The sequence below is a fragment of the Bradyrhizobium guangzhouense genome (genome assembly GCF_004114955.1).
In the GTDB taxonomy this organism is placed as follows: Bacteria; Pseudomonadota; Alphaproteobacteria; order Rhizobiales; family Xanthobacteraceae; genus Bradyrhizobium; species Bradyrhizobium guangzhouense.
On sequence record NZ_CP030053.1, the window covers coordinates 7,007,627 to 7,122,969 of the forward strand.

General features: G+C 63.9%; 98 protein-coding genes (1 of these 98 cut by a window edge). 40 read left to right on the forward strand and 58 right to left on the reverse strand.

Annotated elements, in window-relative coordinates:
* The 5 genes in view from XH91_RS33360 to XH91_RS33380 are tightly spaced (at most 40 nt apart) and all read left to right on the forward strand, a layout consistent with a single transcriptional unit that may run on beyond the window.
* Positions 1-284, forward strand: partial view of an ABC transporter substrate-binding protein gene (locus XH91_RS33360; protein ID WP_128954546.1) — the 3' end only. The gene continues 1,315 nt to the left of window position 1, outside the view; the window shows 284 of its 1,599 coding nt (coding positions 1,316-1,599); its start codon lies beyond the left edge, outside the window; it ends in the stop codon at positions 282-284.
* A gap of 40 nt (positions 285-324) precedes the next feature.
* Positions 325-1,272, forward strand: coding sequence for an ABC transporter permease (locus XH91_RS33365; protein ID WP_128954547.1), 948 nt, complete (start codon positions 325-327; stop codon positions 1,270-1,272).
* 9 nt (positions 1,273-1,281) lie between these two features.
* Entirely contained in the window at positions 1,282-2,175 is an 894-nt protein-coding gene (locus XH91_RS33370; protein ID WP_128954548.1) for an ABC transporter permease, read from the forward strand.
* Positions 2,175-3,182, forward strand: a complete 1,008-nt coding sequence (locus XH91_RS33375) for an ABC transporter ATP-binding protein (RefSeq protein ID WP_128954549.1) — start codon at positions 2,175-2,177, stop codon at positions 3,180-3,182. Before XH91_RS33370 ends, XH91_RS33375 begins: the two co-directional genes overlap by 1 nt.
* Complete coding sequence (locus XH91_RS33380) at positions 3,179-4,168, forward strand: ABC transporter ATP-binding protein (RefSeq protein WP_128954550.1); 990 nt, start codon at positions 3,179-3,181, stop codon at positions 4,166-4,168. The genes XH91_RS33375 and XH91_RS33380 overlap by 4 nt, the downstream gene beginning before the upstream one ends.
* 155 nt (positions 4,169-4,323) lie before the next feature.
* Here XH91_RS33380 and XH91_RS33385 read toward each other — a convergent pair whose 3' ends face one another.
* From XH91_RS33385 to XH91_RS33415, 7 genes are all read right to left on the reverse strand, one after another.
* A complete protein-coding gene (locus tag XH91_RS33385) occupies positions 4,324-6,300 on the reverse strand; it encodes an acetyl/propionyl/methylcrotonyl-CoA carboxylase subunit alpha (RefSeq protein ID WP_128954551.1) in 1,977 nt (658 codons plus the stop codon).
* Positions 6,297-7,913, reverse strand: coding sequence for an acyl-CoA carboxylase subunit beta (locus XH91_RS33390; RefSeq protein WP_128954552.1), 1,617 nt, complete (start codon positions 7,911-7,913; stop codon positions 6,297-6,299). The genes XH91_RS33385 and XH91_RS33390 overlap by 4 nt, the downstream gene beginning before the upstream one ends.
* Positions 7,914-8,028: 115 nt before the next feature.
* Positions 8,029-8,895: a beta-keto acid cleavage family enzyme gene (locus XH91_RS33395; protein WP_128955073.1), complete on the reverse strand. Its 867-nt coding sequence runs from the start codon at positions 8,893-8,895 to the stop codon at positions 8,029-8,031.
* Between the two features lie 194 nt (positions 8,896-9,089).
* Positions 9,090-9,893: an AraC family transcriptional regulator gene (locus tag XH91_RS33400; protein WP_128954553.1), complete on the reverse strand. Its 804-nt coding sequence runs from the start codon at positions 9,891-9,893 to the stop codon at positions 9,090-9,092.
* Between the two features lie 177 nt (positions 9,894-10,070).
* Positions 10,071-10,727, reverse strand: a complete 657-nt coding sequence (locus XH91_RS33405; RefSeq protein WP_128954554.1) for a glutathione S-transferase family protein — start codon at positions 10,725-10,727, stop codon at positions 10,071-10,073.
* A complete protein-coding gene (locus XH91_RS33410; protein WP_128954555.1) occupies positions 10,724-11,890 on the reverse strand; it encodes an acyl-CoA dehydrogenase family protein in 1,167 nt (388 codons plus the stop codon). Before XH91_RS33410 ends, XH91_RS33405 begins: the two co-directional genes overlap by 4 nt.
* A 118-nt stretch (positions 11,891-12,008) precedes the next feature.
* Positions 12,009-13,145 (reverse strand): acyl-CoA dehydrogenase family protein, encoded by a 1,137-nt coding sequence (locus XH91_RS33415; protein WP_128954556.1) that lies wholly within the window; start codon positions 13,143-13,145, stop codon positions 12,009-12,011.
* A 263-nt stretch (positions 13,146-13,408) separates the two neighbouring features.
* Between XH91_RS33415 and XH91_RS33420 the strand changes: the two genes are divergently transcribed.
* Both XH91_RS33420 and XH91_RS33425 read left to right on the forward strand, forming a co-directional pair.
* Positions 13,409-14,959: an acyl-CoA synthetase gene (locus XH91_RS33420; RefSeq protein ID WP_128954557.1), complete on the forward strand. Its 1,551-nt coding sequence runs from the start codon at positions 13,409-13,411 to the stop codon at positions 14,957-14,959.
* Positions 14,960-15,056: 97 nt separating this feature from the next.
* Entirely contained in the window at positions 15,057-16,277 is a 1,221-nt protein-coding gene (locus tag XH91_RS33425; RefSeq protein ID WP_128954558.1) for an ABC transporter substrate-binding protein, read from the forward strand.
* On the opposite strand, the gene XH91_RS33430 is transcribed toward XH91_RS33425, so the two are convergent.
* Entirely contained in the window at positions 16,274-17,812 is a 1,539-nt protein-coding gene (locus tag XH91_RS33430; protein WP_128954559.1) for a glycosyltransferase family 2 protein, read from the reverse strand. The genes XH91_RS33425 and XH91_RS33430 overlap by 4 nt on opposite strands.
* Before the next feature lie 57 nt (positions 17,813-17,869).
* Positions 17,870-18,640, reverse strand: a complete 771-nt coding sequence (locus XH91_RS33435) for a helix-turn-helix domain-containing protein (protein ID WP_128954560.1) — start codon at positions 18,638-18,640, stop codon at positions 17,870-17,872.
* A 186-nt stretch (positions 18,641-18,826) separates the two neighbouring features.
* On the opposite strand from XH91_RS33435, the gene XH91_RS33440 reads away from it, so the two are divergent.
* From XH91_RS33440 to XH91_RS33460, 5 genes are all read left to right on the forward strand, one after another.
* Positions 18,827-21,100 carry a marine proteobacterial sortase target protein gene (locus tag XH91_RS33440; RefSeq protein ID WP_128954561.1) on the forward strand — a complete coding sequence of 758 codons (2,274 nt, stop codon included), beginning with the start codon at positions 18,827-18,829 and terminating at the stop codon, positions 21,098-21,100.
* A 175-nt stretch (positions 21,101-21,275) separates the two neighbouring features.
* Positions 21,276-21,845: a class GN sortase gene (locus XH91_RS33445; RefSeq protein ID WP_128955074.1), complete on the forward strand. Its 570-nt coding sequence runs from the start codon at positions 21,276-21,278 to the stop codon at positions 21,843-21,845.
* A gap of 160 nt (positions 21,846-22,005) precedes the next feature.
* On the forward strand, positions 22,006-22,998 hold the full coding sequence (locus XH91_RS33450; protein WP_128954562.1) for a glycosyltransferase family 2 protein: 993 nt from the start codon (positions 22,006-22,008) through the stop codon (positions 22,996-22,998).
* 133 nt (positions 22,999-23,131) lie between these two features.
* On the forward strand, positions 23,132-25,351 hold the full coding sequence (locus XH91_RS33455) for an acetate--CoA ligase family protein (RefSeq protein WP_128954563.1): 2,220 nt from the start codon (positions 23,132-23,134) through the stop codon (positions 25,349-25,351).
* Between the two features lie 148 nt (positions 25,352-25,499).
* A complete protein-coding gene (locus tag XH91_RS33460; protein ID WP_128954564.1) occupies positions 25,500-26,330 on the forward strand; it encodes an MlaD family protein in 831 nt (276 codons plus the stop codon).
* 9 nt (positions 26,331-26,339) lie between these two features.
* On the opposite strand, the gene XH91_RS33465 is transcribed toward XH91_RS33460, so the two are convergent.
* The 8 genes from XH91_RS33465 to urtA all read right to left on the reverse strand — a co-directional run bounded on the left by XH91_RS33465 (position 26,340) and on the right by urtA (position 34,360).
* On the reverse strand, positions 26,340-27,380 hold the full coding sequence (locus XH91_RS33465) for an aliphatic amidase (protein WP_128954565.1): 1,041 nt from the start codon (positions 27,378-27,380) through the stop codon (positions 26,340-26,342).
* 45 nt (positions 27,381-27,425) lie between these two features.
* Positions 27,426-27,803: an FmdB family zinc ribbon protein gene (locus tag XH91_RS33470; protein ID WP_128954566.1), complete on the reverse strand. Its 378-nt coding sequence runs from the start codon at positions 27,801-27,803 to the stop codon at positions 27,426-27,428.
* A 91-nt stretch (positions 27,804-27,894) separates the two neighbouring features.
* Positions 27,895-29,124 carry a formamidase gene (fmdA, locus tag XH91_RS33475; protein WP_128954567.1) on the reverse strand — a complete coding sequence of 410 codons (1,230 nt, stop codon included), beginning with the start codon at positions 29,122-29,124 and terminating at the stop codon, positions 27,895-27,897.
* A gap of 27 nt (positions 29,125-29,151) precedes the next feature.
* Entirely contained in the window at positions 29,152-29,841 is a 690-nt protein-coding gene (gene urtE / locus XH91_RS33480; RefSeq protein WP_128954568.1) for an urea ABC transporter ATP-binding subunit UrtE, read from the reverse strand.
* Between the two features lie 220 nt (positions 29,842-30,061).
* A complete protein-coding gene (gene urtD / locus XH91_RS33485) occupies positions 30,062-30,817 on the reverse strand; it encodes an urea ABC transporter ATP-binding protein UrtD (protein ID WP_128954569.1) in 756 nt (251 codons plus the stop codon).
* 64 nt (positions 30,818-30,881) lie between these two features.
* Positions 30,882-32,024 (reverse strand): urea ABC transporter permease subunit UrtC, encoded by a 1,143-nt coding sequence (urtC, locus tag XH91_RS33490; RefSeq protein WP_128954570.1) that lies wholly within the window; start codon positions 32,022-32,024, stop codon positions 30,882-30,884.
* A gap of 18 nt (positions 32,025-32,042) precedes the next feature.
* Positions 32,043-32,969, reverse strand: coding sequence for an urea ABC transporter permease subunit UrtB (gene urtB / locus XH91_RS33495; RefSeq protein ID WP_128954571.1), 927 nt, complete (start codon positions 32,967-32,969; stop codon positions 32,043-32,045).
* Positions 32,970-33,100: 131 nt separating this feature from the next.
* Positions 33,101-34,360, reverse strand: coding sequence for an urea ABC transporter substrate-binding protein (gene urtA, locus XH91_RS33500; protein WP_128954572.1), 1,260 nt, complete (start codon positions 34,358-34,360; stop codon positions 33,101-33,103).
* A gap of 171 nt (positions 34,361-34,531) precedes the next feature.
* Between urtA and XH91_RS33505 the strand changes: the two genes are divergently transcribed.
* Complete coding sequence (locus XH91_RS33505; protein ID WP_128954573.1) at positions 34,532-37,903, forward strand: hybrid sensor histidine kinase/response regulator; 3,372 nt, start codon at positions 34,532-34,534, stop codon at positions 37,901-37,903.
* Positions 37,887-38,813, forward strand: coding sequence for a response regulator (locus XH91_RS33510; RefSeq protein ID WP_164933554.1), 927 nt, complete (start codon positions 37,887-37,889; stop codon positions 38,811-38,813). Before XH91_RS33505 ends, XH91_RS33510 begins: the two co-directional genes overlap by 17 nt.
* Positions 38,814-39,048: 235 nt before the next feature.
* On the opposite strand, the gene XH91_RS33515 is transcribed toward XH91_RS33510, so the two are convergent.
* On the reverse strand, positions 39,049-40,551 hold the full coding sequence (locus XH91_RS33515; protein WP_128954574.1) for a flavin-containing monooxygenase: 1,503 nt from the start codon (positions 40,549-40,551) through the stop codon (positions 39,049-39,051).
* A 123-nt stretch (positions 40,552-40,674) separates the two neighbouring features.
* Positions 40,675-41,433 carry a S1 family peptidase gene (locus XH91_RS33520; RefSeq protein WP_128954575.1) on the reverse strand — a complete coding sequence of 253 codons (759 nt, stop codon included), beginning with the start codon at positions 41,431-41,433 and terminating at the stop codon, positions 40,675-40,677.
* 85 nt (positions 41,434-41,518) lie between these two features.
* Between XH91_RS33520 and XH91_RS33525 the strand changes: the two genes are divergently transcribed.
* Complete coding sequence (locus XH91_RS33525) at positions 41,519-42,154, forward strand: HAD-IA family hydrolase (protein WP_164933555.1); 636 nt, start codon at positions 41,519-41,521, stop codon at positions 42,152-42,154.
* A 91-nt stretch (positions 42,155-42,245) separates the two neighbouring features.
* Here the strand turns inward: XH91_RS33525 and mtnA are convergent, their stop codons facing one another.
* The 3 genes from mtnA to XH91_RS33540 form a co-directional block, all read right to left on the reverse strand.
* A complete protein-coding gene (mtnA, locus tag XH91_RS33530; RefSeq protein WP_128954576.1) occupies positions 42,246-43,358 on the reverse strand; it encodes an S-methyl-5-thioribose-1-phosphate isomerase in 1,113 nt (370 codons plus the stop codon).
* 29 nt (positions 43,359-43,387) lie between these two features.
* Positions 43,388-44,263, reverse strand: coding sequence for an S-methyl-5'-thioadenosine phosphorylase (locus tag XH91_RS33535; protein ID WP_128954577.1), 876 nt, complete (start codon positions 44,261-44,263; stop codon positions 43,388-43,390).
* Positions 44,264-44,448: 185 nt separating this feature from the next.
* Positions 44,449-44,721, reverse strand: coding sequence for a phosphopantetheine-binding protein (locus XH91_RS33540; RefSeq protein WP_128954578.1), 273 nt, complete (start codon positions 44,719-44,721; stop codon positions 44,449-44,451).
* Positions 44,722-45,079: 358 nt separating this feature from the next.
* Here XH91_RS33540 and XH91_RS33545 point away from each other — a divergent pair, with 358 nt between their 5' ends.
* The 4 genes from XH91_RS33545 to XH91_RS33560 all read left to right on the forward strand — a co-directional run bounded on the left by XH91_RS33545 (position 45,080) and on the right by XH91_RS33560 (position 51,263).
* A complete protein-coding gene (locus XH91_RS33545) occupies positions 45,080-46,297 on the forward strand; it encodes an acyl-CoA dehydrogenase family protein (RefSeq protein ID WP_128954579.1) in 1,218 nt (405 codons plus the stop codon).
* Positions 46,298-46,336: 39 nt separating this feature from the next.
* The gene (locus tag XH91_RS33550; protein WP_128954580.1) at positions 46,337-47,317 is read left to right on the forward strand and encodes an amino acid--[acyl-carrier-protein] ligase; all 981 of its coding nucleotides are present in this window, start codon (positions 46,337-46,339) and stop codon (positions 47,315-47,317) included.
* Positions 47,318-47,353: 36 nt separating this feature from the next.
* On the forward strand, positions 47,354-48,229 hold the full coding sequence (locus XH91_RS33555) for an acyl-CoA acyltransferase (protein WP_128954581.1): 876 nt from the start codon (positions 47,354-47,356) through the stop codon (positions 48,227-48,229).
* A 166-nt stretch (positions 48,230-48,395) separates the two neighbouring features.
* Positions 48,396-51,263, forward strand: a complete 2,868-nt coding sequence (locus XH91_RS33560; protein WP_128954582.1) for a PAS-domain containing protein — start codon at positions 48,396-48,398, stop codon at positions 51,261-51,263.
* Between the two features lie 176 nt (positions 51,264-51,439).
* On the opposite strand, the gene XH91_RS33565 is transcribed toward XH91_RS33560, so the two are convergent.
* Entirely contained in the window at positions 51,440-53,134 is a 1,695-nt protein-coding gene (locus tag XH91_RS33565; RefSeq protein ID WP_164933556.1) for a putative bifunctional diguanylate cyclase/phosphodiesterase, read from the reverse strand.
* Positions 53,135-53,354: 220 nt separating this feature from the next.
* On the opposite strand from XH91_RS33565, the gene XH91_RS33570 reads away from it, so the two are divergent.
* Complete coding sequence (locus tag XH91_RS33570; RefSeq protein WP_128954584.1) at positions 53,355-53,615, forward strand: hypothetical protein; 261 nt, start codon at positions 53,355-53,357, stop codon at positions 53,613-53,615.
* Between the two features lie 53 nt (positions 53,616-53,668).
* Here XH91_RS33570 and XH91_RS33575 read toward each other — a convergent pair whose 3' ends face one another.
* From XH91_RS33575 to mtgA, 5 genes are all read right to left on the reverse strand, one after another.
* On the reverse strand, positions 53,669-54,010 hold the full coding sequence (locus XH91_RS33575; RefSeq protein ID WP_128954585.1) for a helix-turn-helix domain-containing protein: 342 nt from the start codon (positions 54,008-54,010) through the stop codon (positions 53,669-53,671).
* Positions 54,007-54,375, reverse strand: coding sequence for a type II toxin-antitoxin system RelE/ParE family toxin (locus XH91_RS33580; protein ID WP_128954586.1), 369 nt, complete (start codon positions 54,373-54,375; stop codon positions 54,007-54,009). Before XH91_RS33580 ends, XH91_RS33575 begins: the two co-directional genes overlap by 4 nt.
* A gap of 260 nt (positions 54,376-54,635) precedes the next feature.
* On the reverse strand, positions 54,636-55,277 hold the full coding sequence (locus XH91_RS33585; protein WP_128954587.1) for a hypothetical protein: 642 nt from the start codon (positions 55,275-55,277) through the stop codon (positions 54,636-54,638).
* Positions 55,278-55,438: 161 nt separating this feature from the next.
* Positions 55,439-55,621 (reverse strand): 50S ribosomal protein L32, encoded by a 183-nt coding sequence (gene rpmF / locus XH91_RS33590; protein ID WP_007598106.1) that lies wholly within the window; start codon positions 55,619-55,621, stop codon positions 55,439-55,441.
* Between the two features lie 171 nt (positions 55,622-55,792).
* Positions 55,793-56,467 carry a monofunctional biosynthetic peptidoglycan transglycosylase gene (gene mtgA, locus XH91_RS33595; protein ID WP_128954588.1) on the reverse strand — a complete coding sequence of 225 codons (675 nt, stop codon included), beginning with the start codon at positions 56,465-56,467 and terminating at the stop codon, positions 55,793-55,795.
* 161 nt (positions 56,468-56,628) lie between these two features.
* Between mtgA and XH91_RS33600 the strand changes: the two genes are divergently transcribed.
* Both XH91_RS33600 and XH91_RS33605 read left to right on the forward strand, forming a co-directional pair.
* Entirely contained in the window at positions 56,629-57,552 is a 924-nt protein-coding gene (locus XH91_RS33600) for a polyprenyl synthetase family protein (RefSeq protein WP_128954589.1), read from the forward strand.
* 233 nt (positions 57,553-57,785) lie between these two features.
* Entirely contained in the window at positions 57,786-58,472 is a 687-nt protein-coding gene (locus tag XH91_RS33605; RefSeq protein ID WP_128954590.1) for a DUF1345 domain-containing protein, read from the forward strand.
* A gap of 61 nt (positions 58,473-58,533) precedes the next feature.
* Here the strand turns inward: XH91_RS33605 and XH91_RS33610 are convergent.
* The 3 genes from XH91_RS33610 to XH91_RS33620 form a co-directional block, all read right to left on the reverse strand.
* Positions 58,534-59,473, reverse strand: a protein-coding gene (locus tag XH91_RS33610) for an IS630 family transposase (protein ID WP_128950151.1) whose coding sequence is annotated in 2 segments (ribosomal slippage) — positions 58,534-59,136 and positions 59,138-59,473 — 939 coding nt in all. Because the reading frame shifts where the segments join, the coding sequence is not laid out codon by codon here.
* 87 nt (positions 59,474-59,560) lie between these two features.
* The gene (locus XH91_RS33615; RefSeq protein WP_128954591.1) at positions 59,561-61,372 is read right to left on the reverse strand and encodes a caspase family protein; all 1,812 of its coding nucleotides are present in this window, start codon (positions 61,370-61,372) and stop codon (positions 59,561-59,563) included.
* A gap of 172 nt (positions 61,373-61,544) precedes the next feature.
* Positions 61,545-61,973: a GFA family protein gene (locus XH91_RS33620; protein ID WP_128954592.1), complete on the reverse strand. Its 429-nt coding sequence runs from the start codon at positions 61,971-61,973 to the stop codon at positions 61,545-61,547.
* A gap of 92 nt (positions 61,974-62,065) precedes the next feature.
* Between XH91_RS33620 and XH91_RS33625 the strand changes: the two genes are divergently transcribed.
* From XH91_RS33625 to XH91_RS33635, 3 genes are all read left to right on the forward strand, one after another.
* The gene (locus tag XH91_RS33625; protein ID WP_128954593.1) at positions 62,066-62,440 is read left to right on the forward strand and encodes a nuclear transport factor 2 family protein; all 375 of its coding nucleotides are present in this window, start codon (positions 62,066-62,068) and stop codon (positions 62,438-62,440) included.
* A 176-nt stretch (positions 62,441-62,616) separates the two neighbouring features.
* Positions 62,617-63,474, forward strand: coding sequence for a class A beta-lactamase (gene bla / locus XH91_RS33630; RefSeq protein ID WP_128954594.1), 858 nt, complete (start codon positions 62,617-62,619; stop codon positions 63,472-63,474).
* A gap of 49 nt (positions 63,475-63,523) precedes the next feature.
* Positions 63,524-65,134, forward strand: a complete 1,611-nt coding sequence (locus XH91_RS33635) for a Na+/H+ antiporter (protein WP_128954595.1) — start codon at positions 63,524-63,526, stop codon at positions 65,132-65,134.
* A gap of 89 nt (positions 65,135-65,223) precedes the next feature.
* Here the strand turns inward: XH91_RS33635 and XH91_RS33640 are convergent, their stop codons facing one another.
* From XH91_RS33640 to XH91_RS33660, 5 genes are all read right to left on the reverse strand, one after another.
* Positions 65,224-66,021 carry an N-acetylmuramoyl-L-alanine amidase family protein gene (locus tag XH91_RS33640; RefSeq protein WP_128954596.1) on the reverse strand — a complete coding sequence of 266 codons (798 nt, stop codon included), beginning with the start codon at positions 66,019-66,021 and terminating at the stop codon, positions 65,224-65,226.
* Positions 66,018-66,914 (reverse strand): TauD/TfdA dioxygenase family protein, encoded by an 897-nt coding sequence (locus XH91_RS33645; RefSeq protein WP_128954597.1) that lies wholly within the window; start codon positions 66,912-66,914, stop codon positions 66,018-66,020. The genes XH91_RS33640 and XH91_RS33645 overlap by 4 nt, the downstream gene beginning before the upstream one ends.
* 147 nt (positions 66,915-67,061) lie before the next feature.
* Positions 67,062-68,339 (reverse strand): flavodoxin-dependent (E)-4-hydroxy-3-methylbut-2-enyl-diphosphate synthase, encoded by a 1,278-nt coding sequence (ispG, locus tag XH91_RS33650; protein ID WP_128954598.1) that lies wholly within the window; start codon positions 68,337-68,339, stop codon positions 67,062-67,064.
* A gap of 12 nt (positions 68,340-68,351) precedes the next feature.
* The gene (locus XH91_RS33655; protein WP_128955077.1) at positions 68,352-69,305 is read right to left on the reverse strand and encodes a DMT family transporter; all 954 of its coding nucleotides are present in this window, start codon (positions 69,303-69,305) and stop codon (positions 68,352-68,354) included.
* A 35-nt stretch (positions 69,306-69,340) separates the two neighbouring features.
* The gene (locus XH91_RS33660) at positions 69,341-69,835 is read right to left on the reverse strand and encodes a Fur family transcriptional regulator (RefSeq protein WP_128954599.1); all 495 of its coding nucleotides are present in this window, start codon (positions 69,833-69,835) and stop codon (positions 69,341-69,343) included.
* Positions 69,836-69,991: 156 nt separating this feature from the next.
* Here XH91_RS33660 and XH91_RS33665 point away from each other — a divergent pair, with 156 nt between their 5' ends.
* Genes XH91_RS33665 through XH91_RS33675 form a run of 3 tightly spaced genes read left to right on the forward strand, consistent with a single transcriptional unit; the run spans position 69,992 to position 73,194 of the window.
* Positions 69,992-70,477, forward strand: a complete 486-nt coding sequence (locus tag XH91_RS33665; RefSeq protein WP_128954600.1) for a MarR family winged helix-turn-helix transcriptional regulator — start codon at positions 69,992-69,994, stop codon at positions 70,475-70,477.
* Entirely contained in the window at positions 70,470-71,633 is a 1,164-nt protein-coding gene (locus tag XH91_RS33670; RefSeq protein ID WP_128954601.1) for an HlyD family secretion protein, read from the forward strand. Before XH91_RS33665 ends, XH91_RS33670 begins: the two co-directional genes overlap by 8 nt.
* 4 nt (positions 71,634-71,637) lie before the next feature.
* Complete coding sequence (locus XH91_RS33675) at positions 71,638-73,194, forward strand: MDR family MFS transporter (protein WP_128954602.1); 1,557 nt, start codon at positions 71,638-71,640, stop codon at positions 73,192-73,194.
* A gap of 198 nt (positions 73,195-73,392) precedes the next feature.
* On the opposite strand, the gene XH91_RS33680 is transcribed toward XH91_RS33675, so the two are convergent.
* The 6 genes from XH91_RS33680 to pcaF form a co-directional block, all read right to left on the reverse strand.
* Positions 73,393-74,481 (reverse strand): protein kinase family protein, encoded by a 1,089-nt coding sequence (locus XH91_RS33680; protein ID WP_128954603.1) that lies wholly within the window; start codon positions 74,479-74,481, stop codon positions 73,393-73,395.
* A 54-nt stretch (positions 74,482-74,535) separates the two neighbouring features.
* Positions 74,536-76,533: a methyl-accepting chemotaxis protein gene (locus XH91_RS33685; protein WP_128954604.1), complete on the reverse strand. Its 1,998-nt coding sequence runs from the start codon at positions 76,531-76,533 to the stop codon at positions 74,536-74,538.
* Positions 76,534-76,738: 205 nt separating this feature from the next.
* Complete coding sequence (pcaG, locus tag XH91_RS33690) at positions 76,739-77,341, reverse strand: protocatechuate 3,4-dioxygenase subunit alpha (RefSeq protein WP_128954605.1); 603 nt, start codon at positions 77,339-77,341, stop codon at positions 76,739-76,741.
* A gap of 1 nt (position 77,342) precedes the next feature.
* Positions 77,343-78,044, reverse strand: a complete 702-nt coding sequence (gene pcaH, locus XH91_RS33695) for a protocatechuate 3,4-dioxygenase subunit beta (protein WP_128954606.1) — start codon at positions 78,042-78,044, stop codon at positions 77,343-77,345.
* A 115-nt stretch (positions 78,045-78,159) separates the two neighbouring features.
* Positions 78,160-79,053: a dioxygenase family protein gene (locus tag XH91_RS33700; protein ID WP_128954607.1), complete on the reverse strand. Its 894-nt coding sequence runs from the start codon at positions 79,051-79,053 to the stop codon at positions 78,160-78,162.
* A gap of 123 nt (positions 79,054-79,176) precedes the next feature.
* On the reverse strand, positions 79,177-80,385 hold the full coding sequence (gene pcaF, locus XH91_RS33705) for a 3-oxoadipyl-CoA thiolase (RefSeq protein ID WP_128954608.1): 1,209 nt from the start codon (positions 80,383-80,385) through the stop codon (positions 79,177-79,179).
* A 216-nt stretch (positions 80,386-80,601) separates the two neighbouring features.
* On the opposite strand from pcaF, the gene mutS reads away from it, so the two are divergent.
* Positions 80,602-83,340 (forward strand): DNA mismatch repair protein MutS, encoded by a 2,739-nt coding sequence (gene mutS / locus XH91_RS33710; protein WP_128954609.1) that lies wholly within the window; start codon positions 80,602-80,604, stop codon positions 83,338-83,340.
* 83 nt (positions 83,341-83,423) lie between these two features.
* Here the strand turns inward: mutS and XH91_RS33715 are convergent, their stop codons facing one another.
* The 6 genes from XH91_RS33715 to XH91_RS33740 all read right to left on the reverse strand — a co-directional run bounded on the left by XH91_RS33715 (position 83,424) and on the right by XH91_RS33740 (position 89,613).
* Entirely contained in the window at positions 83,424-85,100 is a 1,677-nt protein-coding gene (locus XH91_RS33715) for a methyl-accepting chemotaxis protein (protein ID WP_128954610.1), read from the reverse strand.
* A gap of 249 nt (positions 85,101-85,349) precedes the next feature.
* Positions 85,350-86,150 (reverse strand): hypothetical protein, encoded by an 801-nt coding sequence (locus XH91_RS33720; protein WP_128954611.1) that lies wholly within the window; start codon positions 86,148-86,150, stop codon positions 85,350-85,352.
* A 181-nt stretch (positions 86,151-86,331) separates the two neighbouring features.
* Entirely contained in the window at positions 86,332-86,841 is a 510-nt protein-coding gene (locus XH91_RS33725) for an OsmC family protein (RefSeq protein WP_128954612.1), read from the reverse strand.
* Positions 86,842-86,895: 54 nt separating this feature from the next.
* Positions 86,896-87,681: an ABC transporter ATP-binding protein gene (locus XH91_RS33730; protein WP_128954613.1), complete on the reverse strand. Its 786-nt coding sequence runs from the start codon at positions 87,679-87,681 to the stop codon at positions 86,896-86,898.
* 17 nt (positions 87,682-87,698) lie between these two features.
* Positions 87,699-88,544, reverse strand: a complete 846-nt coding sequence (locus tag XH91_RS33735) for an ABC transporter permease (protein ID WP_128955078.1) — start codon at positions 88,542-88,544, stop codon at positions 87,699-87,701.
* A 97-nt stretch (positions 88,545-88,641) separates the two neighbouring features.
* Positions 88,642-89,613: an aliphatic sulfonate ABC transporter substrate-binding protein gene (locus XH91_RS33740; protein WP_164933557.1), complete on the reverse strand. Its 972-nt coding sequence runs from the start codon at positions 89,611-89,613 to the stop codon at positions 88,642-88,644.
* Between the two features lie 188 nt (positions 89,614-89,801).
* Here XH91_RS33740 and XH91_RS33745 point away from each other — a divergent pair, with 188 nt between their 5' ends.
* Positions 89,802-92,591: a [protein-PII] uridylyltransferase gene (locus XH91_RS33745; RefSeq protein ID WP_128954615.1), complete on the forward strand. Its 2,790-nt coding sequence runs from the start codon at positions 89,802-89,804 to the stop codon at positions 92,589-92,591.
* Between the two features lie 48 nt (positions 92,592-92,639).
* Here XH91_RS33745 and XH91_RS33750 read toward each other — a convergent pair whose 3' ends face one another.
* A complete protein-coding gene (locus XH91_RS33750) occupies positions 92,640-93,545 on the reverse strand; it encodes a LysR family transcriptional regulator (protein ID WP_128954616.1) in 906 nt (301 codons plus the stop codon).
* Between the two features lie 134 nt (positions 93,546-93,679).
* On the opposite strand from XH91_RS33750, the gene XH91_RS33755 reads away from it, so the two are divergent.
* Entirely contained in the window at positions 93,680-94,048 is a 369-nt protein-coding gene (locus XH91_RS33755; protein ID WP_128954617.1) for a nuclear transport factor 2 family protein, read from the forward strand.
* A gap of 66 nt (positions 94,049-94,114) precedes the next feature.
* On the opposite strand, the gene XH91_RS33760 is transcribed toward XH91_RS33755, so the two are convergent.
* Positions 94,115-94,657 (reverse strand): methylated-DNA--[protein]-cysteine S-methyltransferase, encoded by a 543-nt coding sequence (locus XH91_RS33760; RefSeq protein ID WP_128954618.1) that lies wholly within the window; start codon positions 94,655-94,657, stop codon positions 94,115-94,117.
* Positions 94,658-94,748: 91 nt separating this feature from the next.
* On the opposite strand from XH91_RS33760, the gene XH91_RS33765 reads away from it, so the two are divergent.
* The 3 genes from XH91_RS33765 to XH91_RS33775 all read left to right on the forward strand — a co-directional run bounded on the left by XH91_RS33765 (position 94,749) and on the right by XH91_RS33775 (position 97,903).
* A complete protein-coding gene (locus XH91_RS33765; protein WP_164933558.1) occupies positions 94,749-95,111 on the forward strand; it encodes a DUF1304 domain-containing protein in 363 nt (120 codons plus the stop codon).
* Between the two features lie 139 nt (positions 95,112-95,250).
* Complete coding sequence (locus XH91_RS33770; RefSeq protein WP_128954619.1) at positions 95,251-96,492, forward strand: ABC transporter substrate-binding protein; 1,242 nt, start codon at positions 95,251-95,253, stop codon at positions 96,490-96,492.
* Between the two features lie 184 nt (positions 96,493-96,676).
* Positions 96,677-97,903 (forward strand): ABC transporter substrate-binding protein, encoded by a 1,227-nt coding sequence (locus tag XH91_RS33775; protein ID WP_128954620.1) that lies wholly within the window; start codon positions 96,677-96,679, stop codon positions 97,901-97,903.
* A 59-nt stretch (positions 97,904-97,962) separates the two neighbouring features.
* On the opposite strand, the gene XH91_RS33780 is transcribed toward XH91_RS33775, so the two are convergent.
* Positions 97,963-98,388: a DUF1330 domain-containing protein gene (locus tag XH91_RS33780; RefSeq protein ID WP_128954621.1), complete on the reverse strand. Its 426-nt coding sequence runs from the start codon at positions 98,386-98,388 to the stop codon at positions 97,963-97,965.
* Between the two features lie 167 nt (positions 98,389-98,555).
* Here XH91_RS33780 and XH91_RS33785 point away from each other — a divergent pair, with 167 nt between their 5' ends.
* Positions 98,556-100,766: a transglycosylase domain-containing protein gene (locus XH91_RS33785; protein ID WP_128954622.1), complete on the forward strand. Its 2,211-nt coding sequence runs from the start codon at positions 98,556-98,558 to the stop codon at positions 100,764-100,766.
* Positions 100,767-101,050: 284 nt separating this feature from the next.
* Here XH91_RS33785 and XH91_RS33790 read toward each other — a convergent pair whose 3' ends face one another.
* From XH91_RS33790 to XH91_RS33805, 4 genes are all read right to left on the reverse strand, one after another.
* Positions 101,051-101,890 (reverse strand): M48 family metallopeptidase, encoded by an 840-nt coding sequence (locus XH91_RS33790; RefSeq protein ID WP_128954623.1) that lies wholly within the window; start codon positions 101,888-101,890, stop codon positions 101,051-101,053.
* A 216-nt stretch (positions 101,891-102,106) separates the two neighbouring features.
* The gene (locus XH91_RS33795) at positions 102,107-103,435 is read right to left on the reverse strand and encodes a polyhydroxyalkanoate depolymerase (protein ID WP_128954624.1); all 1,329 of its coding nucleotides are present in this window, start codon (positions 103,433-103,435) and stop codon (positions 102,107-102,109) included.
* Between the two features lie 120 nt (positions 103,436-103,555).
* Entirely contained in the window at positions 103,556-104,374 is an 819-nt protein-coding gene (locus tag XH91_RS33800) for an ABC transporter permease (protein ID WP_128954625.1), read from the reverse strand.
* A 145-nt stretch (positions 104,375-104,519) separates the two neighbouring features.
* Positions 104,520-105,323 (reverse strand): ABC transporter ATP-binding protein, encoded by an 804-nt coding sequence (locus XH91_RS33805; RefSeq protein ID WP_128954626.1) that lies wholly within the window; start codon positions 105,321-105,323, stop codon positions 104,520-104,522.
* Positions 105,324-105,449: 126 nt separating this feature from the next.
* Between XH91_RS33805 and XH91_RS33810 the strand changes: the two genes are divergently transcribed.
* Positions 105,450-106,760, forward strand: a complete 1,311-nt coding sequence (locus tag XH91_RS33810; protein ID WP_128954627.1) for an ActS/PrrB/RegB family redox-sensitive histidine kinase — start codon at positions 105,450-105,452, stop codon at positions 106,758-106,760.
* Between the two features lie 103 nt (positions 106,761-106,863).
* Positions 106,864-107,418: an ActR/PrrA/RegA family redox response regulator transcription factor gene (locus XH91_RS33815; RefSeq protein WP_128954628.1), complete on the forward strand. Its 555-nt coding sequence runs from the start codon at positions 106,864-106,866 to the stop codon at positions 107,416-107,418.
* A gap of 103 nt (positions 107,419-107,521) precedes the next feature.
* On the opposite strand, the gene XH91_RS33820 is transcribed toward XH91_RS33815, so the two are convergent.
* Complete coding sequence (locus XH91_RS33820) at positions 107,522-108,013, reverse strand: MmcB family DNA repair protein (RefSeq protein WP_128954629.1); 492 nt, start codon at positions 108,011-108,013, stop codon at positions 107,522-107,524.
* 138 nt (positions 108,014-108,151) lie between these two features.
* Here XH91_RS33820 and XH91_RS33825 point away from each other — a divergent pair, with 138 nt between their 5' ends.
* Entirely contained in the window at positions 108,152-109,855 is a 1,704-nt protein-coding gene (locus XH91_RS33825) for an alpha-amylase family protein (protein WP_128954630.1), read from the forward strand.
* Between the two features lie 178 nt (positions 109,856-110,033).
* Here the strand turns inward: XH91_RS33825 and XH91_RS33830 are convergent, their stop codons facing one another.
* Positions 110,034-111,635: an alpha-amylase family glycosyl hydrolase gene (locus XH91_RS33830; RefSeq protein WP_128954631.1), complete on the reverse strand. Its 1,602-nt coding sequence runs from the start codon at positions 111,633-111,635 to the stop codon at positions 110,034-110,036.
* Between the two features lie 169 nt (positions 111,636-111,804).
* On the opposite strand from XH91_RS33830, the gene XH91_RS33835 reads away from it, so the two are divergent.
* The gene (locus XH91_RS33835) at positions 111,805-112,488 is read left to right on the forward strand and encodes an MBL fold metallo-hydrolase (protein ID WP_128954632.1); all 684 of its coding nucleotides are present in this window, start codon (positions 111,805-111,807) and stop codon (positions 112,486-112,488) included.
* Between the two features lie 12 nt (positions 112,489-112,500).
* Here the strand turns inward: XH91_RS33835 and XH91_RS33840 are convergent, their stop codons facing one another.
* Positions 112,501-113,682 (reverse strand): extracellular catalytic domain type 1 short-chain-length polyhydroxyalkanoate depolymerase, encoded by a 1,182-nt coding sequence (locus tag XH91_RS33840; RefSeq protein ID WP_128954633.1) that lies wholly within the window; start codon positions 113,680-113,682, stop codon positions 112,501-112,503.
* A 391-nt stretch (positions 113,683-114,073) separates the two neighbouring features.
* Here XH91_RS33840 and XH91_RS33845 point away from each other — a divergent pair, with 391 nt between their 5' ends.
* On the forward strand, positions 114,074-115,309 hold the full coding sequence (locus XH91_RS33845) for an LLM class flavin-dependent oxidoreductase (RefSeq protein ID WP_128954634.1): 1,236 nt from the start codon (positions 114,074-114,076) through the stop codon (positions 115,307-115,309).
* The last annotated feature ends 34 nt before the right edge of the window (positions 115,310-115,343 follow it).

Consider the following 115,343-nt stretch of genomic DNA (forward strand, 5'->3'; position numbering starts at 1 on the left):
CCTTCTACGAGAACTATTCCTGCGGCTCGGAGCGCAACTACACCAACTACTGCAACAAGGAGATCGAGAAGCTGTTCGACGTGCAGTCGCAGGAGATCGACACGAACAAGCGCAAGCAACTGGTCTGGGACATCGACAAGAAGCTGCAGGAGGACGTCGCCCGTCCGATCATCTTCCACGCGCGAGCCGGCACCTGCTGGCAGCCCTACGTCAAGGGGATCACGATCATGTCGAACAGCTCCTATAACGGCTTTCGCTACGAGGACGTGTGGCTCGACAAATAGCGCGGCAGGCTGAAGATTAGCGGCTCGCGGAGGGCACGGGATGTTTGCCTATCTGGTGCGGCGCCTGTTCCTGATGCTCGTGACCCTGTTCGGGATCTCGATCGTCATCTTCTTCCTGTTGCGCATCGTGCCCGGCAACATCGTCGACATCCTGTTCGCCGCGGCCGGCTATGTCGATCCCGCCGACAAGGTCGACCTCGAGAAGCAGCTGGGCATCGACCAGCCGCTGGTGGTGCAGTATCTGCACTGGATCGGCGGCCTGCTGCACGGCGATCTCGGCTACTCCTATGTCTCGGAAAAGCCGGCGCTGCAGGAGATCCTGCCGCGAATCCCGATCACGGCCCGGCTCGCAGGCCTGGCGCTGCTGTTTTCGGCGTCGATCGGGATTCCGCTCGGCGTCATCAGCGCGGTCAAGCAGGGCTCGCGGATCGACTACGCCTTGCGCGTAATGAGCCTGAGCGGATTGTCGCTGCCCTCGTTCTGGCTCGGTCTGCTGGTTCTGACCGCGTCTGTCGCCATGTTTGGGCAGATGCCGATCTTCAATCCCAATCCTCAGAGTTTTGGCGAAGCCTTCGCGACCTATTGCATCCCGGCAATGGTGGTCGGCTTCCGCAGCTCGGCGCTGACCATGCGCATCACGCGGTCCTCGATGCTGGAGGTGCTGCGGCAGGACTATATCCGCACGGCCCGCGCCAAGGGCGCATCCGACGCCGCTGTGAACTATCACCATGCGCTGAAGAACGCGATCCTGCCCGTCATCACCGTGATCGGCATCGAGGCGGCGTTCCTGATCGGTGGCCTCATTGTCACCGAGACCGTGTTCAACATTCCCGGCGTCGCCCGTTTCCTGGTCGAGGCGATCCGCTGGCGCGACTATCCGATCGTGCAGAACCTCGTGATGTTCATCGCGGTCGTCGTCGTATTCGCGAATTTCATCGTCGACATGCTCTACGCGGTGTTCGACCCGCGCATCCGGTACACGGATTAGGAGATCAGCTTGGCCGCGATCGACTTTGACGTTGAACTGAGGCGGGCGGGCGCGCATGCGACCGGCGGATGGCGGCGCGTGCTGTTCCTGGCGCAGCGGCACGTGCTGGGCGCGGCTGGATTGACCATCATGACGGTGTTCGTGCTGACAGCCGTCTTCGCCGATTTCATCGCGCGCTACGATCCCCTGAGCGTCGATGCCGCGCACGCGCTGGCGCGCCCGAGCTGGGCGCACTGGATGGGGACGGATTCGTTCGGCCGCGACGTCTTCAGCCGCATCATCCATGGCGCGCGGATTTCGCTCGCCGTCGGCATCGGCTCGACCGCGCTGGGCGGCACGATCGGCGTGATCGTCGGGCTGACGTCCGGCTATCTCTCGGGCTGGGTCGATCTCGTGTTCCAGCGCGTCTCCGACGTCTTGCAGGCGCTGCCGCTACTGGTGCTGGCGCTGATCATGACGGCCGCGCTTGGCCCGTCGCTTCCGAACGTCATTCTCGCGATCGCCATTCCGTTGGTTCCGACCGTCTCGCGCGTCACGCGTGCCAACACGCTGGCGCTGCGCGAGCAACCGTTCGTGGAGGCCGCGAAATCGATCGGCATGAGCGAGGTCCGGATCGCGCTGCGCCACGTGCTGCCGAACACGCTGGCGCCGCTGATCGTGCTCGCCACCGCCCAGCTCGGCTCGACCATCCTCACTGAAGCTTCCCTGTCTTTCCTTGGCCTCGGCATCCCCGAGCCTTATCCGTCCTGGGGCCGCATGCTCTCCGAATCCGCTGCCGAATATGTCCGCACTGCGCCGTGGCTGGTGATCTTCCCGGGCATCGCCATCAGCCTCGCCGTGTTCGGCGCCAATTTGTTCGGTGACGCCCTGCGCGATATCCTCGATCCCCGGCAGCGCGGCTGATGGCTGACACCTCCGATCTCGTGCTCGAGGTGAAGAACCTGAAGACGGTGTTCTTCACCAATTCCGGACTGTTCAAGGCTGTCGACGACGTCTCCTTCACGGTGAAGCGGGGCGAGACGCTCGCCATCGTCGGCGAATCCGGATGCGGCAAGAGCGTCACCGCATTGTCCTTGATGCGGCTGGTGCCCGATCCGCCGGGCCGCATCGTCGGCGGCTCCGTCGCGCTCGAAGGCACCGACCTGCTGGCGCTGAGCGAAGCCGAGATGCGCAAGATCCGCGGCAATCGCATCTCCATGATCTTCCAGGAGCCGATGACGTCGCTCAATCCCGTCATCCGGATCGGCGACCAGATCGTCGAGGCGGTGCGGCTGCACAGGAATTTGTCGACCAGGGAAGCCAATGATATCGCGGTCGAGATGCTGCGGCTGGTGCGCATCCCCGAGCCGGCGCGGCGTGCGCGCGAATATCCGCACCAGCTCTCCGGCGGCATGCGCCAGCGCGCGATGATCGCGATGGCGCTGGCGTGCCGGCCGGCGCTGCTGATCGCGGACGAGCCGACCACCGCGCTCGACGTCACCATCCAGGCGCAAATCCTGGCCCTGATCCTCGATCTCCAGAAGGAGCTCGGCACCGGGCTCGTGCTGATCACGCACGATCTCGGCGTCGTCGCGCAGACCGCGCAGCGGGTGATCGTGATGTATGCGGGACGGAAGGTCGAGGAAGCCAGTGTCGAGTCGCTGTTTGCTGCGCCAAAGCATCCCTATACGCGGGGGCTGATGGCCTCGATTCCCGCCGTGCCGGCGCCCGGCGTCGCGGCGCAGGAGCGGTTGAACGAAATTCCCGGTACCGTCCCCTCGCTGGTGCGGCTGCCGAAAGGCTGCGCGTTCGCGCCGCGCTGCAAGCTCGCGGTGAAACGCTGCGAAGCCGAATATCCGCCGCTGACCGATTGGGGCGGCGGCCATCTCGCCGCCTGCTGGCGCGCGGCTGACGTGGCGGAGGTGGCATGACCAAGGCGCTGCTCGAAGTCACCGACCTCAAGAAGCATTATCCGGTGCGCGCCGGCGTGCTGCGCCGGCAGGTCGGCACCGTGCATTCGGTCGACGGCGTCTCGTTCTCCCTTGATGCCGGCGAGACGCTCGGCCTCGTCGGCGAATCCGGCTGCGGCAAGTCCACGGTGGCGCGCAGCGTGCTGCGGCTGGTCGAGCCGACGTCAGGCCAGATCCGCCTCGACGGCGAAGACATCACGCATCTCTCCAAAACGGCACTGCGGCCGCATCGCCGCGCGATGCAGATCGTGTTCCAGGATCCGTTCGCCTCGCTCAACCCACGCATGACCGCGGGCGATATCGTCGGCGAGCCGATTGCCGTCCACGGGCTCGCAACCGGCCAGGCGCTGGAGGCGCGCGTTGCGAAGCTGTTCGAGCAGGTGGGCTTGCGGCCCGACCAGATGCGCAATTTTCCGCATCAATTCTCCGGCGGCCAGCGCCAGCGCATCTGCATTGCGCGCGCGCTGGCACTGGAGCCGCGCCTGATCGTCTGCGACGAGCCGGTGTCGGCGCTCGATGTCTCGATCCAGGCGCAGGTGATCAATCTGCTGATCGACCTGCAGAAGCAGCACGGCTTCTCCTATCTCTTCATCGCTCATGACCTCGCCGTGGTCGCCCATATCAGCCACCGCGTCGCGGTGATGTATCTCGGCCGGATCGTCGAGATCGCCGACAAGGACGAGCTGTTCCGGAATCCGCGGCATCCCTATACACAGGCGCTGCTCGCCTCGGTGCCATCAGCCAATCCGCTGGCGAAGAAGCTCGCGCCGCTGGTGGACGGCGACGTGCCTAGCCCCGTCAATCCACCGCCCGGCTGCGCGTTTCACACCCGCTGCCGGTTTGCGATGGAGCGTTGCAAGACGGAGCGTCCGGTGTTGATGGGTGACGGGCATCAGGTCGCGTGCTTGTTGAATGAGGGGACAGGACGGCCAGCACAGCTGCCGTAGGGTGGGTTAGCCCCGCGGATTGCGCGAAGCGCAAACCGCTCGGCGTAACCCACCTCTTTAATTTCCCGCAACGGCAGACGTGGTGGGTTACGCCGAGCAGGTGCGCTTCGCGCATCTGCAGCGCTAACCCACCCTACGATTGCGCCGTTGACGCGCTATCCTGCCTCAATCTCCACCACGATCTTTCCCGTCGTCACCTGCTCGCCCTCGGCAACGTCGATCGCAGCAACGACACCGTCGATGCCGGCCTTGTGGACGTGCTCCATCTTCATCGCTTCCAGCGTCAGCACCGGCTGACCTGACGTGACACGGTCGCCCGGTTTGACCAGGACCGCGACGACCCGGCCGTTCATCGCGGCGCGGACCTTTCCGTCGCCGCCATTGGCTGCCGTGGCCTTCGGCGCGGCGAGCGTGAGATCGGTGACTGCGAACGGGATGCCGCGGCGCTGCACGTACAATCGGTCGCCGTCACGCAGGAATTTAGCGCTGTCCATCACGCCATCATGACGGAAGCGGATCATTTCGGAATCGAACTGCTCGATCTCGAACCTGTCCTGCCCCCCCTCAGTAGCGACGATGTAGCTGCCATCACGCTCGCGCGTGACCTCGAGCTCAAGCGCGTCACCCGCGATCTCGATCTTCGCAGGGAGGGGAAACGCTGCCGACAGGCTCCGGCCGCGCCGCCATGCCGGCGCGCGCGGATTGGTGACGTAGAGCAGCAGGCCTGCGAGCGCCGTATCGAATGCAGCGTCCGCGCGCGGCGCCAGCAGCTCGTCGCGATGCGCACCGATGAAAGCTGTCGTTGGCCCGCCTTTGGCAAAGCCGGGATGGCGCAGGCACGACATCAGGAACGCCTGGTTGGTGGTCACGCCAAGCGCCGTGAGCTGCTCGAGCCCGACGATCAGCCGTCCCCTCGCCTCCTCGCGCGTGGCGCCATGGCCGATCACCTTGGCGATCATGGAATCGTAAAACGGCGGGACTTCCGCGCCCGATTCCAGCGCGTGCTCGACGCGGATGCCATCGGGGACCTGCCAGCGCGCCATGCGGCCGGACTGAGGCATGAAATCATGCGCGGCGTCTTCCGAGCAGAGCCGCACCTCGATGGCGTGACCCGAGAGCTTGATGTCCTGCTGTTTCAGCGGCAAGGCTTCGCCGCGCGCGACACGCAATTGCAGTTCGACGAGATCGAGCCCCGTAATCGCTTCCGTGACGGGATGCTCGACCTGGAGACGCGTGTTCATCTCCATGAAGTAGAACTCACCGCTCGCATCGAGCAGGAATTCCAGGGTGCCGGCGCCCTCGTAGCGCAGCGCCCTCACGGCCGCGACGGCGACCTCGCCCATTTTCGCCCGCAGCTCCGGCGTCACGGCCGGCGACGGCGCTTCCTCGATCAGCTTCTGGTGCCGCCGCTGCACCGAGCAATCTCGCTCGCCGAGGTGGACGGCATTGCCGTGGCTGTCGCCAAATACCTGGATCTCGATGTGACGAGGATTTTGAATCGCGCGCTCGAGGATGACGGTGGCATCGCCGAATGCTGCCTTCGCTTCCGACCGCGCGCTACGCAGCGCGTCGGGGAATGATGCAGCGTCTGTGACGAGCCGCATGCCGCGGCCACCACCGCCCGCGACGGCCTTGATCATCACGGGGAATCCGATGTTTTTGGCCTCCGCGAGCATCACCTCGTCACGCTGGTCGGCCCCCTGATAGCCGGGCACGATGGGCACGCCGGCCTTCGCCATGATCTCCTTGCCGCCGGCCTTGTTGCCCATCGCCTCGATCGCATGCGGCGACGGACCGATGAAGACGAGGCCGGCATCCTTGCAGCCTCTTGCAAACTGTTCGTTCTCGGCCAGGAAGCCGTAGCCGGGATGTACGGCGTCAGCGCCGCTCGCTTTCGCCGCTTCGATGATCGCGGGAATGTTGAGATAGGATCGCGCCGGCAAAGCTTCGCCGATCCGCACGGACTGATCGGCTCGTCTCACATGGAGCGCATCGCGGTCCGCGTCCGAATAGACCGCGACAACGCCGAGCCCGAGCCGCCGCGCGCTGCGAATCACGCGCAGCGCGATCTCGCCACGATTGGCGATCAATACCCTCGAGAACGACCGGTGCTGCACTGATCCGTTCCTCATGGGCGGGCCACCGAGAATTGCATGCGCTGGGGCGTGCGGGCATCGCCCTCGCGGCAGATCGCGAGCACCTCCGACAGCACCGCGCGGGTGTCGCGCGGATCGATCACGCCATCGTCGAGCACGCGGGCGCTGGTCGAGAACACGTCCATCTGGCCATCGAACACGCCGATGATCTGCGCTTTCATGGCGTCCAGCTTGTCCTTCTCGATCGGCTTGCCGCGGCGCGCCGCAGCCGCCTCGGTCACGATTGCCATGGTCTCGGCGGCCTGCTCGCCGCCCATCACCGCGGTCTTGGCATTTGGCCAGGAGAAGCAGAAGCGTGGATGGAAGCCGCGCCCGCACATGCCGTAATTGCCGGCGCCGAACGAGGCGCCGCAATAGATGGTGATCTGCGGTACCGTGGCCGACGTCACCGCCTGGATCATTTTGGAGCCGTGCTTGATCATGCCGGCTTCTTCATAGGCCTTGCCGACCATGTAGCCTGTGGTGTTGTTGAGGTAGAGGATCGGCGTGCGGGTCTGGCAGCAGGCCTGGATGAAATGCGTCGCCTTGTTGGCGCCGGCGGGATCGAGCGGACCGTTGTTGGTGATGATGCCGATCGCCTGCCCCTCGATGCGGGCATGACCGCAGACGGTGGCTGGGCCGTAATTCGGCGCCATCTCGGCAAAATCGGAATCGTCGATGATGCGGGCGATCACCTGCTTCATGTCGACCGGGCGTTTGTGATCCATCGGCATGATGCCGAGCAGCTCGTCCTGGTCATAGCGCGGCGGCTTGACGTCCTGCGCGACCCTGCCCGGCCGCTCCCATTCCAGCGCTGCCATGATCTCGCGCGCGATACGCAACGCGTCGCGATCGTCCTCGGCGAGGTAGTCGCCGAGGCCGGAGATTTGCGTGTGCATCTCGGCGCCGCCGAGCTCTTCTTCCGTGGCGATCTCGCCGGTCGCAGCCTTCAGCAGCGGGGGACCTGCAAGGAAGGCACGGGTGCGACCGCGCACCATGACGATGTAGTCGGACAACCCGGTCTGATAAGCGCCGCCGGCGGTAGACGAACCGTGTGTCACGGTGACGACCGGGAGGCCTGCCGCGGAAAGGCGCGCGAGATTACGAAAGATGTTGCCGCCGCGGACAAAGTCCTCGACGCGGTAGCGCAGCAGATTGGCACCGGCGCTTTCGACCAGCTGCACATAAGGCAGCTTGTTCTCCAGCGCGAGCTCCTGCACCCGCAACGTCTTGTCGAGGCCGTAAGGCTGAAGCGCGCCGGCATCGATCCCGGAATCGCTGGCGCTGACCATGCAGCGAATGCCCGAGACGAAGCCGATGCCGGCGATGACGCCGCCGCCGGGCACGCTCTTGCCCGCATCCGGCACGTCGAACATGTAGCCCGCGAGCGTCGACAGCTCGATGAAGGGCGCGCCGGGATCGAGCACCAGCGCGACGCGCTCGCGCGGCAGCAGCTGGCCACGCTTGTGGAAGCGGTCTTTTGCCGCGGCGGACGCGGCACGCGTGCGCTCCTCCAGCGCCCGCATTCGGTCGATCAGGCCGAGCATGCCGTCGCGGTTGGCGTGGTAGGCGGCGCTGCCGGGGAAGATGGTGTTTTCGAGAATGGACATGACTCTATCCTAGTCCGTCATTGCGAGGAGCAAAGCGACAAAGCAATCCAGGCTGCATCCGCAGAGAGATTCTGGATTGCTTCGCTGCGCTCGCAATGACGGGTGAGGTGATAGTTCAGCGTTTCGTCCCAAAGATCTTCCGCGCTTCGGCCGGGCTCGCGATGTCTCGACCAGCGCGACGGGCGCAGGCGGCGATGGCCTCGATCAGCTGGCCATTCGACGTCACCTTTTTGCCGTCGGCGAGATAGAAGGCGTCCTCGAGGCCGGTGCGCAAGTGCCCCCCGAGCTCAGCGCAACGCTGGTGCAGCGGCCAGATCTCTTCGCGGCCGATGGCCGTGACCTGCCAGTGCGCCTCGGGGCGCTTCAGCTTGAGCAGGATTGGCAGCAATTCGGGATCGGCAGGCATGCCGGAGGCGACGCCCATCACGAAATTATATTCGAGCGGCCCCCTGTACATGCCAACCTGATGGTACATGCCGACGCAGCGGACGATGCCGACGTCGAAACATTCGAACTCGGGGATGGTGCCGACCGAATTCATGACGTCGAGATAGTCCTTCACCTTCTCGACCGCGTTGTCGAACATCATCGGCGGCCAGGCCCAGCTGTTGTCAGCCTTGACCTTCAGATAGTTCAGCGAGCCGGCGTTGCAGGCCGCGATCTCCGGCCTGGTCTCGCGGATGCAATCCAGCGCGCCGGAATAGTTCGGCCCTGAGACGCCCGAGGTGTGGTTGATGATGACGCCGGGGCAAGCCTCGCGGATCGCCTGCTGGATCTCCTTGCTGACGGCGACCTCCCAGGACGGCAGATGACCCTTGTTCGGCGCCTGCTGGCGCAGATGGATGTGCATGATGGACGCGCCCGCATCGAAAGCCGCCTTGGCCTCGCGCGCCATCTGCTCGGGCGTCACAGGCACGTTGTGCTGCTTGGGGTCGGTGAGCACGCCGTTCAGCGCGCAGGTGATGACGGCCTTGTCGCTCATACCACTGATGTCTCGCATGTTGAGAATTCAACGCTTGCGATCATGGGATGCAGGGCATGCGGCTTCTTGCGCAGAGAAGCTGGGAAACGACATGCCGTAAGGTGGGTTAGCCGAAGGCGTAACCCACCAAGGTCTATATTCGCGGATAGAGGAGCGGTGGATTACGCCTTCGGCTAATCCACCCTGCGAAGTGATCAACCCGCCTCAGCGAGCTCCCGCACCGTCTCGGTGCTGCGATAGATCGCAAGATCCCGCGAGCCGACGAAGATCGCGCGTGGCTTCAAGCCGTAGAAGCGGCGGATCGAATGGCTGAAATGCGTGGAGTCGGGATAGCCGATGTCCTGCGCGAGGTGAGCGAGGTTGAGATCCTGGTTGGCGAAGTGCAGTAGATGCCGCGCACGCTTCCAGGCGCGGAACGACCGGAACGAGATGCCGGTTTCTTCCTTGAACAGATGCAGGAACCGCGAGGCGGAGAGGCCTGCTTCCGCCGCGCAGGTATCCGCCGTCACTGGCTCGCCGGAGAAGCGCCCAATGCGGGCGACCGCGCGGGTCACGCGCGGGTCGAGCAGGCGGCGCGGCAGCGCTTCGCCAAAGCACATCTCGTCGAACCCGGCGGTGGTGATGTCGCCATAGCGGCGCTCGCGCAGCAGCGCGTAGGCGGCGAGGATTTTTCGGGCATAGGCGGGCCGGTCGGGTCCCATCAACCGCCGGGCCAGATCTTCCAGCACGCCATCAGGCATGCTCTCCGGCTCGAGCGTCACACTGATGGCGGTGCGGTAGTCGCTGGCAATGGAGTGCCGCTGGTTCGGCAGGGTCACGAACAGTTCGCCAGTGGCGAGACAGTCGTCGATGGTCATATGCAGGCTGCCCTTCACCGCGACATAGACGTGGCAGCAACCCGGGGTCCGCTTGCGAGGCCGGCCGAGCAAGCCGGCGTAGAAGACCCGCTCCGGCGTGATCAGCATCAAATGGTCGGATTCGCGACCCTTGTCTTCCATCGGGGATCCTCCTCGCGCGGCTCTATGGCCGCTGCGCAACGAGGTCACCTTAGCGGAAATTTGGGCGCTGTCACGACGAGGTAGCGCTGTCATCGCGCGCAAAAGATTACCATTCCGGGACGACGATCAGTCGCGCCCGGAACCACGATGAGACCGCAGTCCCATCCTGCGGAATGTTTACGCCCTTACGCGCGGCGCAACATTCTGCTCGAGCCCGGCCGACTGCTCCGCAGCAACGGCGCGCTTGAAGCCGTCGCGCTGCTGCAAGCGGGCCCAATAGGCCGCGACACCAGGCCCGAAATCCTTGGCAAGGCCGATGTTTTCGGCAAGGCGAAGGGCGTAACCGATGACAATGTCAGCGGCGGTGAAGCGACCCGCGCACAAGGCCTCGGTATTGGCGGTTGCCGCCTCGACGGCGCGCAGCCGTCCCAAAAACCACTTTGCGTAGTCGGTTGCGACCTGCGGATTGCGGCGCTCCTCCGGCTCGAGCTGGGTGTAGCGGAGCACCAGCGTTTGCGGGAAGGTTAACGTCGCGTCGCTGAAATACATCCAGTTCAGGAAGGCGCCATAGGCGGGATCCTCGGGGCCGACCATCAGCGGCGTCGGGCCATAGACGACGCCGAGATAGTGGCAGATGCCTGATGACTCAGTCATCCTGGTCTCACCGTCGACCATGAAGGGAATCGTGCCGAGCGGATTGAGCGCGAGATACTCCTTGGCGAAGACGCGCGGCGGGAACGGCAGCATCTTCAGTTCATAGGGCAGCCCCATCTCCTCCAGCATCCAGAGCGGACGGAACGAGCGCGCGGCGTCGCAATGATAGAGCGTGATCATGAAGCATTCCCTTTGCTACCCGGCAGCGTACCCATCATCTTGCACAGGACCATCAGCATGACCTCGTCGGCACCGCCGCCGATCGAGGTCAGACGGTTGTCGCGATAGGCGCGGCTGACCGGCGTCTCGTTGGTAAAGCCCATTCCGCCCCAATATTGCAAGCAGGCGTCGGTGAGCTCGCGGCCGAGACGGCCGGCCTTCAGCTTGGCCATGGTCGCAAGTCGCGTGACGTCCTCGCCGGCGACGAGCTGCTCGGCGGCGCGATAGATCAGCGCACGCAACAGCTCGACCTCGGTCTGCATCTCCGCGAGCTTGAAGTGCACGACCTGGTTGTCGAGGATCGACTTGCCGAAGGCTTGGCGGTTGCGCGTGTATTCGATGGTTTCGTTGATGATGTACTCGTGCGCCTTGAGGCAGGCCGCCGCACCCCAGAGCCGCTCCTCCTGGAACTGGATCATCTGGTACGTGAAGCCGTGGCCCTCCTCGCCGATCCTGTTGCGCTTGGGTATGCGGACGTTGTCGAAAAAGATCTGCGCCGTGTCGGACGAGCGCATGCCCAGCTTGTCGAGCTTGCGGGCGACCGTGACGCCCTTGCTCTTCATGGGCACGCAGATCAGCGACTTGTTGCGATGGACCGGGCCATCGCCGGTGTTGGCGAGCAGGCAGATCCAGTCGGCCTGGGTACCGTTGGTGATCCACAGCTTGCCGCCGGTGATGAGATAGTCGTCGCCGTCGGAGCGCGCGCTGGTCTTGATCGAGGCGACGTCCGAGCCGGCGCCGGGCTCGGAGACGCCGATGCAGGCGACATAGTCGCCTGATATCGATGGCGCCAGAAATTCACGGCGCACCTCGTCGGAGCCGAACCGCGCCAGCGCCGGCGTTGCCATATCGGTCTGCACGCCGATCGCCATCGGCACGCCGCCGCAGGTGATGGCGCCCAGCTCCTCCGCCATCATCAGTGCATAGGAATAATCGAGACCGGAGCCGCCGAACTCGACCGGCTTGTTCAATCCAAGAAAGCCGAGGCGGCCCATCTTCTTGAACAGCTCATGCGCCGGGAAGATGTCGGCCTTCTCCCATTCATCGACATGGGGGTTGATCTCGTTAGCGATGAATTTTTGCAAGCTCCGACGAATATCGTCGTGGTCGGCGGTAAACAGCATTTCTTCCTCTTGTCATTCCGGGGCATCGCGAAGCGATGAGCCCGGAATCCATTCCTCTACGGTAAACGCGGCCTGATGGATTCCGGGCTCGGGCTATGCGCGCCCCGGAATGACGGGCTCACAACCCCATCTGCCTTGACGCCAGATCCTTCATGATCTCCTCGGTTCCGCCGCCGATGGCGTTGACCTTGACCTCACGGTAGATGCGCTCGGCCTTGATGCCGCGCATGAAACCGGCACCGCCAAAGATCTGCACGGCTTCCGAGGCGCAGAACGCCATGGTCTGTGTCGCCTGGTTCTTCATCATGCAGATTTCGGCGACAGGGCTTTCGCCCTGCTCGAGCCGCCAGGCCAGCATTTCCAGCATGGCTTGCGAGGCCGCGACCTTCTGCGCCATGTCGACGATCTTGTGGCGGATAACCTGGTGCTGCGCGAGCGGTTTGCCGAACGTCTTGCGTTCCTTGGCGTAGGCGACGGCTTCATCAAGACAGACGCGGGCAAAGGCAGTGCAGCCGGCGGCCATGCCCATCCGCTCGCTGTTGAAATTCTGCATGATGATCTTGAAGCCCTGGCCTTCTTCGCCGATCAGATTCTCGGCCGGTACGCGGCAATCATCGAAATGCAGCGTCGCGGTGTCGGAGGCCCACCAGCCCATCTTCTTGAGCTTGGTTCGCGACAGGCCGGGCGTATCACCCTCGATCAGCAACAAGCTGACGCCGCCGGCGCCCTCGCCGCCCGTACGCACCGCAACGGTCAGATAATCGGCGCGCATCCCCGAGGTGATGAATGTCTTCTCGCCGCTCACGACGTAGTGATTGCCGTCACGCCGGGCCCTGGTGCGCAGGTTCGCGACATCGGAGCCGCCGCCCGGCTCGGTGATCGCGAGCGCCGAAATCTTTTCGCCTGCCAGCACCTGCGGCAGCACGCGCGCCTTCACCTCAGGCCGCGCCGCTCGGGCGATCGGCGGCGAGCCGATGGTGTGGCTCATCAGGCTGGCGCTGACGCCGCCGGCCCCGGCCCGCGCCAGCTCCTGGCTCGCCACGATCTTCATGAACTGGTCGGCGGCGATCCCGCCATATTCCTCGGGAAATCCGAGCCCCAACAGGCCAATCTCCGCCGCCCTGCGATAGAGCGCGCGGGGAAATTCGCCGGCTTCGTCCCACTCGTGCGCGAACGGGGCGATCTCCTTGTCGACGAAGCGGCGCATGACGTCGCGAAAAGCGTCGTGTTCGGCGGTATAGAACGGACTCTTCATCGCAATTTCGCTTTCGACGGCTCCTGCGGATCCACCATGGCCGGAACATTGGCGGCTCACTTGCGCGGAGTGGCTGGCTTTGCCGAGCCGCCTGGAGCCGCCCCGATCTAGCAACTCAACGCAAGACGATTTTCACCCCTCGCAGGCCAACTCCAAATCAAAAAAGACTGCTGCACAAACTCCGGCTGGCCTCCCAGGGCCATGCCGGGCATGGTGCACAGCAATAAAGCTCGGGCGGCACAAGATCGCCAAGGGAGGGAGTGTTGGCCGTTCGTTACTACGACTGGATCGCTCATCATGCCCGCCGCGCACCTAACAAGGTCGTGGCCATCGACCTCGCCAGCGAGCGCCGCTTTACCTATTTGGAGTTCGACGCCCGCATCTCGCGCCTCGCCTCCTTCTTGCGTCACACGCTGAAAGTCGCGCGCGGCGACCGCGTTGCGGTGCTGGCGCCGAACACCACCGATATGCTGGAGGTGCAGTTCGCCTGCGGACGGCTGGGCGCCGTCCTCGTGCCGCTGAACACCCGCCTCACCGTTCCCGAGCTGCAGTTCATCACCGGCGACTGCGCGCCTGACGTGATGATCTATGACGCCGATCTGGCCGAGACGGCGCTGAGCGTCGCAAAGCTCTGTAATGTCGCCACAAGCTTACGGCTTGGCCCCGGCGGCACTTACGAAGCGGGCATCGCCGCAGCGATACCTCTCGGCCGAGCCGAAGAGGTTACGCTCGATGATGTCTCGACCATCATGTACACGTCGGGCACGACGGGTCATCCCAAAGGCGCGACCATCACCCATGGCATGACCTTCTGGAATTGCGTCAATCTCGGCGGCCCCGCCTGCATCGGGCCGTCCTCGGTGGCGCTCACCGTGCTGCCGATGTTCCACACCGGCGGTCTCAACTGCTACACCAATCCGGTGCTGCATGCAGGCGGCACCGTGATAATCATGCGCGCCTTCGATCCTGGCACGGCGCTTGGCCTGATCAACGATCCCGCGCAGGGCATCAACGCGTTCTTCGGCGTACCCGCGATCTATCAGTTCATGGCGCAGCATCCGGCTTTCGCGACGACCGACCTCTCCCGGCTGATCGTCTGTGGCGTCGGCGGCGCACCGATGCCGTTGCCGCTGTTGAAGGCGTGGGAGGCGCGCGGCGTCGCGCTCCAGCAGGGCTACGGCATGACCGAGACCTCGCCAGCCGTGCTGGTGCTCGACCGCGAGGATGCGGCACGCAAGGCCGGATCCGCCGGCAAGCCGGTGCTGCATACGGAGGTGCGCATCGTGCGTCCCGACGGCGGCGATGCCGATGTCGGCGAGCTCGGTGAGCTCTGGGTCAAGGGACCGAACATCACGCCGGGCTACTGGAACAGGCCGGAGGCGAACAAGACGTCGTTCACCGAAGGCTGGCTGCACACGGGCGATGCGACGCGCGTCGACGAGGAGGGCTTCTACTACATCGTCGACCGCTGGAAGGACATGTACATCTCCGGCGGTGAGAACGTCTATCCGGCCGAGGTCGAGAACGTTCTGCATCAGATCACGGCGATCGCGGAGGCCGCGGTGATCGGCATTCCTGACGCGCAATGGGGCGAGGTGGGCCTTGCCATCGTCGCCGTGAAGCAAGGCCAGCAACTAACGGAGGCCGACGTCTTCGCGCACTGTGCCGCTAATCTCGCGCGCTTCAAATGCCCACGCCAAGTGCGCTTCGTCGACGTGCTGCCGCGCAACGCCACCGGCAAGATCCACAAGCCGACCCTGCGCAAGGAGTTTTCCGTGACTTCCGAAGTCGACAAGAAAGTTGCCAACGCCTGACCAAAGCGCCCCTCGCGGGCGCTTTTGCTTTTCAACGTGCCTGCTCCAGCCCAGAAGAAACCCCAAAGAAACACCAAAGAAACCTCAAGGAATTTTCATGAACAAGAAACTCTCCCTGCTTGCCGCCGCAACCGCATTGACGCTGCTCTCGACCCAGGGCGCCTTCGCCCAGAAGGCTTACGACACCGGCGTCACCGACACCGAGATCAAGATCGGCAATGTCGAGGCCTATTCGGGTCCCGCTTCGGCCTACGGCATCATCGGCAAGACCGAGGAGGCCTATTTCAAGATGATCAACGACCAGGGCGGCATCAACGGTCGCAAGATCAACTTCATCTCCTACGATGACGGCTACTCGCCGCCGAAGACGGTGGAGCAGGTCCGCAAGCTGATCGAGAGCGACGAGGTGTTCCTGGTTTTCAACGCGCTGGGCACGCCGACGCAGAGCGCCGTGCAGAAATATCAAAACTCCAAGAAGGTGCCGCAGCTGTTCCTCGCAACCGGCGCCAGCAAGTGGAACGACCCGAAGAACTTCCCCTGGACCATGGGCTTCCAGCCCAGCTACCGCGTCGAGGCACGGATCTTCGCAAAATACATTCTCAAGGAGAAGCCGGACGCGAAGGTTGCGATCTTCTATGCCAACGACGACTTCGGCAAAGACTATCTTGCCGGCATCAAGGACGTGTTCGGCGACAAGGCCTCGAAGCTGATCGTGGCCGAAGAAAGCTACGAGACGTCTGAGCCTTCGATCGACGCCCATATCGTCAAGCTCAAGGACACCGGCGCCGATGTCTTCGTGAACATTTCAACCCCGAAATTCGCGGCTCAGGCGATCAAGAAGATCGCCGAGCTCAACTGGAAGCCGATGCATCTGATGACGGACGTGTCGGTGTCGATCGGTTCTGTGATGAAGCCGGCGGGCCTCGAGGCCTCCGAGGGCGTGCTCTCGGCCGGCTACCTGATGGACGCGTCCGACCCGCAGTGGAAGGACAACGAGGGCATGAAGAAGTTCATGGCCTTCATCGACAAATACATGCCAGGCGCCAACATCTCGGACACCAACCTGGTGTACGGCTACGCCGCGGCCCAGACGATGGTGCAAGTGCTGAAGCTGGCCGGCGACAATCTCACCCGCGAGAATGTGATGAAGCAGGCTGCCAGCCTGAAGGATTTTGTCCCGGATACGCTGATCCCCGGAATCAGGATCAACACGTCGGCCAACGATTTCGCGCCGATCGAGCAGCTGAAGATGTGGCGGTTCAAGGCCGGTCAGTGGGAGCTGTTCGGCGACATCATCAGTGCCGAGGTCGGCGGCTAGTTTCGCTCGGAAACGACCATCGTGGACGAGATAGCGGCCGAGAGGCCGCTATCTTTTTGAGCACTACCGCGCGCATCCGGGTTGACCTCGATGCCAACGACAGGCAGGCCGAGACGGCGCGCATCGCCGATCCCGATGAATTTGGGGCAAGCCCAAGCCAGGATGGCGATGCCGGTTTGCGGCAGGTCGAGGCTCAGCATGTAACGGTCGAGGCCGATCTCGATCGCCGCGCGATCGAGAGGTGCGCCGTCGAGATAGAATTGCACACCGATCTCGTCGAGCGATTCGCGCACGGCGGGACATTGGATGCAGACGGTGTTGCGTCCCGGCGCGCCCTTGATTCGAACGGCTGCTTGCGGCTCGCTCCAGCGAAATGCATGGCCGGCAGCTGATTCCAGCTCGTGAAATCCGAGCTGCCCAAGGACCCGATCGCCAAGCAGTTTCTTGGCCGATATGGTGTGTCCGCGAAGACGACGGATACATGCGAGCCGCTGAAGGTGGATCAGCGATGCGATGTAAGACTTCATCCATCGCGCAATGGCATCGCGCGACCCGACCACCGTCAGCGCCGTCAGTACCAGACGCGCCTGCGCGACGGCGAAGGAAGCCGCAACGCGCGCACGGAGATCACCGAACAGCGCCGGCCCGCTCCAGCGCCACAGTGCACGCCGTTCCTCACGGTGCCACTTCCAACCGAGACGCGGCAGGCTGTAGCGCATCAGCGCGTTCAATGCATTGAACGCAAGCTGGCGATCGAAATCGTCGCGGTCCGTCCATTCAAAGGGAATTTCGATCAGCTCGCGGCCCGGATCGCGCCGATCCTCGCTGAGAAACCGGCTCTCGCCCTCGACGAAATCAAGCGTGAACGTCTTCAGCTCACCGATCCGGCCGATGTAATAGTGGTGGAAGCGCGCCTCCTCGAGATAGCCGATGGCGTAGCCTCGCGCGTGGTATCCGGCGGCGAGCACCCATTCGGCGAAATGACCGAGCTCTTCGCGCAGGCCGCCGCATTCCTGATAGGCATCGCGCCGCGTCACGAAGCACTGGTCGAGCACCTTGCGCCAGGGATGCTGCTTCATGCCGAACTCGATGTCGGCCTGGTACATCGCGGCCTCCGCCTCGGACAGGCGGTTGTGGCAGATCGGGACGGAACGGCAGGAAAATCCGGCCCAGTCGGGATGATCATCGATCGCGCGGATGCAGAGCGCGATCACGTCGGGCTCGGGCCAGCAATGCGATTCCGTGAAGAACAAATAGCGGCCGCGAGCCCTGGCCGCCCCGACCGCGCAGAGCCCGATATCGTGCGCGGAATCTGCGAATTCGAGACGAGCCTGGCCTGCGGCAAGTGCATTCAGCTCCGCTTGTCCCGTGAAATCCGGCGGCACGACGAGAATGATCTCGTAGAGAGCCCTGTCCGCCGTCTGCGACGTCCAGCCAAGCCAGGACTGCTCCCACTGCCCGCGGTGAAATTCGAGCGGGATGATGATCGAGAACAGAGGGCACGCGCCGTCGGATGTTGTGGTCACGTCGAGCATGATCGCCTTATAGACGAGCGCGCGGCAAAGTCCGGATCATTTCGTTCGAAGCACCGGCTAGACCGACAGGAATAGCGCAAATGGCTCCTCCACCGTGCGGCGCAGGTGGCTCAGATACAGCGCATGGCTGGCGTGATCGGGCATAATTCGCCCGAGCGCCGGCTCCTTGACGTTGTCGATCGGGACATAGGCGATTGGCGCCGCGACCGGCATCAGCTGTGAGCCGGCGCCGGCACGCAACGTCGAAATGATGCCGTACATCGCACCCGTTACCGTCGGCCGCGAGACCGTGATGATGCGATGCTGCCCGTGCTTGTTGATGACGAGATAGATGAAGCCGGACTGATGCGGCACGGCAACCTCGCCGGTGTGCTCATAGGCGGCATCGGTTCGCTCGCCCTCGCGGAAGACGAGCGAGGAGACTTTCGGCTCCCAGACGATTTCGGTGCGATAGGCGAAGATCGCATCCTTGTCGCCAAAGGACGGCCGCAAGGTGATGTAGACGCCCTCGAGCCATGTCACCGCGCGATGCGAATAGGAGCCGAGGCCGTCGGGTGCGACGTCGTTGCCCGCCGCGGGCGCCGGCGTGGCGGTGCCCTTGCGCAAGGACACGCCCAGGGCCTGCTCCAGCCGGACCGTGGTCGCCAGCGTAAACGGGCGCCGGCCGCCGAGCGCCTTTTCCAGCGTCGACAGGCTGAGCTTGGCCTGCTCGGCCAGCGCCTGCCGCGAGATCCGGCGCCGGGCGATTTCCTCGCGGATCATCTCCGCCACCTCGCGGCTTTGCTCGTCCGAAAGCTGCCTGTCAGAGAGCTTGTCTTGCGTCTGCATCGTTAACCCTGCTCCACGGATGCCAGTCTAGCAGGCCGGACAAGTCAGCACAAAACCGGACGCAGCCGCCCAACGGCCGCCCGCCGAGGCCGGCCGCGGCAGAACATTGCCGATCATTCTGCTCGCGAGATCAGGCTCTCCCGACCGATGCTCAGTGGCGTCAAACATGCTTCGGGAGCAGGCCAAATGGACAATTACGACACGGTCGAAAGCGACGAACACCCTTGGTTGGGCAGGCTGATCAAAGTCGGCCTCTTCCTTCTGGCGCAAAGCATTGCCGTGCTGCTGGTCAGCTTCGTCGCCCTGCTGGTGAGCTTCGAGACCTCCTGGTCGGCAACGACCGAGCAGGCCGGCCTGCTTCAGCCCGGCGACGCGAAATCCGGCACGCTCCTCCTGAAGGAGAACGGCACCACGACCGAGGCGGTCCGGCTCGGGATCGACGTCGACGTCACGGTCTCGGGCCCGACGCTGCGCACGCGCGTCACCCAGGCCTTCCGCAACCCGACCAAGGACTGGGTCGAAGCAACTTATGTCTATCCGCTGGCCAGCGGCGGTGCCGTCGACACGCTGAAGATGGTGGTCGGTGACCGCGTCATTGTTGGCGACATCAGGGAACGCCGGCAAGCCCGCGTGATCTACGAGGAGGCGCGCCGCACCGGGCAGAAGGCCGCGCTCACCGAGCAGGAGAGGCCCAACATCTTCACCAACTCGGTCGCCAATATCGGACCCGGCGAAACCGTGCTGGTGCAGATCGAATATCAGGAGCCGGTGCATCAATCCGGCAACGAATATTCGCTGCGCGTTCCGCTGGTGGTCGGGCCGCGCTACAATCCGGCGCCGATCGAGCAGAGCGTCGACTTCCGCAACGACGGCTCCGGCTGGGGCGCGACCCGTTCAGACCCGGTGCCTGATCGTGAGCGCATTGCCTCACCGGTGCTCGATCCCGCCAAGAATGCGCCGGTCAATCCGACCAGCATCACCGTGCATTTGAAAGCCGGCTTCGCCCTCGGCGAGGTGAAGAGCCATTTTCACAACGTGAAGATTGAAACCCCGGACGACATGACGCGCGTCGTGACGCTCGCCGACGGCACCGTGCCCGCCGACCGCGACTTCGAGCTGACCTGGAAGCCAGCCGCTGAAAAAGCACCGTCAGTCGGGTTGTTCCGCGAGCATGTCGGCGATGCCGACTACCTGCTGGCCTTCGTGACGCCGCCAGCCGCCGAGCAGGCAACCCAGAAGCCGCCGCCGCGTGAGGTGGTGTTCGTGATCGACAATTCCGGCTCGATGGGCGGCACCTCGATCGAGCAGGCCAAGGCGAGTCTGCTTTATGCGCTCGGCCGCCTGCAGCCGAACGATCGTTTCAACGTGATCCGCTTCGACGACACCATGGACGTGCTGTTTCCGGCCTCGGTGCCGGCCGACGCCGTCCATGTCGGTGAAGCGACATCTTTCGTCGGCGCATTGCAGGCGCGCGGCGGCACCGAGATGGTGCCGGCGATGCGCGCAGCGCTGACCGACAAGATCGGCGACACCAACATGGTTCGCCAAATCGTCTTCCTGACGGACGGCGCGATCGGCAACGAGCAGCAATTGTTCGAGACCATTTCGGCGATGCGCGGCCGCTCGCGCATCTTCATGGTCGGCATCGGGTCCGCGCCCAACACCTATCTGATGACGCGAGCCTCCGAGCTCGGCCGCGGCGCCTTCATCCATATCGGCTCCGTCGATCAGGTCGAGGAACGCATGCGCGGCCTGTTTGCCAAGCTGGAGAACCCCGCCGTGACCGGCATCACGGCGAAGTTTTCCGATGCCAAGGCTGACATCAAGGCCGACGTCACGCCGGCGATCATCCCGGACGTCTATCGCGACGAGCCGCTGGTGCTTGCCGCGAAGCTCGACAAGCTCGCGGGCTCGCTGGAGATCAAGGGTCATGTCGGCGATCGTCCGTGGTCGGTCACGCTGCCGTTGAAGAATGCCGCTGAAGGCAAGGGCCTGTCGAAGCTTTGGGCCAGGCGCAAGATCAGCGATGCGGAAGTGGCGCGCACGCTGCACGAGATGACCCGGGAGGACACGGACAAGACGGTCCTTGCACTGGCCCTCGATCACCAGATCGTCACGCGGCTGACCAGTCTCATCGCGGTCGACAAGACGCCTTATCGTCCCGAAGGTGCACCGCTCAAGCTCAGCGAGCTTCCGCTCAACCTACCGGCTGGCTGGGATTTCGCGAAGGTGTTCGGCGAACGACCGCGGCAGGCACCGGCACAGCCGCGCGAGCGCCGCGCCGATGCGGGCCAGCCTGCGGCAAGGCGGCCAGCACCTGTCACCGCGGATACGATCCACCTGCCCAAGACAGCGACTTCTGCGGAACTGAAGATGATCGCGGGCCTGATCCTGATCGTGCTTGCCCTGATCCTGTTCGTGTTCAACCGGCGTCGGACCTTGCTCACTGACGCCGCTTGAGAGAGGAGCACCCCGAACTCCTCTTGCTTGGCGCGCGCGGCTGCCCGTCCCGAACCAAAGGTCGCGCGCGCCTTTTTTCTTCCCGTCATTGCGAGCGCAGCGAAGCAATCCAGACTGCCTCCTCGGAAAGACCCTGGATTGCTTCGCTGCGCTCGCAATGACGAATGTGGAAACAATGCCCCGCCTCATCTCGCCTCTGGTCTTGGCGCTGGTCGGAACGATCCTGTTCGGTGACGGCGCCTACATCCACGCCAAGGCATGGCTCGCGCAGGTGCTCCTGGAGCGTGCGTTCGAACGCAGCATTGCGACCGGCCAGCCGGTCAAGCCATGGTCGTGGGCCGACACCTGGCCGGTGGCGCGGATCGAGGTGAAGCGGATCGGCGCCAGCGCGATCGTGCTGGAAGGTACGAGCGGCCAGGCGCTCGCCTTTGGACCCGGCCACATCCACCGGTCGGTTGACGCCGGCGAGCGCGGTGTTGCCGTCTATGCGGCGCATCGCGATACACATTTCCGCTTCCTGCGAAATGTCGCCATCGGTGATGTGATCGACGTCACACGCAGCGACGGAAAGCGCTTTCGCTATCGCGCGGATTCCTCGGCGATCGTCCATTTCGACGCATCCGGCATCGATCCCGACACTCAGGGCTTCGAGCTTGTCCTTGCGACTTGCTGGCCGTTCGACGCCGTTACGTCCGGCCCCGAACGTTACCTGCTGCATGCGACCCTGATAGACGATCGTGAATAGCCGTTCGCAATCGCGAAGTTCGGGATTGATCTCTCGCCCGCAAGGCTTACTGACGTGCCGAACAATGACGTCATAAGCGGCTGAACTGGCGCTGCCGTCAGCAGACCTATAAGAAGGCCTGCGGGTCTTTGCGGCGGATCTGGGTGGGAAGACGGGGTAGATGGACGGAGAGTTCAGGCAGCGTCTCGAACATCGATTGGAACAGCTCGAAAACCGCGTCGCGCTGCTGGAGCGAAACCTGGGTTTCGTTGCGGCAGGTCAGAGACGTGGCTCGCTTCGAGGCCTCTGGCGACGGCCGCCGATGTGGACCTTCGAGCAATATCTGCCGCGCCTGCTCAACCTGAACGCGTTCAAGTCCGCGCCTGCGATCCCAGCGAATGCGCCGCGGGTCGCAATGGTCACGCCGAGCTACAACCATGCGCAATATATCGGCGCCACGATCGACAGCATCGTCAACCAGGCCTACCCGAACCTGCATTATCACGTGCAGGACGGCGCTTCGATCGACGGCACCGTCGATCTCCTGAAGAGCCGCGGCAACAGCATCAGTTGGAAGAGCGAGCCGGATCAGGGCCAATCCAACGCCATCAATCTCGGTTTTGCCGGCGTCGACTGTGAGATCATGGCCTATCTCAACAGCGACGACATGCTGCTGCCGGGGACGCTCGCTCATGTCGTCAACTATTTCATGTCGCATCCCGATGTCGACATCGTCTACGGCAACCGCATCTTCATCGATCGTGATGGACTCGAGGTTGGACGCGCGGTGCTGCCTCGGCACGACGGCAGGACGCTGCAATATGCCGACTACATTCCGCAGGAGACGATGTTCTGGCGCAAGCGCGTGTGGGACACGATCGGCCCAATCGACGAAAGCTTCCATTTCGCGATGGACTGGGACTTCATCCTGCGGGCACAGGCAGCCGGATTCAAATTCGCACGCCTGCCGCGGTTTCTCTCCTGCTTCCGGATCCATGACGCACAGAAAACGGCGGCAACCTACGCGGTCGGTGTCAAGGAAATGGGCATCCTGCGGCGTCGCGTCCTCGGATTTGATCCGACACAGATTCAGATAAGGCGCGCCATTGCGCCTTATCTGCTGCGGCAGGTTGCCTATCATTACGGCTACAAACTGGGCGTGCTGCGCTACTGAGGACGGCGCGGTTGCGTGCGATCCGCCGCGCATTCCGCCACGCGGCATGCAGCGCCGCCGGTTGCCACTCCCGTCAACTCACCATACGATCAGCTGACGCGCAGCCAAGAAGAACAACAGGTGAGGTCACGCCATGGAAGCTCAGGTCCCTGCCGCGTCGGTTCCTGCCCGTCCATGGTCGCCACCGCCCGATGCCAGCGACATCGTCAAGGGCATCCATGCCATGCTGCATCCACACAACATCGTGCTGGTGGGCGCGACCGACAAGCCGGGCAATTACGCCGAGCGCATCTGGAACAATCTGGTCAAATACGGCTTCGAGGGCGGGCTCTATCCTGTCAACGCCAAGCGCGAGAGCATCTGGGGCGTACCCTGCTACAAGGATTTTGCAAGCCTCCCTGAAAAGCCCGACCACGTCCTTGTGCTGGTGCCGGCACGCTTTGCGGTGCAAGTGATTCGGGACGCCGCCGCCGCCGGCGCGCGGTCCGCTACGATCGTCACCTCGGGCTTCAGCGAATTGCAGGATGAGGAGAGCCAGAGGCTCGCCACTGAGCTGCAGCGGGCGGTGCGCGAGACAGGGTTGGCCGTCACGGGCCCGAACTGCCTCGGCAATTTGAGCGCCGGCGAAAAGCTCTTCACCAATATCGACGACCGTACCGTCACCATGGAACAAGGCGCGGTGGCGATCGCCGGGCAGTCGGGCGCCATCGTCATGGCGGTCCGTCAGGCGCTGGAAGATCGCGGCGTCGGTGTCGGCTACATGGTGACAACAGGGAACGAGAGCGGGCTCGAGACACCGGACCTGATGCGCTATTTCGCCGAGGATCCCAGCGTCAAGGTGATCGTGGTCTATCTCGAGGGCGTGCGCAACACCAGGGCGTTTCGCGACGCCTGCAAGGCCGCGCGTGCCGCCAGCAAGCCTGTGATCGCGCTCAAGCTCGGATCATCGGAGGGTGGTCGCGCCGCCGCAATGGCACACACCGGCGCACTCGCGGGCTCGATCGAGACATTCGACGCGATCGCGACGCGCGAAGGCGTGATCCGCGTCGCCGGCCTCGACGAGTTGATCGAGACCACCGAGTGCTTCGTCCACGCCGCCGTGCCCAAGGGCAACCGGCTTGCAGCGGTGACGCTGTCGGGCGGTAAGCGCGGCATGCTGATCGATGCCTTCTATGCTCAGGGCCTGAATTTCGCGCCACTGAACCCGCATGTCAGCAGTGAGCTCGGCAAGATGCTCGGACCGGGGTCGATCGTCGGCAATCCGCTCGACGCCGGCTTTGCCGCTGTCGTTGATCCCTCCGTCTACATGAAGTCGATCAAGCTGATGATCGACGATCCCGATATCGACATCGTCATCATCGACGCCGAGTTTCCCAAGGCGCCGCACGAGCAACGCGAACGGAACTTGCGCATCGTCAACGAAATGGCGGGTCGGGCCGCAAAGCCCGTGATCTATATCAGCGCGATGTCGATCGGCTTCACCGAGTTCACCAAGGGTTTGCGCAAGTCGCTGCCGCATCTGGCCGTGATGCAGGGCATGGACCGTGCGGTGACCGCAATCAAATCTCTGCTTGCCTATGCGAAGCTGCGGAAGGAGGTGCCCGACATCGTCTCGAGCTCGAAGCCGGCAGCACGCGCCGTGCTGGAGAAGGCGTTGAAGTCGGCGCGCGGCGCCGCGCTCGACGAGGTCGCCTCGAAGAAGCTGCTCAAGGCCTACGGCATCCCGGTTTCGAAGGAGGGAATCGCACAGACGGCGGCGGAGGCGGTGAAGATCGCCAAGCAGATCGGATTTCCTGTCGTGGCCAAGGTCGTCAGCGCCGAGATCCTGCACAAATCCGATATCGGCGGCGTGGTGTTGAATCTCAACAGCGCAGCCGAAGTGAAGAGGGCGTTTGCCGACATCACCGCGCGGGTGAACAAGCTGAAAGGCAAGCCACGGCTCGACGGCATCCTGATCGCGCAGCAGGTCAAGGCCGACCTCGAGCTCGTGGTCGGCGCCTCGCTGGACGCCGAGATGGGGCCGGTCGTGCTGTTCGGCACCGGGGGCATCGATATCGAGCTGATGAAGGACGTGGCGCTGGCCGGCGCACCGCTGGACGAGGCCGAGGCGCGGCTCCTGATCGGCCGGACCAAGGCCGGCATCAAGATGCGCGGCTATCGCGGCAAGCCCGTGTTGCACGAGGCTTCCGCCATAAAGGCGCTGGTCGGCCTGTCCAACCTGATCGCGGATGCCGGCGACCGGATCGCCTCGATCGATGTCAATCCATTCCTGATCAACGCCAGGACGGGCGTTGCGGTCGATGCGCTGATCGTGCTGAACAATGCTGCGGCAAAACGCGCGGCTGGCCATTGATGTCGCGTAGGGCGGATTAGCGCCAGCGTAATCCGCCAGTTTGTAGGCCGGCGGACGATAAAGTGGCGGGTTACGCTTCGCTAACCCGCCCTACGTACCATGACTGGCTCCCTTCCAACTTCCGGGCATTGGCCGTAGACTCCACTTCATGGCACGCGCGAGCAATCTTGTGATCGGAACGGCGACATTGACGGTGATCGCCGTCGCGTTCGGCGGTCTGCTCGGCGTGCAGAAATGGCGCGCCAGCCAGAGCCGCAGCCAATTGCGCGTCGTTTTCGAAGGCGGTTCCGCAAGCGGACTGCGCCGCGGCGGTCCGGTCAATTTCGACGGTGTGCCCGCCGGCCAGATCCTGTCGATCCAGCTGCAAAGTCCGCGCAAGGTCGTGGCGCTGGTGTCGCTCGACAACACCGCACCGATCCGCAAGGACACCGTGGCCGGCATCGAGTTCCAGGGCCTTACCGGCGTTGCCGCGGTCTCGCTGATTGGCGGCGCCCCGTCTGCGCCGCCGGTGCCGCTGGACTCGGACGGCATCCCCGTGCTGACCGCCGATCTCAGCGATGCCGAATCCATCGTCGACACGCTGCACAGCGTCGACCGCACCATCGTCAGCAACGCGCCCGCAATCAAGGACGGCCTGCGGACGTTCGAAAACTACACCGCCGATCTCAGCGGCAAGGGCGAGGAGATCGACGCCGTGATGCTCAAGGTCGACAATGCATTTGCAGGCTTCGACAAGGCTGTTACGAAGATCGAGGGCGCGGTGCCGGGTTTCGTCGACGGCAAGGCCGACGAGCTGTTCGAAAAGGTGAAGGGGCTGCACGAGCTCGCCGACACCATGAAGAAGAAATCGGCGAGCTTCCTCGAGGACACCCGTCGCTCTCTGCTCGATGTCAGCGAGGCCGCCAACAAGATGAGCGGGCTGCCTGCTCCCGCCGCCGCCCCGCGCCCGCCACGCAAGCCGGCGCAGCCGAAGCGATAGAGCCTGTTCCTAGTAATTGCTCGGCGCCGTCTCATTTGGAATGCCATCGATCGGGCATTCGGCCGTACCCGGCGTCGAGCGCGTCATCGCCTCGACCATGTCCCGCGTTCCTTCCGGATCGGCGATCCAGTTCTTGTAGAAATCATACGGGCAGGCCGCGACACCGCGTGGGCTGTCGCCGGAGTTGATCATGCCGGTGTAGCCGCGGTGAACCAGCTTGTAGAGATGGTTCTGCGACTGGCCGTTACGGCGCGCATCGCGGATCAGGTGTTTCGAGAGCTGCGCGTACTGGATGCCATAATCCTCCTCGCCGCATTCGCCGAGTGTACGGCCATCGAAACCGATGATCGCGGAATGGCCGAAGTACGAATAGACGCCGTCGAAGCCGGCGGCATTGGCAACCGCGACATAGACGTTGTTGGCCCAGGCCATGGCCTTGGAGATCATGACCTGCTGCTCCTTGGCAGGGTACATGTAGCCCTGGCAGCGTACGATCAGCTCGGCACCCTTCATCGCGCAGTCGCGCCAGATCTCCGGGAAATTGCCATCGTCGCATATGATCAGGCTGACCTTCATGCCCTTGGGGCCTTCGGAGACATAGGTGCAATTGCCGGGATACCAGCCTTCGATCGGCACCCAGGGCATGATCTTGCGGTACTTCTGAACGATCTCACCCTTGTCGTTCATCAGGATCAGGGTGTTGTAGGGCGCCTTGTGCGGATGCTCCTCGTGGCGCTCGCCGGTCAACGAAAACACGCCCCACACTTTTGCCTTGCGGCAGGCCTCGGCGAAGATTGCGGTCTCTTCGCCTGGGACCACCGAGGCCGTCTCGTACATCTCCTTGGAGTCGTACATGATGCCCTGGGTGGAATATTCGGGGAAGATCACGAGATCCATGCCGGGCAGTCCGACCTTCATGCCGACGATCATGTCGGCGATCTTGCGGGCGTTGTCGAGCACCTCGGCCTTGGTGTGCAGGCGGGGCATCTTGTAGTTCACCACTGCGACGCCGACGGTGTCGTTGCTGCTGGAAATATCGCCGTGAAGCATGTTGGACGCTCCTGTCTTTTATTGGTTCGATGTTGGCGTTTGGCGTCAGTGGCTGATCATCCAGGGGCGCGCCGTTGGAAAGCCCTTCGCGCCGCTTTTGGTCTTGGTCATCAACCGCGCGGGCCTCTTCTTGTCCGTCCCGCTCTTGTCCTTGACGGTCTTGCCCGACGAGCAGCAGCCGCAGCCGGGACCGTGCGAAGCCTTGTATTGTGTCAGCGTCTGCGGCGCATGCGAGCTGCGCTCGTTGACGGCATGTGCCTTGCGCTTGTCTGCCGGCATGCAGAAGAAGTTCGGCGCGGTCAGGATGACGCGCGGCGCCATCGTCTCGCAGGTCGGGCAGTTTTGCGGATCGTCGCACTCCGCCATCGGACGCAAATCCTTGAACGGACCGCAATCGTCACAGAGATATTCGTAGACCGGCATCTTTTTGTCCTTCGTGTTCTTTGATCCGTCAGTCCTTCGAGCTCGCCTTGCCCTGCAAGGCGAGCACCTCAGGATGACGGGGACGCACCGCTCACTTGTCCGGCGAGATCGGCATCTGGATGTCGCCGGCGATGTGCTTGATCGGCCCCGCCGCCGACGGCATCACGTCGAAGTCGAAGATCTCCGTCGGCAGCCACAGCGTGGCGCAGGCGTTGGGCACGTCGACCACGCCGGAGATGTGGCCCTGGCACGGCGCGGTGCCGAGGATCGAATAGGCCTGAGCGCCGGAGTAGCCGAACTTCTTCAGATATTCGATCGCATTCAAGCAGGCCTGGCGGTAGGCAATGTGCACGTCGAGATAATGCTGCTTGCCTTGCTCGTCGACCGAGATGCCTTCGAAGATCAGATAGTCCTTGTAGTTCGGCGTGATCGGCGACGGCTTGAAGATCGGATTCTTGATGCCGTATTTCGACATGCCGTCCTTGATCACCTCGACCTTGAGGTGCAGCCAGCCGGCCATCTCGATCGCACCGCAGAAGGTGATCTCGCCGTCTCCCTGACTGAAATGCAGGTCGCCCATCGACAGACCGGCGCCGGGCACATAGACCGGGAAGTAGATCTTCGAGCCGCGCGAGAGATCCTTGATGTCGCAATTGCCGCCGTGCTCCCGCGGCGGCACAGTGCGCGCGCCTTCTGCGCCGATCTTGGCTTTGACGTCGCCCTTGGCACGGCCGCCATGCGCCGTCGCCGCGAATGGCGGATTGGCAAGGCCGGGAACGCGGGTCGGGTTGGTCGAGATCAGCTCGGCCTCGCGCTTGTTCCAGGTCTCCAGCATCTTCGGATCGGGCAGACAGCCGATCAGGCCGGGATGGATCAAGCCGGCGAAGTTGACGCCGGGCACGTGGCGCGACGAGGTGTAGAGACCCTTGATGTCCCAGATCGACTTCTGCGCCAGCGGGAAATGGTCGGTGAGGAAGCCGCCGCCGTTCTGCTTGGAGAAGAAGCCGTTGAAGCCCCAGAGGCTCTCCTTCATCGGACCGACGTCGAGCAGGTCAACCACCAGAAGATCGCCCGGCTCGGCGCCCTTGACGCCGATCGGCCCCGAGAGGAAGTGCACGATCGACAGATCGATGTCGCGCACGTCGTCGGCGGAATCATTGTTCTTGATGAAGCCGCCGGTCCAGTCGTAAGTCTCGATGATGAAATCGTCGCCGGGATTGACCCAGGCCACGATCGGGATGTCGGGGTGCCAGCGATTGTGCACCATGTCATTTTCGTAAGCCGACTTGGTGAGATCGACCTTGATCAGTGTCTCTGGCATCGAGAGGCTCCCCTTTACTACGGTTGGTTAGACGGACAGATATTTCGAGACTTGCGCAGCATCGACGGCGTCGCGCGGATCATCGCGCACGATCTCGCCGTTCTCGATGACCAGCACGCGGTCGGCGATATCGAGCGCGAAGCTCAGGACCTGCTCGGACACGACGATCGACAGGCCCTTCTCGTCACGAATGCGCTTGAGCGTGCGTGCCATGTCCTTGATGATCGAGGGCTGAATGCCTTCGGTCGGCTCGTCGAGCAGCAGCACTTTCGGCTTGGTCGCCAGCGCCCGGGCGATGGCGAGCTGTTGCTGTTGCCCGCCGGAGAGATTGCCGCCGCGACGACCCTTCATCTCCAGCAGCACCGGAAACAGCTCATAGATGTCACTGGGCACTTCGGAGCCGCCGGAGACGACGAGTCCGGTCTCGATGTTCTCCTTCACGGTCATGGTGGAGAAGATCATGCGACCCTGCGGGACGTAAGCGAGGCCCTTGGCGACGCGCTCATAACTGGGCAGGCCGACCAGTTCCGCGCCGTCCATGTTCACCGACCCGCTTTTGGTCGGCAGAATGCCCATCAGCGATTTCATCAACGTGGTCTTGCCCATGCCGTTGCGACCCATGATCGCAACGATCTCGTTGGGCGCGACCTTGACGTTGAGGCCGTGCAGCACCTCGCTCTGGCCGTAGGCGACGTGAAGATCGGAAATTGCCAGCATGACGCGCTCCTTAGGCTCGGTGTGCCTTCCTTCTCCCCTTGGAGAAGGTGGCGCGGGCGAAGCCCGCGACGGATGAGGGGTATGCATCTGCGGATACGAGCGGCAATTTGATGCGCGGAGGGATACCCCTCACCCGGATCGCTTCCGCGATCCGACCTCTCCCACGAGGGGAGAGGTGCACCGTTACTGCCGCTCCAGACTCGCTCGCTTTCATCATCACTCAATGCCCCAGATAGACTTCAATGACCTTGGGATCGTTCTGCACCTTCTCCATGGTCCCCTCGGAGAGGATCTGGCCCTGATGCAGCACGGTGACTTTGTGCGCGATGTCCTCCACGAACTTCATGTCGTGCTCGATCACCAGCACCGACCGGTTCTTGATGATGCGATTGAGCAGCTCGGCAGTCTTGGCGCGCTCGGAGACGCTCATGCCGGCGACCGGCTCGTCCAGCATCAGAAGATCCGGGTCCTGGATCAGCAGCATGCCGATCTCGAGCCATTGCTTCTGGCCGTGGCTGAGCAGATCGGCGCTCATGTTCAGCTTGTCCTTCAGGAAGATCATCTCGGCCACTTCGTGCACGCGGTCGCGCACGGCGGCATCGCGGGTGAAGGTCAGCGCGCCGAACACCGAGCGGCCGCGCGGATAGGAGATCTCCAGATTCTCGAACACGGTGAGGTCGTCGTAGATCGACGGGTTCTGGAACTTGCGTCCCACTCCGGCCTTGACGATCTCGTTCTCCTTCATCCGCGTCAGCTCCTTGCCGCGGAACTGAATCGAGCCTGACGTTGCTCTGGTCTTGCCGCAGATCAGGTCGAGCACGGTGGTCTTGCCGGCGCCGTTCGGGCCGATGATGACGCGGATCTCGTTCTCGTCGACGTAGAAAGAGAGATCGTTGACCGCTTTGAAGCCGTCAAACGACACGGTAAGCGCTTCGACAGCGAGCAGGAATTCCTTGGGCTGATGACCGACGAGCATGACCTATCTCCTCACTGCCGGCGTGGCATCGGCATCGTGATGACCTACGAGCATGATGATCTCCTCACTCTGCCGGGGCGCCGTCGGCGACCGAGCTGTCGGTCCAGCCGTCAGGTTTGGGTTTGCGCGAGGCGATCAGGCGATCGATGCGCGGCTGCACATAGTCGCCCCAGATCCCGGCAAGACCGTTCGGGAAGGCGAGCACCACGGCGATGAACAGGCCGCCGAGACCGAACAACCACAATTCAGGGAATGTCTCCGAGAGACTGGTCTTGGCGAAGTTGACCAGCAGCGTGCCGTAGATCGCGCCCAGGATCGACAGCCGGCCACCGACCGCAGTGTAGATCACCATCTCGATCGAGGGCACGATGCCGACGAAGGACGGCGACATGAAGCCGACATTGAGTGCGAACATGGCGCCTCCGATCGCGGCGAACACGGCGGCAATGCAGAAGGCGAAGATCTTGAAGTTCGCGACGCTATAGCCTGAGAAGCGGACTCGGTCCTCCTTCTCGCGCATCGCCACCAGGATGCGCCCGAGCTTGGAGTGCCTGACGAACTGCGCGATCATGATGCAGACGAACAGGCAGCCGACCTCGAAGAAGTAGAGCACGATCTTGGCGTGGTCGGGCCTGATGTCCCATCCCTTCAGGGTCCGCAGGTCGGTCATGCCGTTGATTCCGCCGGTGTAGCCCTGCTGGCCCACGATCAGGATTGTGAGAATGGCCGCGACAGCCTGGGTGATGATCGCGAAATAGGTGCCACCGACGCGGCGCTTGAACATCGCGGTGCCGATGACCAGGGCGAAGATGCCGGGCACCAGAACAATGGCAGCGATCGTGAAGGTGAGGCTGTGGAACGGCTTCCAGAAGAACGGCAGCGCCGTGATCTGATTCCAGTCCATGAAGTCGGGAATGCCGGGGGTGGACTGGATCTTGGTATTCTCAACGCTCGACGCTTCGAGCTTGAGGAACATCGCCATGCAGTAGCCGCCGAGGCCGAAGAACACGCCCTGGCCCAGGCTCAAGATGCCGCCATAACCCCAGCAGATCACCAGCCCGAGCGCGACGAAAGCATAGGTCAGGTATTTTGCGACCAGGTTGAGCCGGAAGACGTCGAGCGTGAGCGGCAGCACCACCACCAGGAACACCGCGAGCACCAGAATTCCGATGAGCTCCGATCGATTGAAGAACCTGTTGTCGGTCATTGCATCAGCCTCACATTCTCACTTGCGGACCTTGAGGGCGAACAGCCCCTGCGGCCGCAGCATCAGGATTCCGACAACGGCGAGCAGCGTCAGCACCTTGGCCATCGAGCCCGACATGAAGAACTCGAGGGTGGATTGCGTCTGCGAGATCGAGAAGGCCGAGGCGATGGTGCCGAGCAGGCTCGCAGCGCCGCCGAACACGACGACGAGGAACGTGTCGACGATGTAGAGCTGGCCGGAGGTCGGACCGGTCGAGCCGATCATAGTGAAGGCGCTGCCGGCGACGCCGGCGATGCCGCAGCCGAGACCGAAGGTGTAGCGGTCGACCTTCTCGGTGTTGATGCCGACGGCGCCGGCCATGATGCGATTCTGCACGACGGCGCGGACCTGGCGGCCCCAGCGCGATTTGTACATCACGTAGGCGACCGCGATGGTGATCAACACGGTCAGGCACATCACGAAGACGCCGTTGATGGGGACTTCGATGCTGGAAGTCACTTGCAGGGAGCCGAGCATCCATTGCGGCAGCTCGACGCCGACCTCGCGCGCGCCGAACACGGAGCGATACGCCTGCTGCAACATCAGGCTGAGGCCCCAGGTCGCGAGCAGCGTGTCGAGCGGACGCTTGTAGAGATGCCGTATCAGCGCCCATTCCACCAGCATTCCCAGCGCACCCGAGGCGAGGAAGGCGAGGATCATGGCGAGGAAGAAGTAGCCGCCGAACAGACCAGGCATGTAGGTCTGGAACAGATTGGAGGTCATCCAGGTGACGTAGGCACCGAGGATCATGAATTCGCCATGGGCCATGTTGATGACGCCCATCTGGCCGAAGATGATCGCAAGACCGAGCGCCATCAGCACGTAGACCGAGAACAGGATCAGCCCTGCAAAGCCCTGCATGACGAAGATGGAGCCAAGATCACCAAGCGAGTAGTCGCCGAACATCGATGTCCTCCGTCGGGTAATGGGTCCCGCGTCGCGAGCAAATTCGCGACGCGGGGTCTTGGGCATGGACTTGCAATCCACGCCAGGGAGCGGCTTGAGCTTGAGGGAAACTGCGGCGATCGCCGCGCTTCTTACTGGTAGCCCTTCGGGAACGGATTCGGTTCGACGAGATCGGCGGTCTCGTAGATCAGCTCGAACTGGCCATCGAGCTTGGCGCGGCCGACGCGGGTCTTCGACCAGAGGTGATGGTTCTCGTGGATGCGCACATAGCCTTCGGGCGCGCCCTTGAACTCGACGCCCGGCGAAGCCGCCGCGATCTTGTCGATATCGAAGGAGCCGGCCTTCTCGACCGTCAGCTTCCACAGCCACGGGCCAAGATAGGCAGCCTGGGTGACGTCTCCGATCACGGTCTTTTCGCCCCACATCTTCTTGAACGCGGGCACGAACGCCTTGTTGTTGGGATTGTCGAGCGACTGGAAGTACTTCATGCAGGCATAGGCGCCCGCGATGTTCTCACCGCCGATGCCGTCGATTTCGTCTTCGGTCACCGAGATCGTCAGCAGCGCCTGCTTGGAGAGGTCGATGCCGGCGGCCTTGAGCTGCTTGTAGAACGCGACGTTGGAGCCGCCGACGACGTCGGTGAAGATCACGTCGGGCTTGGTCAGCTTGATCTTGTTGATGACCGAGTTGAACTGGGTGTTGCCGAGCGGATAATACTCCTCGCCGACGACTTTGCCCTTCAGCACGTTCTCGACGTGCTTGCGCGCGATCTTGTTGGAGGTGCGCGGCCAGATGTAATCGGAACCGATGAAGAAGAAGGTTTTCGCGCCCTTCTCCTTGGCGATCCAGTTCAGGCCGGCGAGGATCTGCTGGGTCGCTTCCTGGCCGGTGTAGATCACGTTCTTGGACTGCTCGAGGCCTTCATAGAAGGTCGGGTAGTAGAGCATGCCGTTGTACTGCTCGACGACAGGCAGCACCGCCTTGCGGGAAGCCGAGGTCCAGCAGCCCATGATCGCCGCAACCTTGTCGTTGACCAGCAGCTTCTTCGCCTTCTCGGCGAAGGTCGGCCAGTCGCTGGCGCCGTCTTCCTGGATGAACTTGATCTTGCGCCCGAGCACCCCGCCGGCGGCGTTGATCTGCTCGATGGCGAGCTTTTCGGCCTCGATCGAGCCGGTCTCGGAGATCGCCATGGTGCCGGTGGCCGAGTGCAGGATGCCGACCGTCACCTCGGTGTCGGTGACCGCAAGACCCGTGGTGTTGACCGCCGAGGTCGCCGGGGCCTCCGCAAACGAGGTCCGCGGTAGCATGGTGATGGCGGGCACGGCCGCCATTCCCATCAATAGTTTGCGCCGGAGCGGCGACAACAAGCCCTTGTTGGTTTCGTCTGACATGAGCACCCCACTGTTTGTTCGAGGACACGCGATTGGTGCCGTGAGGATGGCTCGAATTTGTGCACCGCAAGCATACGCAAGATCGCGTATACTGCACCGCAAAATACCGACGTAGGCTTTTGGTACGGGATTTGCGAGGGCTCCGGGTCCGTATCGGGAGTGGGGTAAAGCGTGGCAGGGCGGCAGCGAATAGACCGCGTCAGGCGCCAATACAACCAATGGGTCGCCAACCAGACGCTGGAAGACTACGCGCTGCGCTTCACCGCCAAGAGCGCGCGGCGCTGGTCAGCCGCACGCGTCGCCAACACCGCGATCGGCGCGATCTCCTTCCTGGTGCTGGAGGCGATCGGCGGCACCATCACCCTCAACTACGGCGTCACCAACGCCGCGTCCGCAATTCTCGTGGTCTCTGCCATCATCTTCTGCTGCGGCGTTCCGATTGCCTATTACGCCGCCAAATGCGGCATCGACATTGACCTCCTCACCCGCGGCGCCGGCTTCGGCTATATCGGCTCGACCGTCACCTCGCTGATCTACGCCTCCTTCACGTTCATCTTTTTTGCCATCGAGGCGGTGATCCTGGCGACCGCGCTGGAGATGTGCTTGGGCATCCCCCGCCCGATCGGGTACCTCATCAGCGCGATCGCGATCATCCCGCTGGTGACCTACGGCATCACGCTGATCAGCCGCTTCCAGCTTTGGACGCAGCCGCTCTGGGTCGTGCTGCACATCCTGCCTTTTGGCGCGATTGCCTGGGCCAATCCGCACTCGTTCGCCGAATGGCACAAATTCGCCGGCGAGCACGGCGACCTCGGCGGTCATTTCGATCTGCTGCTGTTCGGCGTTGCGTCCTCCGTCGTATTCTCGCTGGTTGCGCAGATCGGCGAGCAGGTCGACTTCCTGCGATTTCTGCCGCGCGACCGCCGCACCTCCAAGGCGTCGTGGTGGATTGCGTTGATGAGCGCAGGACCGGGCTGGATCGTGCTCGGCGCACTGAAGCTGCTGGCGGGCTCGTTCCTCGCCTTCTTTGCGCTCAGCCACGGCGTGCCGCCCGAGGAAGCCGCCGAGCCCGCGCATATGTATCTGGTGGCATTTCGCTACGTGCTGTCGGATCCGGATCTCGCGCTGGCACTGACCGGCTTCTTCGTGGTTCTTTCGCAGATCAAGATCAACGTCACCAACGCCTATGCCGGCTCGATCGCGTGGTCGAATTTCTTCTCGCGACTGACGCACAGCCATCCCGGACGCGTGGTCTGGCTGGTCTTCAATGTGATGGTTGCGCTGCTGTTGATGGAGATCGGTGTCTACAAGGCGCTGGAGCAGACGCTGGCGCTGTATTCCAACGTCGCGATTGCCTGGGTCGGCGCGCTGGTGTCCGACCTCGTCATCAACAAGCCGCTCGGCCTCCGTCCGCCGCAGATGGAGTTCAAGCGGGCGCATCTCTACGACATCAATCCGGTCGGCGTCGGCGCAATGACGCTGGCGATCATCGTCTCGATCGCGGCGTTCTACGGCCTGTTCGGTCCGACCATGAAGGCGCTCGCAGCCTTCGTCGCACTGACGGTGGCTTTCGTCACCGCGCCCGTGATCGCCTGGCTGACGGACGGAAAATTCTACATCGCACGCAAGCCGAAGCGGAGCTGGGCCAATATCGAGGCGATCCAGTGCTGTATCTGCGAGCACAGCTTCGAGCCCGAGGACACCACCTCCTGCCCGGCCTATGCCGGCCCGATCTGCTCGCTGTGCTGCTCGCTCGATGCCCGCTGCCACGATCTCTGCAAGCCGCATGGACGCGCGCAGGTGCAGTTTTCCGAGGCGCTCGGCAAGATCCTGCCGCAGCCGATCTATCAGCGCATCAACTCGCAGTTCGGGCACTATATCGGCGTGTTCGTGGTCTCCGCCGGCCTCGTCGCGCTGGTGCTCGGGCTGATCTATCTGCAGACCTCGGCGAGCGTGCATGGCGAGAACGGGCTGGTCTCCAATGTGCTGTGGAAGGTGTTCTTCTCGCTCAGCATCATCATCGGCGTGGTCGCCTGGCTGTTCGTGCTGGCACAGCAGAGTCGCCGCGCGGCGGAAGCCGAGACGCGGCGGCAGACCGCGCTCTTGATCCAGGAAATCGACGCGCACAAGCGCACCGACGCCGAGCTCCAGCGTGCCAAGGAGGTCGCCGAGTCCGCCAACCTCGCAAAGAGCCGCTATGTCGTCGGCCTCAGCCACGAGCTGCGCTCGCCGTTGAACGCAATCAGCGGCTATGCGCAATTGCTGGAGCAGGACGCGACCCTGAACACCAAGCCGCGCGATCAGGTTCGCGTCGTCCGTCGCAGCGCCGACCATCTCTCCGGCCTGATCGACGGCATTCTGGATATTTCCAAGATCGAGGCTGGCAGGCTTTATCTCTCCCGCGACGAAGTCCGCCTGAGCGAATTCCTCGATCAGCTCGTCGGCATGTTCCGCCTCCAGGCTGGCGCCAAGGGCATCGATTTCGTGTTCCGGCGTCCCGCGACATTGCCGACGGTGGTCTATGCCGACGAGAAGCGCCTGCGTCAGGTGCTGATCAACCTGCTCTCCAACGCGATCAAATTCACCCAGACCGGCAGCGTGCAGTTCGTCGTGCATTATCGCAGCCCGGTCGCCGAGTTCGAGGTGATCGACACCGGCCCCGGCATCCAGGGCGACGATCTCGAGCGCATCTTCGCACCCTTCGAGCGCGGCGCGCTCGGTGTGTCGCAACCCCAGACGGGCACGGGACTGGGACTCACCATCAGCCGGTTGCTCGCCGGCGTGATGGGCGGCGACATCAAGGTCACGAGCACCGTTGGCCGCGGCAGCACGTTCAAGGTGAAGATGCTGCTGTCCGAGGTCACCAACCCCAGGCGCACCGCGCCGGTGGAGGCGCCGGTCTCAGGCTATCACGGTGCGCGCAAAACCATTCTCATCACCGACGATGATCCTGTTCATCGCGATCTCCTGCGCGAGGTGTTGACGCCGCTCGGCTTCATCCTGCTGAGCGCCGCCGACGGCCCCGGCTGTCTCGCGCTGGCGCAGCACTGTCGGCCTGATCTGTTCCTTCTCGACATCTCCATGCCGAGCATGGACGGCTGGACCGTAGCGGAGCAGCTGCGCGCAAACGGTCACCACCAGGCCCGCATTCTCATGGTATCGGCGAGCGCGCTGGAGGCGCATGGCGCACCGCTCGCACAGCCGTTCCACGACGGCTATCTGATGAAGCCGATCGACATCCCCCGATTGTTGGAGACCATCCGGCAATTGCTCAAGATCGAATGGCAATACGGGTCCGACGAGACGGTCGTGCCGCTGTGGCGGCCGGAGAGCGGCTCGCGGCCCCCGGTCAGGCACATCGAGGCGCTGATCGGGCTCGGCCAGATCGGCTACGTCAAAGCCATCCAGCTCAAGCTGGACGAGATCGGCAGCGAGCATCCTGAACACGCCGACTTCGTTGCCGAAATGCGATCGCTGGTCGATCGCTTTGATCTCGATCAATACATGACAACATTGAAAACACTGCATGCTTATGAGCATTGAGCCGAAAAAGCGCGACGTCGCGCTCGTTGTCGACGACTCGCCGGAGACCCTGAGGCTGCTGACCGATGCGCTCGACGGCGCCGGGATGACGGTGATGGTCGCGCTGGACGGCGCGAGCGCGATGCGCATCGTCGACCAGATCACGCCCGACATCGTGCTGCTCGATGCCGTGATGCCGGGCATGGACGGGTTCGAGACCTGCCGCCGCCTCAAGCGCGACACGGGCCTTGCCAACGTCCCCGTGATCTTCATGACCGGCCTTGCAGAGACCGAGCACATCGTACGCGGGCTGGAGGCCGGCGGTGTCGACTACGTGACGAAGCCGATTGTGATCGAGGAGATGCTGGCCCGCATCCGCGTCCATCTCGGCAATGCGCGGCTGACCCAGAGCGCGCGCGCCGCCCTCGATGTCTCCGGCCGCTTCCTGTTCGCAGTCAACCGTCAGGGCCACATTCTCTGGGCGACGCCGCAGGCGCAGAAGCTGCTGGCCGATCACCACGGCATGCAGGCCGACGACTTCGTCCTGCCGCCGTCGCTGCTGCAATGGCTGGAGCAGGCGAAAGCCAAGGGCAGCGCGAAGTCGCAGGCCGCGTCCTTGCCCGGCAATCCGCAGCTCCGCTTCTACTACATGGGCGAAACCGCGCCGAACGAGTTTCTGCTGCGGCTGTCGAAGGAAGCCGGCACCGCGCTGCCGCCGGAGTTTACGAGCGAGCTCGGCCTCACCACGCGCGAGGGCGAAGTGCTGGCCTGGCTCAGCAAGGGCAAGACCAACCGCGACATCGCACAGATTTTGGGGTTGAGCCCGCGCACGGTCGACAAGCATCTGGAGCAGATTTACGCCAAGCTCGGTGTGGAGAACCGAACGGCGGCCGCAGCGATTGCAACGAATGCGACAAGGAGGAATTCGTAGCCGCGGTAAGGATGAGTTGAGGCGCCGCTGACCCAGCGAACAGTGTCGTTCCGGACAAGCGAAGCGCAGATCCGGAACCCATATCCACAAGCAGATGTTTGGCGAAGACTCGGAGTGACCCTCTCGACCCTACAACCACTTCTGTGGTTATGGATCCCGGGTTCGCTTCGCGCCCCGGGATGACAGAGGAGTTTATGGCGCCTTCTGGTGCTCAACTACACCGACGACGATCATCTCACCCATACACAAACGCCTTGTCATCCAGATCCGTTTTCGGGATCTCGTCCTTCTCGGTCCAGTAATCCTGGCTGTGCTGCCATTCCGGCTTGTCGCCGCGCTTGGGCAGCAGGTTCATGTTGCGCATGATGTAGCCGGGATTGAAGTTTTCCGGATCGATCCAGGGCAGGATCGGCATGTTGTGGTCTTCGGGCCGCAAGCTCACCTCGACCTTCTTCGCCCCCTTTGCCTTCATGTGACCGAGCAGGCGGCAAACAAAATCGGCAACGAGATCGACGCGCAAAGTCCAGCTCGCGCGGAAATAGCCGAACACCCAGACCATGTTCGGCACGCCCGTGAACATCATGCCGCGATAGGTGACGGTATCGCCGAAGGCGAGCGGCTTGCCGTCGATCTCGAAGGCGATGTCGCCGAGCGCGGAGAGATTGAAGCCCGTCGCAGTGACGACGACGTCGGGCTCGAGCAATTTGCCCGACTTGAGCTGGATGCCGTTCTCGACAAAGCACTCGATCTCGTCGGTGACCACAGAGGCCTTGCCGCTGGCGATGCCCTTGAACAGATCGGCATCGGGCACGAAGGCGATGCGCTGCCGCCAAGGGCGATAGCTCGGCGTGAAATGCGTCTCGACGTCGTAGTCCGGACCAAGCACCGCGCTGATCTGGCCGATCAGCTCCTTCTTCACCTGCTCGGGCTTGGCCAAGCAGAGCTTTGTGAACGCATCCTGCTCGAACAAAATCTTGCGGCGAACGATCTCGTGGATCCAGGCTTCGTCGACCTGGAGCCGGCGCAGCTCCTCGGCGATCTCGATCGCGTTGCGGCCCAGGCGGAAATAGGTCGGCGAGCGCTGCAGCATGGTGACGTGCGCGCAGTCGTCCGCGATGTTAGGCACCAACGTCGCGGCCGTCGCGCCGGAGCCGATCACGACGACCTTCTTGCCCTTGAGATCGATGTCGTCGGGCCAGGTCTGCGGATGGACGATGCGCCCCTTAAAGCGGTCCATGCCCTTCCATTCCGGCGTGTAGCCTTCCGAATGGCGATAATAACCCTGGCACATCCAGAGGAAGTTGGCCGTGAAGATCTTCGTCTCGCCGGTGTCGGTCGTCACCGCATCGACGGTCCAGAGATTCTGCTCGCTCGACCAGCTCGCCGAGAGGATCTTGTGCTTGTAGCGGATGTGGCGGGCGATATCGTTGTCGTCGATCACCTCGTTCATATAGGCGAGGATTTCCTCGGCAGTCGCGATCGGCGGCCCGACCCAGGGCTTGAAGCTGTAGCCGAAGGTATGGAGATCGCTGTCCGAACGGATGCCGGGATAGCGATGCGTAGACCAGGTGCCGCCGAACGTCGCCTGCGTTTCCAGGATGACGTAGCTCGTGCCCGGCAGCTGCTTCTCGATGTGATAGGCACTGCCGATGCCGGAGATGCCGGCGCCGACGATCAGCACGTCGAAATGTTCCGAGGCCTGCTTGGCCGTGGCGTGACTGCGAACAGCGACATTCATTGTTGCTTCTATGCCTTGTCTTTTTTAGGCCGCCCTTGATCGGCGGCGCGTTTCCTCCGCGAGGGGGCATGGTCGCCCATCGCGCTTCCCTTGCAAAATGACATAGATCAAGTCGCGATCAAACTACAACGCTGCGCCCCAGCTCCGCGCCGTCTGCAGGATCCAGTCGCGATAGAGCGTGAGCGGCGTGACGCCGGTCAAGCCGCCGCAGCCCGCGGCATTATTCGGGCCTGTCGACCAGCTGATGACGCCGACGAGCACGGCACCACCAGGCTTGTCCTCGAACACGGGACCACCGGAATCGCCGGTGCAGGCGCCGATTCCATCGCGAACACCGTTGGTTACCGGATCGACCAGACGGATCTGGAACGTACCGGGCTGACCGGTCACGACGAGGCCGGCAACGCGAATCGTGCCGCCACTCTTGCCATCGCCGCGCACGGTGACGCCGATACCGGCGATGGTGAAGCGGCTGCCGACCCGAATCGGAATATTCGGCGCGCCGACCGGCACCGTCGATTTTCCCTTGAGTGGAATTTCCAGTTGCAGCAATGCCACGTCAGCCGTGGCGCGATGCGCCAGCATTGCCTGCATGTTGAAGCTCGGATGGATCGCAACGGTGCGCACGTTTAGCAGTTGCGGCTGACCGTCTGCACCATGATCGACGATCTTGTAATCCGCGCCGGGCTGCACGCAGTGCGCGACTGTCAGCACAAGCTTCGGGGCGATCAATGTGCCCGTGCAGAAATTGCCGCGCGAGCCGACGATGGTGACGACTGCGCGCGCAACGCCTTCCGTCTGCGGCGTCCCACCACCGACGATGGCATGCGCCTGCGTGGCAAGCAGCAGCATAGATATGATGAGAGTTGCAAGAGTCTTCATGGAACACGCTCTGGCGTCGGCAGGACTGGCCCTTGCCGATAGCGCATGCTAGCCCTCTTGGAAAGCAAATGACGAGGACGGGACAGTGACGATTGAGGCGGTGATCTTTGATTTCGGCGGTGTGTTGACGAGCTCGCCGTTCGAGGCGTTCTCTCGGTTCGAGACGGAACGTGGCCTGCCCTCCGACATCATCAGGCGCACCAACGCCGCCAACCATCTGGAAAATGCCTGGGCCAAGTTCGAGCGCGCCGAGGTCGATGTCGAGACATTCGATCAATTATTTGCGGCAGAATCGCTCGCACTCGGCGCCGAAGTGCGCGGTCGCGACGTGCTGCCGCTGCTGCAGGGCGATCTCCGCCCCGAGATGGTCGCGGCGCTGAAGCGCATCAAGGCGCAGTTCAAGACCGGCTGCATCACCAACAACCTGCCGGCCAACGCGATCGGCAGCATGACCGGACGCACGCTCTATGTCGCCGAAGTGATGGTGCTGTTCGACCACGTCATCGAATCCGCCAAGATCGGCCTGCGCAAGCCCGACCCGCGCATCTACCAACTGATGGTCGAAACGCTGAAGGTCGATCCGAAGAAGTGCGTCTATCTCGACGACCTCGGCGTCAATCTGAAACCCGCGCGCGAGATGGGCATGACCACCATCAAAGTCACGAGCAGCGCGCAAGCGCTCGCGGAGCTCGAGAAGGCGACGGGGATGAAGCTGGGGTAGGGAGCGTAGGGTGGGTTAGGCGTAGCGTAACCCACCATCGCGCAACAAGCGCCGAACGCAAGTGGTGGGTTACGGCTTCGCCTAACCCGCCCTAAGGCACGGACCTCGCCGCAACCCGCTCCGGGAACGCCTCAGCCAGCGAAGCACGATCCGGCTTCAGCACACCACGCTCGGTGATGAGACCGGTCACGAGCCGCGCCGGGGTCACGTCGAAGGCGTAGTTCGCGACGGGCGAGCCTTCCGGCACGATGCGCACGGTCTCCAGCCGGCCATCAGCGGTACGGCCGGTCATGTCGGTGACCTCCGTGCCACTGCGCTGCTCGATCGGGATGTCCCTGATGCCGTCGTCGACCGCGAAATCGATCGTGGGTGACGGCAGCGCGACATAGAACGGCACGCCGTTGTCGTGGGCGGCGAGCGCCTTCAAATAGGTGCCGATCTTGTTGCAGACGTCGCCATTGGCAGCGACCCGGTCGGTGCCGACGATGGCAAGGTCAACCATGCCGTGCTGCATCAGGTGCCCGCCGGTGTTGTCGGGGATCACGGTGTGCGGCACGCCGTGATGGCCGAGCTCCCACGCGGTGAGCGAGGCACCCTGGTTGCGCGGACGGGTCTCATCGACCCAGACATGGATCTTGATGCCACGCTCATGCGCGAGATAGATCGGCGCCGTCGCGGTGCCCCAGTCGACGGTCGCGAGCCAGCCGGCGTTGCAATGGGTCAGCACGTTGACGGTCTCACCCGGCTTCTTCTTGGCCGCGATCGTCTCGATCAGCTTCAGGCCGTTGCCGGCGATGCCACGGTTGATCTCGACGTCCTGCTCGACGATCTCATCGGCGCGCGCATAGGCCGCTTCCGCCCGCTCGACCGGATCGATCGGCGCGAGTGCCGCGCGCATCTCGTCGAGCGCCCATTTCAGATTGATCGCGGTCGGCCGGGCCACGACCAAGGTATCGTAGGCGCGCTTCAGTCCGGCATCGGAGGCATCCTCGCGCATCGCCAGCGCCATGCCGTAGGCGGCGGTGGCGCCGATCAGCGGCGCACCGCGCACCAACATGTCGCGGATCGCCACCACGGCATCCTCGCACGAAACCAAACGTGCGACGACGAACTCATGCGGCAGTTGGCGCTGATCGATTGCACCGACCGACCAGCCGTCGCGCTCGCGCCAGATGCTGCGGAAATGCTTGCCGTCGACCTTCATGGCATCTGCCTTTTCGTTCGTCTTGCGCCTTAGCCGCGCAGGATGCGCCCGGCCACCGCGTCGAGCTTCTTCAACAGTTCGGGATCGCGCGCCTCGGGCGCGGTGATCAGCGCGGTGTCGAGCGCACGGTCCGAGCCGATCGGACACGCCTCATGCTCGCGCGGGAAATCCCTGGCCAGCCGCGCCACCAGCGCCTTGGCCTTGTCGGCGTTGGAGGTCAGCACGCGGATGATGTCCTGCACCGTGACCGCGTCGTGATCGGGGTGCCAGCAGTCGAAATCCGTCACCATTGCCACGGTCGCGTAGCAGATCTCGGCCTCGCGCGCGAGCTTTGCCTCGGGCATGTTGGTCATACCGATCACGGAATAGCCCAGCGTCTTGTAAGTCATGCTCTCCGCATAGGTGGAGAATTGCGGCCCTTCCATGCAGACATAGGTGCCGCCACGCGCGATCGCGATGCCCTCGGCCTCGGCCGCCGCGGTAAGATGAATGCGCAGCCGCGGCGACACCGGGTGCGCCATCGAGACATGCGCAACGCACCCCTTGCCGAAGAACGAACTCTCGCGCTTGTGGGTACGATCGACGAACTGATCGACCAGAACAAAGGTGCCGGGCGGCATCTCGTCCTTGAAGGAACCGCAGGCCGAGAGCGAAATCAGATCGGTGACGCCGGCGCGCTTCAACACGTCGATATTGGCGCGGTAGTTGATGTCCGAGGGCGAGAGCCGGTGCCCCTTGTCATGGCGCGGCAGGAACACGATCGGCAGGCCTGCGATGGTACCACGCCGCACCGGCGCCGACGGCTCGCCCCAGGGGCTCCTGATCACCTCTTCGTGCGCGCCCTCCAGACCCGGCAAATCGTAGATGCCGGAGCCGCCGATGATGCCCAATATCGCCTGTGCCATTCCGCTCCACCCTGTCCGCCACGTGCGACATGGTTAAAGCAGTTTTGGGAAAGATTTGGAACGGGGGATAGCGCCAATTGACGTCATTGCGAGGAGCGCAGCGACGAAGCAATCCAGACTACCGCCGCGGAGGTCGTCTGGATTGCTTCGCTGCGCTCGCAATGACGAAGGTTAAAGAGCCCGTGCTAAGCCGCTTTCGCCAGCTTCAGCTGGGTCGCGATCATCCGTTCCAGCGTCTCGACGGACTGGAAATTCTCCGGCGTGATCTCGGTTTGCGGAATCGTGAAGTCGAACTCGGCTTCGACGCCCAGCATCAGATTGACCATGTCCATCGAGGTCATGCCGGCATCGACGAGCTTTGTCGACGGCGTGACGTCAGCGCTGAGCGCGTTCTGCTCGAGGATGCCCTCCACCAGCTTGATGATGCGGTTACGCACGTCGGTGTCGAAGGCCTGCATGGTTAAAATTCCCGTATGTCTAAAGGGTCGGACCCATTGCCCGGTACGATGGGCGTGGCGGGCCGATCCCACAATGGGCGTCACCATTACTTCGCGTTTCTTAGTAAACGATGACTCAGATTGTCCGGAATTCGTCCCTCTTCCAGAACCCTAACGCGATCATCGAAATCAGGACAATGCAAACAACCGGACCTTAACTGTTCGTCGGGAATTGCGGTTCGTTTACCCTCTATTTCATCGACGAATTTGAATTAAATCCGTAGCCTCATCTCACAAGCAAAGATGGTCGGAGGATCTCTTTCAGCGGCATCGCGAATGGTGCCGACGATCCTGAACGACGAAGCGGAGGCGGACGAGTATGAACGTACGTGAAGCTGTCCAGACTTTCGACGAAGCGCAGCCGAGCCTTCTCGAGCACGGCCCGTCGTTGATCGAGCGCGCGGCGCGCACCGCCAGCGTGGCTGCGGCCGAGGCCGACGGCGTCGATCGCGACGCCCGCTTCCCGCACAAGGCATTTGATACCGCGCGTGAGCAAAAACTGCTCGGCGTCATGATCCCGGTCGAGTTCGGCGGGTTCGGTGCCTCGATCCACGACGTCACCGACATCTGCTACACGCTCGGGCGCGCCTGCGCCTCGACCGCGATGATCTATGCGATGCACACGACCAAGGTCGCCTGCATCATCAGGCACGGTCACGGTATCCCCTGGATGGAAACCATGATGCGCCGGGTCGCCCGCGACCAGTGGCTGCTCGCCTCTTCCACGACCGAAGGCCAGAACGGCGGCAACATCCGCGCCAGCGCGGCCGCTGTCGATCACGCCGGCGACACTGTCTCGCTGATGCGCGACGCCACCGTGATCTCCTACGGCGCTCAGGCCGACGGCCTCGTCACCATCGCCCGGCGTGCCACCGAGGCGGCGGCCTCCGACCAGGTACTGCTGGCGCTCGCCAAGGACGATTATTCGCTGAAACAGACGCAAGGCTGGGAAACGCTGGGCATGCGCGGCACCTGCTCGACCGGCTTCGAGCTGAAGGTCGACTGCCCTGCCGACCGCGTCTTCCCGGAGGCCTATGACAAGATTCACGCACAGACCATGACGCCGTTTGCACATCTGTGCTGGTCGTCAACCTGGGCCGGCATTGCCGCTGCCTCGGTCACACGTGCGCAGGCCTTCGTCCGCAAGGCCGCCCGCTCCTCCGGTGGCCAGATGCCGCCGGCCGCCGCGCACTTCACCGCCGCGAAAATGTCGCTGGCAAAGCTGCGCGCGCTGATATCGGCCAATCTCGACGCCTTTGCCCGCGCCGAGCACGACGAGCGCGCTCTCGGCTCGCTCGATTTCCAGTCCTCGATCACGCTGTTGAAGGTGCAGGCCTCCGAGCTCGCGGTCGAGACCGTGATGCATGCCATGCGTACCGCGGGCCTCGCCGGCTACCGCAACGACGGCGAGTTCACCATGGGCCGCCACCTGCGCGACGTGCTGTCGTCACCCATCATGATCAATAACGATCGCATCCTGGCCAATGCCGCCACCTCCACCCTGATGAGCGGCATCCCGACGAGCCTTCGTGACTAAACCAACAAGAACAATTTGCAGATAGCAGGACATCGAACGATGAACATTGCCGTCCTCCCCGACTCACCCGAGACTGCGCCGCAGGTCGTCGATCCGCTCGATCATCTCGCCGAGAAGCTGTTCCACCGCATGGGCTCCGACGGCGTCTATGCGCGCACGGCGCTCTATGAGGGTATCGTCGAGAAGCTCGCCGCGCTGATCACCAGCAATCGCGAAGCCGGCACCGAGGTGATGCGCTTTCCGCCGGTGATGAGCCGCGCGCAGCTCGAAAAATCGGGCTATCTCAAGAGCTTTCCCAATCTTCTCGGCTGCGTCTGCGGCCTGCACGGCACCGAGCGCGAGATCAACGCCGCGGTGAGCCGCTTCGATGCCGGCGGTGACTGGACCACCTCGCTCTCGCCTGCCGACCTCGTCCTGTCGCCAGCCGCCTGCTATCCCGTCTACCCGATCGCCGCGAGCCGCGGACCTTTGCCCAAGGGCGGCCTGCGCTTCGATGTCGCGGCCGATTGCTTCCGCCGCGAGCCGTCAAAGCATCTCGACCGGCTGCAATCGTTCCGGATGCGCGAATATGTCTGCATCGGCACGCCCGATGACGTCGCCGATTTCCGCGAGCGCTGGATGGTGCGCGCGCAGAAGATCGCGACCGATCTCGGCCTCTCCTTCCGCGTCGACTACGCCAGCGACCCCTTCTTCGGCCGCGTCGGCCAGATGAAGGCGGTGAGCCAGAAGCAGCAGCAGCTCAAATTCGAGCTTCTGATCCCGCTGCGCTCGGAAGAGCAGCCGACCGCCTGCATGAGCTTCAACTATCATCGTGAGCATTTCGGTACGACCTGGGGCATCCAGGACGCCAATGGCGAGCCGGCCCACACCGGTTGCGTCGCCTTCGGCATGGATCGCCTGGCCGTCGCCATGTTCCATACCCACGGCACCGATCTTTCCGCCTGGCCCGCCAAGGTGCGGGACATCCTTGGCCTGCAGCCGCAGGTCGCGGCCGACGCCCATGGCGAAGGTTGGCGATAAGACAAGAGGCCGACCATTTCCACGGGCAAGACGAGCGTGATCCACACCAAGGTCCGATGCCGCGAGATTACGGAAGCCGACGTCGATGCGGTCGCGGACCTCTTGACGCGCGGCTTCGTCGGCCGCTCGCACAATTACTGGATCCAGGGCCTGCGCCGGCAGGCCTTCCGGCCGGTGCCGGACGGCTATCCGCGCTTCGGCTACATGCTCGACAATGACGGCGAACCGGTCGGCGTGCTGCTTCTGATCTACACCGCGCGCGAGGACGGCGCGGAGACCGCCATCCAGTGCAACCTGTCGAGCTGGTATGTCGAGCCGGCCTACCGCAATTACGCGCCTCTGCTGACCAAGATCGCGCAGCGGCACAAGCACGTCACCTATCTCAACATCAGCCCGGCGCCGTGGACCTGGCCGATCGTCGAGACGCAAGGCTTTCGCGCCTATTGTCGCGGTCTGTTCGTCTCGGTTCCGGCGCTGTCACGCGCGCCGCGCTGGAGCAAGATCGAGGTCATCTCCCAGCACACCAAGACGATCGAGGGGCTTTCCGAGGCCGAGACCGAACTGCTGACGCGGCATGCGCGCTACAATTGCCTCAGCCTGGTCTGCCGCACGCCGAAGGGCGTGTTCCCCTTCATCCTGCAACCGGTGCGCATCCGCCGCGGTTTCATCGCACCGCCGGTGATGCAGCTGATCTACTGCCGCAGCGCCGCCGAATACGCCGCCTGCGCCGGCCGCATCGGCAGGCTGCTGCTGCGGCTCGGCAAGGTCTCGGTGATCGTCGATTCCAACGAGCCCATCCCCGGCCTAGTCGGTGTTTATACCGAGCGCCGCGGCCGCAAATATTTCAAGGGCCCGCATCGCCCGCGACTGGCCGATCTCACGGACACCGAACTCGTGCTGTACGGGCCGTAGGCGCGGTACGCGATTACGACGCCGCGATTTGCAGTCCACATTCCCTGCATCAGTAGACACCCTCCGTAAACTACGGCGCTTAAGGGAATTTTCCCGCCTCTTCGCTACGGTCAGCGGCTGAATTACGTTGCGTTAAGTCTGTTGCCACCGAGATCCCGCAGATTCCATGATTTCGACCCGCGACAACGAGCTCGGTGCACGCCGCGAGCAAGGCCAGCAGGCCCTGCTGTCGCTGAGCCAGCTTGCGCTCGACGGCATGGAACAGGGCGTCTGCGTCTACGATGCCGACAACCGGATCGTGCTGGTCAACCGCCGCTATAACGAGCTGTTCGACTTGTCACCCGACATCGTCCGGCTCGGGACGCGCTACCGCGACGTGCTTGCCCACAGCGTGGCGCGCGGGAATATCCCCGCGGATGAGCTCGACGCGCTCTACGCTTCGCGGATCGCCTTGATTGCGGCTGGCGAGCCGTTCCAGACCAGGCAGACGCTCGCAAGCGGCCTTGTCATCACGCTCGACCTGAAGCCGCTCCCCGGCGGCGGCTGGATGACGATTTGCGACGACGTCAGCCGTCTCGCCCGCCTCGAGACCGAGCTGCAGCTTCAGACCGAGCGCAGCCAGCACGCGCTCGCCCACATGTCGCACGGCCTCATCATGTACGATGCCGACGGCCGCGTCGTCGTCTGCAACGAGCGCTTCCTGCAATTCTACGACCTCGACCCCGACGTCCTGAAGCCGGGCGTCGCGCACAGCGCAGCCATCGACCACTGGCTGTCGCGCGGTAACAGGGCGGAGATGTCCGCAGACGCGTTCCGCGACAGCCGGATCAACGACGTCCTAACCAGGAGCCCGAAGACCGTTCTGGTGACGCGCTATGACGGCCGCAAGGTGCAGGCCGTGTCCCGCTTCATGCCGGACGGCGGCTGGGTCACGGTGCATGAGGACGTGACCGAACGGCTGCTGCATGAAGAAACCCTGAAACAGCAAAACCTCATGCTGGATGCCGCGCTCGAGAACATGGCGCATGGGCTCGCTTTCTACGACAGCGACATGCGCCTGCGCGTCTGCAACTCGACCTATCAGAAGATCTACCGGCTGTCGCCCGAGGAGAGCAAGCCGGGCACGCATCTCTCCGAGCTGATCGAACGGTCGATCGCAAACGGCGCCTTCGCGTCCGAATACAGCCCGCAGCAGATCCTGGAGGCCGCCCGGGCCAGGATCGCGAATCGCGATTCCTCGCCGATGCGCCGGCGCATGATCAACGACACCGTGATCTCGGTGCGCTACTGCGCACTTCCCGAGGGCGGCTTCGTCGCCACCTACGAGGACATCACCGAGCGCGAGCACGCGGTCGAGGAGCTCAGCGAGCAATACCGCCGTTTCGACGCCGCACTGAACAACATGAGCCAGGGACTGTGCATGCTCGATTCGAGCCTGCACGTGATCGTCTGCAACCGCCGTTATATCGAGATGTACGGCCTGTCGCCCGATATCGTGAAACCCGGCGTCTCGATGCGCGAGATCATGGAGCACAGCTGCGATCTCGGCATCCATCCGAACACGACCGCCGCCAAGCTCTATGCCGACTATGTCGAGCGGCTGCGCGAGGGCGAGCATACGCTGCATCGCCATTTGAGCGACGGCCGCATCATCAAGCTCAACCACAAGCGGATGGAGCACGGCGGCTGGGTCGTCACCTATGAAGACGTCACCGAGCGTCACAAGGCCCAGGCGCGCGTCGCGCATATGGCGCAGCACGACTCTCTGACGGACCTGCCCAACCGCACGCTGTTCCGCGAGAAGATGGGCGAAGGGCTGAACCAGGTCGCCATCGCCGGCGGCGCCATGGCCGTGCTTTGCTTCGACCTCGACAATTTCAAGACCGTCAACGACCGGCTCGGCCACGCCGCCGGCGACCGGCTGCTGCGCTGGGTCGCGGCGCGGCTGAGGGAGAACGTCGGCGAGCACGACACCGTCGCCCGCCTCGGCGGCGACGAGTTCGCCGTGCTCCAGCGCGGGCCGCAGCCGCAATCGGCGGAGCGGCTGGCGCGGCGCCTGGTCGAGATCATCGGCCGCCCGCCGCCGCTGGAAAGCCAGTCGATCCATGTCGGCGTCTCGGTCGGCATCGCAATCGCGCCCGATCACGGCCTGGATGCCGACGAGCTGATGAAATGCGCCGATCTCGCGCTGTACCAGGCCAAGGCCAAGGGACGCGGCGCCTATCAGCTGTTCGAGCCCAGGATGGAAGAAGAGGCGCGCAGCCGGCACGCGCTCGAGCACGATCTGCGCAGCGCGCTGGAAGGCAACCAATTCCATCTGGTGTTCCAGCCGCAGGTGCGGCTCGACACCACCGAGCTCACCGGCTTCGAGGCGCTGCTGCGCTGGAAGCATCCCTCGCGCGGCTTCGTCTCGCCGGCCGAGTTCATTCCGATCGCCGAGGAGAACGGCCTGATCGTTCCGATCGGCGAGTGGGTGCTGCGCACCGCCTGCGCCACAGCCGCCTCATGGCCTGAGGTCACGGTCGCGGTGAACCTGTCCCCCGTGCAATTCCACGCGCGCGGACTGGTGGCGATGGTGACGAGCGCGCTTGCGGAAGCCGGCCTGCCGCCGCAACGGCTGGAGCTCGAGGTCACCGAGACGGCGCTGCTCGACGACAGCGAAGCAACGATCGAGATGCTGCATCAGCTCCGCGCGCTCGGCGTGCGCGTCAGCCTGGATGATTTCGGCGTCGGCTATTCCTCGCTCAGCTACCTGCGCAAGTTTCCGTTCGACCGCATCAAGATCGACCGTTCCTTCGTCGGCACGCTCGGCGAAAGCCCGGAGAGCATCGCCATCGTCCGCACCATCGCCAGCCTCGGCTCGGTGCTCGGCGTCGAGACCACGGCGGAAGGCGTCGAGACAATCGAGCAGCTCGACTTCGTCCGCGAATGCGGCTGCACCGCGGTTCAGGGCTATTATTTCGGCAAGCCATGCCCGGCGGCCGAGGTGGAGCTGACCATCGCGACGCTAAACGCGGTCCGCCGCGTGGCGTGAGCTTGGTCTCTTCTCGTCAAATTCGAAAACAACCCCATGCACAGTAGAACTGGCATTGATCTCACAGGAGAAATTCGTCGCAAGCGTAGGGGATTAGCCGAAGGCGTAATCCACCAAGGTCGGCGTCTGCGGAACCAAAAGGGGTGGATTACGCTACGCTAATCCACCCTACCCGTTCAGCTGGCCGCAGGCAGCGCGCTGTCCGGCGGCTGACACCACGGACGATCGGCCGACGCCAGCCCGATCAGGCGGCCCTGGATGTAGTCGCAGCCCCAGTCGCGCAGCATGGCGGCGGCCTCCTCGTCCTGCACCCATTCGGCCACGGTCTTGATGTCGAGGCGGCGGGCGAGGTCGATCAGGGTCTGCACGAAGGCGCGGTCATCGGCGGAATGGATGATGTTCTGCACGAAGGCACCGTCGATCTTCACGATATCCACGCCGAGCTTGCGTAAGTTGCGGAACGAGGTGTAGCCGGCGCCGAAATCGTCGATGGCGATGCGGCTGCCGAAATTCTTGAGCCGGCTGACGAAGGCGCGGACGTCGTCGATATCCTGGATCGCGACCGTCTCGGTGATCTCCACGATCAGCCGTTCGGCAACGCCTGGATGGGCGCGCATCAGCGATTCTATACCGGCCCACCAGTCGGGATCCATTGTGGTATCGGGCGAGATGTTAAGGCTGAGCCTGACATCGGGCGCCGCTGCAAGCTCGGCGACCACGAGCTCGAGCACGCGATGGTCGACCAGCCTGATCAGGCCGAGCCGCTCGGCGACCGGCACGATGTCGGGTGCGAGCAACACCTGGCCATCGCCCTGGTCCATCCGCACCAGGCATTCGTGGAATGCACCCTCGCGCGTGGCGGCCGACACCACCGGCTCGTAAGCGAGCCTGATCCGACGTTCGTTGAGCGCGGTGACGATCTCGTCGGTGACCCGGATGTTGACACGGCGCTGCGCATCACGGGTCGCATCCGGGCGCCAGGCCGCGAACGAGCCGGCGCGGCGGCGCTTGGCGGCGTCCAGCGTCTCATGGGCGCGATTGATCGCCTCGTCGGTGTTGCGCGCGTAGCGCGGCAGACTGACGGCGCCGATCGAGACGGTGACCGAGACCGGACCGGATTTGGTCGGCACCACCTCGTCACGGACACCGGCGAGGAAGCGCTCGGCGGCGACATTCATGTCGTCGACGGTGCAATTCTTCAGGATCAGGCCGAACTTGTTGCCCGAGAAACGGCCGAGCACGTCGCCGCCGCGCAAGCGCGTGCGGATCCTTCTGGCGACGTCGAGGATCACGGCATCGGCCACATCGAAGCCGAAGGCGTCGTTGACGCGGGCAAGATGATCGATCCCGACCAGCATGAAGGCCGCGGTCGAGCGGAAGCGGCTCGTCTCCTCGATCGCTTCGGCGAGCGCCGCGATCAGATGCGAGCGGTTGAGCTCGCCGGTCAGCGGATCGAGCCGGGCAAGCCTGGTCAACTCCTCATCGCGGGCGTGCCGCTCGTTGTTGATCCTGATAGAGCCGATCGCGCGCGTCGGGCGACCGTCGGCACCCGCGAACCAGCGACCGGTCTCCTCGATCCAGACCAAGGGATCGGACGCGTTCATGCGCACGCCATATTCGACCCGGTAGGGCGTGCCGTCGGCGCCGTGCACGGCGGAGGTCTGCGCCAGCGCCGCGCTCCGCAATGTTTGCGCTGGCTCGATCAACTTGGCGAACTCGGCGCCGGTCGCGAGCCGCTCGGCGGGGATGCCGGGGAAGATGGCGCCGGCCTGCTCGCCCCAGACGATCGCGTCGCTGGCGAGATCCCAGACGAAGAGGGCCTCGCCGAGGGCGGCGAGGATTTCGGAGGCTTGCGGCAATGCAGGGGTCAAAGGCGCCTCGTTTCGGGACAGCGGGGAGTCCTGGGCCGGCACAGGATACGGCCAGATTCGCCTCCGACCCTAGGTAAAGTTCATAAACAATTTGGAAACCACGTTCCCGAGACGAGCGGAACGGAATAGGCTCGGCCGGCATAGGCCTTGCGAGACCATCACATGCACCGGCGCCAGCGTCCCAAAACGCGCCAGTTCAAACCGGATCAGCGGTGTTGCGATGGTGAATGCGGATCAGATCGAAGACACAACGCGGGAAGCGAGTACCGCGCTGGTCCCGCTCACGCCGGTTTTACAGCTGGTCCGCAAGGTGAAGCTGACGCGCCCCGATCCGAGCTTCGTCACCCAGCTGATCGCCAATGCCGAGCATTTACCCCAGACAAGCCGGCTGCGCCGCGGCTCGTCCGAGGACGCCCGCATGGCCTATGGCAGCAAGCGCCCGCTGCCCAGCGTCAGCTCGCGCACGCGGCAAGTGGCTTGACGCCGCCCGGTGCGGCGATCTCTTCGCTTCTCCCGTTTGGGGAAGGCAAAGTTTCAGAGGATAGCCTCAATACCTTTTCGGCGGATCACATTGAGCAGCACGAGGGCGGGGCCGTTCGGACGTTTTGTCCCACGCTCCAATTTGGACACATGATCCACCGTCAGATGCAGGAATTTTGCGAAAACAGCTTGGCTCATGTTCGCCTGCTCGCGCAGCTTCCTGATTTCCGCGCCGCTTAGGGGTGCCACGGTAGCGGCTGACGTGGTGCGGTTCAGCTCGCGCATCGTCAGCTTGTGGGCTTGCGCGTCCATGATGCCGAGCTTGTGCATGGCGTCGGCGGTTTCGGTCATCTCGCGAGCGAAGCGGTCAGACAGTTGCTCTTTCTTCTTGGTCATGGTGTCACCTCGATGAGCTCCCCCTGTTGAACAGCCTTTGTGATCGACGCGGCATCGGCTGAAAGCCACGCGGTTGCGATCCGGCGCAGGACGGCCAACTGCCGATCATCGACGTTGCTCTCATCGCTTTTGGCGAAGCCGAACAAGAAGAGCGAAAAATCCTTGGCCCGGAATGCGATCATCATACGATAACCGCCACTCCGGCCCTGCCCCTGCCGGGCAACGCGCTGCTTGATGAGCCCGCCGCCTAGATCGGCATCCACCAACCCGCGTTCAGCTCGTTCAATGGCATCGAGCAGACGTTTCGCCGCAATCTTTTCGCCGCGAGCAAAGCGGGCGAATGTTTTGAGCTGGTAGACCGGCAAGCTTCCTCACTAGTCCAGTGAACTATAGTTCTTTGGACTTTATTTTGCAAGCAACTGGGAGCGAGAATCTTGCATTTTTGGAAGCGCATATAACGTGGGGCGCAAATGGCCGGTTCGGCTTAAGCGATCTCGGGCAGCGCCGACGCCGAGGTGGGCAAAGAGCGCTGTTTCGTGTTGTAGCCGCAGTTGAGCGACGGGCTGACGCCCGCACGCTTGCGCCAGAACGCGCGCGAGGGGCGCGCACCAGTGCTGCCGTGCAATCAGCGCGGCTCTTCGGGCGAGGACGGCGTGCCGTTGCCCGGCTGCAGATGCGGCGAGGGAATTTCCGGCGACGGCGAGAAGCCCGGCTTCGGAGCGGGATGATCCATCAAGACGGATTCGGCCACCGATTGCGCCGAGGGTGCGGGTGGCTGAGGCTGCGGTGCGGGCACGGGATCGAGCTTCGGCTCGAACGTTGACGCTGGCGTCGGCACCTCCGCCGTCTGGCGCTTGGCCTTGCGCGGCACTGTCACGGTCTCCGTGGCCACATAGGCAATGCGGCGGCGTGTGCGTTGCGCAATACCGCCGAGGAAATCGGCCATCGAAAGCAGCACCAGCAGGAAATAAGTGGAGTTGCCGAATTTGGGCCACATCACGAATTCGGCCGCGGCGGCGCCGAAGATGATCAGCGACAGCAGATGATCCATCAGGAATTTTGCGCCGGGCCGTGCGCCCTTGACCACTTCGAGCAGCAGCAGCAACACACCGAGCGCCAGCAGCAGATCGGCCAGCGTGACCGGCCAAGGTTGCCCCGTGATCATCGGCACCTTGAACAGCACGTCCGAGAAGGACACGCTGGGCATCAGGAAGGCGATGATATTGTAGACCGCGAGCGGAATCAGGAGCAGCGGGAAACCGACCATCGGCAAAGCGCCTTCTCGATCAATGTATCAAGATGTCCGGGCAGGACAACGCGGCGGCGAAGCATTCGCTGCGCCGCCGTCACTGTCATATCTCATGGTTCGGCCGAAATCAGGCGGATCACGTCATCCTGATCGAGGATAACCCTGCCCGCGAAGAGTCTTTAGGACTCTTTCTTCTTCAGGACCTGACGACCCTTGTACATGCCGGTCTTGAGGTCGAGATGGTGCGGACGACGGAGCTCGCCGGAGTCCTTGTCTTCCACATAGGTCGGCTTCTTGATGGCGTCTGCCGAGCGGCGCATGCCACGGCGCGACGGCGAAGTTTTACGTCTCGGAACGGCCATTTCGATATCCTCTAGGGATTGGTGTTCATCCGGGCATCGTCCCGCGAGGGGACGGCTCAGCACCCGCAATACGAGGCGAGCTGAATGCCGATCAAGGCCGGGCTTATAGAGGAAGGCTGGCCGTAAAGCTAGGGTTCAGGAGCGGAAAATACGCCCGAAAAGGGCCTGAATTCAGCGTTTTTCCCGCCAGCAGGTCAAAAGCCAGGCGGCCTGCGCCCTGGCCACATAGGTCCCGGCCAGCCGCCTGACGCCCGGTCCCGGAACCCTGGCGCTGCGTTTGACCGGATTCGGCAGGATCGAGGCCAGCAGGGCCGCCTCCCGGGGGGAAAGATTGGCGGCCGACTTGCCGAAGGCATAGACGCTGCCGGTCTCCGCCCCGAACTGGCCCTGGGGCCCGAGCTCGGCGATGTTGAGGTAAATTTCCAGGATCCGGTGCTTGGGCAGGACGAAATCGATCCAGAGCGCCAGCGGAAACTCCAGCGCCTTGCGGACGAAATCCCGCCCCTGCCAGAGGAACAGGTTTTTCGCCACCTGCTGGGTGATGGTGGAGGCGCCGCGGAAGGCGGTGCCGTCCTCCTGCGCGTCGTTGATCGCCTCGCGCAGGGCGCCCCAATCGATGCCGTGATGCTTGCAGAAATGGGCATCCTCGGCCGCCACCACCGAGCGCGGCAGGTAAGGCGACATCTCGGCCAGATCGATCCATTGGCGATGCATCGGCGCGCCGGTCAGCGATCGCCAGGCCATCAGCGTCGAAACCGGGTGACCGGTGCGATAGAACGGCGCGACCACGTAGGGCACGAGAGCCACGATCGCGAGCGCTACCAGCAGGATTTTGACGATGCGCAAATCGACCTTTCCGGCGGGAAATGAAACGCGGTCACGGATCCCGGCATTAAGTCTGTGATAATTCGGGCCTTTTCCAGCACTTTTTAGGCCTTCCAAACGATTGACTGGAACGGGCGCATAAAGGATTGTCCCGCCGAATTTTAGTTCTGGAGCCTTTCTTGATGACCGGCACGTCCCCGTCCGATTTCGCCAAGCGTCTGGACAAGACCGCTGATGACACCGAAGCCTTGCTCGGGCGTTTGCTGTCGGACGACATCCTGCACGATGAGATCGCCCGCCCCAAGCGGCTGATGGACGCCATGCGCTATTCGAGCCTGAACGGCGGCAAGCGCCTGCGTCCGTTCCTGGTGGTCGAGAGTGCGGCCGTGTTCGGGGTTCCCCGCGAGGCCGCGCTGCTGGTGGGCGCAGCGCTCGAATGCATCCATTGCTATTCGCTGATCCATGACGATCTGCCGGCGATGGACAATTCGGACCTGCGCCGCGGCCGGCCGACCCTGCACAAGCAGACCGATGATGCGACCGCGATCCTCGCCGGCGACGGTCTTTTGACCATCGCTTTCGACATCATCACCCGCGATGAGGTGCATCGCGACGCCAATGTGCGGCTGCTGCTGACGCGCGCGCTGGCACGCTGCGCCGGCATCGGCGGCATGGTCGGCGGCCAGATTCTCGACCTCGCCGGCGAAGGCCGCTTTGGCGGCAACGAGGCTGTTGACGTCGCCCGTATTCAGCAGATGAAGACCGGTGCGCTGCTGCGCTACGGCTGCATCGCCGGCGCGCTTCTCGGCCAGGCTTCTCGACAAGAATATCAGGCGCTCGACGATTACGGCCGCGCGCTCGGCGAGGCCTTCCAGATCGCCGACGATCTGCTCGACGTCGAAGGCGATGCGGCCGCGCTCGGCAAGCCGGCCGGCGCCGATGCCGTGCTCGGCAAGACCACCTTCGTGACCCAGCTCGGCATCGACGGCGCCAAGCAGCGCGTGCGCGACCTGCTGGCCCGCGCCGACAGCGCGGTGTCGATCTTCGGCGACCGCGCCGCCGTGCTGCAAGCCGCCGCGCGGTTTGTGGCCGAACGAAAGAACTGATAGCTCCGGGCTCCTCACCTCTCCCGCTTGCTTGCGGGAGAGGTCGGATCGCGACAGCGATCCGGGTGAGGGTTCTCTCCTCTGGGGAGTGTCCCATCGCGGAGGCACCCTCTCCCCTACCCTCCCCGCATCCGCCTTCGCCCGAAGGCGGGCTTCGGCGAGACAAGAGCGGGGGAGGGAGCGCACCTACGATGCCGGGACAACGAGAGTTGAGCGAGAGAGCCGCTACGTTCATGGCTACTGACAAAGAAGACCCCGTCCTCGCCCGTTTCCGCCAGATGTCGCGGCCGATGCGGCTGATCTATGCGCGGCCGCGGACCTTCATCTCGCTTGCCGTCGGCCTCCTCGTCTGCCTGCTCATTCCCGGTTCATACCGGCTGGTGACGCGGCTGCTGTTCGGCTGGGACGCACTGATCGCGGTCTATCTCGTGCTGGTCTACACGATGATGCTGTGCAACGACCATCAGCACATCCGCCGTGCGGCGGCGATGCAGGACGACGGCCGTTTCGTGATCCTGCTGGTGACGGCGATCGGTGCGTTCGCCAGCATTGCCGCGATCGTCTATGAGCTCGGCACGCCGCACCGCGGCGCCATGGAGCTGACCATTGCGATCAGCACCATCGCGCTGTCCTGGGCCGCCGTGCACACGACCTTCGCGCTGCATTACGCCCATGACTATTACCGCCCCCCGGCCGGCGGATTGCAGTTTCCGAGCGGCGACAAGGAAGATCACGCGGATTATTGGGACTTCGTCTATTTCTCGTTCGTGATCGGCATGACCGCGCAGGTCTCCGATGTCGGCATCACCGACAAGACCATCCGCCGCACCGCCACCGCGCATGGTATCGTCTCGTTCATCTACAACACCGCCCTGCTGGCGCTTACGGTCAACATCGCGGCGAGCGCGATCGCGACTTGACCGTGGTCTGCAACCGTCGCGCAAGCCGGCGCTGACGCTGTGACCCTAGAGCGAGTTGCGATCAAAGCGGATTGTACCCGCAATGACGGATGTAATTGGCGCATTCTTCGGGGGTAAAGAGGCTTAGAGAGCGGCCAATGAGGTCCCAGAGGGCATCGACGGTTCTAGCTTGGGCTTGGCGCAGCAGTTCTTTGAGTTTGGCGAAGGCCATCTCGATTGGATTGAGATCGGGGCTGTAGGGCGGCAGGAACAGGAGGCTCGCGCCGGCGTCGGCGATGAGACGCCGAGCCGCTTCGTTCTTATGGCTCGACAAATTGTCGAGGATCACCGTGTCGCCTTCGCGCAGCGCGGGGACGAGGATTTGCTCGACATAGGCGAAGAAGCACTCGGCGTTGATCGGCCCGTCGAGCACAAACGGCGCTATCAGCCCCTTGCAGGTCAGGCCGGCAAGGAACGTCGTCGTCTTCCAATGTCCGTGCGGCGCATGGCCCAAGGCGCGTGTGCCGACATCGGCCCAGGCGTAACGACGCGTCATCGCCGTCGTCGTCCAGGTCTCGTCGAGGAAGATGAGCCGACCGCCAAGGCTGGTTTGCGCGCACCGCCACGCTTGTCGGCGCTCAACGACGTCGGGACGATCCTGTTCGCTGGCGTGCACGGTTTTTTTTGAAGCTGATGCCCTCACCGGCAAAGAAGCGCGACAGCATCGACTTGTCGGCTTCGACGCCATGCCTGCGAAGCAGTCGCTCGGCGATCGCATCGAGCGTCAGATCGTTCTCTTTGCGCCGAAGCTCCAAGAGCCAGTCCCGATGCGGCTTCAGCACAGAACGCCGGTCACCGCCGGTCGGCAAAGCCGCCGTGCGCTGCGTTTCCTCAAACGCCTTCACCCAGCGGATCGCGCTCGCGATCCCGACCCGGAATATCCGGGCCGCCTCGTTCCGCGAAAGGCCATCCTCAACGACGGCCTTGATCACCCGAATGCGAAGAGCTTCTCCATGCGCCATCCCTGCCGGCCTCCTCCCGGTCTCAAGGATGAATCACGGTTCGCTCCCTTTGGGAATCCCTGCGATTCAAGTCGACCCCAACATGCTCTAATTACACACCTCGACATTTGCGTCGTTATGGGGGCCGCCACCGCCGCGAAATTCGAGATGACAGCCACGCGAGACCGGACGGCAGCCGATGGTGTTGCAGAAAATCTGACCGCTGCCCGCGCCGCGGCCGGCGCCAGCGGCAGCGGCAATGCCCGCAGCGGCACCGTGGCTGCCCTCCGCTCCGGCAGCCGCACCGCCGGACTGGCGACGCTGTCTTGCCGGCCGCTCATCGCGGTCGTCGCGCTTGGCCGTCGCGGGTTTTGCGGCACGCTGCTTCTCGCATTCATTGTCGTCGTTCAGCGCATAGCCGTCACCACAGACGATCTTGCTGCAGACGTCGCCATCGGCCTTGAAGCCGTGCTCGCAGACCAGCGGGCAGACGCGCGACGGCTTTGACTTGACCGCGTCGAGCGCGTCCGTGCTCGCCACCTTCACGTCGAGCTTGGTGCCTGCATAGCGGTTGAACTGCGACAGCGACCGCTGCGTGGACGCGTTCCAGACGCCGTCCGCCTGTCCGGAGAAACAGCCGACGCGGCCGAGCTCGGTCTGCACCGAACGGCTGAGATCAAGAGGCGTCAGCGACGCGACATTGGTCCCGGCAGGGCTAGCGGCGCTGACCGGCGCAGCGCCCGGCGTCGCGGCCGCGAGATTGACCCGCTGCTGCTCGGCGGCGGCAGCCTGCTGTTGCGCCTGCTCCTTGGCTTTCTGCGCGACGAGCTGGGCCTGCTCGGCCGCCTTCGCGTCAGCCGCGGCCTTGGCTTGCGCATCCGTCTGTGCGCCAATCGCAACGAGACGGTCACGCTCGGCCTCGGCCTGCTTCGCCTTCTCGGTTGCGGCAGCATGAACCTGCTCGGCCTGGATCTTGTCGATCTGCAGCTTGGCAAGGTTCGCGTAGAAGCCGTCCGGATGCTGGGCCAGGAACGCTTCCCATGCCGCCTTGTTGCCGACCTGCAGCGCCAGCTCGTAGTCGCGGCGCATATCGGCCTGCGGATTGATCGCGGGCGCGGGCACCGATGCGGCTGCCGGCGCAGCCTTGACCGGCACCAGCGGCACGTCCTCGCCGCCGAGCGAGCCGTAGACGAACGGCTCCTGCTTGTTGCCGGTCGCCTTGAGCACGTCGTCGCGCACGAAGCCGAAGGCGCGGCGGACGTCGAGGCCCGGCGTCGTCAGATGTTTCGACAAAGCAATGGTGAAGGGGCTGTTGGCGCCGTCGCCATCCTGCGCGGTGAAGCCGGCCTTGGCCGAATAGGCGATCAGCGTATTGGTGCTGGCCGGCTCGACCTGGGCCAGACCACGGCCGATGCCCCGCGAGGCCAAGGTGCGCTTCATGGTCTTGCCGAACGGATTGTCGCGGCAGGCATCCAGGATCACCAACCGAAGCTGCTTCGCAGGCTCCACCGCGACCAGCACGCGATCGAGCGACAGCGCCTCGTCATAGACGTCGGTGTCGCGCTCGAGCTTGGCATCGACAGGAATCAGATAGTTGGAACCATCGACCTCGATGCCATGGCCGGCATAATAGACCACGGCGATGTCGGCATCGCGGGTCGCATCCGCGAAGTCGCGCAGCACGCGCCGCGTCTCGAGCGCGGTCAGGTCGTGGCGGGAATCCACGACATCGAAGCCGGCCTCTTTCAGCGTCTTGGCCATCACCGCACCGTCATTGACGGGATTGGCGAGTGAGGGCGCGTTCTGATAGGCCGAGTTGGCCAGCACCAGCGCGACGCGCTTTCCGGCAAAGGCGGGATCGGCGCCAAACATCAGTGCGGCGGTGAGGAGCAGTGGGTAAAGTCTGAACAAATTGCGCATGACACCACGTCCAAATAATTCGGGGCAGCTCACACCCCAAAGACAGCCTTAGCAAGATCCGCCGCCTGCGCTTGTGATCGAGGTCACCAAGACGGCACGAGCATCGGCTGAGGAACCCCTTTTGTTAGTCGCGCCAGTGCGTTGGCGGTTCGCTGCCATATCCGCGTGAGCTCTAGCCATCCCCGATATGCCCCCGATACTGCGGCAGATTGTCCGTGATCTCGTGCCACGGCGCCTTGGAGCCCACGAAAATGTGGGCTGAGGGGCGGATCGAGGGGGTATCGACCAGGGTTCCCATGGCAACATGGGCCCATTTGCCTTCGCGGACGCGGGAATAAAGCAGCGAGCCGCAGCGGGCACAGTGCGCGTCGTGAGTGGTGTCGTCACCGTAGATGACCTTGGCGTCCTCGCCCCTGACGAGGCTGAGCTGGCCGTATTCGATGCCGGCAAACGGCTTGAAGGCGGAACCGGTGGTGCGGCGACAGTTCGAGCAATGACAGTTCAGGGCATAGGAGAACGCATCCGCCACCTCATAGCGGACCGCGCGGCAATAGCATTCGCCAGCAAGGATACGAGCGTTCTGATGTTGCGAACCCGTCATGATGGCCCTCGCGCAAATGCAGAAGACAGCCATAGCGCAATTTGACGTGTCCGACTAAATTCGGGCCCAGCCATCATTCAAAGGGATGACCCATGAGCCCCAATCGGTCCAGCGTCGAAGCCGTCGTGCAATCCTACTTTGATGCGCTTTACGAGGGCGACGCCGACAAGCTCGGCGATGTCTTCCACCCCTCGGCCGATCTGCGCTGGGTGGAGAAGGGCGAGCTGAAGATCCTGACCGTGCCTGATTGGCTCGCCTGGGTGCGCAAGCGCCCCTCCGCCAAGGCGGAAGGCAAGCCGCGCGAGGACTTCATCATCACCATCGACCGCTCGGACGACAAGACCGCCTTCATCAAGGTGAAATGCCAGCTGCCGCCGCGGTTCTTCACGGATTATCTGGTGGCGATGAAGCTCGCCGACGGCTGGCAGATCGTATCGAAATCGTACAGGTATGATCTGAAGGAGTGAGGCGAGCGCTGCCTGAAATCGGGCACACTCGCTCGCCATTTTCCGTCATTGCCAGCATAGCGAAGCAATCCAGAATCCCGCCGCGGGAAGACCCTGGATTGCTTCGCTACGCTCGCAACGACGACGCGGATAAAGCGTACGTTACATCCCACCCCTCAATTCGCGCAAAGATTCCCATGCCTCTCCACCGCCGCTCCCTGCTCGCCTCTCTCTGCTGGATGGCCGCTGCGCCCGCCTTTGCCGCCGACGCGCCGCCTGAGCTCGAATCCTACGAGCGCGAGAGCGGCGGAAAGATCGGGGTCTATGCGGAGAATCTCGCAACCGGTGCCAAGCTCGCCTGGCGAGCGGACGAACGCTTCGTGATGTGCTCGACATTCAAGGCTTCGCTGGCGGCCTGCGTGCTGGCGCGGGTCGATCGCGGCGAGGACAAGCTGGCCGCCATGATCCCCTACGGCAAGGCCGATCTGCTGGACTACGCACCCGTGGCAAAACAAAACCTATCGGCTGGCGCGATGTCGGTCGCGGACATCTGCAAGGCGGCCGTCGAGCTCAGCGACAACACCTGCGCCAATTTGCTGCTCGCGCGGATCGGCGGACCAGCCGCGCTCACGACATTCTGGCGCTCGATCGGCGACACCATGTCGCGGCTCGACCATATTGAGCCTGAGCTCAACCGCTCGCCGCCCGGCGATGTCAGGGACACCACGACGCCGGCGGCGATGGCGGGCAATCTCAAACGGCTGGTCGCGGGCGAGGCGTTGTCGCCGGCCTCGCGCGCCCAGCTCACCGAATGGATGGTGGGCTGCAAGACCGGCGCGAACCGCCTGCGCGGCGGCCTGCCGAAAGCCTGGAAGATCGGCGACAAGACCGGCAACAATGGCAAGGACGCATCGGGCGATATCGCCGTTGCCTGGCCGAAACTCGATGCGCCGATCCTGATCGCGGCCTACACCCAGGGCGGCACGCCGAATCCAACGCAGTTCGAGGCGGTGTTCGCCAGCATCGGACGCAGGGTGGCCGAGCGGCTCGTGTAGGCCGGCCGCCTGCATTGACGTCTCGGCCGCTTCCGGGCCAAGACAGGTCATGATCGCAGCGAAATTCCAGACCTTTCTCATCCTGCTCGCGGTGCTGGCTGGCACCGCGCTGGTCGCACGGCGCTTCAACCTGGCGCCCGCCATCCTGCTGATGCTCTCGGGCGTCGGCCTTGCTTTCGTGCCGGGCATGCCGCCGGTCGAGCTGCCGCCGGAACTGGTGCTGCTGATGGTGCTGCCGCCGCTGATCTACTCGGCGAGCGTGGCGATGAGCTGGCGCGAGTTCAGGACCAATCTGCGCCCCATCGTGCTGCTCGCGGTCGGCGCCGTGATCTTCACGGCGGCGCTTGTTGCGACGGCGACGCATTACGTGATCGGCCTGCCCTGGAGCATCGGCTTCCTGCTGGGCGCCATCGTCGCGCCGCCCGACGTGGTGGCGCCGCTCGCGATCGCCCGGCGGCTGAACATGCCGCGCCGGCTGCTCGTCATCCTCGAGGGCGAAGGGCTCGCCAACGACGCGACCGCGCTGATCCTCTACCGCTTCGCGCTCGCCGCGATCATGGTCGGGCAATTCTCGCTGCCGATGGCGGCGGGCGAATTCGTCCTGATCGTCGCCGGCGAGATCGCGTTCGGCATCGGCGTCGGCTGGCTGTCGCTGCGCTTCCGCAAATGGTCGTGCGAGCCGCGGGTCGAACTGACGCTGTCGCTGATCACGCCCTACGTCTCCTATTGGCTGCCCGAACATGTCGGCGGCTCCGGCGTGATCGCGACCGTGGCCTGCGGCCTCTATGTCAGCTGGAACGGTCCGCTGCTGATCTCGGCCTCGACGCGCCTGCAGGGCATCTTCTTCTGGGACCTCATCATCTACCTGATCGAGGGCCTGCTGTTCCTGCTCACCGGCTTCCAGATGCGCGCGCTTTATGAGAAGTCGAAGGCATTCCCGCTCGACGACATCATGATCGCGACCGCGGTGGTCATGGCCGTCATCGTTCTGGCGCGCTTCGCCTGGCTCTACCCTGCGACCTATCTGCCTCGGATGCTGAGCAAATCGCTGCGCAGGCGCGATCCGTCGCCGCCCTGGCAATGGCCGTTCGCCCTCGCCTTCACCGGCGTGCGCGGCGCGGTGTCGCTGGCGGCCGCCCTTGCGCTGCCGTTCACGTTGCCCGGCGGCGAGGCCTTCCCCTATCGCGACCTGATCCTGTTCGTCGCCTTCGGCGTCATCTTCATCACGCTGATCGGCGTCGGCCTGACGCTGCCGCCGGTGGTGAGGTGGCTCGGCATCGCCGAAGCCGGCCGCGTCGAGCACGTCGCCGAGCATGAGGCCGAGATCTCGGCGCGGCGCCAGGCGCTCGACGCCGCGCTGAAATCGCTGGACGCGCTGACCGAGGAGAAAGAGGTGTCGGACGAGGTGATGCGGCTGCTCCGCGCACGCCACGAAATCCGCGTCAACCAGCTTCCCGACTCGCTCGATCCCGCCCATCACGACGTCTCGGCCGCCGGCACCGCGCTCACCCGCGACCTGATCGAAGCCGAGCGCAAATTCATCCATGATCTCCTGCGCGACGGGCAGATCACCGACGAGACGCGGCGCAGGATCGAACGCGATCTGGATCTGGAGGAGGCGAGCCTGGCAAACCGGGAATATCGCGGCGCGCCGCTGTAGCGATTTTCGTCATTGCGAGCGCCGCGAAGGAAAGATTCTGGATTGCTTCGCTGCGCTCGCAATGACGGTTGTTGAAACAGCGCGGCCAGCTACTGCTTCTCGCAATACGATCGCATCGCCCTCGTCACGGCCGCTGCAATCAGCTCCCGTCGCTCCGGCGAGTTCATCGCCATCTCCTCGTCGCGGTTGATGATGGAGCCGGCTTCCAGCAGCACCGCGGCGCTGCGGGTCTGCGAGAGCACGACGAGACCGTCATAGCGATAGACGCCGACATCCTTGTCGAGCAACGGATGCCGGTAACGACCCATCAGCGGCAGGGAGTATTGGGTGGCGTAGTGCAGGCCCTTGTCCTTCAGCTCCCGGCCCAGCAGCCTGGCGAAGGTGAGGCTGGCCGAGAAATGCGGGTTGCGCTCGGACACGAACAGGGAATGGCCGCTGAAGCGATCGCTGAAATAGCTCTTGGCGCCGTCGAATTCCCACTGCTCGAGCATCTTGTCCGGCACGGAATCGTGATGGACCGACAGGAAAAAATCCGCATGCGCTGAATTGGCCGTGCCGACGCGCTTGAGCAGGCTGGCCCTCGCCTTGCCGTCGGTCACCAGCACGCGGGTCGCGGCGAAGCCCGCCGACTTCAAGCGCTCTCCGATCAGCCGCGTCAGATACAGGTTGAAGCCGAACTCGACGTCGTTGCGGGCGCTGGTGGCTCCTTGCGATTCCGAGGTGTGTCCGACATCGAGGATGATCCGGAATTTGTGGGGATCGCATGTCTCGGGCGCTGCAGGCTTGACGGTCGCTCGCGCGGCCGCCTCGCCATGGTCCGCCGGCAAGGCCACAAGCGCGATCAGCGCAACGGCAATAGCGGCGGTGATGCGCCACGATATTGTCACACCGGTCGCTCCCCCTTCACCGTCACGCGCGTGCCCGAGCGCGTGTGCGGCCAGTAGTCCCACATCGCGCGGTGCTGGGTGCAGCGATTGTCCCAGAACGCGATGGCGTTCTCGCTCCAGCGGAAGCGGCACTGGAACAGCGGATTCTCGGCATGCTGGTAGAGATAGGCCAGCATCGCGTCGCTCTCGTCGCGCGGGATGCCGTTGATGTGGCGGGTGAACCCGCGATTGACGTAGAGCGCCTTCTTGCCCGTCACCGGGTGCGTGCGCACCACCGGATGCTCGGCATTCGGATAGGACGGCCGGTCGGCAACGCCGTAATTGGCGTAGAGCCCGCGATAGATCGGCTCGCCGTCGTGCAGCGCGGTGAGGCCGTCGAGATAGGCCTTCATGCGGTCCGACAGCGCCTCATAAGCGGCATACATGTTGGCGAACAGCGTGTCGCCGCCGCGCGGCGGGCATTGCTTGATGTAGAGGATCGAACCCATCGGCGGCTCGAGATCGCAGGACACGTCGGAATGCCAGCCCTCGCCGTTGGCGCGCGGCGAGTTCTTGTCGGCGTAGATCTTCATCAGCGCAGGGTCTTCGTCCTCGTGCGGGGCCGCGGGATGAAAATGCAGCTCGCCGAACTTGCGGCCGAAGGCGAGGTGCTGCTTCGGCGTGATGGTCTGGTCGCGGAAGAAGATGACGAGGTTTTCGGCCAGCGCGCGATGGATCTCGTCCATCTGCTGGTTGGAGCCGCTATCGCCCTCGACGAGCTTGCCGATGTCGACACCGGAGATTTCCGCGCCGATGATGGGGGTGAGCTTTTCGACCGCAATGGTCTCGTAAGGCGCGCCGTCGTCGGCCGCGTGGCGATAGCGCGGACCCTGCTTGCCGGCGAGTGAGCTCATGGCGATTCTCCCGATCGTCTTGATTGGGAGACATCGTAGCAATGTAGGACGGGTTAGCGAAGCGTAACCCGCCACTTCGCGCGCGCAAAAAATAAGGCGGGTTACGCTACGCTAACCCGCCCTACGATTTCGATGTTATGGAGAGACCTACTCCGCCGCCGGCGCCTTGGCGCCCTGGCCGTAGCGCTGGTCGATGTAGTCGATCACCAGCGCCTTGAAGTCGGCGGAGATCGTGGGCCCGCGCAGCGTGCGGAACTTCTTGCCGTCGACGAACACGGGCGCGGCCGGCGCTTCGCCGGTGCCGGGCAGGGAGATGCCGATATTGGCGTGCTTGGATTCGCCGGGGCCATTGACGATGCAGCCCATCACCGCGACGTTGAGCTCCTCGACGCCGGGATATTTGCTCTTCCAGTTCGGCATCTCGTCGCGGATGAAATCCTGGATCGAGCGCGCCAGCTCCTGGAACGTGGTCGAGGTGGTGCGGCCGCAGCCGGGGCAGGCCGCAACCAGCGGCACGAAGGTGCGGAAGCCCATGGTCTGCAACAGCTCCTGGCCGACCTGCACCTCGCGGGTGCGATCGCCACCGGGCTCCGGCGTCAGCGAGATGCGGATGGTGTCGCCAATGCCCTGCTGCAAGAGGATACCGAGCGCGGCGGACGAGGCCACGATGCCCTTCGAGCCCATGCCGGCTTCGGTGAGTCCGAGATGGATGGCGTAGTCGGAACGGCTGGCGAGATCCTGATAGACCGCGATGAGGTCCTGCACCGCCGAGACTTTTGCCGAGAGGATGATACGGTCCTTGGGCATGCCGAGCTCTTCGGCGCGCGCGGCCGAGAGCAGCGCGGACTGCACCATCGCCTCGCGCGTCACCGCGCGCACGTCGCGCGGATTGGCGGAGGCGGCGTTCTCGTCCATCAGCTTGGTCAGCAGCTCCTGGTCGAGCGAGCCCCAATTGGCGCCGATGCGCACCGGCTTGTTGTTCTTGTTCGCGATCTCGATGATGTCGGCGAACTGGGTGTCGCGCTTGTCCTTGAAGCCGACATTGCCCGGATTGATGCGGTACTTCGCCAGCGCCTCGGCGCAGGCCGGATAGGCCGCGAGCAGCTTGTGGCCGATATAGTGGAAGTCGCCGATCAAGGGCGTGGTAATGCCGCGCTTGGCGAGGCCATCGCGGATGTGCGGGACGGCAGCAGCGGCCTCCTCGCGGTCCACGGTGATGCGGACCATTTCGGAGCCGGCGCGCGCGAGCGCTGCGACCTGGGCGATGGTGCCGTCGATGTCGGCGGTGTCGGTGTTGGTCATCGACTGCACGACGATCGGCGCGCCGCCGCCCACGGCGACGTTGCCCACCTTCACCTGGGTGGTCTTGTGCCGGGGCGCGGGGCCCGCGAGGTCGGAATCGAGGAGGTTTTCGAGCTTGTTCATGGGGTCCAAATATCAGGTTTTGGTGACGTTCAGCAATGCATCAGCTGGCGCCGCAGCACTTTGGCTCGGACGGTTAACCAGGAAAAGCCCAGCAATTACAAGGACGGCTGCCGCCCCGAAAGCCAGGCTCAGGGTGTCGTGCATGATGAAATAGCTACCCACCACGCCAAACAAAGGGGTGATGAAGGTAAAAGCCGACAATTTGCTGGCCGAGTAGGCCTTCACCAGCGCGAACCAAAGCGTGAACGTGGTTCCCACCACCCAGATCGCCTGGAAGGCCAGAAGGGCAAACGACAGCGGCGACGGGGTATGGGTGATGGACTCCCCTGATATCCAGGCGGCCGTCCCCAGAATCGGGATCGAGGTCGCGACCTGGTAGCCAAGCGCCTTCTCCGGTGCAGCAAAGCGCAGCCGCGTGCCTTTGGCGACCAGCGTGGTCGCGGCCCAGAGCGACGCGCCGCCGACGATCATGAGATCGCCGAGCAGAACGTGCGCATCCACATTGGCCTGCGGCACGCCGATCGCGAGCGCGACGCCGGCGAAACTCACGGCGAGGCCCAGCCATTGCGTGCCGCCAAGCCGCTCGCCGAGCATCTGGTAGGAGCCGAGCGCGACGAAGAACGGCGCGGTGTAGAGAAACACCACCGCGCGGGAGGCCGAGGTCAGGCGCAGACCCTGGAAGATCAGCACGAATTCGATGCCGAACATCAACCCTGCGATCAGGCCGGGCTTCCAGGTGTCGTCATTCTCGAAGAATTTGACGCCGCGAAACGTGCCGATCAGGAACAGCACCGGCAGCGCCCCCATCGAGCGGATCATGGCCTGCAGCATCGGCGGCACATCCGGCAGCACCAGCTTCACCGCGATCTGGTTGAAACCCCAGGTCAGGCACAGCATGAGCATCAGGGCGATGGCACCGGCACTGAGGGGGCGGCCGGCGGACGGAATGGCTTCGGTTGCGGACATGTCTTCCCGGGATCCGGCTTTGCGCCGTTGTTGCTTTAAGAATTCTTCTGGCAATGGATACAGACGCCGGTGATCTCCACCACGGACAGCTTTGGCGCAAAACCCGACGCCCGCGCCGCGGTGTTGAGTTCCCTGGCAAAGGACCCCGACGGAATCTCGCCGACCAGGCTGCAGCGCTCGCAGATCAGGAACGCCACCGCCGAGGTCGAATCGTGGTCATGGGCGGCGCAGGCGAGATAGGCGTTGCGGCTTTCGATGCGGTGCACGAGACCGTTCGCCATCAGGAAATCGAGGGCACGATAGACGGTGATCGGCGCCGGCCGCGGCATCGATTTGGCAAGCTCGTCGATCACTTCATAAGCGCCGAGCGGGCGATGGCTGGAGAGCAAGGCACCCAGCACCTGGCGGCGGATCGGCGTGAATTTCTGCGCGCGAGCCTCGCAAACCGCTTCCGCATGCGCCAGCGCGTCCGCGGTGCAGCGGCCGTGATCGTGGTCGGGCGTCGGAAAGGCCGGGTTTGCGAGGGTCATCCGGCCTGCCTTCTAGCATTTCGGCCGGGGAACCCAAAGCACGACCGGCGGGGCGGCGGTCAGCCATGCTTTTGCTGCGGGACAGCACCGCGTTAACCCGCCATGAAATAATCATAAGCTTGCTTATTATATCCTAGCTTATTGGAGACCAAGCTCATGACCCGCGGGTCGTCTGTCGACCAGAATTTCCTGTTCACGCTCGGCGAGCTGTACCGGCTCTTGCGCGTCTATGCCGACAAGGAAGCCTCGCGCTTCGGCATCACCCGCGCGCAATGGGCTGTCCTGGCCAAAGTCGAGCGCAGCGAGGGCATGAAGCAATCGGAGCTCGCCGAGCTCCTGGAGATGCAGCCGATCACGCTCACGCGCCTGATCGACAAGCTCTGCGACAACGACTGGATCGAGCGTCGCAGCGACGCCTCGGACCGCCGCGTCAAGCGCCTTTATCTGAGGAAGGCCGGCCGCGCCCTGCTCGGCAAGATGAGCGGGCTCAAATCCGAGCTGACCGCGAATGCGCTCGACGGCATCAGCCCGGCGGACGCCCATCGTCTCCTCACCCAACTCGAAACCATCAAAGAAAACGTGCGTAACGCGATCCAGACCTCCGGCGCGGAACAAGCACGTAAGGAGCAGCGCTATGGCTGAACAAGTCCTCAAATTCCAGCCCGAGCAGAAGATCGACAGCGGCAAGCCGACCAAGAAGGCCGGCACCGATCCGCGCCGCCGCTTTGTCGCGGGCTTGCGCCGCTATCGCCGCTTTCTGCTGATGGTGGTGCTGCCGATCGTGGCCGTCGTCGCCGGCCTCGCCCTCTATCTCAATGGCGGCCGCTATGTCGGCACCGACGATGCCTATGTCGGCGCGCAGAAGGTGCTGGTGACGCCCGACATCTCCGGCAAGATCCAGAAGGTGGTCGTGAAGGAGGGCCAGTCGGTCGCGAAGGGCGACGAGCTGTTCGAGATCGATCCCGTGCCGTTCCGTCTCGCAGTCGACGAAGCCAAGGCGCAACTCGCCCAGGCGCAGACGACCTATGACAATCTCATCGCCAACATCAAGATCTACGGTGACATGCTCGATCTCGCCCAGCAGGGCGTCGACCTGAAAAAACGCGACGTCGAGCGCAAACAGGCGCTGGTGAAGAACAGCTTCGGCTCGCAGCTCGACCTCGACAACGCCTCGAACGCGCTGGTCACCGCAGGCGCGCAGGCGCAGTTCATCAAGCAGCAGCTCTCCAACGCCAAGACGCAATTGCTCGGCAATCCCCAGCTGCCGCTGGAACAGTTCCCGCCTTACGTCCAGGCAAAAGCCAAGCTCGAAGACACCCAGCGCAATCTCGATCACACCCTGCTGCGCGCGCCGATGGACGGCATCGCGACTCAGGTGGATCAGATCCAGCTCGGCCGCTTCGTCGCGGCCGGAACGCCGGTGTTCTCCATCATCGACGTCGCCCATCCCTGGGTCGACGCCAATCCGAAGGAGAGCGATCTCACCTACGTCACCGAAGGCCAGAATGTAACCCTCGAGGTCGACGCGTTCCCGAACCACGTCTTCAAGGGCAAGATCAGCTCGCTCTCGCCCGGCACCGGCGCGCAATTCGCGATCCTGCCGCCGCAGAACGCCACCGGCAATTTCGTCAAGGTGGTGCAGCGCGTGCCGATCCGCATCTATTTCGACGAGAGCGACAAATACGTGAAGAAGCTGAAGGCCGGCATGAGCGTCTATGCCAGCATCGACACCGGCCATAAGCGTTCGCTCGCCGGCCTGCTCGGCCTGTCGGCCACCGCGGGTCAGGACAAGGACTAAGCCGATGTCCGGCCCCAATGCCCATTTGATGGTCCCGGGCCTGCGCCGGAACATGGTGACGATCTGCGCCATGACGGCAACCATCATGCAGGCCCTGGACACCACCATCGCCAACGTCGCCCTGCCCTACATGCAGGGTACGTTGTCGGCCTCGCAGGACCAGATCAACTGGGTGCTGACCTCCTACATCGTCGCCGCCGCGATCATGACGGCGCCGGTGGGCTGGATCGCCAACCGCTACGGCCGCAAGCGCATCTTCATCATCTGCTCGGCCGGCTTCACGCTGGCCTCGGTGCTGTGCGGCCTCGCGCAGGACATCAACCAGATGGTGCTGTTCCGCCTGCTGCAGGGCGTGTTCGGCGCGGCGCTGGTGCCGCTGTCGCAAGCCGTGATGCTCGATTATTACACGCTGCAGGAACGCGCGACCGCCATGTCGATCTGGGGCATGGGCGTGATGATGGGCCCGATCATGGGACCGTCGCTCGGCGCCTGGCTGACCGAGACCTATTCCTGGCACTGGGTGTTCTTCGTCAATCTGCCGTTCGGCATCGTCACCGTGCTCGGGCTCGGCGTCTTCATGGACGAAACCGACAAGAATCTCAGCCTGAAGTTCGACTGGTTCGGCTTCGGCGCGCTGGCGCTCGCGATCGGCGCGCTTCAGCTCGCGCTCGACCGCGGCGAGCAGCTCGACTGGTTCGAGTCGGTCGAGATCGTGACCGAGTTCGTCATCTCCGGCGTGGCGTTCTATTACTTCTTCGCGCACTCCTTCACGACCTCACGGCCGTTCATCCAGTTCGCGCTGTTCAAAGACCGCAACTTCCTCACCGGCTGCATCTTCATGACGGTGATGGGCCTCGTGCTGTACTCGACCATGGCGCTGGCCTCACCCTACCTCCAGAACGTCATCGGCTATCCCATCATGACCGCCGGCGGCCTGCTCGCCAGCCGCGGCTTCGGCACCTTCTTCGCCATGATGATGGTCGGCCGCATCATGAAATACATCGAGGCGCGCACCCTGATCATCTGCGGCCTGACGCTGACGGCGGCCTCGCTGTTCCAGATGACCGGCTGGACCGACCAGACCCAGGTGCCGGAGATCGTCATCGTCAGCGTGATGCAGGGCTTCGGCTTCGGCCTCGTCTTCGTGCCGCTCTCGACCGTGTCGTTCCTGACGCTGCCGAACCATTTGCGCACCGACGGAACCTCGATGCTGACGCTCTTGCGCAACGTCGCGAGCTCGGTCGGCATCTCCATCGTGATCGCGCAGCTGACGCAGGGCACGCGCAGGACCTATGCGATCCTCTCGGAGAACATCAATCCGTTCAACCACGCGCTCCAGATGCCCGACGTGCACAGCCTGCTCAACCTCTCCACCGACGCCGGCCGCGCCATGGCCGACCGCATGGTCAGCGTGCAGGCACAGATCATCGCCTTCGCGCACGATTATCAGCTGGTGATGTTCTTCATCCTCTGCACCATCCCGCTCGCGCTGATGATCGGCTCGACCAAGGCCGCCCTGCGCAAGCAGGCGGCGGGGCCGGAGCATGCGGTGATGGAGTAGCCACGGGTGTCATGCCCGGCTTGCCGCCTTCGCCAAGGCTTCGGCGGGCCGAGCACCCTCTGGGCCTCGGCGTAGCCTTGGCGGAGCCGGGACCGGGGCATCCAGTACGCAGCGGCTTCTCCGTATCCCACAAACGTCTCTGGAATACTGGATCGCCCGGTCAAGCCGGGCGACGACAGTGAGCGTGTAGCGCGCGCCCTACAGCAGCTCCTCGCACCCCAGATCCTCGACCGCCATCATGATCCGCTCCAGATGGTGCCACCAGATCACCGGCGGGATGTTGATGCTCCATTGCCAGACCGGCTTGGTGATGTGCCAGAGCACCGACAGGCGGTAGTCACGATCGAGCGCGCCGCGCGTGTAGCCGGTGATGCCGCTTGCGAGCAACGTCTCGTGATAGAGATTGAGCAGCGGACGCTCCAGCGCCTGCCGGCGCTCCGGAAACCAATGCAGCGCCATCATGTAGGCGAGGTCGTTGGTCGGGACATTGACGCCCCACAGGTCGAAATCGAAGATGCGAACGGTGTCGGCGACGCCGGCGCGCGGCAGGAAGAAATTCCAGATGTGGGCATCGCCGTGGGTGATGCTGAGGTTACGACGCGAATGGTAACGCTCGGATAGCCGGCCCGACTGGTCGATCAGGCGACGATAAAGAAGCCGGCGCTCCTCGCTGAGGCGATCGCCGAGCAGATCGGCGAATCGGTCGTAATGACCGGCAAAGGTTTCCATATGCTGCGCGCTGTCGTCCGGGCTCGCCCGGGTTCCGATGGAATGGCCGAGATCGGGATGGTCCCACCAGGCCGCATGCCAGTGCGCGAGCGTGGAGACGATCGCGAATGTCTGCTCGCGCGATGGCGGCAGCGGCCATCGGGTGGCGATCTCGTGGCTGTCGGTGAGGTCCTCGAGCAGGAGATGCCAGGCCTCGCCCTGTTCGTCGAAGCGCCCGTCGAAACAGCGCGGCACCAGCCCCCGCGGCATGTTCGGTGCGAGCTTGGTGTAGAAGGCCACCTCGTGCCGACCGCCATGCGCGAGCGTCTTGGCAAAGTCGGCATGCGGCGTCTTCAGGATCAGCGTCTGCGGCGCGCCGGCTGATTCGCCGACATAGCGCAGGCCGATCCGGGTGATGTGCGACACCACGGTATCGCGCTCATGCAGCACTTTCACCTCGCGCACGGCGCCGGCGTCCAGCGCGCCGGCCTTGCGCAATGCAGCCGTGAGGTAGCCAGGTTCAGCGACTGCCGGAAGTTGCGGATTCGTCATGACCACGATGCCCCCGTGCCGTGCAATATTGCACGATCACAATCGCGGACACCAGCGGCAGATGCATCGATGCGACGGCCCTCAGGCGGCCGCCGCTTCCTCTCCAAAATTCCGGGCGATGTAGCGGGCGAGCTCTGCCTTTTGCGCATCGCCAAGGGCAAAGGCGACATGCGCGGCTTCGCCGTCATGGGTCCGGACCGTGAAGGGGAGCGGCAATGCGAATCCCTTGATTCGCAGCAGGCCCGTCTCGTTAAGGTCGAGCCGGGGCGCGCATCGGATCCAGGCACCACCCTCTGAAAGGTCGACCAGCGTGGTCGTGTGCGCGGCCTGCCGGCTGTCGGTGACGGTCACTTCCAGATCGGTCGGATAGCGCTTGGTGAGACGACGGTCGACCTCCGCCGCCGAACTGCGCACCGTGCGGACCAGCAGCGATTGCAGCGAGGACAGGTTCGAAGAGACGCCGGAAATCGCGTCCCGCATCTCGGCCGCGCGCGCGTTGACGGAATCGGCGTCATGACTGACGCGGGTAATCTTGGCGGACACCTGCTTGGCCGCGGATGCCGATTCCTGGATCGACCGCGCGATCTCGCGCGTCGCGGCGTCCTGCTCCTCCATGGCCGCGGCGACCGACGTCGCGACGCCATCGATCTCGGTGATCTGGCCGCCCATCTCCTCGACCGCATCCACGGCGGCCTGGGTCGAGGCCTGAATCTCGGCGATCAGCCGGGCAATCTCTTCGGTCGATTTCGCGGTCTGGTTGGACAAGGATTTGACTTCGGCCGCGACCACCGCAAAGCCGCGACCGGCCTCGCCGGCGCGGGCCGCCTCGATCGTTGCGTTCAAGGCAAGCAAATTGGTCTGGCCGGCAATCCCCCCGATCAGATCGGAGACTTCGGCGATCTTCTTCACCGACCCCGAGAGGGCCTGAATGGTCGTCCGCGCCTGCTCGCGACCGGCGACGGCCGATGCGGTGACCTGGCTTGCCCGCGCCAATTGCGCCGAAATCTCACGTATGGATGCCGTCAGTTGCTCTGCCGCAGCGGAAACGGTATCCGCGCTGGCCAAGGCCTGCTCGGAAGCCGTGGCGACGCCTTGCGATTCCATCGACAGATCACGCGCGATATCCGAGAGAGTGGTAGCAGCACGCTCCACGCCCTGGGTCGCGCCGGTGGCCGTCTCGACCGATGCGCCGGTTTCGCGCTCCACCGTGGCAGCCATATCCAGCAGCGCCTTGCGCTTCGCGAGGTTCGCTTGCTCCTCGTTGCGAACCTGCTCCTCGCGCATCCGCGCATTGTCGAGCGCACCCTGTTTGAACACCGCCAGCGCGCTCGCCATCGAGCCTACCTCGTCGCGGCGCGTGGCATAAGGCACTTCCGCCGTGAGATCGCCGGTCGCGAGCTTCTGCATCGCGCCGGTCATTCGCACGATCGGACGGACGACCCCAAAGGCGACGAAGGCGATGCCGCCGATGATCAGCGCGAGCACGACGGAAGATACGCCCCACACGACATAGGAGATGGAAGCGTCGCGCTCGGCTGCGAGCTTTTCCATGTCGGCGTTCTGCTTGTTGGCCCCCTCGACGATACCGTCGATGATGCCGCGATGGGCCGTGTAAGTCGCCTTCAATTGCGCATAGGCACGCTCGGCCGCCGCCGCGTCCTTGCTCGAGAGGGCCGGCATGAGCTGATCGAACACCAACTTCCAGAACTTCTGAACCTCGACATCCGATTTGGAGACCAGCGCCGCCTTCAGATCCGCTGGCAGGCTGGACGCACTCCAGAATGCCTTGCGGTCTTCATAGTCCTTCCTGAGCTGCACCAGGCGCTCGCCGTGAGCGGTAAGCTGGTCCGGCTCCCGCATCGCAAGAGTTGCAACCAGATAGGCTTCGAGCACGTAAGCCGGCGGTGGCAAAATATCGGCGACGAGATCGTTACCGAGCTTGATGTCGGAGTAGAGCGGGCCGCCGACCTTCAGCTCGCGCAGTGCATAGACGCTGGTGGCCAGCACGGCCGAGAAGCCGAGCACGAGGAGAAGGCCGAACGCGATGATGGCCGAGGAAATCGATAAACGCATTTTCATGGCAGGGCCCGCAGTATGTACGGCCCCCATCGATAGCTCATTCAAGTCAACAGACGCTGAATAGGACTATCGGAATTCCGCAAGCGGAGCCTCCGTAAGAGACCGGAGGAGGAAAGAAAATTCGCATCTCACATCGCATCACTTCAAAAACAGAATGCCCGGGCGGTCCCGGGCATTGCAGCGAAAGAGGCAATCTGTTCGTTCCTCACACGTCGAAGAACACCGTCTCACTGTCGCCCTGCAAACGCAGGTCGAGCTTGTAGACCGCCTTGCCGGCCTCGCGCACCGCGATCAGCGTGGCGCGGCGGTCGGCCGGCACCAGCGCCAGCACGGGATCGGCGGCGTTGCCGGCCTCGTCGCTGAAATAGATGCGGGTATAGAGATGCCGCAGCATGCCGCGGGCGAAGACCGCCAGGACGATGTGCGGCGCCTGCGGCTTGCCGTCGGCATCGGGCACTGCGCCCGGCTTGATGGTGTCGAAGGAATAATTGCCGTCCTTGTCGGTGCCGCAGCGGGCGAAGCCGCGGAAGCTCGCGTTCGGCAGCGCGCGCTTGTCCTGCGGATCGGCGTAGCGCCCCTGCGCATCGGCCTGCCAGATCTCCAGCATGGCATCGGGCACGATGGCGCCGTCGCCGTCGAGCACCCGTCCCTCGATGCGGACGCGATCGCCGGAGACGTCGGGCGTCAGCGTCGAGTTGGTGAAGGCGTCGTTCCAGGCGTAATCGCCTGTCGGCGTCAGGCCGTATTTGAAGAACGGGCCGACCGTCTGCGACGGCGTGATCCCATCGGGCTTCACAGAATCCTGCACGTTAATGGTTCTCCATGGGGGTGGCGTTCTTGCCGCGCAGCACGATGTCGAAGCGGTAGCACAGCGCCCATTCGGGCTTGGTGTTCTCCAGGTCGAACGAAGAGACCATCCGCATCCGCGCCTTCTCGTCCGGTACCGAATTGAAGATGGGATCGAACGGGAACAGCGGATCTCCAGGGAAATACATCTGCGTCACCAGGCGGGTGACGAAGGAATAGCCGAACACCGAGAGATGGATGTGGGCGGGGCGCCAGGCGTTGTGGTGATTGCCCCAGGGATAGGCGCCGGGCTTGATGGTGACGAAGCGGTAATAGCCCGATGCATCGCTTAACGTGCGGCCCGCGCCGGTGAAATTGGGATCGAGCGGCGCCGGATGCTGGTCACGGACATGGACGTAGCGGCCGCAGGCATTGGCCTGCCAGATCTCGACCAGCGAATTGGGCACGCCGCGGCCGTCCTCGTCGCGGACATGCCCGTGCACGATGATGCGCTCGCCGAGCGGCTCGCCCTTGTGCTGGGTGGTGAGATCGCTGTCGCCCTCGCGCACGGTCTCGTGGCCGTACACAGGTCCGGTCAGTTCCGACAGGGTGTGGCGCATCGGGATCAAGGGCTTGTTCGGCGCGCGCTTGATCGAGCTCTTGTACTCGGGCGACAGCGGCAGCGGATGCGCCTTGTTGCTGTCAGTCGGATAGATGAATGTCATGGGCGAACTCCTCCCCGGCCATTTCGGTCCGGCCGGACCACGTTTGCGCCAATCATTATAGAATATAACTAATCTAGGGAAGCGGGTTTAGCGCCCTTCCCCGGAGCTGACCGAGCTATTTGATGGGCGCTCGCGGCAGCACGGCCTCGCCGGCCTCGAGCCGGTAGGTGTGATCGAGCGAATACCAGGGCGTTGCGACGTCATGCGCGGTCGGATGCGGCGTCTCGTGGCGCACGAACTTGCCGATCAACGCTTGTGTCACGCCGAACTGCACGTCGCTGTCGATATGGGGATCGTTGGGATCGTAGACCTGCGAGATCAGCACCTTGAAGCCGGGCTTGAAGATCAGGGCATGCAGATGCGCGGGACGATAAGGATGCCGGCTCTGCGCTTCCAGGAGGCGACCGACCACACCATTGGTCGGAATGGGATAGCCTGTCATCATCACCGAGCGAAAGGAAAAGCGCCCGTCGGCATCGGTCGTGAACTTGCCGCGCAGGTTCATGTCGGCCTGCTCGGGGTCCTGGTTCTCGTACAGTCCAACCGGCGAGGCGTGCCAGATATCGACTTCCGCGCCCGCGACGGGGCGACCGTCCTTGTCGACGACACGACCATTGACGAACAGCGGCGCGCCCGGAGTCTCGGAGCGGACGATCGATCCGCCATTCTCCACCCGTGGCGAGTGCAGCCGCCAGAACGGCCCGAGCAACGATTGATCGGTTTCGGTATTGCCCTGATCGCCATTGTTGAGCAGGCACACCAGCGGCGAGACGCCGAGCGAGCCCGCCATCAGCACGACTTCGTTGTGCGTGTCGGTGGTCAGCTTGCCGAGCTCGGCGATGATCGCGGTGGCGTCGCGAAACTCCTTTTCGGTCAAGCGCACGTCACGGACGAAGCCGTGCAGATGCTTGACCAGCGAGACCATGATCTGCCGCGTCCGCGGATCGGACGTCCGCTCCATCACCGCCAGTGCGGCGGCCGTGACGTCCTGCTCGCGCTCGATGATCATGCTCGTCTCCCAACCACCCAGTCATTCCGGGGCGCGAGTGAAACGAGCGAACCCGGAATCTCGAGATCCCGGGCTCAGCCCTCTCGGGCTGCCCCGGGACGACGAGACGCTTGCCGCGTCTCGTCAATTCACCTTCTCGATTGCAACCGCCACGCCCTGGCCGACGCCGACGCACATGGTGGCGAGCGCGAGCTTGCCGCCGCGCTTTTCCATGCCGTGCACGGCGGTGAGCGCAAGGCGCGCGCCGCTCATGCCGAGGGGATGGCCGAGCGCGATGGCGCCGCCATGCGGATTGACGTAGTCGGCATCGTCGGCGACGCCGAGCTGGCGCATGCAGGCGATGCCTTGCGAGGCGAACGCTTCGTTGAGCTCGATCAGGTCGAAATCGGTGATTCTCTTGCCGAGACGCTCCATCAGCTTGCGGGTTGCCGGCACCGGGCCGATGCCCATGATGCGTGGCGGCACGCCGGCCGAGGCGAGGCCGAGGATGCGCGCGCGCGGCGTCAGGCCGTGCTTCTTCACGGCGGCTTCGGAGGCGAGGATCATCGCGGCCGCGCCGTCATTGACGCCCGAGGCGTTGCCGGCCGTCACCGTGCCGGGGTTGCGCACGATCGGCTTCAGCTTTGCGAGACCCTCCAGCGTCGTCTCGGGACGCGGATGTTCGTCTTTGTCGACGGTGATGGGCCCGGCCTTGCCGCCGGGAATGGTGATCGGGGTGATTTCTTCGGCGAAATAGCCTGATGCGATCGCCTTGCCCGCACGCTGCTGCGAGCGGATCGCGAAGGCGTCCTGGTCGGCCCGCGAAACCTGGAATTCCTCGGCGACGTTCTCGCCGGTCTCCGGCATCGCATCGACGCCATACTGCGCCTTCAGCAGCGGATTGATGAAGCGCCAGCCGATGGTGGTGTCGAAGATCTCGGCCGAGCGCGAGAAGGCTTCCTGCGCCTTGCCCATCACGAAGGGCGCGCGGGTCATGGATTCGACGCCGCCGGCAATGGCGAGATCGATCTCGCCGGAGCGGATGGCGCGGCCGGCAGCACCGACCGCGTCGAGGCCGGAGGCGCAGAGCCGGTTCAGGGTCTGGCCGGGAACCGAGTCGGGAAGACCCGCAAGCAGCAGCGCCATGCGCGCGACGTTGCGGTTGTCCTCGCCGGCCTGGTTGGCGCAGCCGAAGAACACTTCGTCCACCTGGGCCCAGTCGAGATTGGGGTGCTTGGCCATCAACGCCTTGATCGGGGCGGCGGCGAGGTCGTCGGCGCGCACCTTGGCGAGAGACCCGCCGAAACGGCCGATCGGGGTCCGCACGGCATCGCAGATAAAGACGTCACGCATCATCGTTCTCCCTGAATGCCGCGGTTCGGCGGAAATTCTTCAATGTCGGCGGAGTTTTAGGAGGGCGCCCGCGGCAGGTCAATTGACGGTTGCTTGCGTGTTCCGAGGGACCAGCACGCCTCCGGCGCATGCCGCGGTGCGGACAACGTGGAAAACCTCCCCTGCCAGGCCAAAGCGATAGGAGCAGGAGGCGAAATTTTGTAGGTTGCGCCGCTCATGACCCTACAACAGCCCATTCCCGTCCCGCCCCCCGACGACGCACCCGCAGCGACGCCCGAAGCCGCCGCGCGCGTGACGCCGATGATGGAACAGTATCTGGAGATCAAGGCGGCGCATCAGGGGCTGCTGCTGTTCTACCGGATGGGCGATTTCTACGAGCTGTTCTTCGAGGATGCCGAGATTGCCTCGAGGACGCTCGGCATCGTCCTGACCAAGCGCGGCAAGCATCAGGGCAACGACATCCCGATGTGCGGCGTGCCGGTCGAGCGCTCCGAGGATTATCTGCACCGGCTGATCAGCGCCGGCCACCGGGTCGCGGTGTGCGAGCAGACCGAGGATCCCGCCGCGGCGAAAGCGCGCGGCAACAAGAGCGTCGTGCGCCGCGGCGTGGTGCGGCTGGTGACGCCGGGCACGCTGACGGAAGACACGCTGCTCGATGCGCGCGCCAACAACTATCTGCTGGCGATCGCGCGGGCGCGCTCATCCGCCGGCGGCGACCGTTTCGGGCTGGCCTGGATCGACATCTCGACCGCCGAATTCACGGTCACCGAGGTTTCGGGCGGCGAGCTTGCCGCGACGCTGGCGCGCATCAATCCGAACGAGGCGATCGTCACCGACGCGCTTTTTGGCGATAACGAGCTCGGCCAGACCTTGCGCGAGCTACCGGCGGTGACGCCGGTGACCCGCGACGTCTTCGATGGCGCCACCGCCGAGAAGCGCCTGTGCGACTACTTCGCCGTCGCGACCATGGACGGGCTGACGCAGCTCACGCGCCTGGAAGCGACCGCGGCAGCGGCCGCGGTGACTTATGTCGACCGCACCCAGGTCGGCAAGCATCCGCCGCTGTCGCCGCCCACGCGCGAAGCCTCGGGCGCGACCATGGCGATCGATCCCGCCACGCGCGCCAATCTCGAGCTGACGCGCACGCTCGCCGGCGAACGCCGCGGCTCGCTGCTCGATGCGATCGACTGCACCGTGACCTCGGCCGGCTCGCGCCTGCTGGCGCAGCGGCTTGCTGCGCCCTTGACCGATGCGCCGGCGATCGCGCGGCGGCTCGATGCCGTGAGTGCCTTCGTCGCTGACGCGGCGACGCGCGAGGACATCCGGAGCATTTTGCGCGGCGCCCCCGACATGTCGCGGGCGCTGGCTCGTCTCTCGGTCGGCCGCGGCGGCCCGCGCGACCTTGCGGGCCTGCGCGACGGCATCATCGCTGCCGACCAGGTGCTGGCGCGGCTGTCCGAGCTCGACCAGCCGCCGCAGGAGATCGCGGCGGTGATGGCGGCGCTGCAAAGGCCCCCGCGCGAGCTCGCCGCCGAATTTGCGCGCGCGCTCGACGAGCAATTGCCGCTGATCAAGCGCGACGGCGGCTTCGTGCGTGCCGGCTACGAACCCGCGCTCGACGAAGCACGAAACCTGCGCGACGCTTCGCGCCTGGTGGTCGCCTCGATGCAGGCGCGCTACGCCGACGCGACCTCCGTCAAGGGCCTCAAGATCCGCCACAACAACGTGCTCGGCTATTTCGTCGAGGTCACAGCGCAGCACGGCGACAAGCTGATGTCGGCGCCGCTGAACGCGACCTTCATTCATCGCCAGACGCTGGCGGGCCAGGTGCGCTTCACGACGTCGGAATTAGGGGAGATCGAAGCCAAGATCGCCAATGCCGGCGATCGTGCGCTCGGCCTCGAGCTCGAAATCTTCGAACGGCTCTGCGCGAGAGCGATCGAGATCAGCGACGATCTGCGCGCCGCGGCACAAGGCTTTGCGCTGCTCGACGTTGCGACCTCGCTGGCCAAGCTCGCGGTCGACGAGAACTATGTGCGGCCGGAGGTCGACGGTTCGCTCGGCTTTGCCATCGAGGCCGGCCGGCATCCCGTGGTCGAGCAGGCGCTGAAGCGCAATGGCGAGCCGTTCATTGCCAACGCCTGCGACCTCTCACCGGCGCCAGCGCAAAAGTCCGGCCAGCTCTGGCTGCTGACCGGCCCGAACATGGCGGGTAAATCGACCTTCCTGCGCCAGAACGCGCTGATTGCCTTGATGGCGCAGATCGGCAGCTTCGTGCCGGCAACGCGCGCGCGGATCGGCATCATCGATCGCCTGTTCTCGCGCGTTGGCGCCGCCGACGACCTCGCGCGCGGCCGCTCCACCTTCATGGTGGAGATGGTGGAGACGGCGGCGATCCTCAACCAGGCCGGCGAGCGCGCGCTCGTCATCCTGGATGAGATCGGCCGCGGCACCGCGACCTTCGACGGCCTCTCGATCGCCTGGGCCGCGATCGAGCATCTGCACGAGAGCAACCGCTGCCGCACGCTGTTCGCGACGCACTATCATGAACTCACGGCGCTCTCGGCCAAGCTGCCGCGCATGTTCAACGCCACCGTGCGGGTGAAGGAATGGCAGGGCAATGTCGTGTTCCTGCACGAGGTGCTGCCCGGCTCGGCCGACCGCTCCTACGGCATCCAGGTCGCCAAGCTCGCGGGCCTGCCGCCGGCCGTGATCACGCGTGCCAAATCGGTGCTGGCGAAGCTCGAAGCGCAGGACCGCGGCCAGACCGCCCGCGCGCTCGCCGACGACCTCCCGTTGTTCGCCGTCCCCTCTCGTGCCGCCGCGGAAGCCGCGCCGCCGACCGAGGCCGAACTGCTGATGGACGCCGTGAAGGCGCTACATCCCGACGAGATGTCGCCGCGCGAGGCGCTCGATGCGCTCTACGCGTTGAAGGCGAAACTGCCGAAACAATGACGGCGCCGTAGGGTGGGTTAGCCCCGCGATTGCGCGAAGCGCAACTGCAGGACTAACCCACCCTACGCTTCCGAGTACTTGTCCTACGCCCTCGCCGCGATCGCGGCGGCCTCCGCGGCGGCGCGCTGCATGCTGGTCGACATCTCGTTGGTGACCGTGCTCTGCTCCTCGACGGCCGCGGCGGTCGAGGTGACGTATTCGCTGACGTTGTTGATCGCCTGCTTGATCGAGCCGAGCGCGCTGACGACATCGCCGGAGATGCCGTTGAGGCTGCCGATCTCCTGGCCGATCTTGTCGGTGGCCTGCTTGGCCTGGTTGGCGAGGCTCTTCACTTCGGAGGCCACCACGGCAAAGCCGCGGCCGGCTTCACCGGCACGGGCGGATTCGATCGTGGCATTCAGCGCCAGCAGGTTGATCTGGCCGGTGATGCTGTTGATCATCTCGACGATGCCGCTCATCGCCTGCGCGGCTTCGGTGAGACGCTGGGCCTGGGCGTCGGCGGCGGCGACCTGGTCCACGGCGCTCATCGCGGTCTCGCGCGACTTGGTCATGGCCTCGGAAATCTCCCGCACCGACGCGTTGAGCTCTTCCGAGCCGGCGGCGACCGATTCCATCATGCCGCGGACGCGCTCGTTGCCCATGCGGACCAGCACCTGTTTGGTGGTGTCGGTCGCGTATTTCACGACCTTGAACGGCTTGCCGTTGAGATCGAAGATCGGGTTGTAGGAGGCCTGGATGTAGACTTCCTTGCCGCCCTTGCCGATGCGCTTGTATTCCCCCGCCTGGTACTGGCCGCGGTTGAGCGCGGCCCAGAAATCGCGATAAGCCGCGCCGTCGCGCTCGCCGGGCTCGACGAACATGCTGTGATGCTTGCCCTTGATCTCGGCCAGGGAGTAGCCGAGGGCTGCGAGGAAGTTCGCGTTGGCGGTGATGATCGTGCCGTCCATGTTGAATTCGATCACGGCCTGCGCCTTGTCGATGGCCTCGAGCTGGCCGGCGCGGTCGGCGTTCTTCAGCTTGTCCGCGGTCACGTCCGTTGCATATTTGACGACGCCGAACGGCTTGCCGTTCTCGTCGAGGAGCGGGTTGTAGGAGGCGAGAATCCAGACCTCGCGACCGCCCTTGCCGATACGCTTGAACTCGCCGGCCTGGTATTCGCCACGGTTGAGCTTCGCCCAGAACTCGCGATAGGCCGCGCCGTCACGCTCGGCAGGCGCCACGAACATGCTGTGATGCTTGCCCTGGATCTCGGCCAGCGAATAGCCGAGCGTGTTGCAGAAATTCTCGTTGGCGGTGACGATGGTGCCGTCGAGCTTGAACTCGATCACCGCCTGGGCACGACTGCTGGCGGCGATCTTCGAAGCGTCCGTCATGCTCCGGATCTTCTTCGCGGTGATGTCGGTCGCGATCTTGGCGACCATCACCGCCTTGCCCTCGCCGTCGAGCACCGGATTGTAGGATGCTTCGATCCAGACCTCGTGGCCGTCCTTCGCGATCCGCTTGAACTCGCGCGCTTGATACTCGCCACGCTTCAGTGCCGCCCAGAACGCCTTGTACTCGGCCGTGTCGCGCTGGTCGGCCGGCACGAACATCGAGTGATGCCTGCCCTGGATTTCGTCGAGCCGATAGCCGAGGGCGTCGAGAAAATTCTTGTTGGCCGTGACGATCGTTCCATCGAGATCGAATTCGATCATCGCCTGCGAGCGGCCAATGGCATCGAGCCGCGCCTGTGCGTCAGGATGAGACTTGCGACCGAACATTCAAATATCTCCTCGATGAGAATCGTTTTGCTAGACGCAGGCAGCGTTGCCCTCACGCTCGAAAATTTTCGGCCCGGCCGTCAGTCGGTTTTGGAACTGTGGCCCGTATGCAAAGGGGGCCGCCTCAACAACTGTCGAGTATATTTACGGGCAAGGCCCAAAGATTAAATTAACGATGCTTTCGAAAACCGGCGGCCGAGCACCGCAGAAGTACGAGGCGGATCACCGCAAAATTTCCGTACGCAACGCTTACGCTTCAATGCGCTGCGCTCTGCGCCCATTCCACCACAGCGTCAGGTTCCACATCACACAGGTTGCAAGCGCCAGGAAGAGACCAACCGGCGATCCAAATCTCTCCACCGCAACGTGCATGACCGCGATCGCCATCCCGAAACCGAGCAGGCCCCAGGCGGAATTGGCAAGCACGGCCGCGGTCGGCGGCCCGCCGATGCGGGGATGCAGGATCAGCATGATGCTGGAGAATACGACAGGGTAGAGCGCGATGATGCCGCTGATGCGGGCGCCGACCCAACTCGACGTCGAAACGACGATCGCGACGAGAGTCGCGACCAGCGCGGCCCGCATCGGGATGTCGTACCAGCGGCGCGTCACCAGCGGCATCTTCACGTGGCGGTAGCCTGAGAGCAGCGGAATGCAGATGCCGAAGGCGATGAAGTTCGCAGCGAGACCGGCGGCGAGCGTCCAGTCGAACAGGCGGATGACCGAGGCGATGGCGATCCAGACCGCGAACGCGCTGCAGCAACTGACCGCCATGCTGTGCCGCTGCGCCAGCACGACATAGGTGAGGCCCATGACGATCGTTGCGGCATTGATCGGCAGGCTCGACAGCGCGCCCTGCGCGATGAATGCGGCATCATGGTCGATCGCGAGGAAGACGTAGGAGGGCCCGGCGGAAACCGGCAGCGTTGCGACCAGCGCTCCGATCGCCGGCCCCGAGCGCTCGGTGATCACAGACGCCGACACGACGAACGCCGCCGCGATCGCCATGCGCAGGAGAAGGAAGAGAATGAAGTGGAGGTCGGGGGACATTCTGTTTGTCATTGCGGGGCGCGCGAAGCGCGAGCCCGGAATCCATAACCACAGGCCATAGTGGTTTGAGAGCTGGAGCAACGACCGCCCGAAATCACGACGGCCTGGGGTTATGGGTCCCGGGCTCGGGCCAAGCGGCGCGCCCCGGGACGACACCAATTGTTGGACGACGACCTTCGCCTCACATCCGCTGCATCGATACCGAGACTTTCGGGCCGTTCTTGATGGTCTGATAGACCACGCAATAGCGCTCGGTGAGCTTGAGCAGCAGATCGAGCTTGTCCTGCGGGGCATCGGTGTCGACCTCGAAACGCAGGCGGATCTCGGCGAAGCCGACCGGGGTCTCCTTGTCGATGCCAAGCGTGCCGCGGAAATCGAGATCGCCTTCGGCGTAAACGTTACCGGTCTTGAGCGGCACCTCAATCGCGGTCGCGACCGATTTCAGTGTGACACCGGCACAGGCCACCAGCGCTTCCAGCAGCATGTCGCCGGAGCAGAGCTCGAGGCCGGAACCGCCGGTGGCTGGATGCAGGCCGGCCATCGCAATGGCGCGGCCGGTCTCGACCTTGCAGGCGATGCCTTCGCTGTCGGTCGAGCCCTTGGCCTTCAGCGTGATCAGCGCGGTCTTGGGATCGGTCTTGTAGCGCTCCTTGATCGGGGCCTGCATCTGGCGCAGCTCTGCGGCATCCATCTTGTTCTCTCCCGGGAAAATAGCCTCTCGATGTACCGGCTCGGGGTGAGAATGTCACCACCACATGGCCTGACCGGGACCCTGGGTTGCGTCACGGTCGGGCACGTTGCGGTCGAGCGAACGGTCGAGTGACGTCAGCACGCTTCGCTTGAAATTCTCGAACAGCGGCGAATTGCGGTCGCGCGGCCGGGTCAGATTGATCTCGATCTGGTCGAACAGCCGGCCCGGCCGTGGCCGCATCACCAGCACGCGGTCGGCCAGCACGACGGCCTCGTCGACGTCATGTGTGACGAGGATCAAGGTCGGTCGCGTGTCGGCCCAGAGGTCGAGCAGATGATCCTGCAGGTCCCGGCGGGTGAAGGCGTCGAGCGCCGAGAACGGCTCGTCGAGCAGCAGCACTTCCGGCTGCGGCACAAGTGCACGGGCGATGGCGACGCGCTGCGCCTGTCCGCCGGAGAGCTCGCGCGGCCAGGCTTGCGCCTTGTCGGCGAGGCCCACACGTTCCAGCGCGCGCGCCACCTTCCCGCGGCGTTCGGCCGCTGGGAGATCGGCGAGGCCAAAGCCGATATTGTCGGCGACGCCTAGCCAGGGCAGCAGACGCGGCTCCTGGAAGATGATGCCGATCTTGGCGTGCGGCGAAAAGATCGCCTCCCTGTCGAGCGCCACGGTGCCGGAGCTGGCGCGGTCGAGGCCGGCGATGGCGCGGAGCAATGTTGATTTGCCGCAGCCGGAGCCGCCGATGATGGCGATGATCTCGCCCTGCCCGATCTCGGCGGAGAAGCGCGCCAGCGCCTCGACGCCGTTGGGATAGGTCTTGCTGACCCGGTCGAGCGCCAACATCGCCTTGTGCTCCCTTATCAAGTTTCTTTGGCGCGACCGAACGCATCCTGCCAACGCAGGAACGGTGCCGCGGCGACTTCGATCAGCCAGTCGGTGAGCTTGCCGAGGATGGCAAATATCACGATCGCGGCCAGGATCTGCGCGGGCTTGCCGAGCTGCTGGCCGTCGAGCAGGAGATAGCCGAGGCCTTCCGAGGCGCCGATCAGCTCGGCCGCCACCACGAACATCCAGCCGAGGCCAAGGCCAACACGCAGGGACACGACATAGGCCGGCAGCACCGCGGGCAGCAAGATGCGGCGGATCATTGCAAAGCCGGAGAGGCGGAAGGTGCGGCCGACCTCGACGATCTTGCGATCGACCGAGAGGATCGCGCCCATCACGCCGAGATAGACCGGAAAGAACACGCCGACCGCGATCAGCGCGATCTTCGAGGTCTCGAAGATGCCGAGCCAGAGGATGAACAGCGGCACCCAGGCGAGCGAAGGAATCGCGCGTAATGCCTGCACGGTCGGATCGAGCAACCGCCGGGCCAGCGACCAATAGCCTGAGATGGCGCCAAATACCGTGCCGGCGATGACGCCAAAGGCGAAGCCGAGCCCGACCCGCCACAACGTCGCGGCGATGTGGTGGAAGAGCTCGCCGGAGCGGGCGAGATCAGCGATGGTGGCGAACACCCGCGAGGGCGGCGGCACCAGCCTGCCGTTGGACCAGCCGGACCAGACCACAAGCTCCCAGCCCAGTGCGAGTGTCACCGGCAGCAGCAGGCCGAGCATCGGCCGCGCATAGCGCGACAGTCGCGACGACGCGCCGCCGCTCTCGGCGGGCTCCGAAGATTGTTGCAGCACTGGTGCGTCGGAGATCATGGCCATAGCAAGCGCGTCTGGGGCGGGAATGCAAGGCGTGCCTCCCTCTGCCCGCGTAGCCCGGATGGAGCTTCGCTCCATCCGGGCTACGAAACCCTCAATTCGTCGGCAGCGGGACGCGGTCGTCGATCAGCGCATCCAGCGTCGCCTTCACGTCGACCTTGGCATCGACGACGCCGGCCTGTTGCAGCGCGAGGCCGGCAGCGAGGATCGACTCGCGCTGGGGCGCGCCGATACGGCTGTGGGTGAGCTCGGTGCGCTCCTTGAGCTGCTTGTCGACGACGGCCTCCGGCAGCTTGGTGACGGCCATGAAGGTCTTCTTGAGATCGTCGTAATTCGCCAGCGAATATTTCCGCGCGTCCTCATACACCGCGAGCACGCGGCGGGCGGCGTCCGGATGGTCCTTCAAGAACTGCTCGCGCACATTGAGGATGCCCCAGGTGTTGGCGTCGGCCTTGCGATAGAACAGTTTTGCGCCTTCTTCGATTTCGGCCTGCGCCATCATCGGATCGAGACCGGCCCAGGCATCGACGTCGCCGCGGATCAGCGCGGTCTTGCCGTCGGCGTGCTGCAGCAGCACCGGCGTGATGTCCTTCTCGGTCAGTCCTGCGCCCAGCAGCGCACGCACCAGGAAGATGTGCGGATCGGTGCCGCGCGTCACCGCGACGCGCTTGCCCTTGAGATCAGCGACATCAGCGATCTTGGAATCCTTTGATGTGACCAGCGCGGTCCACTCGGGACGCGAATAGACGTAAATCGACTTGATCGGATTGCCATTGATGCGCGCGACCAGCGCCGCCGAGCCCGCGGTCGAGCCGAAGTCGATCGAGCCGGCATTGAGGAATTCGAGCGCCTTGTTGGAGCCCGCCGACTGCACCCAGGTGATGGTGATGCCGTCCTTGGCGAACTCCTTCTCCAAGAGGCCCTTCTGCTTCAGGACGAGAGACACCGGATTGTAAGTCGCCCAGTCGATGCGGATTTCCCTGAGCGGATCGGCGGCCCGCGCCGAAGGGGTGACGGCGAGCGCAGCAGCTCCCGCCAGCAGAATACGTCGTGTGATCTCAGCCATGCCCAGAATCCTCAAAAACTTCATTGTTTTTCAATGAGTTATATCTAGAGGTCAACGAGAAAATCCGACCCTTGAAAGCGCGTGGACCGAGAACAATTTTGCTTCCAGCCGGCAATTTCCAGCATGGAATGACTATTGCTGGCGAATGGCTGATGACAGCGCCTGCCGCCTCTTATATCCGGTGAGACATGGACAGCGTTACGACCGAGCATAAGCCCCAGGTGGATGATCGTTTCGACACTGCGCGGATCACCGCTGCGGTCGATGCGCTTGCCGAAAAGCATCAGGGGCGCGAGGACGCGTTCCGCACCGCCGTGGCGCAGTTGCTCAAGGCGGAACTCATCGCCGCGCGCGCCGCCGCGCAGGCGATCCTGCTGAAGGACCGCCACGGCCGCCGCTGCGCCGAGCGCTTGTGCCACGTGCAGGACGAGATCATCCGCATCCTCTATTCAGCCGCGACCCGCCATCTCTATCGTTCGCCGATCCCGAGCGGCGCCGAACGCATGGCGGTGGTCGCGACCGGCGGCTACGGCCGCGGTCTGATGGCGCCGGAATCGGACATCGACCTGCTGTTCATCCTGCCCTACAAGCAGACCGCCTGGGGCGAGCAGGTGGCCGAGGCGATTCTGTATTGCCTCTGGGACATGGGCCTGAAGGTCGGTCACGCCACGCGCTCGGTCGATGAATCGATCCGGCAGGCGCGCGGCGACATGACCATCCGTACCGCCATCCTGGAAACGCGCTTTCTCACCGGCGACCAGCCACTCTATGACGAGCTGGTCGCGCGCTTCGACAAGGAAGTGGTGCAGGGCACCGCGTCTGAATTCGTCACCGCCAAGCTCGCCGAACGCGAGGAGCGCCATCGTCGCGGCGGGCAGTCGCGTTACCTGGTCGAGCCCAACGTCAAGGACGGCAAGGGCGCCTTGCGCGACCTGCACACGCTGTTCTGGATCGCCAAATACGTCTATCGCGTCCGCGACACCGACGAGCTGGTCGAACGCGGCGTGTTCGACGCGCAGGAATATCGCAGCTTCCGCCGCTGCGCCGACTTCCTCTGGTCGGTGCGCTGCAATCTGCATTTCTACTGCGGGCGGCCCGAGGAGCGTCTGTCGTTCGACCTCCAGCGCGAGATCGCTGTCAGGCTCGGCTACACTTCTCATCCCGGCATGCAGGACGTCGAGCGCTTCATGAAGCACTACTTCCTGGTCGCCAAGGAAGTCGGCAACCTCACCGCCATCCTCTGCGCCAAGCTCGAGGACCAGCAGGCCAAGCCCGCCCCGGTGCTGAGCCGGATGATGGCGCGGCTGCGCCCGACACCAGCGAAGCGGCGAGTGCCGGAGAGCGACGACTTCATCGTCGACAACAACCGCATCAACGTCGCCGCGCCCGACGTCTTCAAGCACGATCCGGTCAATCTGATCCGGATCTTCCGCCTGGCGCAGAAGAACAACCTCGCCTTCCACCCGGACGCGATGCGCGACGTGACGCGCTCGCTTGGCCTGATCAACGCGCAGATGCGCGAGAATCCCGAGGCCAACCGGCTGTTCATGGAGATCCTGACCTCGGACAACGCCGAGATCGTGCTGCGGCGGATGAACGAAACCGGCGTGCTCGGTCACTTCATCCGCGCCTTCGGCAAGATCATCTCGATGATGCAGTTCAACATGTATCATCACTACACCGTGGACGAGCATCTGATCCGCTGCGTCGGCTTCCTCCAGGACATCGAGCGCGGCGGCATCGAGGAGTTCACTCTCGCCAGCGATCTGATGCGCAAAATTCGTCCCGAGCACCGTGCAGTGATCTACATCACGACGCTGCTGCACGACATCGCCAAGGGGCGGCCGGAAGATCACTCGATCGCAGGAGCCAAGGTGGCGCGGCGGCTGTGCCCGCGGCTCGGCTTCAGCGCGGCCGACACCGAGCTCGTGGCCTGGCTGATCGAGGAACATCTGACGATGTCCACGGTGGCGCAGTCGCGCGATCTCTCCGACCGCAAGACCATCGAGAATTTTGCTGCCGTGGTGCAGTCGGTCGAGCAGATGAAGCTGCTCACCATCCTGACCACTGCCGACATTCGCGGCGTTGGTCCCGGCGTGTGGAACGGCTGGAAGGCCCAGCTGCTGCGCTCGCTGTATTACGAGACCGAACCGGTACTGACCGGCGGCTTCTCGGAGGTCGACCGCGGTAAGCGCCTCACGGCCGCCTACGCCGAATTCCGCCACGCCTTCGCCGAATGGCCGGCCGACGAGCTCGACGCCTATGTCGGCCGGCACTATCCGGCCTACTGGCTCAAGGTCGAGCTGCCGCGGAAGATTCGCCACGCGCGCTTCGTGCGATCGAGCGAGCAGGCCGGCCACAAGCTCGCGATCAATGTCGGCTTCGACGAGGTGCGCGGCGTCACCGAGCTGACGATCTTTGCCGCCGACCATCCCTGGCTGCTCTCGATCATCGCGGGCGCGTGCGCCTCGGCCGGCGCCAACATCGTGGACGCGCAAATCTACACCACGACGGACGGCCGCGCGCTGGACACGATCTCGATCTCGCGCGAATACGATCGTGACGAGGACGAAGGCCGGCGTGCCACCCGCATCGGCGAGATGATCGAGGACGTGCTCGAAGGCAAGTTGCGCCTGCCGGAAGTGGTGGCGCGGCGCACCGTGCGCAGCAAGGCAAAGCCGTTCGTGATCGAGCCCGAGGTGACCATCAACAACCAATGGTCCGACCGCTACACCGTGATCGAGGTCTCCGGCCTCGACCGTCCCGGCCTGCTCTACGAGCTGACCACCGCGATCTCGAAGCTCAACCTCAACATCGCCTCGGCCCATGTCGCGACCTTCGGCGAGCGCGCCCGCGACGTGTTCTACGTCACCGACTTGCTCGGCGCGCAGATCAACGCGCCGACCCGCCAGGCCGCGATCAAGAGCGCACTGACGCACGTGATGGCCGGCGACAAGGCGGTGCAACCGGCGGCGTGACCCCCATCATTCGCCGCTCGCGGCGGACGGCTTCAGGCCGCCTTCCAATTATCGCGTCGGTCTTTGTTCGGAGTGTTGAAGCGCTTTCACCAGTGCGGACAGCGCGGCTGGTTGATGCTGGCGGCTGGGATAATACATGAAAAAGCCGGGAATTGGCGGCGTCCAATCCTCCAGCACCCGAACAAGGCGCCGCTTTGCAATATACTCGGCGACCTGCTCTTCGTAGGCGAGGCCGACACCAACTCCAGCCAGCGCCGCCTGAATCACCAAGTGAGTATCGTCGATGATGAGCGGGCCATTCACATTAATTGTGACCGACTTCCGACCTTGCTCAAACTCCCACCGATATGGACCGCCGGCCAGACGCAGAGTAATGCACCGATGATCGTTGAGATCTTTTGGCTTCTCGGGGATGCGCCGTGAAGCGAAATACCGTGGCGACCCTATGACCGCCAAACGCAGTTCGGGGGTGACACGAACCGCGATCATGTCCTTTTGAATGTACTCGCCAAGCTGAATACCGGCATCGAACTCGCCTGCAACAAGGTCCACCGGGCCAGTGACGGTGACAACGTCCAGAACGATGTCAGGATAGGCCTCGGCAAAAGCCCTGAGCCGCGGCAACAACACCATCACCGCAGCCGATCGCGACATGACAATTCGGAGACGGCCCTCGGGTCGGCGCCGAATGCTTCGGGCCTTGTCGAGGGCATGACGAATTTGCTCGAGCGCCGGAGACAGGTCTTCCAGAAGAGCCACCCCCGCGGCGGTTGGTGCCACGCTCTTGGTGGTTCGCGCGAGCAGCTTCAGCTCAAGCCGTTGCTCAAGCCGCCGGATTGTATGGCTCAAGGCAGACTGAGACACGCCGAGTTTTGTCGCAGCGCGTGTAAAGCTTCGTTCACGGGCCACAATTGCAAACGCGGCGAGCTCGTTCATTTCGTTCGTCATGATCATGAATATCGCTCATGAGACCATGCTATTCAAGGCGCCTAGTCTCATAAGTGAACCTGCCGTAGGTTTTGCGCGATGCCGGGCCAGCTGGCTCGGCCACAATGAATGCGTCCAGCGCACCAACTTTGAGGAAGACCATGGATACCGACGCCCCCGCCCTGCGCGCCCTTGCGCAGACCTATTTTGACGCTGCTTACGAAATGGATGCCGAGAAATTCGCATCCATATTTCACCCCTCGAGTTCCGTGACAAAGGTCGCCGAGGACGGCAACGTGGGCGTGACGCCGATCGCGTCATGGCTCACAGTGGTCCGCAATACGAAGGCTCCGAAGCAATTCGCCTCCGAGCGAGAAGATCAGATCATGTCAATGGACGTTGAAAACGAGCTCGCGCTTTTGAAGGTGAAATTGCGCATTCCGCCGCGCTCCGTCACGGACCTGCTGTCATGCCTGAAGGTGAACGGGACCTGGAAAATAGTGCAGAAAGTGATGACGTCGAAACGCTGACGGATTCGGGCACGGCGGTGTCCATAGGGCCGATGAAGTCGTAGGAAGGGTTCGCTCAACGCATTCTCAAACGGGCTCTCTGACCTGCACGCCCTCGTGCCTGAGCAACCATCTCTTCCGCTCGAGCCCCCCGCCATATTTCACCAGCGAGCCGTCCGCGCCGATCAGGCGATGGCACGGCAGCACTACGCTGATCGGGTTGGAGCCGTTGGCGTGACCAACGGCTCGGATCGCTTTGGGCATCTCGATCCTGGCGGCCATCGCGCCATAGCTCATCGTCGTGCCGGGCCGGATCTGCGCCAGCGCGGTCCAGACCTTTTGCTGGAACGGTGTACCGGCGACGCGCCAAGCGACACGCGAGAGCTGATCGAGATCGCCCTCGAAATAGGCCGACAGCGCAGACTTCATCGCCGTCGGCGCTGGCTGATCGCCGAGCTCCACCGCGCCGTAATGCAAGCGTAGCAGCTCGCGCATCCGATGCTCGTAATCGTCCCAATCGAGCGCGCGCAACGCGCCATCGGCATCGGTGACAAGGAGCGCGATCCCGATCGGTGTCGCCAGCCGATCGAGGCCGAAGCTTTCGGGGGGTTTTATCGATCGAGCGGGCATTGCGGCACCTTCACATCGAAACACGCTTCGCACTTGCCATGCGGGCCGTGCTAACGTCCACCCGAAAGCTGACGCTTTTGGGGGGCTCAACTTGATTCTGATCGCCAATGTCCTGGTGGCGCTGGTCGCCGCACTGCACGCCTATTTCCTGGTCCTGGAAATGTTTCTCTGGGACAGGCCGCTCGGCTTGAAGACCTTTCGCAATACGCCTGAGAAGGCCGAGATCACCAAAGTGCTGGCGGCCAATCAGGGACTCTATAACGGTTTCCTCGTCGCCGGCCTGATCTGGGGGCTGCTGCATGGCAATCCAGCCTTCGCGTTACAGATCAAGGTGTTCTTTCTGCTCTGCGTGATCGTGGCCGGCGCCTATGGCGCGGCCACCGTCAGCACGCGCATCCTGATCGTGCAGGCGCTGCCGGCCGCGATCGCGCTGGTTGCTTTGTTCCTGACATAAAACCCTTTGCGACAGCGCTGCGCAGCGATCCTTGCGCGGCGCCTGCCCTTCCTCCACACTCTCCGGCAGCGATGGCGACCGTTGCAAGCAACGGGAAAAGACCGTCGGCCGGAAAATTCCGTCAGGAGGAACAACCAACATGAGCACTCGCAGAGCCTTCATAGCTGCCGCGGCGGCGCTCGCCTTCGCGTTCTCCGCCAACCAAGTCTTCCTCAGTCCAGCTTTGGCCCAGAAGAAATACGATACCGGCGCGAGCGACAGCGAGATCAAGATCGGCCAGACCGTGCCTTTCTCCGGCCCCTACTCGGTCTACGCCAATATCGGCAAGACCCAGGCGGCCTATTTCAAGATGATCAACGACCAGGGCGGCATCAACGGCCGCAAGATCAATCTGATCCAGTATGACGATGCCTATTCGCCGCCGAAGACCGTCGAGCAGGTGCGCAAGCTCGTCGAAGGCGACGAAGTGCTGTTCACCTTCCAGATCATCGGCACGGCCGCCAACGCTGCCGTACAAAAATATCTCAACGGAAAGAAGATCCCGCAGCTCCTCGCCTCGACCGGCGCTGCGCGCTTCAACGATCCGCAGAACTATCCCTGGACCATCGCCTATAATCCCAACTACATCTCCGAAGGGCGGATCTACGCGAAGTACATTCTCAAGGAACATCCGAACGCCAAGATCGGCGTGCTCTACCAGAACGACGACATGGGCCGCGACTACCTCGCCGGCCTCAAGAGCGGGCTCGGCGACAAGGCCGCCAGCATGATCGTCGGCGAGGTCTCCTACGAGGTCACCGACCCGACGGTGGACTCGCAGGTGGTGAAGCTGAAGTCGATGGGCGCCGATCTGTTCTACGACGCCTCGACGCCGAAGTTCGCGGCGCAGGCGATCAAGAAGCTTGCCGACCTCGGCTGGACGCCCGTGCACATCCTCGACATCAATGCGAGCCCGATCTCGGCAACATTGAAGCCGGCCGGCCTCGATATCTCCAAGGGCATCATCTCGACGCAGTACGGCAAGGAGCCCGGCGATCCCCAGTGGAAGGACGACCCCGGCGTGAAGGCCTTCTTCGCCTTCATGGACAAATACTTCCCGGAGGGCGACAAGCTCAATACGGTCAATACCTACGGGTATTCGGTGGCGGAGCTGCTGGTGCAGGTCTTGAAGCAATGCGGCGACGATCTGACGCGTGAAAACGTGATGAAGCAGGCCGCCAACATCAAGGACTTCACCCCGAGCTTCGCGCTGCCCGGCATCAAGATCAACACCGGGCCGAACGACTACCGTGTCAACAAGCAGATGCAGATGATGAAGTTCAACGGCGAACGCTGGGAGCTGTTCGGACCGATCATCGAGGACTCGGGTCCGGCAGGTTAGTTAAGGGGCAGGATTCGTAGGGTGGTTAACACCCCGCAGGGCTAACCACCCTACGAACTGCCAGCGTGTTGTGACCTTGCGTTGCAACAACGGTTCCTTCACACTCATGTCCAGCGATGGCGTCGGGTGTGCGGGCAGTGCATCCGTAGACCATCTGCACATAAACAAACCGAGGAAATTGCGAATGAGGAACGGACTTTTGCATCTGGTCACCGGCACGGCGCTGGCCTTGGCGCTGACGGTCTCGGCGGCCAATGCCCAGAAGAAATATGATCCCGGCGCGTCGGACACCGAAATCAAGATCGGTCAGACCAACCCGTTCAGCGGCCCGGCCTCCGCCTATGCCACCATCGGCAAGACACAGGCGGCCTACATGAAGATGATCAACGATCAGGGCGGCGTGAACGGTCGCAAGATCAACCTGATCCAGTACGATGACGCCTATTCGCCGCCGAAGGCGGTCGAGCAGGTGCGCAAGCTCGTCGAGAGCGACGAGGTGCTACTCACGTTCCAGCTTCTCGGCACCCCCTCGAACGCGGCGGTGCAGAAATATCTCAACGCCAAGAAGGTGCCGCAGCTTTTCGCGGCCACCGGCGCATCCAAGTTCACGGACCCCAAGAACTTCCCGTGGACGATGGGATTCAATCCAAACTACTTCGTCGAGGGCCGCATCTACGGTCAATACATCATCAAGAATCATCCGAACGCCAAGATCGGCATCCTCTATCAGAACGACGATCTCGGTAAGGACTATCTGAACGGCATCAAGGCCGGTCTCGGCGACAAGGCGTCGAGCATGATCGTGGCAGAGACTTCCTATGAAGTCTCCGACCCGACCGTCGATTCGCAGATCCTCAAGATCAAGGACGCCGGTGCCGACCTGTTCTTCAGCGCCACGACGCCGAAGCAAGCCGCGCAGGCGATCAAGAAGATCGCCGAGCTCGGCTGGCACCCGGTGCAGATCCTCGACATCAACGCCACCTCGGTCGGTGCGGTGATGAAGCCCGCTGGGCTCGAGGCGTCCAAGGGGGTGATCAGCGTCAACTACGGCAAGGATCCGCTGGACCCGACCTGGAAAGACGATCCCGGCATGAAGAAGTATTTCGAGTTCATGGCGAAGTACTATCCCGAAGGCGACAAGGACTCGAGCTTCAACAGCTACGGATACTCGACCTCGCAATTGATGATCTACGTGCTTCAGAAGTGCGGCGACAACCTGACCCGCGAAAACGTCATGAAGGTCGCCACCAGCCTGAAGGACGTGGAGCTCGACCTCTCGCTGCCCGGCATCAAGGCTAACACCTCGCCGACCGACTATCGCGTCAACAAGCAGCTTCAGATGATGAAGTTCAACGGTGAGCGCTGGGAGCTGTTCGGCCCGATCCTGGAGGATTCGGGTCCGGCTGGTTAGTCGAAGAGTTCTGAAATGCAATCGGCGGCCTGCGGCCGCCGATTTTTTTTTGGGGGCGGTTACGCCGGTATCTCGCCAAAATTCTTCCCGACCGGCAGCACCGCGTGGCGGATCAGGCGCGAATCCTCCACCGCCGCCTGCCGATGCTTCACCGCCTCGCGATAGACGGGGTCCCGGATCATCTCGACGAACGCTCCGACGCTGGGGTATTCGGCGATGAAACAATGGTCCCAGCGCTCCTCTTGCGGGCCGATCAGCATCAGCTCGAACCGGCCTTGCCAGACGATGCGGCCGCCGAGGCGCTCGAACACCGGGCCGCTCTCGCGACCATAGGCCGCATAGGCCTCCGCGCCGCTCGCCTTGCGGCCGTCCGGATAGGCGGCGTCCTTGCGCAGCCGGACCAGGTTGAGCATGTGGATCGGGCCGGGACGGTCGTTCTCCCGGAATTGCGCGAAGATCTCCTTGGTCGGATCGATATGGCCCATCGGTGTTCCCTCTTTCTTATGCCTTCGATCCTAACGCCCGCGCCTCGGAAGCGGAACTGCGGCGGGCGAATGCCGCACCTCCTAATCGCGCGTTAACCTCCGGGTAACCGGGCCTTAAACAGCGAACGCTAGCGTGCGGCGGGGCGGGGTGACCGGGCGTTTTGCGTATGGGGTCGGCAAAGAAAAAGGGTGGGCGGAAGGAGCCGCTGTTCGGCTTGCCCGCGGCGCTCGCCGATCTGCGCCTGACGGCGGCCGATCGCGTTCCCGGCGGCGATGACAGGCCGAAGAAATCAGCCGGCAAGCGCAAGGCGGACCCGTCTGACGACGAGCCGCCGCGCGAGCGCAAGGCGACCGCCAAGAACAGCGGTGCGAAGCGCCGATCGCGATCGTCCATCCGTGTCGGCCTCGGCCGCCTCGTCTATTGGGGCGCCGTGCTGAGCCTGTGGGGCGTGATCGCCGTGATCGGCGTCGTGATCTGGGTCGGCGCCCATCTGCCGCCGATTCAGTCGCTCGAGATTCCGAAGCGCCCGCCAACGATCCAGATCGTCGGCATCGACGGCACCCTGCTGGCACAGCGCGGCGAGATGGCCGGCGCGAACGTGTCGCTGAAGGATCTGCCACCCTATCTGCCCAAGGCTTTCATCGCGATCGAGGACCGCCGCTTCTATTCGCACTTCGGCATCGATCCCGTCGGCATCCTGCGCGCCCTCGTCACCAATCTGCTCCATCGCGGCGTCTCGCAGGGCGGCTCGACGCTGACGCAGCAGCTCGCCAAAAACCTGTTCCTGACCCAGGAACGCACCCTGGCGCGCAAGCTGCAGGAGGCGGAGCTTGCGATCTGGCTCGAGCGCAAGCACACCAAGAACGAGATCCTGGAGCTCTATCTCAACCGCGTCTATTTCGGCTCGGGCGCCTATGGCGTGGAAGCCGCCGCGCAGAAATATTTCGGCAAGCCGGCCAAGAACGTCACGCTTCCCGAAGCCGCGATGCTGGCGGGCCTGGTCAAATCGCCCTCGCGCCTCGCGCCGAACCGCAATCCGGAAGGCGCCGAAGCGCGCGCGCAAGTCGTGCTCGCAGCGATGGCGGACGCCAAGTTCATCACCGAGGCGCAGGCCCAGGCGTCGATCGGACACCCCTCCTACAATGTGAAGCCGGTCGGTGCCGGCACGATCAACTATGTCGCCGACTGGATCGGCGAGGTGCTGGACGACCTCGTCGGCCAGATCGACGACAGCATCAGGGTCGAGACCACGATCGATCCGAAGCTGCAGGCCGTGGCGGAGGCCGCCGTCATCGACGAGCTCGCCGCCAAGAGCGTGAAGTTCAATGTCAGCCAGGGCGCGCTGGTGGCGATGACGCCCGATGGCGCGGTGCGCGCCATGGTCGGCGGGCGGAACTATTCCGAGAGCCAGTACAACCGTGCGGTCACGGCAAAACGCCAGCCGGGTTCATCCTTCAAGCCGTTCGTCTATCTGACGGCGATGGAGCAGGGGCTGACGCCCGACACCATCCGCCAGGACGCGCCGATCGAGGTCAAGGGCTGGAAGCCCGAGAACTACACCCACGAATATTTCGGTCCGGTGACGCTGACGCAGGCGCTGGCGATGTCGCTCAACACCGTCGCCATCCGCGTCGGCCTCGAGGTCGGACCGAAGAACGTGGTGCGCACCGCGCATCGGCTCGGCATCTCCTCGAAACTCGAGCCCAACGCCTCGATCGCGCTCGGCACCTCGGAAGTCTCTGTCGTCGAGCTGGTCGGCGCTTACGCGCCCTTCGCCAATGGCGGCTTCGCGGCCACGCCGCATGTGGTGACGCGGATCAAGACGCTCGACGGCAAGCTGCTCTACATGCGCCAGCCCGACGAGCATAATCAGGTGATCGAGCCCCGTTACGTGGGCATGATGAACAGCATGATGCGGGAGACGCTGATCTCGGGCACGGCGAAGAAGGCCGAGATCCCGGGCTGGCAGGCGGCCGGCAAGACCGGCACCAGCCAGGATTATCGCGACGCCTGGTTCATCGGCTACACGTCGAACCTCGTCACCGGGGTCTGGCTCGGCAATGACGACAACTCGCCGACCAGGAAAGCAACCGGCGGCGGCCTGCCGGTGGAAGTCTGGACCCGGTTCATGCGCGCCGCGCACGAGGGCGTGCAGGTCGCAGCCCTGCCGAACCTGCAAAGCAATTGGGGGCCGTCGAACCTCGTGCAGATCTCGTCGCAGGTGTCGCCGCCGACTCAGGCAGCGCCCGGCTCTCCGCCGCCGGTCAGCAATGGCGGCTATCGTGCTCCGCCACCGACGCGTGCCAATGTGCGACCGGAGCCGGCCGCAGGGCTTGATGGCTGGCTGATGGACCGGCTGTTTGGCGGGAACCGGTAGCGACCAAGCAAGATCGCGAAAACAACCCCATGCACAGTAGCCGGCGTGTTGCGGGGTGATGCGCAGTGAGATGTGCGAGGTCGTTGATTTGGCTCTTAGATCGGCGAATGTCGCGCTATGCGCACCTCAAGCTCCGCCGTCATTCCCCGCGAAGGCGGGGAATCCAGTACGCCGCGGCTTCTCGGTTCAACAATCACCGTCTCTCGAATACTGGATCGCCCGCCCCAGTGCGCAACTGCGCACAAGGCGGGCGATGACAGCGAGTGCAGGGCTGCCAGCGCGGCCTAATCCTCGACCCCATACCGGTGCAGATCGTTGCCGCAGGTGTCGAGCCACTTCTTGGCGCGCTCCATCGAGGGACAGATCTTGCCGCAGACGCGCCAGAAGCGGGCGGAGTGATTCATCTCGACGAGATGGGCGACCTCATGCGCGGCGAGATAGTCGAGCACATAGGGCGGCGCGAGGATCAGGCGCCAGGAGAACGACAGTGAGCCCGCCGAGGTGCAGGAGCCCCAGCGGCTGGACTGATCGCGGATCGAGAGCCGCTTCACCTTGACGCCGAGCTCGGCGGCGTGGGTCTCCGCAGAGCGCTGCAGATCCTTGCGTGCCTCGCGCTTGAGGAAGTCGTTGACGCGGCGATCGACATGCTCGAGGCCGCCGGCGACACAGAGAATGCGTTCACCGCTGTCGCGAATTTCCGCCCACACCGTGCCGCGGCTGCCTGCGCGATGCACGATGCGATGGGGAACGCCACGGAGCGGTATCACTGTGCCAGGCTGGAACGGTGCAGCCTTGGGCAGACGACCCAGACGTGCCGCGATCCACGCGCCATGACGCTGCGCGAAGTCCTTGGCTTCGGCGAGCGTGCCGCGCGGCGGCATCGTGAGGATGGCTTCGCGATCACTCGGATGGATCCTGAGCGTGTAACGACGCGCCCGCCGGTGCCTTCGCAACCGAATCGCAAAGAATTGCGATCCATGGGTGATCAGAAGGGTCTTCGGTTCGTGGGGCCGCCGATAGAGGAGTGCGCGTGTGGCCATGTCTGTCAGTCCGGGGAGCAGGAGGTCGCCCGGATTCTGCCATAACCGCCGCCAGGGAAAGCGCTCGGCGCAAAAACAAATCATTTGCCCAATATACAGGGGTCTGGCGTCCGGGAGACCCTACAGACTGGGGTTGGAACCCGCTTTTTTCGCCCCCGCCGGACGCATGCGGCGCCCCCAAGGGGTGAGGGATGACTCACTCCTAGAACGCTACCTAATTACCTCGAATCTGAGGGTAACCAGGCCCTCCCGGAGCTTCCGGCAGGGCCTGAAATTTCGACGGGAAAGCCGAAATAATGGCTATTCAGCCGCAAGCGCCTGCAAAGAGCTCGGATTCGCAGCCGAGACCATGAAATCATGGATGCGCGGCACGATTTCCGACTTGAAGCGCGATCCGTTGAACACGCCGTAATGTCCAACGCCCTTCTGGACGTAATGAACGCGGCGATGATCCGGAATCGAGCTGCACAATGCGTGTGTTGCTTCGGTCTGGCCGAGACCCGAGATGTCGTCGTTCTCGCCCTCGACCGTCATCAACGCAACGCGCGTGACCTTGGAAGGATCGACGCGCGTGCCACGATGGGTCATCTCGCCCTTCGGCAGCGAGTGCTTCACGAAGACCGTGTCGACGGTCTGCAGGTAATATTCGGCCGAGAGGTCCATCACCGCGAGATATTCGTCATAGAACTCGCGATGCTTGTCGACGAGGTCGCCGTCGCCCTTCACCAGATGGGCGAAGAGCTGCTTGTGGGCGTCCATGTGCCGGTCGAGGTTCATGCTGATGAACCCGTTGAGCTGGAGGAAGCCCGGATAGACGTCGCGCATCATGCCCGGATGCGGGAATGGCACCTTGGTGATGACGTGGTTGCGGAACCAGTCGATGCCACGCTCTTGCGCGAGATTGTTCACGGCGGTCGGATTGCGGCGGGTGTCGATCGGACCGCCCATCAGCGTCATCGAGGTCGGCACGAAGGGATCGCGTCGCGCTTCCATGATCGAGACCGCAGCGACGACAGGCACGGAAGGCTGGCACACCGCCATCACATGGGTGTTGCCACCCAGCACATGCAGCATCTCGACGACGTAGTCGATGTAGTCGTCGAGATCGAAGCGGCCGTCGCTGAGCGGCACCATGCGCGCATCGGCCCAATCGGTGATGTAGACCTCATGCGCCGGCAGGAACGCCTCGACCGTGCCGCGCAGCAGTGTCGCGTAATGGCCGGACATCGGCGCCACGATCAGCACGCGCGGCTGCGGGCTGCGCAACGGACGGGCGAATTTGCGATCGAAGTAGAGCAACCGGCAGAACGGCTTTTCCCAGACCGAGCGAACCTCGACGGGAACGCGAATGCCGTTGACCTCGGTGTCATTGAGGCCCCATTCCGGCTTGCCGTAGCGGCGCGTGGTGCGCTCGAACAATTCGCAGGCCGCGGCGACCGATTTGCCGACTTCGGTGCGCGCCCAGGGGTTCAGCGGATTTTGAAACAGCAGCTTGGTCGCGTCGGTGACTGCACGCGCCGGATTGAGAGAGGCATGCGCCATCTCGTACATCCAGTACATCGGCGTGGTCAGGACCGGGCTGCCTTCTGCGGCCAGGGGCGGCGCGCCGCCAAACTCACCAATAGGCATATTATAATCCTCTTCGCATCGCAGCATACTGCCGAATGCGTAATATTGCGTCAATGCATGCTTCCGTACATCTACGTGGCCGAAACTGCCAAACCAGCCTGAATCCACGATAAAGTGACGTTATTCGCCGCCCGCAAGCAGCGAGCCGTGTTTCCGGGCGCTGCGCAAAAGGGCAAGGAATGCCCCGAAAGAAGCCAGCAGAAGCACCGCGTTGATGGCTAACGCCTCCCCCATCAAATCGGTCCGGAAGCTGTTCTCGATCAGCAGCGCGCGCATCCCCTCGAACACGTAAGTCGGTGGCAGCGACCAGGCGACATATTGCAGCCAGGCCGGCAGCACGCTGACCGGATAATAAATGCAGGCGAGCGGCATGATGGCGAACATCAAGGTCCAGACGATGCTCTCGGCGCCGAGGCCGTTCCGCAGTACCAGACCCGAGACGAAGATGCCGACCGACCAGCTGGTGAAGATCAGGTTGCAGAAGAAGGCGATCAGCGGCAGGCCGAGGCTGTAGACGTTGAAGTGAAAGAACGCGATCGCCAGCAGCGTCATCGGGATGACGCCGATCGCGAGACGGATCAGGCTCATCACCATCAGCGAGAGCAGAAACTCGATCGGCTTCAATGGGCTCATCATGAGGTTGCCGAGGTTGCGGGCCCACATCTCCTCGAGGAAGGAGATGGAGAATCCGAGCTGGCCGCGGAACAGGATGTCCCAGAGGATCACGGCGCCGATCAGCGTGCCCCCGGCGCGCGCAAAGAAGCTGGCGTTTTGCGCAATATAGTATTGGATGAAGCCCCAGGTGATGACCTGGAGCGCCGGCCAGTACAACAGCTCGAGCAGCCGCGGCCAGGACGACATCAAGAGGTACCAATAGCGCAGGATCATCGCGCCGATGCGTTGCACGGAGATGCCGCGGTAGAGGGAGATGTCGGTCATCGCCGCTCCTTCGTCTTGAAAGGGCCCGTCATTCCGGGGCGATGCGCAGCATCGAACCCGGAATCCATCGGCCCGCAGCGCACGCGGTGAAATGGATTCCGGGTTCGCGCTCCGCGCGCCCCGGAATGACCGCGGAGAGGCCCCCTCATCTCGCCCCCTCCTTCGCACCGTTCACCCGCCCGCGCGCGACGTCGAGGAACACCTCCTCCAGCGTGGTGCGATTGTAGCGGGCCATGATCGCGTCGGGCGTGTCGTCGTCCTCGACGCGGCCGCGCTTCATGATGATGACGCGGTCGCACAGACGCTCGACCTCCAGCATGTTGTGCGAGGCCAGCAGGATGGTGGCGTTGTTGTCTTTCCGATAGCGCTCCAGATGGCCCCGCACCCAGTCGGCCGTGTCAGGGTCGAGCGATGCGGTGGGCTCGTCGAGCAGCAGCAGCTCGGGCTGGTTGATCAGCGCCTTCGCCAGCGCAACACGAGTCTTCTGCCCCGCCGAGAGCTTGCCGTTGGCGCGGTCGATGAAATCGGTGAGATCGAGGTCGTCGGCCAGTTCTGCAATACGGTCGGCAAGGTGCCTGACTGCATAAAGCTTGCCGAAAATCGTGAGGTTCTGCCGCACCGTCAGCCGCATCGGCATGTCGACATAGGGGCTTTCGAAGTTCATCCGCCCCAGCACCTCGGCGCTCTGTTCCGGCATGCGATGACCGAGCACGCGGACGCGGCCGGCGGTCGGCAGCACCAGCCCCATGATCATCGCGATCGTGGTGGTCTTGCCGGCGCCATTGCCGCCGAGCAAGCCGGTGATGCTGCCGCGGGGAAGCGAAAAGGAGATGCCGTCGACCGCGCGGGTCTGCTTGTAGACCTTGACGAGGCGATCGACCTCGATGGCCGCGGACGAAATGCCCTCCGCGACAGTCGGCCAGCTTGAAGCCCTGGAGTTCTCAGTCATGCTAGAGGCGTTCTTCCGCCATTGCGCGGTGGAGTGCAAGGCTTGTAACTCGAAGACTTGTAACTCGTTGGAATCGTGGGCCAGCGTGTTTGTGATCGGACACGCGCACCGCTAGATTGGCCAGATATGACCGAGACCGCCGCTTCCGACTTCCGCCCGTCGCAACGACACATCCGCCTGGACACCATCCTGCGGCTGCGCTGGCTCGCGGTGCTGGGCCAGCTCGCCGCGATCTTCATCGTGGCGCAAGGGCTCGAGTTCGACGTTGCCATCATCCCCTGCGTCAGCATCATCGGCCTGTCGGCCATGCTCAATCTGGCGCTCCAGACCGCCGTCAATCCGATGCGGCGGCTGGAGCCGATCCATGCCGCCGCGCTGCTGGCGCTCAATATCGTGGAACTGGCCGGGCTGTTGTTCTTCACCGGCGGATTGCAGAACCCGTTCTCGTTCCTGTTTCTCGCACCGGTCTTGATTTCGGCGACCGCGTTGCCGGCGCGGCTGACCTTCGGCCTCGGCATCCTCGCCGTCGCCTGCGCGTCGATCCTGTTCTTCGTTCATTTCCCGCTGCCATGGGACTCGGAAGACCCGGTGGTGCTGCCGCCGATCTATCTCGTCGGCGTCTGGCTTTCGATCGTGCTCGCGATCGGCGTCACCAGCCTCTACTCCTTTCAGGTCACCGAGGAGGCGCGCAAGCTGGCCGACGCGCTCGCCGCGACCGAGCTGGTGCTGACGCGCGAGCAGCATCTGACCCAGCTCGACGGCCTCGCTGCGGCCGCCGCGCACGAGCTCGGCACGCCGCTCGCGACCATCTTCCTGATCTCGCGCGAGCTGGAGAAGACGGTGAAGGACCCGGTGTTCGCCGCCGACCTGAAAACCCTGCGCGAGCAGACGCAGCGTTGCCGCGACATCCTTGGCAAGATCACCCAGCTTTCCTCCACCGGCGCGCCATTCGACCGCATGAAACTGTCCGAGCTGATCGAGGAAGTGGTGGCGCCGCATCGCGATTTCGGTGTCGACATCAAGGTGCGGATCGCAGTGACCGCAACGGCCGAGCCGGTCGGATCACGCAATCCGGCGGTGCTCTATGGTGTCGGCAACATCATCGAGAACGCGGTCGATTTCGCCCACTCCACGGTGGAAGTGAACGCGTGGTGGAACAGTGATACGATCGAGATCGTGATCTCCGACGACGGACCGGGCATTCCGCCGGACATCATGAACCGGATCGGCGAACCCTATCTGTCGCGGCGGCGCGCCCAGGATTCCGGCGGCGGCCTCGGGCTTGGCGTGTTCATCGCCCGCACCCTGCTCGAGCGCACCGGCGCCAAGGTCTCGTTTACCAACAGGCCCTTCCCGGAACACGGTGCGGTGGTGCAGATTGCGTGGCCGCGCGAGCGTTTTGAGGCTATCGAGAGCCTCGAGGAAACAATAGGATAGGCCGCGACCTTGCGTCGCAGATGAGGCCCGATCGACCATTGGCGGCCTTGGCACCGCCTGATTGCGACGCCATATGTAGATGTGCAGGAGAGAGGACAAAACCTTGAACGCCATCACTGAGCTGAACGAACAGGCCGACCGCTCGCTTCTCATCGTGGAGGACGACAAGCCGTTCCTGGAGCGCCTGTCGCGCGCCATGGAGACACGCGGCTTTGCGGTGACGTCATGTGACACGGTCTCGGATGGTCTTGCGCAAATCGGCAAGTCCGCCCCGGCTTTCGCTGTGGTCGATCTCAGGCTCGGCGACGGCAACGGTCTCGACGTCGTCTCCGCGCTGAAGAAGAAGCGCCCCGAAGCGCGCGCCATCGTGCTGACCGGCTATGGCAACATCGCCACCGCCGTCACCGCGGTGAAGATGGGCGCGATCGATTATCTCTCGAAGCCCGCGGATGCCGACGACGTCGTCGCCGCGCTGCTCTCGACCAGCGCCGAGAAATCCGAGCTGCCGGCGAACCCGATGTCGGCCGATCGCGTGCGCTGGGAGCACATCCAGCGCATCTACGAGATGTGCAACCGCAATGTCTCGGAAACGGCGCGCCGCCTCAACATGCACCGGCGTACGTTGCAGCGGATCCTGGCCAAGCGCGCGCCGAGGTAATGGGTGCGGTAGGGTGGATTAGCCGAAGGCGTAATCCACCGCTTCTTTTTCATAGTGGACTTAAAGAGGTGGGTTACGCCTACGGCCAACCCACCCTGCGCATTCATTCCCAAAAATCCACATGCCCTTGCGGATCGACCAGGCGGTTGATGCGCAGCGCCGCTGCCATGCCGAACCGCACCGTCATCTGCTTGCGCGTCGCTGCCGCCATCCTGTGCTCGGGCGCTTCGCAATGCATGTGCGCGCCATAGGCATCGGCGATGATCAGGCCGGTGTCTTGCGGAAAGATCTCGCAGGGCAGATCCTGCGTGAAGGCGAAGAACAGCCGGTCGCAATGGGTGCGGTATTCATGCCATTTCTGGTGGGCGCGCAGATCCTCGACCGACGATTTGATCTCGACGATCCAGATCTCGCCGCGCTCGTTCAACGCCACCAGATCGGCGCGCCGGCCCGACGGCAGCGGCATCTCGCTGATGCAGGAAAAGCCGAGCGAGCGTAACAGCCGCGCCGTGCCGCGCGCGATCGCGAGCGCCGTTTCCGACTGACGGCGGTCAGGCGGCGGAACAAGGGCGATGTTGCGGGCGGGGCTGTCCATGGCGGGAGAGTAGCCGATTCCGTCTCCTCCGTCATTCCGGGGCGCGCCCCGGGACGACGGTGAGGCGGAACCTCCCCTTCCCCACACACTTATCACGCAGCCGCCGCACCCCTCGGCGGGAGCATCGAGGCTGCGCGCATGATCGACGATCTCTGGTACAAGAACGCCATCATCTATTGCCTCTCGGTCGGCACCTACATGGACGCCGATGGCGACGGCATCGGCGATTTCAAGGGGCTGCTGCGCCGGCTCGATTACCTGCACGGGCTCGGCATCACCACGATCTGGCTGATGCCGTTCCAGACCTCACCGGGCCGCGACGACGGCTACGACATCGCCGATTATTACAGCGTCGATTCCCGTTACGGCACGCTCGGCGATTTCGTCGAGTTCGCCCATGGCTGCAAGCAGCGGGGCATCCGCATCATCATCGACCTCGTCGTCAACCACACCTCGGACCAGCATCACTGGTTCAAGCAGGCGCGGCGCGACAAGACCTCGCCTTATCGCGACTGGTACGTCTGGTCGGACAGGAAGCCGGCCAACGCCAACAAGGGCATGGTGTTTCCCGGCGTGCAGAAATCGACCTGGACGCGCGACAAGGAAGCCGGCGCGTACTATTTTCATCGCTTCTACGATTTCCAGCCCGACCTCAACACGTCGAATCCGCATGTGCAGGCGGAGATCCTCAAGATCATGGGGTTCTGGATCCAGCTCGGCGTCTCCGGCTTCCGCATGGACGCCGTGCCCTTCGTCATCGCGACCAAGGGCGCGAAAGTGAACAAGCCGGTCGAGCAATACGACATGCTGCGCACGTTCCGCGAATTCCTGCAATGGCGCGAAGGCGACGCCATCATCCTGGCCGAGGCCAATGTGCTGCCGGATACCGACATGGATTATTTCGGCCGCGACGCCGACCGCATGCACATGATGTTCAACTTTCATGTCAACCAGCATCTGTTCTATGCGCTGGCGGCCAGCGACACGCGCCCGCTGGCGAAGGCGTTGAAAGCCACAAAGCCGCGGCCGGCCTCGGCGCAATGGGGCCTGTTCCTGCGCAATCACGACGAGCTGGACCTCGGACGGCTGACCAAGGCGCAGCGCGACACCGTGTTCAAGGCCTTCGGACCCGACAAGAACATGCAGCTCTACGACCGCGGGATCAGACGCCGGCTTGCGCCGATGCTGGGCGGCGACCGCAGGCGGCTCGAGCTCGCCTACAGCCTGATGTGCACGCTGCCGGGAACGCCCGTGATCCGCTACGGCGACGAGATCGCGATGGGCGATGATCTCGCGCTGCCCGAACGCCAATGCGCGCGCACGCCGATGCAATGGTCGACCGAGCCGCACGGCGGCTTCACCAAGAGCGACAGGCCGGCGAGCCCCGTGATCGACAAGGGACCCTACGGCTTCGAGCACGTCAACGTTGCCAAGCAGCGGCGCGATCCGAATTCGATGCTGAACTGGACCGAGCGCATCATCCGCATGCGCAAGGAAGTGCCCGAGATCGGCTGGGGCGACTTCGTGATCATCCCGACACGCGATCCCGCCGTGCTCATCATCCGCTACGACTGGCGCAACAATTCCGTTCTGTTCGTGCACAATCTCGACGAGAAGCCGCGCGAGATCGCGTTCTCGGTCGGGCTGCCCGATGATGCCGGCGCGCATTTGATCAACCTTCTCGCGGAAGACCACAGCCACGCCGACAAACGCGGCCAGCACCGCATCGTGCTGGAGCCCTATGGCTATCGCTGGTACCGGGTCGGCGGGCTGGACTATCTGCTGAAGCGGAGCGAGGTGGATGAGAAGATGGGGCGGAAGGGGACGAAGCATCCGACGTAATGCCGCGAGTTCGGCGTTTCGTCGTTTACGCCGCCGTCTCAACGATCGTCATTGCGAGCGCAGCGAAGCAATCCAGACCGCCGCCGCGGAGAGTTTCTGGATTGCTTCGTCGCAAGGGCTCCTCGCAATGACGGGGAGAGAGCAACGACCATCGCCGCCGTCGATGTCCTGGCAAGAGCTACGACGGCGGCACCACCACGACACCCTCATTCCCGCGCAAATCCAGCACGCCTTCGAGCCTCTCCCCTTCACGATCCAGCAACGTCGACAGCAGAATCTCGCTGCCGAACTTGAGCGCACTCGTCGTCACTGCGATCGGCTCGGGGCCGAGATTGAGCACGATGATGACAGCCCTGCCCTGGGCGTCGCGGCGATAGATCAGGAGATCGCCTTGCGCGGCGATCGGATGGTAGTCGCCGCTCACGAGGGCCGGCGAACTCTTGCGCAACGCGATCAGACGCTTGTACAGGCTCAGGATCGAACGCGAATCCGCATCGAGATTGACGACGTTCTCGCGCACATGATCCTCCGGCAAAGGCAGCCACGGCTTCCCTGCCGAGAAGCCGGAGAAGTCGGACGAATCCCACTGCATCGGCGTGCGGCAGCCGTCGCGCCCGACGCCGATGCCCGGCACGTTCTTCTCGAAGGGATCGCGCACATCCTCCGGCGCGATCGCGAGCTGGTGCATGCCGATCTCGTCGCCGTAATAGAGCGTCGGCGTGCCGCGCAGGGTCAAGAGCAGCATGGCGGCTACTCGGGCCTGCTCCGGTCCGACGCGGCTGGCGACGCGCGGGCGATCGTGATTGCCGAGCACCCAGTTCGGCCAGGCGCCTGTGGGCAGCGCCTTCTCGTAGTCCTCGATGATCTTTTCGATCGAGCGCGCGCTCCAGAAGGTCGAGAGCAGCGCGAAATTGAACGGCATCTGCGCGCCGGTGAGATCGTTGCCGTAATAGGCCATCAGACGATGCAGCGGCAGATAGACCTCGCCGATCAGGACGCGCGCGGAATAGGCATCGGTGACGCGCCGCATCTCGGCGATGACGTCGAACACCTCCGGCTGGTCGGTGGAGTATTGCGTCAGGATCTTCTCGTTCGGCGGCCGGCCCTCGACATAGCGCGGGTTCGGCGGATTGTCGCGAAACGCGGCATCCTTGATCAGGTGCCAGATCACGTCGACGCGAAAGCCGTCGACGCCTTTCTCGAGCCAGAACCGCATCACGTCGTACATCGCCGTGCGGACGTCAGGGTTGCGCCAGTTGAGGTCCGGCTGCTGGGCGAGAAAGGCGTGGTAGTAATACTGGCCCGTGGTCTCGTCGAAGGCCCAGGCGCTGCCGCCGAATTCGGACAGCCAGTTGTTCGGGACACCGCCGTCGGGCGCCGGGTCGCGCCAGATGTACCAGTCGCGCTTGGGATTGTCGCGCGAGGCGCTGCTCTCGATGAACCAGGGATGCTGGTCGGAGGTGTGGTTCGGCACGAGATCGAGGATCAGCTTCAAGCCGGCCTCGTGCGCGGCGGCGAGCAGCGCATCGAAATCCGCCATGGTGCCGAACAAGGGATCGATGCCGGTATAATCGGAGATGTCGTAGCCGAAATCAGCCATCGGCGAGGGGAAGATCGGGGACAGCCAGATCGCGTCGACGCCGAGCGATTTCACATAAGGCAGCCGCCGCAAAATGCCGACGAGATCGCCGACGCCGTCACCATCCGAGTCCTGAAAGGAGCGCGGATAGATCTGATAGAAGATGCCGTCGCGCCACCAAAACTCGCCGCCCTGTGCCATGTCGAAAATCCCGGCCGGAAATCTGTGCTTCGCGCGAGTGAACGCGGAAGCGACGCTCCCGGTTCAAACAGCCACGCGAATTGGGACGACCGTGTGACATCGGGTTGTTCCGCGCGCCGACCGCGACTATTTTGCTTGGCGGCGCAGCAAAAATCGGCATTGTGATGATATGACCGAGCAAAACGAGACCAAAGCCAGATCTGAAGCGCCGAAGGCTGGCGCGATCATCGTTCCCGTGACGCTGTTCGAGCAGAACTGCACCATCATCTGGGACGAGCCTTCCAAGAGGGCCGTGGTGATCGATCCCGGCGGCGACGTGCCGAAGATCCTGGACGCGATCAAGCAGACCGGCGTCACCGTGGAGAAGATCTGGCTGACCCACGGCCATATCGACCATGTCGGCGGCGCGGCCGATCTGCGCGATGCGCTGAAGGTGCCGATCGAGGGCCCGCATGTCGCGGACAAATATCTGCTCGACAATGTGGTCGAGAGCGGCGCCCGGTTCGGCATGACGGGCGTGCGCAATTTCGCGCCGGATCGCTGGCTCGACGAAGGCGACAGCGTGTCGATCGGCGACTTGACCTTCGACATCCTGCACTGCCCCGGCCATTCGCCCGGGAGCGTGGTGTTCTTCAACGGGGATTTGCGCTTTGCCCATGTCGGCGACGTGCTGTTCGCGGGCTCGGTCGGGCGCACGGACCTTCCCGGCGGCAGTCACGCCACGCTGATCAACTCGATCATGACGAAACTGCTGCCGCTCGGCGACGATGTCGGCTTCATCTGCGGCCACGGCGCCGGCTCGAGCATCGGCCAGGAGCGGATGACCAATCCGTTCATCACCGGCGAGATGTGAGGGCGCTTCGCGCTACTTCATCAATCCCGCGGCCGTCAGCGCCCGGGTGATGATCTGGCCGAGATCGAAGCCGCGTCCCTGCTCGCGCTTCGGCTCGGCGTTCTCCTCGGCGACCTTCACGCGGATGGTGCGGGCAAGATGCGGCGCCGGCGGGCGCACGGGGGCCGGCTTGGCCGGAGCGGCGGGCTTTGCTTCAGCCTTCTTCGCACCCTGAATCCAGCCGGTGAGGCCGAAGAACTTTGCGATGTGATAGGACGAGGAAATGCCGGCCTCGATCAGGAACGCACCTTCGACGCCGTAGCGCTGGTCGTTGTCGGCTGGGCCGAGCGGCGTGCCGTGGGCCATGCCCGTGATGGCGTAGGACTCGACCAGCGTCTCGCCGTCCTTGTTCCACCAGGCCTGGCGCGGATAGCCGTCGACGACGGTCTCGGCCATCGGCGTCATCGGCAAATCGTGCAGATCGAGCCACTGCTTGACGATCTCGTTGGCATTGCCGGGATTGACGGTGCGGTCGGCGCTGCCGTGCCACACCGAAATTTTCGGCCAGGGACCGCGATGGTCGGAAGCCCGCCGCACGAAATCGCCGAGCTCGCGCTCGGGCCGTGCGGGTGAATGAAACATGCCGTCGAGCGCTTCGCGCAGGTTGGACGCGATGCCGTAGGGCAGCCCTGCGATCACGGCGCCGGCCGCGAACACTTCGGGATAGGTCGCAAGCATCACCGAGGTCATGCCGCCGCCGGCGGAAAGACCGGTGATGTAGATACGCCTGGAATCGATGCGATGGGCCTGCACCATATGCGCGATCATCTCGCGGATCGAACGCGCCTCGCCGGAGTCGCGCGCGGTGTCTTCGGGGTTGAACCAGTTGAAGCAGGTGTTGCCGTTGTTGATGCGCTGCTGCTCGGGCATCACGAGCGCAAAGCCGTAGTGGCGCGCGAGCGTCGACCAGCCCGCGCCGAGGTCGTAGCTCGCGGCGGTCTGGCCGCAGCCATGCAGCACGACGACGAGCGCGCGCGGCTTCTGCACTTGCGCCGGCACGAAGGCGAACATGCGCAAGGCGCCGGGATTGTCGCCGAAGCCGGTGACCTCCTGCAGCGGACTGGACGAGTCGGCGCTTGCGCCGAAGTCGGGCAGACGCAGACCGTCCATCTTTGGCAGACGTCTCAACAGATCGACATTTCGGGCAAGCGACACGGCAAATTCCTGGTGGGCGGCTTTCAACGTTTACCCGACCAGATAGTTGCTGCAGTGCAAAATGAAAAGGCCGTGTGCTGCCGATCCCTCCGGAATCACGCAGAATCCTGCGGGAATCCGCACGTATTAACCGCAATGCCTCAACTTCGTGCAGATGCGCGGCACATCGATGACAGGAATGCGGCCGATATCAAGATTAACGCCGCAAACAGCGCGAGCGGGACGAGAAATCCTGCGCGCACCGATTGCAACGATTCGATTGCGAAGAGCACGCGAGCGCGGCGAGGCCCGCTGCATTCCGCTGCGCGGGACATCGCGCGATTGCGTTCGTGGCGTCGGACACGTAGCCTGACACAACCAATAAACAAAAAACTCAGCCGGAGAGAACGCCATGGCGCGCCTGAAGTTTGGGGCTTTCCTTGCCCCGCATCACCCGATCGGGGAGCATCCGATGCTCCAGTTCCGGCGCGATCTCGACCTGGTCGAACAGCTCGACGCGCTCGGCTATGACGAGTTCTGGTGCGGCGAGCACCATTCCTCGGGTTGGGAGATGATCGCCTCGCCCGAGATGTTCCTGGCCGCGGCCGGCGAGCGCACCAAGCGGATCAAGCTCGGCACCGGCGTGATCTCGCTGCCCTATCACCACCCATTCAACGTCGCCCAGCGCATGGTGCAGCTCGACCACATGACCGGCGGCCGCGCCATCTTCGGCTCCGGCCCCGGCGCGCTGGCCTCGGACGCACATACGCTCGGCATCGATCCGATGACGCAGCGCGATCGCCAGGACGAGGCGATCGAGGTGATCCGCCGCCTCTTCAACGGCGAGCGTGTCACTGCGAAGAGCGACTGGTTCACCATGAACGACGCGGCGCTGCAGCTCCTGCCGTTGCAGGAGGAGATGCCGTTCGTGGTGGCTTCGCAGATCTCGCCGTCGGGGATGACGCTCGCCGGCAAATACGGCATCGGCATCATCTCGCTGGGCTCGATGACGACACAGGGGCTGATGTCGCTGCAACAGCAATGGCAATTCGCCGAGGATGCCGCCAGCAAGCACGGCACCAAGGTCGACCGCGCCGACTGGCGCGTGCTGCTGACCTTCCACATCGCCGAAAGCCGCGAGCAGGCACGCAAGGAGGCCGGCGCCGGTCTGATGCGCTGGCACAACGAATATAATGTCGGCACGCTGCAACGGCCGGGCCTGGAGGCGTTCTCCTCCCCCGACGAGGCCGTGGACAAGACCGCCTTCGTCGAGGGCGCGGCCTCGACCATCGGCACGCCCGACGATCTCGTCAAAACCATCAAGAACGTGATGGAGGTGTCCGGCGGCGTCGGCGCCATCATCGGCTTCGTGCACGACTGGGCCAATCCGGAAGCCACGCGCCGCAGCTGGGACATGGTGGCGCGCTATGTCGTGCCTGAAATCAACGGCTACATCGATGGCCTGCGCAGGTCGCAAAAGTTCGTGATCGAGAACCGCGCGATCTTCGAGCGTGCCGGCCAGGCCGTGATGGCCAAGATCATGCAGAACGAGAAGGCCGCCGAGGCCTTGAAGGTGACCGGCCCCGGCCGCGTCGCCATTCCCGCCGTCAACGCGCCGGATTTGCAGAAGGAAGCGGCGAAGCGGTAGGCGACATGCCTCGTCCCGGCGATGGTGTGTGTTG

Bases quoted from the DNA above. Each gene is read 5' to 3' on its own strand.
- XH91_RS33365 (WP_128954547.1), top strand. From the start codon at position 325: ATGTTTGCCTATCTGGTGCGGCGCCTGTTCCTGATGCTCGTGACCCTG.
- XH91_RS33375 (WP_128954549.1), top strand. From the start codon at position 2,175: ATGGCTGACACCTCCGATCTCGTGCTCGAGGTGAAGAACCTGAAGACG.
- XH91_RS33380 (WP_128954550.1), top strand. From the start codon at position 3,179: ATGACCAAGGCGCTGCTCGAAGTCACCGACCTCAAGAAGCATTATCCG.
- XH91_RS33385 (WP_128954551.1), bottom strand. From the start codon at position 6,300: ATGAGGAACGGATCAGTGCAGCACCGGTCGTTCTCGAGGGTATTGATC.
- XH91_RS33390 (WP_128954552.1), bottom strand. From the start codon at position 7,913: ATGTCCATTCTCGAAAACACCATCTTCCCCGGCAGCGCCGCCTACCAC.
- XH91_RS33395 (WP_128955073.1), bottom strand. From the start codon at position 8,895: ATGAGCGACAAGGCCGTCATCACCTGCGCGCTGAACGGCGTGCTCACC.
- XH91_RS33400 (WP_128954553.1), bottom strand. From the start codon at position 9,893: ATGGAAGACAAGGGTCGCGAATCCGACCATTTGATGCTGATCACGCCG.
- XH91_RS33405 (WP_128954554.1), bottom strand. From the start codon at position 10,727: ATGATCACGCTCTATCATTGCGACGCCGCGCGCTCGTTCCGTCCGCTC.
- XH91_RS33410 (WP_128954555.1), bottom strand. From the start codon at position 11,890: ATGCTGTTTACCGCCGACCACGACGATATTCGTCGGAGCTTGCAAAAA.
- XH91_RS33415 (WP_128954556.1), bottom strand. From the start codon at position 13,145: ATGAAGAGTCCGTTCTATACCGCCGAACACGACGCTTTTCGCGACGTC.
- XH91_RS33425 (WP_128954558.1), top strand. From the start codon at position 15,057: ATGAACAAGAAACTCTCCCTGCTTGCCGCCGCAACCGCATTGACGCTG.
- XH91_RS33430 (WP_128954559.1), bottom strand. From the start codon at position 17,812: ATGCTCGACGTGACCACAACATCCGACGGCGCGTGCCCTCTGTTCTCG.
- XH91_RS33435 (WP_128954560.1), bottom strand. From the start codon at position 18,640: ATGCAGACGCAAGACAAGCTCTCTGACAGGCAGCTTTCGGACGAGCAA.
- XH91_RS33440 (WP_128954561.1), top strand. From the start codon at position 18,827: ATGGACAATTACGACACGGTCGAAAGCGACGAACACCCTTGGTTGGGC.
- XH91_RS33445 (WP_128955074.1), top strand. From the start codon at position 21,276: ATGCCCCGCCTCATCTCGCCTCTGGTCTTGGCGCTGGTCGGAACGATC.
- XH91_RS33450 (WP_128954562.1), top strand. From the start codon at position 22,006: ATGGACGGAGAGTTCAGGCAGCGTCTCGAACATCGATTGGAACAGCTC.
- XH91_RS33455 (WP_128954563.1), top strand. From the start codon at position 23,132: ATGGAAGCTCAGGTCCCTGCCGCGTCGGTTCCTGCCCGTCCATGGTCG.
- XH91_RS33460 (WP_128954564.1), top strand. From the start codon at position 25,500: ATGGCACGCGCGAGCAATCTTGTGATCGGAACGGCGACATTGACGGTG.
- XH91_RS33465 (WP_128954565.1), bottom strand. From the start codon at position 27,380: ATGCTTCACGGCGATATTTCCAGCAGCAACGACACCGTCGGCGTCGCA.
- XH91_RS33470 (WP_128954566.1), bottom strand. From the start codon at position 27,803: ATGCCGGTCTACGAATATCTCTGTGACGATTGCGGTCCGTTCAAGGAT.
- fmdA (WP_128954567.1), bottom strand. From the start codon at position 29,124: ATGCCAGAGACACTGATCAAGGTCGATCTCACCAAGTCGGCTTACGAA.
- urtE (WP_128954568.1), bottom strand. From the start codon at position 29,841: ATGCTGGCAATTTCCGATCTTCACGTCGCCTACGGCCAGAGCGAGGTG.
- urtD (WP_128954569.1), bottom strand. From the start codon at position 30,817: ATGCTCGTCGGTCATCAGCCCAAGGAATTCCTGCTCGCTGTCGAAGCG.
- urtC (WP_128954570.1), bottom strand. From the start codon at position 32,024: ATGACCGACAACAGGTTCTTCAATCGATCGGAGCTCATCGGAATTCTG.
- urtB (WP_128954571.1), bottom strand. From the start codon at position 32,969: ATGTTCGGCGACTACTCGCTTGGTGATCTTGGCTCCATCTTCGTCATG.
- urtA (WP_128954572.1), bottom strand. From the start codon at position 34,360: ATGTCAGACGAAACCAACAAGGGCTTGTTGTCGCCGCTCCGGCGCAAA.
- XH91_RS33510 (WP_164933554.1), top strand. From the start codon at position 37,887: ATGCTTATGAGCATTGAGCCGAAAAAGCGCGACGTCGCGCTCGTTGTC.
- XH91_RS33515 (WP_128954574.1), bottom strand. From the start codon at position 40,551: ATGAATGTCGCTGTTCGCAGTCACGCCACGGCCAAGCAGGCCTCGGAA.
- XH91_RS33520 (WP_128954575.1), bottom strand. From the start codon at position 41,433: ATGAAGACTCTTGCAACTCTCATCATATCTATGCTGCTGCTTGCCACG.
- mtnA (WP_128954576.1), bottom strand. From the start codon at position 43,358: ATGAAGGTCGACGGCAAGCATTTCCGCAGCATCTGGCGCGAGCGCGAC.
- XH91_RS33535 (WP_128954577.1), bottom strand. From the start codon at position 44,263: ATGGCACAGGCGATATTGGGCATCATCGGCGGCTCCGGCATCTACGAT.
- XH91_RS33540 (WP_128954578.1), bottom strand. From the start codon at position 44,721: ATGCAGGCCTTCGACACCGACGTGCGTAACCGCATCATCAAGCTGGTG.
- XH91_RS33545 (WP_128954579.1), top strand. From the start codon at position 45,080: ATGAACGTACGTGAAGCTGTCCAGACTTTCGACGAAGCGCAGCCGAGC.
- XH91_RS33550 (WP_128954580.1), top strand. From the start codon at position 46,337: ATGAACATTGCCGTCCTCCCCGACTCACCCGAGACTGCGCCGCAGGTC.
- XH91_RS33560 (WP_128954582.1), top strand. From the start codon at position 48,396: ATGATTTCGACCCGCGACAACGAGCTCGGTGCACGCCGCGAGCAAGGC.
- XH91_RS33570 (WP_128954584.1), top strand. From the start codon at position 53,355: ATGGTGAATGCGGATCAGATCGAAGACACAACGCGGGAAGCGAGTACC.
- XH91_RS33575 (WP_128954585.1), bottom strand. From the start codon at position 54,010: ATGACCAAGAAGAAAGAGCAACTGTCTGACCGCTTCGCTCGCGAGATG.
- XH91_RS33585 (WP_128954587.1), bottom strand. From the start codon at position 55,277: ATGGTCGGTTTCCCGCTGCTCCTGATTCCGCTCGCGGTCTACAATATC.
- rpmF (WP_007598106.1), bottom strand. From the start codon at position 55,621: ATGGCCGTTCCGAGACGTAAAACTTCGCCGTCGCGCCGTGGCATGCGC.
- XH91_RS33600 (WP_128954589.1), top strand. From the start codon at position 56,629: ATGACCGGCACGTCCCCGTCCGATTTCGCCAAGCGTCTGGACAAGACC.
- XH91_RS33605 (WP_128954590.1), top strand. From the start codon at position 57,786: ATGGCTACTGACAAAGAAGACCCCGTCCTCGCCCGTTTCCGCCAGATG.
- XH91_RS33615 (WP_128954591.1), bottom strand. From the start codon at position 61,372: ATGCGCAATTTGTTCAGACTTTACCCACTGCTCCTCACCGCCGCACTG.
- XH91_RS33620 (WP_128954592.1), bottom strand. From the start codon at position 61,973: ATGACGGGTTCGCAACATCAGAACGCTCGTATCCTTGCTGGCGAATGC.
- XH91_RS33625 (WP_128954593.1), top strand. From the start codon at position 62,066: ATGAGCCCCAATCGGTCCAGCGTCGAAGCCGTCGTGCAATCCTACTTT.
- bla (WP_128954594.1), top strand. From the start codon at position 62,617: ATGCCTCTCCACCGCCGCTCCCTGCTCGCCTCTCTCTGCTGGATGGCC.
- XH91_RS33635 (WP_128954595.1), top strand. From the start codon at position 63,524: ATGATCGCAGCGAAATTCCAGACCTTTCTCATCCTGCTCGCGGTGCTG.
- XH91_RS33645 (WP_128954597.1), bottom strand. From the start codon at position 66,914: ATGAGCTCACTCGCCGGCAAGCAGGGTCCGCGCTATCGCCACGCGGCC.
- ispG (WP_128954598.1), bottom strand. From the start codon at position 68,339: ATGAACAAGCTCGAAAACCTCCTCGATTCCGACCTCGCGGGCCCCGCG.
- XH91_RS33655 (WP_128955077.1), bottom strand. From the start codon at position 69,305: ATGTCCGCAACCGAAGCCATTCCGTCCGCCGGCCGCCCCCTCAGTGCC.
- XH91_RS33660 (WP_128954599.1), bottom strand. From the start codon at position 69,835: ATGACCCTCGCAAACCCGGCCTTTCCGACGCCCGACCACGATCACGGC.
- XH91_RS33665 (WP_128954600.1), top strand. From the start codon at position 69,992: ATGACCCGCGGGTCGTCTGTCGACCAGAATTTCCTGTTCACGCTCGGC.
- XH91_RS33670 (WP_128954601.1), top strand. From the start codon at position 70,470: ATGGCTGAACAAGTCCTCAAATTCCAGCCCGAGCAGAAGATCGACAGC.
- XH91_RS33675 (WP_128954602.1), top strand. From the start codon at position 71,638: ATGTCCGGCCCCAATGCCCATTTGATGGTCCCGGGCCTGCGCCGGAAC.
- XH91_RS33685 (WP_128954604.1), bottom strand. From the start codon at position 76,533: ATGAAAATGCGTTTATCGATTTCCTCGGCCATCATCGCGTTCGGCCTT.
- pcaH (WP_128954606.1), bottom strand. From the start codon at position 78,044: ATGACATTCATCTATCCGACTGACAGCAACAAGGCGCATCCGCTGCCG.
- XH91_RS33700 (WP_128954607.1), bottom strand. From the start codon at position 79,053: ATGATCATCGAGCGCGAGCAGGACGTCACGGCCGCCGCACTGGCGGTG.
- pcaF (WP_128954608.1), bottom strand. From the start codon at position 80,385: ATGCGTGACGTCTTTATCTGCGATGCCGTGCGGACCCCGATCGGCCGT.
- mutS (WP_128954609.1), top strand. From the start codon at position 80,602: ATGACCCTACAACAGCCCATTCCCGTCCCGCCCCCCGACGACGCACCC.
- XH91_RS33715 (WP_128954610.1), bottom strand. From the start codon at position 85,100: ATGTTCGGTCGCAAGTCTCATCCTGACGCACAGGCGCGGCTCGATGCC.
- XH91_RS33720 (WP_128954611.1), bottom strand. From the start codon at position 86,150: ATGTCCCCCGACCTCCACTTCATTCTCTTCCTTCTCCTGCGCATGGCG.
- XH91_RS33725 (WP_128954612.1), bottom strand. From the start codon at position 86,841: ATGGATGCCGCAGAGCTGCGCCAGATGCAGGCCCCGATCAAGGAGCGC.
- XH91_RS33730 (WP_128954613.1), bottom strand. From the start codon at position 87,681: ATGTTGGCGCTCGACCGGGTCAGCAAGACCTATCCCAACGGCGTCGAG.
- XH91_RS33735 (WP_128955078.1), bottom strand. From the start codon at position 88,544: ATGATCTCCGACGCACCAGTGCTGCAACAATCTTCGGAGCCCGCCGAG.
- XH91_RS33740 (WP_164933557.1), bottom strand. From the start codon at position 89,613: ATGGCTGAGATCACACGACGTATTCTGCTGGCGGGAGCTGCTGCGCTC.
- XH91_RS33745 (WP_128954615.1), top strand. From the start codon at position 89,802: ATGGACAGCGTTACGACCGAGCATAAGCCCCAGGTGGATGATCGTTTC.
- XH91_RS33750 (WP_128954616.1), bottom strand. From the start codon at position 93,545: ATGATCATGACGAACGAAATGAACGAGCTCGCCGCGTTTGCAATTGTG.
- XH91_RS33755 (WP_128954617.1), top strand. From the start codon at position 93,680: ATGGATACCGACGCCCCCGCCCTGCGCGCCCTTGCGCAGACCTATTTT.
- XH91_RS33760 (WP_128954618.1), bottom strand. From the start codon at position 94,657: ATGCCCGCTCGATCGATAAAACCCCCCGAAAGCTTCGGCCTCGATCGG.
- XH91_RS33770 (WP_128954619.1), top strand. From the start codon at position 95,251: ATGAGCACTCGCAGAGCCTTCATAGCTGCCGCGGCGGCGCTCGCCTTC.
- XH91_RS33775 (WP_128954620.1), top strand. From the start codon at position 96,677: ATGAGGAACGGACTTTTGCATCTGGTCACCGGCACGGCGCTGGCCTTG.
- XH91_RS33780 (WP_128954621.1), bottom strand. From the start codon at position 98,388: ATGGGCCATATCGATCCGACCAAGGAGATCTTCGCGCAATTCCGGGAG.
- XH91_RS33785 (WP_128954622.1), top strand. From the start codon at position 98,556: ATGGGGTCGGCAAAGAAAAAGGGTGGGCGGAAGGAGCCGCTGTTCGGC.
- XH91_RS33790 (WP_128954623.1), bottom strand. From the start codon at position 101,890: ATGATTTGTTTTTGCGCCGAGCGCTTTCCCTGGCGGCGGTTATGGCAG.
- XH91_RS33795 (WP_128954624.1), bottom strand. From the start codon at position 103,435: ATGCCTATTGGTGAGTTTGGCGGCGCGCCGCCCCTGGCCGCAGAAGGC.
- XH91_RS33800 (WP_128954625.1), bottom strand. From the start codon at position 104,374: ATGACCGACATCTCCCTCTACCGCGGCATCTCCGTGCAACGCATCGGC.
- XH91_RS33805 (WP_128954626.1), bottom strand. From the start codon at position 105,323: ATGACTGAGAACTCCAGGGCTTCAAGCTGGCCGACTGTCGCGGAGGGC.
- XH91_RS33810 (WP_128954627.1), top strand. From the start codon at position 105,450: ATGACCGAGACCGCCGCTTCCGACTTCCGCCCGTCGCAACGACACATC.
- XH91_RS33820 (WP_128954629.1), bottom strand. From the start codon at position 108,013: ATGGACAGCCCCGCCCGCAACATCGCCCTTGTTCCGCCGCCTGACCGC.
- XH91_RS33825 (WP_128954630.1), top strand. From the start codon at position 108,152: ATGATCGACGATCTCTGGTACAAGAACGCCATCATCTATTGCCTCTCG.
- XH91_RS33830 (WP_128954631.1), bottom strand. From the start codon at position 111,635: ATGGCACAGGGCGGCGAGTTTTGGTGGCGCGACGGCATCTTCTATCAG.
- XH91_RS33835 (WP_128954632.1), top strand. From the start codon at position 111,805: ATGACCGAGCAAAACGAGACCAAAGCCAGATCTGAAGCGCCGAAGGCT.
- XH91_RS33845 (WP_128954634.1), top strand. From the start codon at position 114,074: ATGGCGCGCCTGAAGTTTGGGGCTTTCCTTGCCCCGCATCACCCGATC.